Source organism: Streptomyces sp. WAC05374 (assembly GCF_004353505.1).
GTDB lineage: Bacteria > Actinomycetota > Actinomycetes > Streptomycetales > Streptomycetaceae > Streptomyces.
This window is the reverse complement of sequence record NZ_SMNQ01000004.1, coordinates 1-115343: the sequence shown is the minus strand read 5'-3', so window position 1 is coordinate 115343 and position 115343 is coordinate 1. Positions and strand designations below refer to the sequence as shown.

Genomic DNA, 115343 nt, shown 5'->3' with positions numbered 1-115343 from the left:
CCAGTACTGGTTCGACGCCGACCAGCAGGTCTTCCCGGCCTCCTTCGGGCACGACACGGCCGGCATGGTGTGGGGGAGCGGCGCCGCGTACGCCACCTGGTGGACCGCCAACCCCGAGGAGATCCACGGCATCAACGTCCTGCCGGTGACCGGTGGGTCGCTGCACCTGGGCGGCGAGAAGGCGGCCATCCGCCGCAACATCACCGAGATGGAGCGCGAGAACGGCGGCCCGGCCGTCGAGTGGCGCGACATCCTCTGGGAGTTCCAGTCGCTCGCCGACCCCGCGGCCGCCAAGGCGAAGTGGGACGCGGGCCACGCCTCCTACACCCCGGAGGCCGGCGAGTCGAAGGCGCACACCTACCACTGGATCGGCACGCTGGACGCCCTCGGGGCGCCCGACGCGACCGTCACCGGTGACATCCCCACCTCGGCCGTCTTCACCAAGGGCACGGTACGGACGTACGCCGCCCACAACCACGGCTCCACCGCCCGCACGGTGACGTTCTCCGACGGCGCGAAGCTCACCGTCCCGGCGCGCTCGACCGCCACGGGCACCGGCACCGGCGGCGACCCGGGCGACCCCGGCGACCCGGGGCCCTCCACCGGCGACACCTTCCAGCTCCGCACCGGAGGCACCCTCACCACCGCCACGGGCGCGGCGGCCGGCAGCGACACCATCGCCTCGGCGGGCGGCGCCAACCACGACGGCACCCCGTACCAGCCGCTGGTCTACGAGGCCAGGGGCGTCAACGGCACCCTGAAGGCGGGCGGCGCCACCGCCTTCCGGCTCCAGGTCGACGCGGGGACCACGGTGGGCCTGGGCCAGCAGGCCCGGGTGAGCTACGACCTGACCGGCGACGGGACGTTCGACCGGACGGAGACGTACCACTACTACGCGACCGACCCGGTGGCCGGGTGGGAGGAGTACACCCAGGGGCGCGGGCTGAAGGCGGCGACCGGCACGCTGGGCGACCTCAGGGGCGGCACCGTGCGCCTGGAGGTCTGGCACGCCATCGGCAACGGCACGGCGAGGCTCCAGACCGGTACCGACCGGTCCGTGCTCGTCATCCCGTACGGCTGAGCATTCCCGGCCTCAGGCCGACGCCCGCCGCACCAGTTCCGTAGGAGTGATCACCGAGCCCGGGGCGCCGCCCGCCCCGGGCTCGCCCTCCTGCGCGTTCAGGACCCGCATCAGCAGCCGGACCATCAGCCGGCCCATCCCCTCGATGTCCTGGCGGACCGTCGTCAGCGGCGGGTCGGTGGCCTCCGCGATGGACCGCATGTCGTCGAAGCCGACGAGCGCCACGTCCTGCGGCACCCGCAGCCCCCGCTCGCGCAGCACGCGCAGGGCACCCGACGCCATCAGGTCGTTGGCGGCGAACACGGCGTCCAGGTCCGGCCGCTGCTGAAGCAGCTCGGCCATCGCGCGGGCGCCGCTCTCCTCGGTGAAGTCGCCCTGCGCGATCAGCCCGGGGCCGGCGTCCAGCAGGACGTCCCGGTAGCCGTCGATGCGGTCCATCGCGGACGTCTGGTCGGGCGGCCCGGCGATGTGCGCGACGCGCTCGCGCCCCAGCGCCAGCAGGTGCCGCACCGCCTCCCGGGCGCCGCCCCGGTTGTCGCAGTCGACGTACGGCACGGTGAGCCCGGTCGTCGCGCCCGGCCAGCCGGGCCGCCCGCCGAACACCGCGGGCACCTGCGCCCGCCGGATGATGGAGGGCAGCTCGTCGTCGTTGTGCACGGAGAAGGCGAGCGCCCCGTCGACGTGGCCGCCGCCCAGGTACCTGCCGATCCGGTCGTACTCGCCCGGCCCCTCCACCCACAACAGCACGAGCTGCGAGTCGTGCGCCGTCAGCTCACGGCTGATGCCCCGCACCTGCTGCTCGAAGAACGGGTCGGAGAACACCCGGAACTCCGGCTCCGCGATGATCACCGCCACCGCGCCGTTGCGCCGCGTCACCAGCGTGCGGGCCGCGTGGTTCGGGACGTAGCCGAGCTCCTCCACCGCCCGGCGCACCTTGTCCACCAGCGGCTGGCGGACCCCCGCGCCGCCGTTGACGACGCGCGAGGCCGTCGCCCGCGAGACCCCGGCACGGGCCGCGACGGCCTCCAGGGTGGGGCGGGAGCCGGGGGCCGGATCGGGCATGGGGGACAAGGGAGCTCCTCGGCGGCGGCGAAACCTGTGTACAGGAGCAGCGTAGCCGGTCGGCCGATCTTCTGAGAGCGCTCTCTCAAGCCATCGGAGAACACCGCCGCCCCGGCGGCCCGGGGCGGCGGCGCCCACGGTCAGTGGCCGTGGCCGTCACCGTGCTGATCGTGGTCGTGGACCGTGTTCGTCGCGGCGATCTTCTTCCACGACTTCGGCTGGACCGGCTGGACCGGCTGCGAGCGGGCGATACGGGCCCCGGCGGCCGCCGGGGCGGCGGGCTTCGAGGGCTGGTACAGCCAGGTGTCGAAGAGGGCCGCGAGGGGCTTGCCCGAGACGCGCTCGGCGTACTTCACGAAGTCGGACACCTTCGCGTTGCCGTACGCGTGCTCGGCCGGCCAGCCCTTGAGGAGGGCGAAGAAGTCCTCGTCGCCGATCTCGTTGCGCAGCGCCTGGAGCGCCAGGGCGCCCCGGTCGTAGACGGCGATGTCGAACTGCTTGTCCGGGCCCGGGTCGCCCGGCTTGACCGTCCAGAACGGGTCGTCGGCCGCCCGCGTGGCGTACACGTAGTCCGCCAGCTCCTGTGCCGTGCCCTCGCCCTCCTTCTCCGACCACAGCCACTGGCTGTAGCGGGCGAAGCCCTCGTTGATCCAGATGTCCTTCCAGCGGTCCACCGACACGCTGTCGCCGTACCACTGGTGCGCCAGCTCGTGCACGACCACCGAGACGTTCGCGCCGTTGGCGAACTGGCGCGGGCTGTAGAACGGCCGCGTCTGCGTCTCCAGCGCGTAGCCGCTGGTCACGTTGGGGACGTAACCACCCAGCGCGTTGAAGGGGTACGGCCCGAAGACCTCCTCCAGCCACTCGGCTACCTCGGCCGTGCGCTCGATGCTGGCCCGTGCCGCGCCCGCGTTGCCGCCGAGGTCCTTGCTGTACGCGTTGAGGACGGGCAGCCCCTTGTCGGTCTTGTCCGTCGTGATGTCGAACTTGCCGACGGCGAGCGTGGCGAGGTACGTCGCCTGGGGCTTGTCGGAGCGCCAGTTGAAGCGCGTCCAGCCCAGCCGCGACGACTGCGACGTCAGGACGCCGTTGCTGATGGCCTGGGTCCCGTCCGGGACGGAGACCGATATGTCGAACGTCGCCTTGTCCAGGGGGTGGTCGTTGGAAGGGAACCACCACACGGCCGAGTCCGGCTCCTGCGCCGCGACACCGCCGTCGGGCGTGCGGTGCCAGGCGGTCCAGCCGCCTATCTTCAGCTCGGACGGCTTGCCCGCGTACCGTACGACGACCGACACCGCCCGGTTCTTCGCCAGCGGCGCCGCCGGGGTGACCTCCAGCTCGTGGTCCCCGGTGGCCGTGAAGCGCGCCTTCTTGCCGTTCACCCGCACCTCGGTGGCCTTCAGGCCGAGGTCGAGGTTGAACCGGGACAGGTTCTGCGTGGTGGTGGCGATGATCGTCGCCGTACCCTCCAGCAGGTCGGTCTCCGGCTGGTACTTCAGGCGCAGGTCGTAGTGGGACACGTCGTACCCGCCGTTGCCGCTGGCCGGGTAGTAGGGGTCGCCGATGCCCGGTGCGCCCGGGGCGTAGTCGGCCGCCGATGCCGGGATCGCCAGCAGCAGCGAGGCCGCGAGTGCGCTCGGGACGATCAGTCTGCGGTGCACGTCAAGCTCTCCAAGTCGTGTGGACGGAAGATCTCTTGAAGGCTATTCAGCCGCTCCCGCCACAGTCATGTCCATGGCCCCACCTGTCACATGATCGCCATTCAGCCGCCATGAACGGACGCCGTCCCCTCCGCCCCACCGGCCGCTCCTGCCCGCCCGACGCCCTCTGTCGCACGGGAGTTGACCGGTGTACCTTCCGCTCCCATGCCGATACGTGCGCGGAGCAGAATCCTCGTGGGAGCGGCCACCGCCGCCCTGATGTCCGCCCTGGTGCCGCAGGCGAGCGCGACCAGCGCCCCCGCCCGCGAGTCCCGTCCGATCTACTCGTACGACAGGGCCGTCCGCGAGTCCGTCTGGGTCGACACCGGCCTCGACGGTGACCGCGACGGACGCGGCGACCGTGTCGCCGTCGACATCGTCCGGCCGCGCGAGGCGGCGGACCGCGGCCGCAAGGTTCCCGTGATCATGGACGCCAGCCCCTACTACGCCTGCTGCGGGCGCGGCAACGAGAGCCAGAGGAAGACGTACGACGCGGACGGCGACCCGGTCGGGTTCCCGCTGTACTACGACAACTACTTCGTGCCGCGCGGATACGCCTTCGTCGCCGTCGACTTGGCCGGAACCAGTCGCTCGGACGGGTGCAGCGACGTCGGCGGCCCCTCCGACGTCCGCAGTGCCAAGGCCGTCGTCGACTGGCTGAACGGCCGGGGCCGCGGCTACACGACCCGCACCGGCGCCGAACGCGCCCACGCGACCGACTGGTCCACCGGCGACACCGGCATGATCGGCAAGAGCTGGGACGGCACCGTCGCCAACGGGGTCGCCGCCACCGGTGTCGAGGGCCTGAAGACCGTCGTCCCGATCGGCGCCATCTCCTCCTGGTACGACTACTACTTCGCCGAGGGCGCACCGCTCTACGACTCCGGCCCCGACTGGCTCTCCCGCTACGTCAACAGCCCCGACGCCCGCGCCCGCTGCGCCCACGTCCAGCAGCGCCTCGTCGACGGCGCCCCGCGCACCGGCGACTGGACGCCGCTGTGGGACGAGCGCGACCACGTCAAGGACGCGCACAAGGTGACGGCCAGCGTCTTCGTCGTCCACGGGCAGCAGGACCTCAACGTCCGCGCCAAGCACTTCGGCCAGTGGTGGGACGCCCTCGCGGAGAACGGCGTCGAGCGCAAGATCTGGCTCTCGCAGACCGGCCACGTCGACCCCTTCGACTTCCGCCGCGCCGACTGGGTGCGCACCCTGCACCGCTGGTTCGACCACCACCTGCTCGGCTACGACAACGGCATCGACCGCGAACCGATGGCCGACATCGAGCGCGCCCCCGACCAGTGGTCCACCGACCGCGTCTGGCCGCCCCGCACCACCGCCCGCACCACGCTGCGCCCCGGCACGGGCGCGGCTCCCGGCGTCGGCACCCTCCGTCTCACCCCGCCCCGGCCCGGCGCGACGGAGACGTTCACCGACGACCCGGCGCTGGACGAGCTCGACTGGGCGGCGCACGCCGACGCGCCGACCCCGGCCAAGGCGGGCTTCATCTCCCGCCCCCTCACCCGCGACCTGAGGCTCTCCGGCTCCTCCACCGTCACCGTCACCGCCACCCCGGACACCACCAGCGCGCACCTGTCGGCGGTCCTCGTCGACCTGGGCCCCGACACCATCCGCGACTACGGCGCCGCCGGCGAAGGCATCACCACCCTGACCGAGCGCACCTGCTGGGGCGCGAGCACCGCCGGCGACAGCGCCTGCTACAAGGAGACCGAGGCCAGGACGGCCGACGTCGGCTTCACCGTCTTCAGCCGGGGCTGGGCCGACCTCGGCAACTGGGCCGACGCCCGCCAGGGCCGCCCCCTCACCCCCGGCAAGCCCCACACCATCACCCTGGACCTCGCCGCCACCGACCACGTCGTGCCGGCCGGCCACCGGCTCGCCCTCATCGTCGGCGGCACCGACCGGTACCTCATCGACCCGCCCGCGTCCCGGCCCACCCTCACCCTCGACCTGACCCGTACCCGGGCCTCGCTGCCCCTCGTCGGCGGCGCCCCCGCGTTCCTCCGTGCCACCAGCGGTACCGTGCACCCGGCTGCCCCGCGCACCGCCCCGGCCGCCGGCGTCACCGCCCCGCGTCCCGTCCCGCCGATCCCCGGAGGCAGCACCCGATGACCCCGCGCACCGCCCGCTTCCGCGCCCTCGCGGTGACCGTCACCGCCGCCGCCCTCGCCCTCCCGCTGATCACCGCCCCGGCCCAGGCCGCGCCCACGCCGCCGCCCCGCACCGGCTTCGAGACCAGCAACGGCGCCCGCTGGACCGGCGAGGCCGAGGAGGAACGATTCCTCGCCGCCGTGGACCGCGCCCACCCCCATGTGTCCACGACCCGCGTCGGCACCACCCGGCAGGGCCGCCCCCTCCGGCTCGTCCGGATCTCGACCGCCCCCACGCCGCACACCCTGCTCCTCATCTGCAGCCAGCACGGCGACGAACCCTCCGGCCGCGAGGCCTGCCTGTCCACCGTCCGCGACCTCGCGTACGCCCAGGACCGCGAAACCCGGCGCTTCCTCGCCCGTACCACCGTCCTCGTCGTCCCCACCGCCAACCCCGACGGCCGCGCCGCCGACACCCGGGGCAACGCCGACGGCGTCGACATCAACCGCGACCACATCGCCCTCAGGACCGCTGAGGGCCGCGCCCTGGCGGCCGTGCTCCGCGACCACCGGCCCGACGTCGTGTACGACCTGCACGAGTACGGCGCCACCCCGCCCTACTACGACAAGGACCTGCTCTCCCTCTGGCCGCGCAACCCCAACACCGGCACCCAGGTGCACGACGAGGCGCACACCCTCTCCGAGAGGTACGTCCGCCCCACCGCCGAGCGGGCCGGCTTCGACAGCGGCGTCTACGGCATCTGGACCGACCCCGTCACCGGAGAGCCCGTCAAACAGGTCGCGGGCGACGGCCAGGAACGCATCCTGCGCAACACGGCGGGCATCAAGCACTCCGTCGGCCTCCTCGTCGAAACCCGGGTCGACGCCCTGACCGACGAGGAGAGGAAGGACCCGGCCCTCAACAACCGGCGCCGCGTGGACAGCCAGCTCGCCGCCCTGGACGGGCTCTTCGCGTACGCCGGCGAGCGGCGCGGCGCCATCGGGGCGGCCACCACGACCGCCCGGCTGGCCGGACTGCGCGACCGGGGCCCGGTGCATCTGGGCGGCGCCGACAACGATCCGCCCGAACCCGCCGAAACCCTCCAGGACCCGCCCTGCGGCTACCGCCTGAGCCCCGCCCAGTACGACGGGGTCAGGGACGAACTGGCGCTGCACGGCGTGGCCGTCCGCCGGGACGGCGACGGGGCCTTCGTACCCCTGCGGCAGCCCCTGCGCGCCCTGGTACCGCTGCTCCTCGACACACGGGCGGCCTATCACCTGACAGAAGGGGAGCCGGTCGACGTCTGTTGATCCCGGGATAGGTGTGCATGGCGTGGTAGGGGGTAGGGGGAGCCAAATCAGGCCATGATCGCGAAAGGTGCCGCCCGTGTCTCAGGAGCAAAGAAAACCGGGGCAACGGTTGCGGCTGCCGGTGAAGGCGGCACTGCCCGGCCGTCACCCGCACGAGGACCAGCCGCCGGTCACCGACCGGGTCGTCTTCGGCGTGACGGCCGTGCTCACCCTGGCCTTCGTGGTCTGGGGCGCCACCGCCACCACCACGCTGGAGAACATCTCCGACTCCATGCTGAACGGCCTGATGCACAACGGCGGCTGGGCCTTCGTCCTGGCCGCCTCGGGCTTCGTGGTCTTCGCGCTCTGGCTCGCCATCAGCCGGTACGGGCGCATCGAGCTGGGCCAGGAGCACGAGGGGCCCGAGTTCAGCACCGTCTCCTGGGTCGCCATGATGTTCAGCGCGGGCATGGGCATCGGCCTGATGTTCTACGGCGTCAGCGAGCCCCTCGCGCACTACACCACGCCGCCGCCCGGCACCGACCCCGCCGACTCGGCGGACCGGATGCAGACCGCGCTCGCCACCACGCTCTTCCACTGGACCCTGCACCCCTGGGCCATCTACGCGGTGGTCGGCCTGGCCATCGCGTACAGCACTTTCCGGCGGCGCAGGCGGCAGACCATCAGCGCCGTGTTCGTCCCGCTCATCGGCAAGAAGCACGCCGAGGGCGCGGTCGGCAGGGTCATCGACATCCTGGCGATCTTCGCGACGCTCTTCGGCTCCGCCACCTCCCTGGGGCTCGGCGCGCTCCAGATCGGCAGCGGCATGAAAGAGGTCGGCTGGCTGGAAAAGGCCGGGACCGGACTGCTCGTCAGCATCATCGCCGTCCTGACGGTGTGCTTCGTCTTCTCGGCCGTCTCCGGTGTGGAGCGGGGCATCCAGTGGCTCTCCAACACCAACATGGTGCTGGCCGTCGTCCTCGCCCTCTTCGTCTTCGTCGCCGGCCCCACCATCCTCGTCCTCGACCTGATCCCCACCTCCCTCGCCTCCTACTTCGACGAGCTGTGGCAACTGGCCGGCCGCACCGAGGCGGCCACCGGCGGCGGGGACGTCGCCGAATGGCTCAGCAGTTGGACGGTCTTCTACTGGGCGTGGTGGATCTCCTGGACCCCGTTCGTCGGCATGTTCATCGCCCGCATCAGCCGCGGGCGGACCATCCGCCAGTTCGTGGGCGGCGTCATCCTCGTACCGAGCACCGTGAGCCTGATCTGGTTCGCCATCTTCGGCGGCACCTCCATGCACCTCCAGGAGCGCGGCGACCTCGGGGACGCGACCACGCCGGAGGCCCAGCTCTTCGGCGTGCTCCAGGAGTTCCCGATCGCCGGCGTGATGAGCCTGCTCGTGATGATCCTGGTCGGCATCTTCTTCATCTCGGGCGCCGACGCCGCCTCCATCGTGATGGGCACCCTCTCCCAGCGGGGCACCTTCGAACCCGCCCGGTTCGTCGTCGTCTTCTGGGGCGTGGTGACCGGTGGCGTGGCGGCGGTGATGCTGCTCGTCGGCGAGGGCAAGGGCGACGCCCTGGCGGGCCTGCAGCACCTGACGATCCTGGTCGCGGCGCCCTTCGTCCTGGTCATGATCGGCATGTGCTGGTCCCTCATGCGCGACCTGCGCCGGGACCCGCTGATCGTCCGGGGCGAACTGGCCGAGGAGGCCGTGGAGGAGGCCGTCATCGCGGGCCACGAGAAGTACGCGGGTGAGTTCGAGATCCGCATCGGCCCGGCCCACGACGACACACGGGACACGGACCGCGACAGGGACCGGGGCCGCGACGCGCCGGAGTGACGCCACCGAGCCGGACCCCCGACCCGTGGCCGATTCACGTCGTGAGCCGTCCATCGGCGAGGATGGCGTCATGACCGAGATCCTCACGCCCCGCCTCCTCCTGCGCCGCTGGCACGACGACGACCTCGTCCCCATGGCCGACATAGACGCGGACCCCGAGGTCATGCGCTGGATCGGCGACGGCTCGGTGCGCGACCTGGAGGAGACGGCCGAGGACATCGAGCGGTGGGAGGAGGAGTGGGACGAGGAGGGCTTCGGGCTCTTCGCCGTCGAGCTCCTCGCCTCGGGCGAGCTGATCGGCTTCGCGGGGCTGTCCGTACCCGGGTACCTGCCCGAGGTGCTGCCCGCCGCCGAGATCGTCTTCCGTCTCGGCCGCCCGTTCTGGGGCCAGGGGTACGCCTCCGAGGCCGCCCACGCCGTGCTGGAGTTCGCGCTCCAGGACCGTGGCCTGGAGCGGGTCGTGGGCGTCGCCCGGCTGGGGAACAGCGCCGCCGAGAACGTCATGCGCAAGCTCGGCATGGCGCCGGAGCGGGAGACGACCCACCCGGTGCTGGGCGTTCCGCTGCACGTCCACGCCATCGACCTCACCGAGTACCAGGGGTGAGCCGGGAGGCCGCGATCAACCGGTGACCAGCCGCGCCGCCTCCCTCGCACACCCCCACGCGACGGTCACGCCCGCGCCTCCGTGACCGTAGTTGTGCACCAGTACGCCGCCGCCCGCCAGGGGCTCCGCACCGAGCCGGACGCCCGCCGGGCGCACCGGGCGGAGCCCGACGCGGTGCCCCAGGACACGGGCGCGGCCGATCTCGGGGCGGATCCGGGCGCACCGCGCCACGATCGCGGCGGCCGCCTCCGGGTCCGGCTCCGTCCGCCAGTCGTCCTCCTCCGCCGTGCCGCCCAGGACGAGGCGGCCCGGCTGGGGGAAGAAGTACGTGGCCGTGCTCGCCGAGGCGTCCGCCGCGACGAACCACTCCTCCACGCCCGGGTTCTCCACCAGGACGAGCTGGCCGCGCACCGGCCGCACCCCGGCGTCCGGTACGAGGTCCCGCGCCCCCAGCCCCGCGCAGTTGACCACGACCGGGGCCGGCGCCTGTGCGAACGACGTCACCACCCGCGTCTCGACGACCCCGCCCGCCGCCTCCAGCCGCGCCCGCAGCCACGCGAGGTGGACCGGCATGTCGACCAGCGGCACCCGGGCGGCCAGGGCGCCCGACGGCAACTGCCGCAGCCCCGCCACCCGGTCCGCCCACGGCCCCAGCGCGCCGAGCTCCATGTCCGCGTGGACCCCCGCCACCATCCGCACGCCCGTCGCCCCCGGATCGCCGGCGAGCCGCTCGTACACGCGCAGCGACGCCGGCGCCCACGCGTCGACCCGCTCCGCCGGCTCGATGCGGTACGGCCACCACAGCGCGCCCGCCACCGCCGAGGTGGTGTCGCCCGGCGCGTCCCGCGTCCACACCCGCACGCGCAGGCCGCGCTCCGCCAGGGTGAGGGCCGTCGTCAGCCCGATGACCCCGCCACCCACCACGATCACGTCGCCCGTCATGCCGGGACGGTAGCGGACGGCCACCGGGCGGGAATACACCCGGCATGCAGCCCGACCACGAGCACGACGCAGCGCGCGGACCGGCGCGCGACCACACCCACGCCTCCTTCGCCCTCGCGCCCGCCGTCCGGGCCGGCGGCGTCCTCCCGGGCGGCGCCTACCAAGTGCACCGCGACTTCCTCGACTTCGTCGTCGACGGCCGCCCGCTCCTGCACCAGCTCTCCGACCTCGACGCCGTGTCGCCGCTCGCGTCCGACGTGCCGCCCGCCATCTTCACCGACCACGTGCGCCGCCTGCTGCTGGAGGCGGAGGCGCCGCTGCCCGGCGGCCGGTACGTCATCTACGGCTGCCCCGAGTGCGAGAGCCTCGAGTGCGGAGCCGTCACGGCGGTGATCGAGCGGGACGACGACGGCGACGTCGTGTGGCGCGACTTCGCCTGGCAGACGGACGACGCCGCCGACCTGGAGCTCAACGGCTACCACGGCATAGGCCCCTTCCGCTTCCGCGGCGACCAGTACCGCACCGAGCTGGAGCGCCTGCTCCCGAACGCTCCGGCCCGCCGTCGCGTCCTGCTGATCGGCGCCCGGGTCGCCGTCCTCGCCAGGCTCGCCGCCGCGCTGCGGACCATCGGGGTCGGGGCCGACATCGCCGAGGACGCCGTCGCCGTGCCGCCCGAGGAACTGCGGGCGTACGGCGCGGTGGCGTTCGGCCGCGCGGTGGGGGAGGAACGGCGTACGGCGGTGAGGGAGGCGTTCGGGCGGGCGGGCGCGGAGGTCGCGTACGTGGACGGGCTCGCGCCCGTCGTCCCCGTGCTCGTCGCACAGATCGAACAGGCCCTGGACCGCACGCCACCGGACCGCAGACGCCTCACCGGCCTGACCGTCACCGGCGGCGAGGCGACCGTGGAGGTCACCTCCACCTGCCGCGTCCGGCTCGTGGCGTACCGGCTGGACCGGCTCCACCGCACCCGTACCCACGAGCTGTGCGACGGCTTGCTGGAGCCGGGCGCACACCGGTTCCCGCTGGACGCGCGGACGGTCCGGGGGCGGTCCTTCCTCGTGGCGCGCACCATGGGCGCCGTGCTGGTCGCGCCGGTGACCCGGGCGGCGCGGGCCAGGAGCCCGCTGGCCTAGGATCGACCCCCTGATGACTGCCACCCTCGTCGCCAAGGACCTCGCCGCCGGCCACGGCGAACGATCCCTCTTCTCCGGCCTCGACCTCGTCGTCGCACCCGGCGACGTGATCGGCCTCGTCGGCGTGAACGGCGCCGGCAAGTCGACCCTGCTGCGCCTCCTCGCCGGGCTCGACACGCCCGAGCACGGCGAGCTGCGCCTGTCGCCGCCCACCGCGACGGTCGGCCACCTCCCGCAGGAGCCGGACCGCCGGCCGGGGGAGACCGTGCGCGGCTTCCTCGCCCGCCGCACCGGCGTCGCCGCCGCCCAGGCGGCGATGGACGAGGCCACCCAGGGCCTCGTCGACGGCACGCCCGGCGCCGACGACGCCTACGCCGCCGCCCTGGAGCGCTGGCTCGGCCTCGGCGGCGCCGACCTCGACGAACGCGCCGAGGAGGTCGCCGGCTCCCTCGGCCTGACCGTAGGGCTCGACCGGCCGATGACGTCCCTCTCCGGCGGCCAGGCGGCCCGCGCGGGCCTCGCCTCCCTGCTCCTGTCCCGTTACGACGTGTTCCTGCTCGACGAGCCGACCAACGACCTGGACCTGGACGGCCTGGAACGGCTGGAGCGCTTCGTCCAGGGGCTGCGCGCGGGAACGGTCGTCATCAGCCACGACCGTGAGTTCCTCGCCCGTACCGTGACGAAGGTGCTCGAACTGGACCTGGCGCAGCAGCAGATCCGGCTGTACGGGGGCGGATACGAGGCGTACCTGGAGGAGCGCGAGACCGCCCGCCGGCACGCCCGCGAGGACTACGAGGAGTACGCCGACAAGAAGGCCGCCCTGGAGGGCCGCGCCCAGATGCAGCGGTCCTGGATGGACAAGGGCGTCAAGAACGCCCGCCGCAAGGCCGGCGGCGACAACGACAAGATCGGCCGCAAGTTCCGCAGCGAGGCGAGCGAGAAGCAGGCCGCCAAGGCGCGGCAGACCCAGCGCATGATCGAGCGGCTGGACGTCGTCGAGGAGCCCCGCAAGGAGTGGGAGCTGCGGATGGAGATCGCCGCCGCCCCGCGCTCCGGCGCGGTCGTGGCCACCCTGCGCGAGGCCGAGGCCGTCCGGGGCGACTTCCGCCTCGGCCCGGTGTCGCTCCGGATCGACTGGGCCGACCGGGTCGCCATCACCGGCGCCAACGGCGCGGGCAAGTCGACCCTGCTCGCCGCGCTCCTCGGCCGCCTCCCGCTGGACGCCGGGCACGCCTCGCTCGGCGCGGGCGTCGTGGTCGGGGAGGTCGACCAGGCCAGGCGGCTCTTCCACGGGCAGGAGTCCCTGCTGGAGGCGTTCTGTGCGGCCGTCCCCGGCACGGAGCCGGCCGACGTGCGCACCCTGCTCGCCAAGTTCGGCCTCAAGGCCCACCACGTCACGCGCCCGGCGACGTCCCTCTCACCGGGCGAACGCACCCGTGCCGCCCTCGCCCTGCTCCAGGGCCGCGGCGTGAACCTGCTGGTCCTGGACGAGCCGACCAACCACCTGGACCTGCCGGCCATCGAACAGCTCGAGTCGGCCCTCGACGCGTACCCGGGAACCCTGCTGCTGGTCACCCACGACCGGCGCATGCTCGACGCGGTGCACACCACCCGCCGCATCGAGGTCGCCGACGGCAAGGTCACCGAGTACTGACGGCCGGCCCCGGAAGTCCCGGGGCCGGACCCTCGCGTCAGTTCACCGGCGGCCCTTCCCGCCGCCGCCTCCGCCGAGCAGGCCCGCCTTGCGCAGGGCGTCCGCCATGGCGCTGTTGGCCGGCGCGGGGGCCTGTGCGGGACGCCCGCCGCCCCGGGAACCGCCGCCACCGCCGCCACCGCGACGGTCACCGCCGCCACCGCCACCGCCGCGCCGGTCGCCGCCGTTTCCGCCACCGCTGCCCTGGCGCTGCTGGGGCGGCCGGCCGCCGCGTTCGCGCTTGGGCGACGCCCCGTCCGTACCGGACCGCTGGTCGTCCAGCCGCAGCGTCAGCGAGATCCGCTTGCGCGGGATGTCGACGTCCAGCACCTTCACCTTCACCACGTCGCCCGGCTTGACCACCTCGCGCGGGTCCTTGACGAAGTTCCGGGACATCGCCGACACGTGGACGAGCCCGTCCTGGTGCACGCCGACGTCCACGAACGCGCCGAAGGCGGCCACGTTGGTGACGACGCCCTCCAGCACCATCCCCGGCTCCAGGTCGCCGATCTTCTCGACGCCCTCCTTGAAGGTGGCCGTCCTGAACGCGGGCCTCGGGTCGCGCCCCGGCTTCTCCAGCTCGCGCAGGATGTCCGTGACCGTCGGCAGACCGAACGTCTCGTCGACGAAGTCGTCCGGCCGCAGCGACCGCAGCACCGAGGTGTTGCCGATCAGCGAGGCCACCTCGCCGCCCGTCGTCTTCACCATCCGCCGCACCACCGGATACGCCTCGGGGTGCACGCTGGACGCGTCCAGCGGGTCGTCGCCGCCCCGGATGCGGAGGAAGCCCGCGCACTGCTCGTACGCCTTCGGGCCGAGCCGCGGCACGTTCTTGAGCGCCTTGCGCGACCGGAAGGGGCCGTTGGCGTCCCGGTGGGCCACGATGTTCTCGGCGAGGCCCGCCCCGATGCCCGAAACGCGCGAAAGGAGCGGGGCGGACGCGGTGTTGACGTCGACGCCGACGCCGTTCACGCAGTCCTCGACCACCGCGTCCAGCGACCGGGACAGCTTCACCTCGGACAGGTCGTGCTGGTACTGGCCGACGCCGATCGACTTCGGGTCGATCTTCACCAGCTCGGCGAGCGGGTCCTGGAGCCGGCGCGCGATCGAGACGGCGCCGCGCAGCGACACGTCGAGGTCCGGCAGCTCCTGCGAGGCGAACGCGGACGCCGAGTACACGGACGCGCCCGCCTCCGACACCATCACCTTGGTGAGGTTCAGCTCCGGGTGCCGGGCGATCAGTTCACCGGCGAGCTTGTCGGTCTCACGCGACGCGGTGCCGTTGCCGATGGCGACCAGCTCGACCGCGTGCTCCTTCGCCAGCCGCGCCAGGGCCGAGAGCGACTGGTCCCACTTGTTGGCCGGCACGTGCGGATGGATCGTGTCGGTGGCGACGACCTTGCCGGTCGCGTCCACGACGGCGACCTTCACGCCGGTACGGAAACCGGGGTCCAGGCCCAGCGTCGCCCGCGTACCGGCGGGCGCGGCGAGCAGCAGGTCGCGCAGGTTCGCGGCGAAGACGCGTACGGCCTCGTCCTCCGCCGCTGTGCGCAGCCGCAGCCGCAGGTCGATGCCGAGGTGGACCAGCACGCGGGTGCGCCACGCCCAGCGGACGGTTTCGCCGAGCCACTTGTCGCCCGGCCGGCCCTGCTGCGAGATCCCGAACCGGGAGGCGATGATCCCCTCGTACGAGGACGGCCCCTCGACCGGCTCCTCGGGCTCCAGGACCAGGTCGAGGACCTCCTCCTTCTCGCCGCGCAGCATCGCCAGCACCCGGTGCGAGGGGAGTTCGGTGAACGGCTCCGAGAAGTCGAAGTAGTCGGCGAACTTGGCGCCGGCCTCCTCCTTGCCCTCCCGCACCCTGGCGGCCAGCCGCCCGCGCGTCCACATCCGCTCGCGCAGCTCGCCGATCAGGTCGGCGTCCTCCGAGAACCGCTCGGCGAGGATGGCGCGGGCGCCCTCCAGCGCGGCGGCGGGGTCCGCGACGCCCTTGCCGGCGTCGACGAACGCGGCGGCGGCGGCGAGCGGCTCCACCGACGGGTCGCCGAGCAGCCCGTCGGCCAGCGGCTCCAGCCCTGCCTCGCGCGCCATCTGCGCCTTGGTGCGCCGCTTCGGCTTGAACGGCAGGTAGATGTCCTCCAGGCGCGCCTTGGTCTCGGCCGCCCGGATGCTCGCCTCCAGCTCCTCGGTGAGCTTGCCCTGCTCGCGCACGGAGTCGAGGACGGCGGCCCGCCGGTCCTCCAGCTCCCGCAGGTAGCGCAGCCGCTCCTCGAGCGTGCGCAACTGCGCGTCGTCGAGCATCTCGGTCGCTTCCTTGCGGTAGCGCGCGATGAACGGCACGGTCGACCCGCCGTCGAGCAGCTCGACGGCCGCCTTCACCTGCCGCTCGCGTACGCCGAGCTCCTCGGCGATCCTGCCTTCGATGGACGTCGTCACGGTGTCCCGACTCGCCTTCTCGTGCCTCCAGCTTGCCGTTGCATTCTGCCGGGTCACCGTGCGACGTGTCGCGTGCCCCGTCGTCAGGCGCGGCGCGCCCTGCCCCCGCCCCGCGAGGCCCCGCCGAAGAGCCGTGCCAGCAGCCGGAACGGCAGGGTGACGACGGTGGCGACGGCCGAGCCGATCATGCGGAAGAAATCTGCGATCGTACGCAAGGGGCACCTCCACGTGCTCTCTGGTTGCCCCCTGCGGGTTGCCGCCGCCCCCGCGCCGAAACGTCCGCACCGGACCGTGGGCCGTCCGCGCCGGAACGTCCCGCGCCGGACGTCAGCCCTTGCCGGCCAGGTCCTGCGGGAACGCGCCCGCCGCCACGGCCGCGCCGAGGAAGCCGCGTGCCAGCTCGGTGAGCCGCTCGACGCCGGCCTCGCCGAGGTGCTCGTACGGCGCGGCGTCCATGCGGTCGGTGTGCTCCTCCAGCTCCGACCGGAGGGCGGCGCCCGCCTCTGTCAGTTCGCCCCGCTCGTCCAGCAGACCGCGCCCGCGCAGCCGCCCGGCCGCCGCGTCCCAGTCGGCGCGCCGCCAGCCGCGCGTGGCGAGGATCCACCGGGGCGCCATGCCCTTGCCGGTCGCCGTGTGGCTGACCAGCGCCTCCAGCGGGTCCAGCCCGGCGGCGAGCAGCGCGGCCAGGTGGGCGTCGCCCCGGTGCTCGCGCAGCAGTGTCGCCGCGTGCCAGTACGCCAGGTGCGGCTCCTCGGGCACCGGGAGGTCGGCGTGCGCGGCGTACAGGGGGCGGGCGTGCCGGGTGCACGCCTCGGTGGCCCGCAGCGCGAGCCGGGCGGCCTCGGCCATCTCCTCCGACCCGGCCGCCTCGTCACCGAGCAGCCGGCGCAGGGTGGCGTCGGCCGCGCGCAGCCGCGCCGCGAGCACCGCCCCGGGGGCGGCGGTGTCCCAGACGGCCGGCAGGTGGCGGGCGACGAGCTCGTGGTTGAAGTTGTAGAAGGACGCCGTGACGACCCCCGGCCCGACCGCGCCCATGGCGGCGGCGCGTCCGGCGAAGTACGCGGCGTTGGAGTCCGTGACACCGAGCGCCGCGAGCTCCCGGGCGTAGTCCGGCGAGAAGTACACCGTCGAGTGCAGCGGATTGATGGCGTTGTGGCAGCGGCGTCCGGCGCGCGGCGGCAGAGTCGTCATGGGGCACAGGTTACCGACTGGTTGGTACGTCGCCAGGGGCCGGGCCCGCCATGGCAGGAAAGGTGGGGTCTTCGTCATTGCGGCCGTCCGGCCCGCCCCGAAGGATGAAGGGCATGACGCAGCGCCCCGTACTCGTCGTCCTCTTCGACGGCGTCCAGAGCCTGGACGTGACCGGACCGGTGGAGGTGTTCGCCGGCGCCTCCCACCTCACCTCCGGCGGCGACCCGTACCCGATCCGCACCGCCTCGCTCGACGGAGCGCCCGTCCGCGCCCGGAGCGGCCTGCGTCTGGCCGCCGACGGCGCACTGGCCGACGCGCCGCCACCGCACACCCTCCTGGTCCCCGGCGGAGAGGGCAGCCTGGACCCCGACCCGCGCCTGGTCGACTGGCTGCGCGTCCACGCCCCGCGCGCCGAGCGCCTGGTCTCGGTCTGCACAGGCGCCGTCCTCCTCGCGGAGGCGGGCCTGCTCGACGGCCGGCGCGCCACCACGCACTGGGCGTTCTGCGACCACCTCGCCCGCACCCACCCGGAGGTGGACGTCGACCCGGACCCGATCTTCGTACGGGACGGGAACCTCGCCACCTCCGCCGGGGTCACCGCGGGCATCGACCTCGCCCTCGCCCTCGTCGAGGAGGACCTCGGCCGGGACGCGGCGCTCACCATCGCCCGCCACCTGGTGGTCTTCCTCCGGCGCCCCGGCAACCAGGCCCAGTTCAGCGCCCAGCTCGCCGCGCAGACCGCCCGCCGCGAACCCCTGCGCGAGGTCCAGCAGTTCATCACCGAGCACCCGTCCGCCGACCTGTCGGTCGACGCCCTGGCCGGGCGCGCCCGCCTCTCGCCGCGCCACTTCGCCCGCGCCTTCCAGGCGGAGACCGGCACGACACCGGGGCGGTACGTCGAGCGCGTCCGCCTCGAACACGCCCGCCGCCTCCTGGAGGACACCGGCCGGGGCGTCCACGAGGTCGCCCGCGCGTCCGGCTACGGCACGCCCGAGGCGATGCGCCGCGCCTTCCTCAAGGTGCTCGGCACCCCGCCCGCCGAGTACCGGCGCCGCTTCCACGCCCCGGCGCCGAGCCGCTGACCCACCATCCCCGGGACGGCGCCCGGCGCCGAGCCGCCGGCCCACCATCCCCGGGACGGCCCCCGGCGCCGAGCCGCCGGCCGGCCGGCTCCCGGGGCCGTCCCGGACACGCCGCGGGCGCCCCGAGGGCGGCCCCCGGCGGCCCCGCGCCAAAAGACCCGTCCAGCGAAAGGAACCCGCACTCATGCAGATCGCCTTCGTCCTCTACCCCGGCTTCACCACGCTCGACGCCGTCGGCCCCTTCGAGCTGATCAGCCACCTCCCCGGAGCCGAGACCGTCTTCGTCGCCAAGGAGACCGGGCCCGTCCGCAACGACCAGGGCAACCTGGCCCTCGTCGCCGACCGTACGCTCGCCGAGGTGCCCAGCCCGGACATCCTCCTCGTCCCCGGCGGCCCCGAGACGCGGGAGGCCGTGAAGGACCAGGAGCTGCTGGAGTGGCTCCGCGCCGCCGACGCCACCAGCACCTGGACCACCTCCGTGTGCACCGGCTCGCTGTTCCTGGCGGCGGCGGGCCTCCTGAAGGGCCGGCGCGCCACCACCCACTGGCTGGCCATGGACGAGCTGCGGGCCCTGGGCGCCGAACCCACGGACGAGCGCGTCGTCTTCGACGGCAAGTACGTCACCGCCGCCGGCGTCTCCTCCGGCATCGACATGGCCCTGCACCTGCTCGGCCGGATCGCCGGCGACGAGGTCGCCCAGACCGTGCAGTTGCTCACCGAGTACGACCCGCAGCCCCCGTACGACGCCGGGTCGCCGGCCAAGGCGCCCGCCAGGATCGTCGCCCACTGGCGCGGCCAGGGCGCCTGAGCGGACTACACCTCGTAGGTGAAGCGGGGGGCCCGCCGCTCCAGGAAGGCGGCGACGCCCTCCTCCCGCTCGCCGCTGCCGCGCGCCTGCTCCGCCCAGTACGCGTCCCGGTCGGTCCGCCCGGCGGCGAACTCCTTCGCCGCCGCCTGCGTCAGCGCGGAGCGGGTGACCAGCACGCGGGTGAACTCCGCCACCCGCTTGTCCAGACCGCCCGCCGGGAGCACCTCGTCCACCAGCCCGGTGCGCAGCGCGCGGTCGGTGTCGATCAACTCGCCCGAGAACAGCAGGTACTTGGCGGCCGAGGGGCCCACCAGCGACACCAGCCGCCGGGTGGAGGACGAGGGGTAGACGATGCCGAGCTTCGCCGGGGTGATGCCGAACAGCGCGCCCTCCTCGGCGAACCGCAGGTCGCACGCGGCCGCGAGCTGACTGCCGCCGCCCACGCAGTGCCCGCGCACGGCGGCGAGGGTCGGCTTGGGGAAGCGGGCCAGCGCCTCCTCGGCCTCCACGGCCAGTGACTGCTGCTCGTCACCCGGTTCGCGCAGCGCCGAGATGTCCGCCCCGGCGCAGAACGAGGACCCCGCGCCGGTCAGCACCAGCGCCCGGACGCCCCGGTCGGCGGCCAGTGAGGCGAGCAGCTCCGGCAGCGCGCGCCACATGCCGGCCGTCATGGCGTTGCGCTTGGCGGGATTGCTGATGACGACGGTGGCGACACCGTCCGTGACGGAATGCTCTACCTGCGGCTGCTCCATGTGCCGGATGCTATCCATAGCCGATCCGGAACGGTCGAACACGTGACTTCCTGGTGCGCGTCCGGTCGGAAACCGTCGAATAGCTGCTGACTTCTGGTCAGTAGGCCGGGCGGGCGCCATGGGGTCCCAACACTCGAGACGTGGCGACAATGGAGCACGAGGGTGCAAACCGGACCATGGAGAGCCGCGGGAGTGTCCCGGCCCGGCCCCCCTCGTACGAAGGGGTCTGGCGATTCACCGCTCCCGCGGTCGATGTCTCCGTACCGCACGCCAGGCGTGCCGTACGGGATCTGCTGAAACGTCAAGGCGTGCCGGTCCACGACGACGTCGGCCACGCCCTGCTGCTGATCGTCTCGGAGCTGGTCACCAACGCCGTACGGCACGCGGCCCTGCTCTCACCCGAGCTGGCGGTGGAGGTGGCGATCGGGACGGAGTGGATCCGGGTGTCGGTGGAGGACGACCACCCGTACCGGCCCAAGGCACTGGAGGCCGACTACGGCCGCACGGGCGGGCGCGGACTGCTGCTCGTGCGCGAGATCACCCGGGAGGCGGGCGGGGAGTGCGACGTCGAGCACACCGCGCGCGGCGGCAAGATCATCTGGGCCGCCCTGCCGCTGAGACCCTCGGTCCCACCGGGACCCCCGCCCTCCGCGCGACCCGCGCCACCGGTCGGCACGCCGGTACCGTCCGGCCTGCCGGCGCCGGTACCACCGGTCGGCACGCCCGTGCCCTCCGGCCTGCCGGCACCGGCGCCGGGCGCGCCCGTCACCGCCGTACCGCCGCCCGTACCGCCGGCACCCCTGCCGCCGGTGCCGTCCGGTCCCCCGGCACCCGGGGGACCGGACGGGGCGGCCGTCACCAGCCCCCGGTCTCCCCTGTCAGCTCCTTGACCGCCGGACGCGCCGCGTCCAGCACGGTCATGAACCAGGCGGAGAACGGATCGACCGCGTGCCGATCGGTCAGCTCACGCGCCGTCACGAACGCGGTCTCCTCCACCTCCGCCGGGTCCGGCCGCAGCGGAGCCTGCACCATCCCCACGAAGAGGTGGTTGTACTCCTGCTCGACCAGACCCGACGCGGGGTCCGGGTGGTTGTAGCGGACCGTCCCCGCCTCGGCGAGCAGGGACGGGGACACCCCCAGCTCCTCGTGGACGCGCCGGGCGGCCGCCGCGAACGGCGCCTCACCCGGATAGGGGTGCCCGCAGCACGTGTTCGACCAGACACCAGGGGAGTGGTACTTCCCCAGCGCCCGCCGCTGCAACAGCAGCCGCCCCTCCTCGTCGAAGAGGAACACCGAGAACGCCCGGTGCAGTTGCCCGGGCGCCTGGTGGGCGGCCAGCTTCTCCGCGGTGCCGATGGTGGTGCCGTTCTCGTCGACCAGTTCGAGCATGATCGACGGCGCGGTCCCGTTCGACGAGGTGTTCGCCGCGGTGGCTGGTGTGGTCGGCATAACCATCCTTCGCTTCGGTTCTCGGCCCTGTGGGGCACGCCTCAGTCTGCCGTACAAAAGCCGCTTGTCGGCACACGACGGCCCGCACCCGTCATGTCGGATCAGACGCCGAAGGCCGGTGGATAGTGGATCGTGCCCGTCGGCACCTGCCCGCAACCGTCCAGGTCGAGCGCCATCATGGCCTCGTCCGGCACGTCGAACGCCGGCCGGATCCCGTACCGGGACGCCGGCGCGAAACCGAATGCCGGGTAGTACTCCGGATGACCGAGCACCAGCACCAGCCGCTCCCCGGCCAGCCGTGCCGCGTCCAGCACCGCGCGGACCACCGCCCGCCCGGCGCCCTGCCGCTGGTGGGCGGGTGCCACCGCGACCGGGGCCAGGGCGGCGGCGGGCTCGTCGCCGACCCGGCACCGGGTCACCAGCGCGTACGCGGCGACCGTGCCGTCCGGAGCCTCGGCGACGTACGACAGCCCCGGCAGCCAGGCCGAGCGGTCCCGCCGCAGCTCGTCGACCAGCCGCGCCTCCGCGTCCGTGCCGAACGCGGCGGTGTTGAGCGCCCGTACGGCACCGGTGTCCGCGTCCGTCTCCGGCCGCGTACGCCAGCGGGGGTCGGCCGGCCGCAGCACGTAGCCGGTGTAGCCGTACTCCGTGCCGTGCTCGCGGCGCAGAGCGATCTCCGCGCGGGTGGCGGCGAGCGCCTCGCCCATGCCCGGTGCTGCGGGGTCGGCCGCGGCGGCCCGCTCGGCGAGCGGCCCGTAGTACTCCTCCCAGTCGCTCTCGGGCTGGCGGTACGTCCCGATCACGTGGTAGCCCGCCGCGACGGCCGCCGCGGTGTTGGCGGCGGTCGTGCGCAGTGGGTAGTGCCGGTCCCAGAAGGCCCGCGCCGCCGGGCTCGGGTCGTCAGCCGTCCACTCGCACTCGGTGACCACCAGCGTCCCGCCGGGGGCCAGGAGCCGGCGCCAGGAGGCCAGCGCGCGGTCGAAGCCGATCGAGTACGCCGAGCTCTCCGCCCAGACGAGGTCGAACGACCCGTCCGGATACGGCAGCTCGGCCATGTCGGCCCGGACGGTGCGGACCGCGTCCGCGAGCCCGCGCTCCCGGGCCGCCCGGCGCAGCTCGTCCAGGAACGGTTCGTGCAGGTCGACGGCGGTGACCCGCCCGCCGCCCGCCCCTGCCTCGGCGGCCAGCAGCAGCGCGGAGCGGCCGGGACCGCAGCCGAGGTCGAGGACGCGCGGCCGCTCGGGGAGCGGACCGGCGAGGGACGCCGGCGCGAGCAGCCGGCGGGTGGTGTCGTCGGAACCGGGGCCCTGCCGCGGCAGACCGTGGTGCAGGGCGAAGAAAGCGTCGTACAGAGCGTTGTCGGACAACGTGGGAAACCCTTTGATGTGAGCGGGCCCCGGCCGACGTGTACGTGTCGAAGGAGACGTACGGGATCAGGTCAGCCGAGAACCCGGAAGCCGGAGGCGATGCTGAACCGGGTGCTGCACGGGGCAGCCGTCACCGCGACGGTCATCGACCTCAGCTCCTCTCACAGGTACGACCAACGGGAAAACCCTAGCAGCGGTCAGTGACAGAGCCGCGCCTCGTGCGCGGCATGACCGCTCGGCTCGAGCTGGAACGTGCAGTGCTCGACGTCGAAGTGGTCGCCCAGGCAGCCCTGGAGCTCGTGCAGCAGCTTCTCGTGCCCCACCGAGTCGAGCGCCTCCTGGTGCACCACCACGTGCGCGGACAGCACCGGCATCCCGGACGTGATGGTCCACGCGTGCAGGTCGTGGACGTCCTCGACGCCCGGCAGGTCCAGTATGTGGGCCCGCACCTCCGCCATGTCCACGCCCTTGGGGGCCGCCTCCAGCAGCACGTCGAGCGTCTCCCGCAGCAGTTTCAGCGTGCGCGGGACGATCATCAGGCCGATCACCAGGGACGCGATCGGGTCCGCCGCCTGCCAGCCGGTGGCCAGGATGATTCCGGCCGACACCAGCACCGTCACCGACCCCAGCGCGTCCGCGAGGACCTCAAGATAGGCACCGCGCACATTGAGGCTCTCCTTCTGGCCCCGGACCAGGAGCGAGAGCGAGACCATGTTGGCGACGAGGCCGAACAGGGCGAACGCGATCGCCACCCCGCCCTTGGTCTCCGCCGGGGTGATGAACCGCTGCACCGCCTCGAACAGCAGGAACCCGCCCACGCCCAGCAGCAGCACACAGTTCGCCAGCGCGGCCAGGATCTCGGCCCGCGCGAACCCGAACGTCCGCCGCTGGTCCGCCGGCCGCCCCGCGAAGTGGATGGCCAGCAGCGCCATGGCCAGCCCGACCGCGTCGGTCGCCATGTGCGCGGCGTCGGCGATCAGCGCGAGCGAGTCGGCGACGACACCGCCGACGACCTCGGCCACCATGACCGCGAGCGTGATCGTGAGCGCGATGCGCAGCCGCCCCTTGTACGCGGCGGCCGCGGTTCCCGTCGGCGGTGGCCCGCCGTGCCCGTGCCCGTGATCGTGCCCAGCCCCCATGAACTGCCTCCCACTGATCGACGACACGGGCCAGTGAACTACGGGTGGGGGGTATACGCAACCCGGCACTGAACACCGTTGTCATATGCTCTGACCTGCGGTTATGCCCGCAGGTCAGAGCACCGCGACGATCAGTGCGAACGGGCCTTGGCGCGCGCCTCCGGGTGCCGCAGGCACCACCCTTCCCACGCCGACTCGACCATCTCTCGAACGCCGAGCGAGGCCGTCCAGCCGAGCTCGCGGGTGATGCGGTCCACCGACGCGACCGCCCGCGCCGCATCGCCCGGCCGCCGGCCCTCCACCACGGGCTCGTGCCGGCTGCCGGTGACCTCCGCCACGAGATCGGCGAGCTCCCGCACCGAGACGCCCTCGCCCCGGCCGATGTTCAGGGTCAGGTCCCCCGGCCTGCCGTCGAGGTGGCGGGCGACCGCGAGGTGCGCGTCCGCGATGTCGGCGACATGCACGTAGTCCCGGACGCAGGTGCCGTCCGGGGTCGGGTAGTCGTCACCGAAGATGCGCGGGGCCTCACCGCGCGTGATCCGGTCGAAGAACATCGGGATGATGTTGAACACGCCGGTGTCCGCCAGCTCGGGGCGGACGGCTCCGGCCACGTTGAAGTAGCGGAGGCAGGCCGTCGCCATGCCGTGCGCCCGGCCCGTCGCCCGGACCAGCCATTCGCCGGCCAGCTTCGTCTCCCCGTACGGATTGATCGGCACCGCCGGGGTGTCCTCGTCGATCAGCTCCACCTCGGGTACGCCGTAGACGGCGGCCGACGAGGAGAACAGGAAGCGGCCGATCCCGGCGGCGACCACGGCCTCCAGCAGCACGGTCAGCCCGTGCACGTTCTCCCGGTAGTAGCGCAGCGGCTGCTCGACCGACTCCCCGACCTGCTTCTTCGCCGCGAGATGCACCACACCGGTCACCTCGTGCCCGGCCAGTGTCCGGTCCACCAGCTCCCGGTCGCCCAGCGAGCCGCGCACCAGCGGGACGTCCGCGGGCAGCCGCTCGGGCACCCCCGACGAGACGTCGTCGAGGACGACGACGCGTTCCCCCGCCTCTGCCATGGCCCTGGCCACATGGGCGCCGATATATCCCGTACCGCCTGTGATCAACCACGTCATGCCGGCCACCCTATGCGGTCGCCCCACCCGCGGTTTGTGGGGCGAGTGCCCATCGACGATGATGATCGCGTCCTGGCGGACGGCCGCCGGATGCCGGGAAACCTCAGTGAACTCCGGCTTCCGTTCATCCGATAGCCTCTGCCGACGTGCCGCCGCCCGCGACCGGGCCGAGCCGCCGTGCACCAGCCCTGTTCAGCTCCAAGGAGTGAGTTCGTCTGTCGACCGCCATCCTCACCGGTCCTCCGGTACCCGGATCGCCGCTCGAGGGCGATCTGCGGTCGCTGGGCTTCGACGTCCGGGTCGCCGCCGACGAGCGGGACACCGCCGCACTGCTGGCCGCCGTCCCGGCGGCCGAGCGCGTCGCGGTCGTCGACCCGCGCTTCGTGGGCCACGTCCACGCGCTGCGCCTCGCGCTGACGGACCCCCGCTTCCCGGCCGCCGCCGCCCCCGGCGCGCTCACGGCCCGGCCCGAGGCCCGCCCGGCCCTGGCCCGTGCCCTGTCGGCCCCCGGCACGGCCTCCCCGGCCGCCGCCGTCGACGCCGCGGAGGTTCCCGGCGGCGCGACGCCCGGCTCCGCCGCGACCGCCCCCTCGGGCACCGCCACCGCACCGCGTCCCGCGGGCCCCCTGCCCGACCGGCTCGCCGAGGCCCTCGCCGCCGACGGGGTGGCCGTGCACCGGCCCGAGCTGGGGTCGCTGGTCGCGGCCGTGCCCGCCGACCCGCAGAGCCGCAAGGAGACCCGGGACGCCGTCGAGGCGGTCGACGACGAGGCCGTACGCCTCCGCTCCGCCGTGAAGGCCCGCGACGGCTTCTTCACCACCTTCTTCATCAGCCCGTACTCGCGCTACATCGCCCGCTGGTGCGCCCGCCGGGGACTCACCCCCAACCAGGTCACCACCGCCTCCCTCCTCACCGCGCTCGTCGCGGCGGGGTGCGCGGCGACCGGCACGCGCGGCGGTTACGTCGCGGCCGGCGTGCTGCTCCTCGTCTCCTTCGTCCTGGACTGCACCGACGGGCAGCTCGCCCGCTACTCGCTCCAGTACTCGACGATGGGCGCCTGGCTCGACGCGACCTTCGACCGGGCCAAGGAGTACGCCTACTACGCGGGGCTCGCCCTCGGCGCCGCACGCGGCGGGGACGACGTGTGGGCGCTGGCCCTCGGCGCGATGGTCCTCCAGACCTGCCGCCACGTCGTGGACTTCTCCTTCAACGAGGCCAACCACGACGCCACCGCCAACACGAGCCCCACCGCCGCGCTCTCCGACAAGCTCGACGCCCGCGGCTGGACGGTCTGGGCGCGCCGGATGATAGTCCTGCCGATCGGTGAGCGATGGGCGATGATCGCCGTCCTCACCGCGGTCACCACGCCCCGCATCGTCTTCTACGCCCTGCTCGTCGGCTGCTCCTTCGCCGCCTGCTACACCACCGCCGGCCGGCTCCTGCGCTCCCTGACCCGCAAGGCCGCGCGCACCGACCGCGCCGCCCGGGCCCTCGCCGACCTCGCCGACTCCGGCCCCCTCGCCGAACTGGTCGCGAAGACGCGCGCCCGCGCCTCCCGCACCCACCCGGCGATCCCCCTCGCCGCGGCGCTCGCCGCCACCGCCGTCCTCGGTGCCGCCCTCGCGACGGCGGACAGCGCCGCGGGCGTCGTCGCCCCGGCCGTCGTCTATGCCCTCCTCGCGGGCCTCGCCGTCTCCCAGCCCCTCACGGGCCCCCTCGACTGGCTCGTCCCGCCCCTCTTCCGGGCCGCCGAGTACGGAACCGTCCTCGTCCTCGCCGCCCGCTCGGACGCCCCCGGGGCCCTTCCCGCCGCATTCGGGCTGGTCGCGGCCGTCGCCTACCATCACTACGACACGGTGTACCGCATCCGCGGCGGCACCGGCGCGCCGCCCGCGTGGCTGGTGCGGACGATCGGCGGGCACGAGGTCCGCACGCTCGTCGTGGTGGTCCTCGCCGCGACCCTGACGGCGGGCGACCGCTTCACCCTCGCGCTGACCGCCCTGGCGGTGGCCGTCGCGCTGGTCGTGCTCGTGGAGTCCATCCGCTTCTGGGTGTCCTCCGGAGCACCCGCAGTACATGACGAAGGAGAACCCGCATGATCGGCCTCGTACTCGCAGCCGGTGCCGGACGGCGTCTGCGCCCCTACACCGACACGCTCCCGAAGGCCCTCGTGCCGGTCGACGGCGAGAGGACGGTCCTCGACATGACCCTCGCCAACTTCGCCGCCGTGGGCCTCACCGAGGCCGCCGTCGTCGTCGGCTACCGCAAGGAAGCCGTCTACGCGCGCAAGGCCGAGCTGGAGGCCCGTTACGGCCTGGAGCTCACGCTCATCGACAACGACAAGGCCGAGGAGTGGAACAACGCCTACTCCCTGTGGTGCGCCCGTGACGTCCTGAAGGAGGGCGTCATCCTCGCCAACGGCGACACCGTGCACCCGGTCTCCGTCGAGCAGAACCTCCTCGCCGCCCGGGGCGACGGGCAGCGCATCATCCTCGCCCTGGACACGGTGAAGAACCTCGCCGACGAGGAGATGAAGGTCATCGTCGACGGCCGGGGCGTGCGCCGCATCACCAAGCTGATGGACCCCGCGACCGCCACCGGCGAGTACATCGGTGTCACCCTCATCGAGCCCGAGGCCGCCGAGGACCTCGCGGACGCGCTGAAGGCCACCTTCGAGCGCGACCCGGACCTCTACTACGAGGACGGCTACCAGGAGCTGGTCGACCGCGGCTTCCAGATCGACGTGGAGTCCATCGGCGACGTCCGCTGGGTAGAGATCGACAACCACGACGACCTCGCGAAGGGCCGTGAGATCGCGTGCCTGTACTGACCCGGCTCATCCCGTCCCCGGTCGTCGTCGACATCCACCGGGGCGCGATGGACGACCTGGCCGGCCTCCTGGCCGACCAGCGGATCTCCGCATCCGGCAAACTCGCCATGGCCATCAGCAACGGCTCCGGCCAGGCGCTGCGCGAGAAGCTCGCGCCGCTCCTGCCGGACGCCGACTGGTACTGCGTCGAGGACGGCAGCATCGACTCCGCCGTCCGCCTCGCCGACGCCATCAAGGGCAAGCGGTACGACGCCGTGGTCGGCCTCGGCGGCGGGAAGATCATCGACGTGGCGAAGTACGCCGCGGCGCGGGTCGGCGTCCCCATGGTGGCCGTCGCCACCAACCTCTCGCACGACGGGATCTGCTCCCCGGTCTCCACGCTCGACAACGACAACGGCCGCGGCTCCTACGGCGTCCCCTCGCCGATCGCCATGGTCATCGATCTCGACGTGATCCGGGAGGCGCCCTCCCGGTTCGTCCGCTCCGGCATCGGCGACGCGATCTCCAACATCTCCGCCATCGCCGACTGGGAGCTGTCCCACCGGCACACGGGCGAGCAGGTCGACGGCCTGGCCGCCGCCATGGCCCGCACGGCGGGGGAGTCTGTGCTGCGCCACCCCGCCACCGTCGCGGACGACGAGTTCCTCATCGTGCTGGCGGAGGCCCTCGTCCTCACCGGCATCGCCATGTCGATCAGCGGCGACACCCGGCCCGCCTCGGGTGCCTGCCACGAGATCTCCCACGCCTTCGACCTGCTGTACCCGGCGCGCTCCGCGCTCCACGGCGAGCAGGTCGGACTGGGCGCCGCCTTCGCGATGCACCTGCGCGGCGCCCACGAGGAGTCGGGGCTCTTCGCCGAGGTGCTGCGCCGGCACGGCCTGCCCGTGCTGCCCGAAGAGATCGGGTTCTCCCCGGACGAGTTCGTCCGCGCCGTGGAGTACGCGCCGCAGACCCGCCCCGGACGCTTCACCATCCTCGAGCACCTCGACCTGTCCACCGACCAGATCAGGGACGCGTACGCCGACTATGCCAAGACCATCCGTAGCTGAACTCCGCCCGGTCGTTCACCCGGCGGGAGTGAAGGACCGTCGAAGCGGCGAGCACTGGGGCGGCCGCCTCTACATGCGCGAGATCTCCCTGCGCATCACGCGCCTCCTGGTCACCACCAAGGTCACCCCGAACCAGCTCACGTACGTGATGACCCTGGCGGGTGTCCTCGCGGCCCCGGCGCTGCTGATCCCGGGCATCCCCGGGGCGCTCCTGGGCGCGCTGATGGTCCAGCTCTACCTGCTGCTCGACTGCGTCGACGGCGAGGTGGCCCGCTGGAAGAAGCAGTTCTCGCTGGGCGGGGTGTACCTGGACCGCGTGGGCGCCTACCTGTGCGACGCGGCCGTGCTGACCGGTTTCGGCCTGCGCGCCGCCGACCTGTGGGGCGGCGGCCGGATCGACTGGCTGTGGGCCTTCCTGGGCACCCTCGCCGCGCTCGGCGCCATCCTGATCAAGGCCGAGACCGACCTGGTCGGCGTCGCCCGCCACCAGGGCGGCCTGCCGCCGGTCCAGGACTCGGCCGCCGTGCCGCGCTCCTCCGGCATGGCGCTGGCCCGCAGGGCCGCCGCGGCGCTGAAGTTCCACCGGCTCGTCCTCGGCATCGAGGCGTCGCTGCTCATCGTGGTCCTGGCGGTCCTGGACACCGTCCGCGGCGACCTGTACTTCTCCCGCCTGGGCGTCGCCGTCCTGGCCGGCATCGCGCTGCTCCAGACGGTGCTGCACCTGGTGTCGATCCTCGCCTCCAGCAGGCTGAAGTGAGTGAGGTGCCCGTGACCACGCCGATGAAGCTGGGTGCCGTCATCATCACCATGGGCAACCGCCCCGACGACCTCCGCGCCCTCATCGAATCCGTACGCAAGCAGGACGGCGACCCGGTCGAGGTCGTCGTCGTCGGCAACGGCGCGCCCGTCACCGGCGTACCCGAGGGCGTGCGCACCATCGACCTCCCGGAGAACCTGGGCATCCCCGGTGGCCGCAACGTGGGCATCGAGGCGTTCGGCCCCGGGGGGACCGAGGTGGACGCCCTGCTCTTCCTGGACGACGACGGCCTGCTGCCGAACACGGACACCGCCGAGCTGGTGCGCCGGGCGTTCACCGAGGACCCAAAGCTGGGCATCATCAGCTTCCGGATCGCCGACCCGGACACCGGTGTCACCCAGCGCCGCCACGTCCCCCGGCTGCGCGCCTCCGACCCGATGCGCTCCTCGCGCGTGACGACCTTCCTCGGCGGCGCCAACGCCGTGCGCACCGCGGTGCTGGCCGAGGTGGGCGGGCTGCCGGACGAGTTCTTCTACGCGCACGAGGAGACCGACCTCGCCTGGCGGGCCCTGGACGCCGGCTGGATGATCGACTACCGCGCGGACATGGTCCTGCACCACCCGACGACCGCGCCCTCCCGGCACGCCGTCTACCACCGCATGATCGCCCGCAACCGCGTCTGGCTGGCCCGCCGCAACCTGCCCGCACCCCTGGTGCCGGTCTATCTCGGCGTCTGGCTGCTGCTCACGCTGGCCCGGCGCCCCTCGGCGCCGGCGCTCAAGGCGTGGTTCGGCGGGTTCAAGGAGGGCTGGGCCACGCCGTGCGGGCCGCGCCGTCCCATGAAGTGGCGTACGGTGTGGCGCCTCACCCGACTGGGCCGCCCGCCCGTCATCTGACAAGCTCGTCACCGACAAGTACGGGGCACCCCGGGGCCTGGCCGCCACCCGACCCGCCCGCCCCTTCCTGCCGCGCATCGTGAACACGAAAGTTTTCCACTTGTGAGTGAGACAACCCATGGCGGAGCGATCGCCGTGACCGCCCCGCCATCGCCGGACGCGGGCCTGTCCCCGGCGGAGCTGGCCGCCAAGTACGGCCTGTCGGTCAGCGGTGCCCGGCCGGGCCTGGCCGAGTACGTCCGGCAGCTCTGGGGGCGCCGCCACTTCATCCTGGCCTTCTCCCAGGCGAAGCTCACGGCCCAGTACAGCCAGGCCAAGCTCGGCCAGCTCTGGCAGGTGGCGACCCCGCTGCTGAACGCGGCGGTCTACTTCCTCATCTTCGGCCTGATCCTGAACGCCGGGCGCGGCATGGAGAAGGACGTCTACATCCCGTTCCTGGTGACCGGCGTCTTCGTGTTCATGTTCACGCAGACGTCCGTCATGTCCGGGGTGCGGGCGATCTCGGGCAACCTGGGCCTGGTGCGGGCGCTGCACTTCCCGCGCGCCTCCCTGCCGGTCTCGTTCGCCCTTCAGCAGCTCCAGCAGCTCATGTTCTCGATGATCGTGCTGTTCGTGATCGCGGCCGCGTTCGGCAGCTACCCGTCGCTGAGCTGGCTGCTGATCCTCCCGGCGCTGGCGCTGCAGTTCCTCTTCAACGTCGGCCTGTCGCTGATCATGGCCCGGCTCGGCAGCAAGACCCCCGACCTGGCGCAGCTCATGCCGTTCGTGATGCGCACCTGGATGTACGGCTCGGGCGTCATGTTCTCGATCCCGATCATGCTCCAGGACAAGCCGGCCTGGATCGCCGACGTCCTGATGTACAACCCGGCGGCGATCTACATGGATCTCATCCGGTTCGCCCTGATCGACGGGTACGGCTCGGAGAACCTGCCCTCGCACGTCTGGTTCGCGGCCCTGCTGTGGGCGGTCCTGGTCGGCGTGGCCGGGTTCGTGTACTTCTGGAAGGCAGAGGAGCGGTACGGCCGTGGCTGACCACACCGACGACGTGACCGCGACCGGCGCCGACGGCGCGCGCATCCCCACGGTCATCGCCGACGACGTGCACATCGTGTACCGGGTCAACGGCGGCGGCGGGGGCAAGGGCAGCGCCACCGCCGCGCTGAGCCGGATGATCCGCCGCGACAAGGGCGAGTCCCGGGGCGTGCGCAAGGTGCACGCCGTGCGCGGGGTGTCCTTCACCGCGTACCGGGGCGAGGCGATCGGCCTGATCGGCACCAACGGCTCCGGCAAGTCGACCCTGCTGCGGGCCATCGCCGGCCTGCTCCCGTGCGAGCGGGGCAGGGTCTACACCGACGGCCAGCCGTCGCTGCTGGGCGTGAACGCGGCCCTGATGGGCGACCTGACCGGCGAGCGCAACGTGATCCTCGGCGGCCTGGCCATGGGCATGTCGCGCGAGGAGATCAAGGAGCGGTACCAGGACATCGTCGACTTCTCCGGCATCAACGAGAAGGGCGACTTCATCACCCTCCCGATGCGGACGTACTCCTCCGGCATGGGCGCCCGGCTGCGGTTCGCCATCGCCGCCGCGAAGAACCACGACGTGCTGATGATCGACGAGGCGCTGGCCACGGGTGACCGCAAGTTCCAGATCCGCTCCGAGGAGCGCATCCGGGAACTGCGCAAGGAGGCCGGCACGGTCTTCCTGGTCAGCCACAGCAACAAGTCGATCAGGGACACCTGCGACCGCGTCCTGTGGCTGGAGAAGGGCGAGCTGCTGATGGACGGGCCCACCGCCGAGGTCCTCAGGGCGTACGAGAAGGAGACCGGCAGGTAGTCCGGGCGGTTTCCGGCCGGTCGCACGAGGCCGGTGAGGGCCCCTGCCGGAGCGCGCGGCGGGGGCCCTTCCGGTGAGCGGCACGCCGGCCGGGGGCGGGAACGCGCGCCCCGCCGCCCGCCACGGGGATGCCATGTTTCGGTCAAGTCCCGTGTCCCACCGGGTGGTTGACGGCACGGCCCCGGGCGTCTCCGTGCGTGGGTCACCCCAACGCGAGCCCGGACGTTGTACAACGTAAGCTGTACCGGTGTCGATTCGTGGCAAGTGGGGCATATTCCCCGGTCTCCCCGCCGGGGGCGGGGGTGGTGCCCCACTCGGCGGGACCGGCGGCGTGTCCGAAATGAGATGTATTGGGTCGGCAGTGTAGAACGGGAGACGTGACGGCAATGACGGTGAATCCCCAGCCCCGCCTCCGTAAGGGTCCCGCCGTCCCCGCGCCGGGCAGTCCCCAGTGACAGGTACCCGGCAGGTGCGCCCCGACGCCTCCACGCGCGCCACCCTCGACAAGGCCGCGCGCGAGAACTTCCCCGTGGCCCCCTTCTTCCTGCCCCGCGCCTGGCGCGACGACCTGATGGCCGTCTACGGCTACGCCCGGCTGGTCGACGACATCGGCGACGGCGACCTGGCCCCCGGCGGCGCCGACGCCCGCCACCTGGGCGCCGAGGGCGAGACGGACCGGCTCGCCCTCCTCGACGCCTTCGAGGCCGACCTGCGGCGCGTCTTCGACGGCACCCCGGCCCACCCGCTGCTGCGCGCCCTGCGGCCGGCCGTGCGGCGCCACGCGCTCACCCCCGAGCCGTTCCTCGGCCTGATCGAGGCCAACCGCCAGGACCAGCTCGTGCGGCGCTACGAGACGTACGACGGCCTCGCCGCCTACTGCGAGCTCTCCGCCAACCCCGTCGGCCGCCTCGTCCTGGACATCACCGGCACCACCAGCCCCGAACGCCTGCGCCACTCCGACGCCATCTGCACCGCACTCCAGATCGTCGAACACCTCCAGGACGTGGCCGAGGACCTCGCCCGTGACCGGATCTACCTCCCGGCCGAGGACATGAAGCGGTTCGGCGTCACCGAGGCCGACCTGGCCCGCCCCACCGCCGGCGCGCCGGTCCGCGCCCTCGTCGCGTACGAGGCCGAACGCGCCCGCCGGCTGCTGAACGACGGCACCCCCCTCGTGGGCAGCGTCCACGGCCGGCTCCGCCTCCTCCTCGCCGGCTTCGTCGGTGGCGGGCACGCCGCCCTCGACGCGATCACCGCCGCCGGCCACGACGTACTCCCCGGTCCGCCCAGGGCCGGCACGGCCGGCCTGCTGCGCGCCGTGGGCACCGTGTTGCGCAGAGCGCGCGGAGAGGGGTGAGCGGGACCATGGAGGGACACACCGAGATGTCCGCGCCGGTGGCGGCCGCCTACCGCTACTGCGAGGCCGTCACCGGGCAGCAGGCCCGCAATTTCGCCTACGGCATCCGGCTCCTGCCGACCGGGAAGCGGCAGGCCATGTCGGCGCTGTACGCGTTCTCCCGCAGGGTCGACGACATCGGCGACGGCACCCTCGCCCCCGGGACCAAGGCGGACCGGCTCGAGGCCACCCGCGCACTGCTCGCCCGCATCCGCGACGGCGCCGTCGACGAGGACGACACCGACCCCGTGGCCGTCGCGCTCGCCGACGCCGCCGCCCGCTTCCCGCTCCCGCTCGGCGGCCTCGACGAGCTCATCGACGGCGTCCTGATGGACGTGCGCGGCGACACGTACGAGACCTGGGACGACCTCAAGGTGTACTGCCGCTGCGTCGCCGGTGCCATCGGCAGGCTCTCGCTCGCCATCTTCGGCACCACGCCCGGCGCACGCGGCGCGGCACGCGCCCCCGAGTACGCCGATACCCTCGGTCTCGCCCTCCAACTGACCAACATTCTGCGCGACCTTCGCGAGGACGCCGGCACCGGACGCACCTACCTGCCCGCCGACGACCTCGCCAAGTTCGGCTGCTCCGAAGGATTCCGCACCGCCACGCCGCCCGCCGGCGCCGACTTCACCGGCCTCGTCCACTACGAAGTCCGGCGCGCCCGGGCCCTGTTCGCCGAGGGATACCGCCTGCTGCCCATGCTCGACCGGCGCAGCGGCGCCTGCGTCGCCGCCATGGCGGGCATCTACCGCAGGCTCCTCGACCGCATCGAGCGCGACCCCGCGGCCGTCCTGCGCGGCCGGGTCACCCTCCCCGGCCACGAGAAGGCGTACGTCGCCGTGCGCGGTTTGTCCGGACTCGACGCCCGCACCGTATCCCGCCGGCATGTCAGGAGGCGCGCCTAGATGGTCACGATGCCCGCGACCCGGCCGGGGAACCGGCACAATCGGCGCTCGGCAACTTTCCGCCACCACCTCGCGTCCCGGACCGGGACGACCCGACGGGAGACCGCATGAGCGCCGACGACCTGACACCGGGCCCCGCCTCGCCCCGGCACGCCGTCGTCGTCGGCGGCGGCCTCGCCGGCATCACCGCCGCCCTGCGCCTGGCCGAGTCCGGACTGCGCGTCACCCTCCTCGAAGGCCGCCCCCGCCTCGGCGGCCTCGCCTTCTCCTTCAAGCGCGGCGACCTCACCGTCGACAACGGCCAGCACGTCTACCTCCGCTGCTGCACCGCCTACCGCTGGTTCCTCGACCGCGTCGGCGGAGCCCACCTCGCGCCCCTCCAGGACCGCCTCGACGTCCCCGTCCTCGACGTCGCCCACCCGCGCGGCCCCCGCCTCGGCCGGCTGCGCCGCACCGCCCTGCCCGTGCCGCTCCACCTCGCCGCGAGCCTCGCCACCTATCCGCACCTCTCGCTCGCCGAACGCGCGAGCGTGGGCCGGGCGGCGCTCGCCCTGAAGCGGCTCGACCCGCAGGACCCCGCCCTCGACGGCATCGACTTCGCCACCTGGCTCACCCGCCAGGGCCAGTCCCGGCGCGCCGTCGAAGCCCTGTGGGACCTGATCGGCGTCGCCACCCTCAACGCCGTCGCCCCGCACGCCTCCATGGGCCTGGCCGCGATGGTCTTCAAGACCGCCCTGCTGTCCGACCCCTCCGCCGCCGACATCGGCTGGGCGCACGTCCCGCTGGGCGACCTGCACGACACCCGCGCCCGCGCGGCGCTCGACGCCGCCGGCGTACGCACCGAACTGCGCACCAAGGTCAGCGCCGTCCTGCCCGGAGGGCGCGGCCGCTGGTCCGTCGACGTGCCCGGCGACCGGCTGGAGGCCGACACCGTCGTCCTCGCCGTACCGCAGCGCGAGGCGCACGACCTGCTGCCGCACGGCGCGCTGGACGACCCGGGCCGCCTGCTGGACATCGGCACCGCGCCGATCCTCAACGTCCACGTCCTGTACGACCGCACGGTGCTGCGCCGCCCGTTCTTCGCCGCGCTCGGCTCCCCGGTCCAGTGGGTCTTCGACCGCACCGACGCCTCCGGATACACCGACGGCCAGTACCTGGCCCTGTCCCAGTCGGCCGCCGGGGACGAGATCGACGAGCCCGTCTCCGTACTCCGCGAGCGCTACCTGCCCGAGCTCGAGCGGCTGCTGCCCGCGGCACGCGGCGCCAAGGTGCGGGACTTCTTCGTCACCCGGGAGCGGACAGCGACGTTCGCCCCCGCCCCCGGCGTCGGCCGGCTGCGGCCCGGCGCCCGCACCAACGCACCGGGCCTGCACCTGGCCGGCGCGTGGACCGCCACCGGCTGGCCCGCGACCATGGAGGGCGCCGTGCGCAGCGGCTTCACCGCCGCGGGCGCCGCCCTCACGGCCCTCGGCCGCCCCCATGTACATCCGCTCGAGGAGGCGGCATGAGCCTGAGTACTGGAACCAGAGGAGAGACCGTGCCGACTGTGCCCCCGGTGAACCCGGCCGTCGACACCGCGGACGTCACCGCACTGCTGGAGCGGGGCCGGACCCTGTCCACGCCCGTCCTGCGCGAGGCGGTGAAGCGGCTCGCGCCGCCCATGGACACCGTCGCCGCCTACCACTTCGGCTGGATCGACGCCCACGGCCTGCCCGCCGACGGCGACAGCGGCAAGGCCGTACGCCCCGCCCTGGCCCTGCTGTCCGCCGAGGCGGCCGGGGTGGCGCCCGAGGTCGGCGTCCCCGGCGCGGTCGCCGTGGAGCTCGTGCACAACTTCTCCCTGCTGCACGACGACCTGATGGACGGCGACGAGCAGCGCCGGCACCGCGACACCGTGTGGAAGGTGCACGGCCCGGCGCAGGCCATCCTCGTCGGCGACGCGCTCTTCGCCCTCGCCAACGAGCTGCTGCTGGAGCTCGGCACCGTGGAGGCCGGCCGCGCCACCCGCCGGCTCACCACCGCCACCCGCAAGCTCATCGACGGCCAGGCCCAGGACATCTCCTACGAGCACCGCGAGCGGGTCACCGTCGAGGAGTGCCTGATGATGGAGGGCAACAAGACCGGGGCCCTGCTCGCCTGCGCCTGCTCCATCGGCGCCGTCCTCGGCGGCGCCGACGACCGCACCGCCGACACCCTGGAGGCCTACGGCTACCACCTGGGCCTCGCCTTCCAGGCCGTCGACGACCTGCTCGGCATCTGGGGCGACCCCGAGTCCACGGGCAAGCAGACCTGGAGCGACCTGCGCCAGCGCAAGAAGTCCCTGCCGGTCGTCGCCGCGCTCGCCGCGGGCGGCCCGGCCTCCGAGCGCCTCGGCGAGCTGCTCGCCGCCGACGCCAAGAACCCCGACCTCGACAGCTTCTCCGAGGAGGAGTTCGCCATGCGCGCGGCCCTCATCGAGGAGGCCGGCGGCCGCGCCTGGACCTCCGACGAGGCCCGCCGGCAGCACGCCGTCGCCATCGACGCGCTGCACCGGGTCGACATGCCCGAACGGGTCCGCGCCCAGCTCACCGCGCTCGCGGACTTCGTCGTCGTACGCCAGCGATGACCGCCACCGGGAGCAGGCCCCGCACCATATGAATCGCTAGTCGCCGGCCGGTGCACACGGTGTCACCGGCCGACGGCCCACCCGCAGCCGCAGCACGCCAACTGCACGAAGGGGAAGCCATGACAGCGACGACCGACGGAAGCACCGGGGCCCTGGAGCCCCGCGCCCCCTCGGCCACCACGACCACCACCACCGCCCCGGGCGACCTGCGGGAGGTCGCCGAGCGGGCCGCCCGGCGCTCCATCGACCACCTCCTCGCCCAACAGGACGACGAGGGCTGGTGGAAGGGCGACCTGGAGACCAACGTCACCATGGACGCCGAGGACCTCCTGCTGCGGCAGTTCCTCGGCATCCAGGACGAGGCCGTCACCCGCGCCGCCGCCCTGCACATCCGCGGCCGCCAGCGCGAGGACGGCACCTGGGCCACCTTCTACGGCGGGCCCGGCGAGCTGTCCGCCACCGTCGAGGCGTACGTGGCGCTGCGCCTGGCCGGCGACCGGCCCGACGCGCCGCACATGGCCCGCGCCGCCGCCTGGATCCGCGACCGGGGCGGCATCGCCGCCGCCCGCGTCTTCACCCGCATCTGGCTGGCGCTGTTCGGCTGGTGGCGGTGGGAGGACCTGCCGCAGATGCCGCCCGAGCTGATCTTCCTGCCGAAGTGGTTCCCGCTCAACATCTACGACTTCGGCTGCTGGGCCCGGCAGACGATCGTGCCGCTGACCGTCGTCTCCGCCAAACGGCCCGTCCGCCCCGCCCCCTTCCCCCTCGACGAGCTGCACACCGACCCGTCCGTCCCCAACCCGCCCAGGGCCCTGGCCCCGGCCGGAAGCTGGGAGGGCGCCTTCCAGCGGCTCGACAGGGCCCTGCACGCCTACCACCGGATCGCCCCCCGCCGGCTGCGCGCGGCCGCGATGAACACCGCCGCCCGCTGGATCGTCGAACGGCAGGAGAACGACGGCTGCTGGGGCGGCATCCAGCCGCCCGCCGTCTACTCGCTCATCGCGCTCCACCTGCTCGGCTACGACCTGGAGCACCCGGTGATGCGCGCGGGCCTGGAGTCGCTCGACCGGTTCGCCGTGTGGCGCGACGACGGCGCCCGCATGATCGAGGCGTGCCAGTCACCCGTCTGGGACACCTGCCTGGCCACCATCGCCCTCGCCGACGCGGGGCTGCGCCCCGACCACCCGGCCCTCGTCAAGGCCGCCGACTGGATGCTCGGCGAGGAGATCGTCCGCCCCGGCGACTGGGCCGTCCGCCGGCCCGGCCTCACGCCCGGCGGCTGGGCGTTCGAGTTCCACAACGACAACTACCCCGACATCGACGACACCGCCGAGGTGATCCTCGCGCTGCGCCGCGTCAGGCACCCCCACCCGGAGCAGATCGAGGCGGCCGTCCGGCGCGGCGCCACCTGGACCGCCGGCATGCAGTCGCGCGACGGGGCGTGGGCCGCCTTCGACGCCGACAACACCAGCCCCTTCCCCAACCGGCTGCCGTTCTGCGACTTCGGCGAGGTCATCGACCCGCCGTCCGCCGACGTCACCGCGCACGTGGTGGAGATGCTGGCGCACGAGGGCAAGGCACACCACCCGCGCACCCGGCGGGGCATCGCCTGGCTGCTGGCCGAACAGGAGGCGAGCGGAGCCTGGTTCGGGCGCTGGGGCGTCAACTACGTCTACGGCACCGGCTCGGTGGTGCCCGCCCTCACCGCGGCCGGGCTGCCCCCCTCGCACCCCGCCATCCGGCGCGCCGTCGCCTGGCTGGAGTCGGTCCAGAACGACGACGGGGGCTGGGGCGAGGACCTGCGCTCGTACCGGGAGCAGGAGTGGATCGGGCACGGTGCCTCCACCGCCTCGCAGACGGCGTGGGCGCTGCTGGCCCTGCTGGCGGGCGGCGAGCGGGAGTCCGGGGCCGTGGAGCGGGGCGTGCGGTGGCTCGCCGAGACCCAGCGGGAGGACGGCTCCTGGGACGAGCCGTACTTCACCGGCACCGGCTTCCCCTGGGACTTCTCCATCAACTACCACCTGTACCGGCAGGTCTTCCCGCTGACCGCGCTCGGCCGGTACCTGCACGGCGAACCGGCGATCGGCCGGCTCGGCAAGGGGGCCTGATGGCGGCAGAACCGGAGCCGGCCGGTTCCACCCCGCCGCCGCAGACGGTGGCGGCGCCGATGCTCATCGCCTGCGCGCTCGGCATCGAGCAGCTCGCGCTGCGCAGCGGCCGCCGCCGGCACGGTGGCGCGTCACCCGGACCGGTCACCGTGCTGCGTACCGGCATGGGGCCGGCGAACGCCCAGCGGGCCGTCACGCGGGCCCTGGAGGGCGGCGACCTGCGGGGCGCCGCGGTCGTCGCCTCCGGGTTCTGCGCCGGTCTGGAGCCGGGCATGCACCCGGGGGACCTGGTGGTGGCCGACGAGACCCGGGGGCCCGGCGGGTCCACGCCGTGCACGGACACGGAGCTGTTGGTGAAGGCGCTGGTGCGGGCCCTTCCCGGCCGGACCGTCCACACCGGCCCGCTGACCGGTTCCGACCACGTCGTACGGGGCCAGGAGCGGGCCCAGCTCCGGGGCACCGGGGCGATCGCGGTCGACATGGAGTCCGCGGCCACCCTCCGCAGCGCGCTCAGCACGGGCGTCCGGTCCCGGCCGGTTGCGGCCGTACGGGTGGTCGTGGACGCCCCGGAGCACGAGCTCGTCCGGATTGGCACGGTACGCGGGGGAATATCTGCCTTCCGTGTTCTTCGTTCGGTATTGCCCGCTTTCTTTGAATGGCACCGTTCTTTGCTGCTCCCCAGGAGGTGAGCCAGATGGCCATGCCGCTTCGCCAGACCATCCGGGTAGGGACGTATCTCTTCGAACAGAAGCTGCGCAAGCGACAGAAGTTCCCGCTCATCGTCGAACTGGAGCCGCTCTACGCCTGCAACCTCGCCTGCGAGGGCTGCGGCAAGATCCAGCACCCGGCCGGCGTCCTGAAGCAGCGCATGCCGGTCGCCCAGGCGGTCGGGGCGGTCCTCGAGTCCGGCGCGCCGATGGTGTCCATCGCGGGCGGCGAGCCGCTGATGCACCCGCAGATCGACGAGATCGTCCGCCAGCTCGTGGCCAAGAGGAAGTACGTCTTCCTCTGCACCAACGCCCTGCTGCTGCGCAAGAAGATCGACAAGTTCACTCCGTCGCCGTACTTCGCCTTCGCCGTGCACATCGACGGCCTGCGCGAACGGCACGACGAATCCGTCGCCAAGGAAGGGGTGTTCGACGAGGCGGTGGCGGCCATCAAGGAGGCCAAGCGGCGCGGCTTCCGGGTCACCACCAACTCCACCTTCTTCAATACCGACACCCCCCAGACCGTCATCGAGGTCCTCAACTTCCTCAACGACGACCTCGCGGTCGACGAGATGATGATCTCGCCCGCGTACGCCTACGAGAAGGCGCCCGACCAGGAGCACTTCCTGGGCGTGGAACAGACCCGGGAGCTGTTCCGCAAGGCCTTCGCCGGCGGCAACCGGCGGCGCTGGCGGCTGAACCACTCCCCGCTCTTCCTGGACTTCCTGGAGGGCAAGGCCGACTTCCCGTGCACCGCGTGGGCCATCCCCAACTACTCCCTCTTCGGCTGGCAGCGGCCCTGCTACCTGATGGCCGACGGCTACGTCCCGACGTACAGGCAGCTCATCGAGGAGACCGACTGGGACGCGTACGGCCGTGGCAAGGACGAGCGCTGCGCCAACTGCATGGCGCACTGCGGCTACGAGCCGACCGCCGTCCTCGCCACCATGGGCTCGCTCAAGGAGTCCCTGCGCGCGGCGCGCGAGACCGTCTCCGGAAGCAGGGGGTGACACCGCCGCAGAAGAGGAGGAGGACGGCGGCATGCCGCCCGGCCCCGCCGTCACCGTCAGCCGACCGCAGCAGAGAGGGGCCCGAGCGTGACGATTCTCGAGACCATCCGGGGGCCGCGCGACCTCAAGGCGCTCGACGGCGCACACCTCGGTGAACTGGCCGAGGAGATCCGTGACTTCCTGGTCCACGCCGTGGCGCGGACCGGCGGCCACCTCGGCCCCAACCTGGGCGTCGTGGAGCTCACCATCGCCCTGCACCGGGTCTTCGACTCACCCGTCGACCGCGTCCTGTGGGACACCGGCCACCAGAGCTATGTGCACAAGCTGCTCACCGGCCGGCAGGACTTCTCCAAGCTGCGCGGCAAGGGCGGCCTGTCCGGCTACCCCTCCCGCGAGGAGTCCGAGCACGACGTCATCGAGAACTCCCACGCCTCCACCGCCCTGGGCTGGGCCGACGGCCTGGCCAAGGCCCGCGACCTGCGCGGCGGCACCGAGCACGTGGTCGCCGTCATCGGCGACGGCGCGCTCACCGGCGGCATGGCGTGGGAGGCGCTCAACAACATCGCCGCCGCCAAGGACCGGCCCCTGATCGTCGTCGTCAACGACAACGAGCGCTCCTACGCCCCGACCATCGGCGGCCTCGCCGGACACCTCGCCACCCTGCGCACCACCGACGGCTACGAACGGTTCCTCGCCTGGGGCAAGGACGTCCTGCGGCACACGCCCTTCATCGGACCGCCGCTGTACGGGTCGCTGCACGGCGCCAAGAAGGGCTTCAAGGACCTCGTCGCCCCCCAGGGCCTGTTCGAGGACCTCGGCCTGAAGTACGTCGGCCCGATCGACGGCCACGACATCGCGGCCGTCGAGTCCGCGCTGCGCCGGGCGAAACGGTTCCACGGCCCCGTCCTCGTCCACTGCCTGACCCAGAAGGGCCACGGCTACGGGCCCGCCCTGGAGGACGAGGCCGACCGGTTCCACGCCGTCGGCGCCATGGACCCGCTGACCTGTGTGCCGCTCACGCCCGCCGCCGGCCCGTCCTGGACGTCCGTGTTCGGCGACGCCATGGCCGAGATCGGCGCCGAGCGCCCCGACGTCGTCGCCCTCACGGCGGCGATGCTCCACCCGGTCGGCCTGACCAGGTTCGCCGAACGGTTCCCCGACCGGGTGTGGGACGTCGGCATCGCCGAGCAGCACGCCGCCGTCTGCGCCGCCGGGCTCGCCACCGGCGGCCTCCACCCGGTCGTCGCCGTCTACGCCACCTTCCTCAACCGCGCCTTCGACCAGCTCCTGATGGACGTGGCCCTGCACCGGTGCGGTGTCACCTTCGTCCTGGACCGGGCGGGCGTCACCGGCGTGGACGGCCCGTCGCACAACGGCATGTGGGACCTGTCCGTGCTCCAGGTCGTGCCCGGGCTGCGGATCGCCGCGCCGCGCGACGCCGGGCAACTGCGCGCCCAGTTGCGCGAGGCGGTGGACGTGCGGGACGCGCCGACGGTGCTGCGCTTCCCGAAGGAGCCGGTGGGCCCCGCCCTGCCCGCCGTGGGGCGGATCGGCGGCATGGACGTCCTGCACCGCCCGGACGGCGACCCGGACGTGCTGCTCGTGGCCGTCGGCGTCATGGCGCCCGTCTGCCTGGGCGCGGCCGGGCTGCTGGCGGAGCGCGGCATCCGCTGCACGGTCGTCGACCCGCGCTGGGTCAAGCCCGTCGACGAGCAGCTCGCCCCGCTGGCGGACTGCCACCGGCTGGTCGCCGTCGTGGAGGACAACAGCCGCAGCGGCGGCGTCGGCTGGGCGGTCGGGCAGGCCCTGCGCGACGCCGGGACCGACGTACCGCTGCGGACCTTCGGCATCCCGGAGCAGTTCCTGGCACACGCCAAGCGCGGCGAGGTGCTGGCCGACATCGGGCTCACCCCGGTGGAGATCGCGGGACGCATCAGCCATGCGCTGGCAGGCAAGGAGAACGACGCATGACCAAGAAGTTCGACCTGGCGGCCCTGCTCGCCGACCGGCGCGGCGAGGGGTACGACCTGCACGGGCGCCACCTCAATCCGCAGTTGCCGCGCATGCTCCGCACGATCGGCTTCGACAAGGTCTACGAGCGGGCCGAGGGCGCCTACTTCTGGGACGCCGACGGCCAGGACTACCTCGACATGCTCGCGGGCTTCGGCGTCATGGGCCTGGGCCGGCACCACCCCGTCGTACGCAAGGCCCTCCACGACGTCCTCGACGCGGAACTGGCCGACCTCACCCGCTTCGACTGCCCGCCCCTGCCGGGACTGCTCGCCGAGAAGCTGCTGACGTACTCGCCGCACCTGGACCGGGTGTTCTTCTCCAACAGCGGTACGGAGGCGGTGGAGACCGCCCTGAAGTTCGCCCGCTACGCCACCGGCAGGCCCCGCGTCCTGTACTGCGCCCACGCCTTCCACGGGCTGACCGCCGGCTCGCTCTCCGTCAACGGGGAGAGCTGCTTCCGCGACGGCTTCGACCCGCTGCTGCCCGACACCGCCATCGGCCTCGGTGACCTGGCTGCCCTGGAGCGGGAGCTCAAGCGCGGCGACGTCGCCGCCCTCATCGTGGAGCCCATCCAGGGCAAGGGCGTCCACGCGTGCCCGCCCGGCTTCCTGCGCGCCGCCCAGGACCTGCTGCACCGGCACAAGGCGCTGCTGATCGCCGACGAGGTCCAGACCGGCCTCGGCCGCACCGGCACCTTCTACGGCTACCAGCACGAGGACGGCGTGGAGCCCGACCTCGTGTGCGTCGCCAAGGCGCTCTCCGGCGGCTACGTACCGGTCGGCGCCACGCTCGGCACGGACGCGATCTTCAAGAAGGTGTACTCGTCGATGGACCGGGTGCTCGTCCACTCGGCCAGCTTCGGGGCGAACGCCCAGGCCATGGCCGCGGGGCTCGCCGTGCTGGCCGTCCTGGACGACGAGGAGCTGGTCGCGAACGCCCGGCGGACCGGCGAGCTGCTGACGTCACGGCTCACCGCGCTCGTCGACCGCTACGAGATGCTGCACGAGGTCCGCGGCCGGGGGCTGATGATCGGCCTGGAGTTCGGCCGCCCGTCGTCTCTCGGGCTGCGCAGCCGGTGGACGATGCTCCAGGCGGCCCGCAAGGGACTGTTCGCCCAGATGGTCGTGGTCCCGCTGCTCCAGCGGCACCGCATCCTCACCCAGGTCTCCGGCGACCGCCTGGAGGTCATCAAGCTGATCCCGCCACTGATCATCGGGGAGCGGGAGGTCGACCGGTTCGTCGACGCGTTCACCGCGGTCATGGACGAGGCCCACAGCGGCGGCGGCCTGATCTGGGACTTCGGCCGGACGCTGGTGAAGCAGGCCGTGGCGAACCGCTGATCCGCGCTTTTGCCTCTCGGGCAAGAAATTTGCCCCGGAGGAAAGATCCTGGCGCAATGGAGGCATGAGCACCTCCGCCGGGAAACCGGCAGGTCCCGGGCCCTCGGGCCCGGGGCCCGACGACGTACCTCCCGCCGCGCTGCCGGACGTCGCCCCGCAGTTGCGGTCGCTGCGCCGGCGCCGGGGACTGACCCTGGAGGCCGCCGCCCAGCGCGCCGGGCTCTCGCCGGCCCACCTGTCACGGCTGGAGACCGGCCGCCGCCAGCCGTCGCTTCCCATGCTGCTGGGCCTCGCCCGCGTCTACGGTACGACGGTCTCCGAGCTGCTGGGCGAGGTCCCGCCGGAGCGCGACCCGGTGATCCGCGGCGGCCGGGCCGAGCCCACCGGGGCGGACGGCTGGATCTACCACCAGGCCGGCGCCCCCGGGCGGGCCATGCAGGCCCTGCGTGTCCGGGTCCCGTACGCCACCCAGGGCGACCTGGTGCGCGTCCACCCGGGGGAGGAGTGGCTGTACGTCCTGAACGGCCGGGTGCGCCTCACCCTGGGCGAGGCCGTGCACGTCCTCGACCCCGGGGACGGCGCGCACTTCGATTCGCTCACCCCGCACCGCATCGGCGCGGCCACGCGTGGCGGGGCCGAGCTGCTGTTCGTCCACACCCTCATGCAGAGCGCCGCGGCCGACCTGTGCCTCGGCGCGGACGCCCACCGCCGCTGATCCCGATCGGAGAGATCACCATGTCCCAGGAACGGTCGTTCCCCCGCGGCCTCGCCGTCCGGCTCTTCGCCTACCTGGTGGCGGGCCACCTCTTCGCGGCCTTCCTCTACCTGCTGTTCGCGCTGGGGGCCAAGTAGGGCTCAGCCCTCGTCGACCAGGCGCTCGCGCAGCCGCCGGCGCGTCTCGTCGCTCAGCTTCAGTCCCTCGGTCAGGTACCGCTCGGTCGACCCCCAGGTCTCCTCGATCGTCTCGAAGGCCGCCGACAGGTAGTCCAGGCGCGCCTCGAAGAGCGGGCTGAGCAGCTCCATGACCTCGGGCGACATCCCGGCGGACGAGCTGTCGCTGCGGCGCACCTTGTACCGGCGGTGGGGGTCGTTGGACTTGAGGTAGTCCTCCTCGATCGCCTCGCGCTCGACGCCGACCGCCAGCAGGGACACCGCTATGGACAGCCCCGCCCGGTCCTTGCCGGCCGCGCAGTGCATCAGGGCCGGGACGCTGTCCTCGGCGAGCGCGTGGAGTACCCGGCTGTGCTCGGCGGTCCGCTCCTTGATGATCGTGCGGTACGAGGCCGTCATCCGGGCCGCCGCCTTGCCGTCCGCCAGGATCGACCGGAGCTGGTCCAGGTCGCCGTCGCGGACCATGGTCCAGAACTCGGCGCCGTCGGCCGGGTCGGAGAGGGGGATGTTCACGTTCCGTACGCCGGGCAGGTCGACGTCCGGGCCTTCCAGCTTCTGGTCGGCGGAGTTGCGGAAGTCGAAGATCGTGTGCAGGCCCAGCCCCGCGAGGAAGGCGGCGTCCTCGCCCGTGGCGTGCGCGAGGTGGCCGCTGCGGTAGAGCCTGCCGTGCCGCACCCGCCGGCCGTCCACGGTCGGGAGCCCGCCGACGTCCCGGAAGTTGCGCACCCCCGTCAGCTCGGGCTCGATCGAGGGGACCTGCGGCAGCGGCTGCGTCACGGGGGCTCCTGACGTGTCTGCGGTCGGCGTCGGCCGCCGACGATGTCGCTGTCCGACGATACGACATCGGTGCGTCGGGCAATCAACGTCCGTGCAGGTCGCACATCCGTTGCCCCCCGTCACACTCGGTGCCCGCGGGTGGCGGGGGGTGCCGGCGGGAGCCGGACGGCGACGGGAGCCGGGCGTGCCGGGGGTGGCGGGGGCGCCGGATGGCGGCCGGCCGGGCGTCCGGAGCTTTTCGAGGAGAGTGCGCCCCTGTGGAGGGATGGGCGGCTCTCGTCGTGATAGTCAATGAATGGGACTTCTGTCCGTATTGAGGCATTGGATATAACGTGCCCTGGTCGCGCGGGAGATGGGCGGTGCCACGTGAGCAGCGTCATAACCGTGACCGTCCGTGGCGGGATGCCGCCCATAAACTCCGTGCCCACAAAGGGAATTCATGATCCGTAATCCACGGAGGGTGACCGGAATTCCATGGCGGACACATCCCGCGGAAAGCCGGAAAGAATGCGGCGGCTTGTTCGCGCCGACCCGGCTCGCTTACGGTCACGGCAATCCGGCCGGACCGCCGAATCCTGCCACCGGTCGGAATTCGCACCCACCCACGCGTGGCAGGAGCGGGGGACCCAGGTAGTACGCCGACCCCGGAATTCCGGGACCGGCTCGGGGTGAAGTCGCGTCCATGGCGCGGCCGGACAACTCCAGTCCGAACCCGACAGCTCACCTCGCAGGCGCCGGAGAGGAAATCGCCATGCCCGCGAAGGGTAAGCACCGCCGTCCCAAGTCCCGCACCATCGCGCGTGGTTTCGTCGCCGCCGGCACCGGTGGCGCGGCCATCGCCCTGCCGCTGCTCGGCGCCACCGGCGCACACGCCGCCGCCCCGGCCGCCGCCGCTCCGCAGCAGGCCGCCACCGCCGCCCAGGCCGCCCCCGAGGCCGCCGCCCCGGCGAAGAAGGCCGCGCCGCGCACGTACACCGTCGTCACCGGCGACTACCTCTCCAAGATCGCCCGCAACAAGAACGTCAAGGGCGGCTGGCAGAAGCTGTACCAGGACAACCGCCAGGTCATCGGCGAGGACCCCTCCCTCATCCTCCCGGGCATGAAGCTCACGCTCGGCGCCAAGTCCACGGCCGCCCCGGCGAAGAAGGCCGCCCCGGCCAAGCCCAAGGCCGACGACACCCGCACCGAGAGCCGCGCCTCCCGCTCCGCCGCCAAGACCGAGGCCCCGGCCGCCTCCGGCTTCACCGCCCCGGTCGCCGCCGGCGTCACCACGCCGTACCGCGCCTCCGGCTCCATGTGGTCCTCCGGCTACCACACCGGTGTCGACTTCGCGGCCTCCTCCGGCACCAGCGTCAAGGCCATCGGCCAGGGCACCGTCGTCTCGGCCGGCTGGAGCGGCGCGTACGGCAACGAGGTCGTCATCCAGCACACCGACGGCACCTACTCGCAGTACGCCCACCTCTCCTCGCTCGCCGTCTCCTCCGGCCAGAGCGTGAGCGGCGGCCAGGAGATCGGCCTGTCCGGCTCCACCGGCAACTCCAGCGGCCCGCACCTGCACTTCGAGGTCCGGACCGGCCCCGGCTACGGCTCGGACATCGACCCGCTGGCCTACCTCCGCCAGCACGGCGTCTCGATCTGACGCGACCGCCGTACCCCCGGCCGCGCCCGGCACCGCCCCCCGGTGCCGGGCGCGGCCGTATTCCGGGCTTGGGCGAATCTTGACCGGTGGCAAAGATCACCCCCCGTCAACCCCTCCTTACGGTCGCGTAGGTCACATCCCGGGGTGAAAGATGTGCTCCCGTGGCAGACGATTCGAGATTCAGAGACAGTGACGTATTCGGGTCGTACGCGGCGATCGGTGACAGCTTCACCGAGGGCGTCGGAGACCCCGGGCCCGACGGAACGTTCGTCGGCTGGGCGGACCGCCTCGCGGTGCTCCTCGCCGACCGGCTGCCGGACCCCGACGAGTTCCGGTACGCCAACCTCGCCGTACGGGGGCGCCTGCTGGACCAGATCGTGGAGGAGCAGGTCCCGCGGGCGAAGGAACTCGCCCCGGACCTGGTGACGTTCTGCGCGGGCGGCAACGACATCATCCGGCCCGGCAGCGACCCCGACGACGTCGCCGAGCGCTTCGAGCGCGCCGTCGCCGACCTGACCTCCGCGGTCGGCAAGGTCGTGGTGACGACCGGGTTCGACACCAGGACCGTGCCGGTGCTCCGCCGGCTGCGCGGCAAGATCGCCACGTACAACGGGCACGTGCGGGCCATCGCCGACCGCTACGGCTGCCCGGTGCTGGACCTGTGGTCCCTCAAGACCGTGCAGGACAGGCGCGCCTGGGACGACGACCGGCTGCACCTGTCGCCCGAGGGCCACACCCGCGTCGCCCTGCGCGCCGGGCAGGTCCTCGGCGTGGAGGTCCCCGCCGACCCCGACCAGCCCTGGCCGCCGCTGCCGCCGCGCGGGACGCTCGAAGTGCGCCGCGACGACATCAACTGGGCCCGCGAGTACCTCGTCCCGTGGATCGGCCGCCGTCTGCGCGGCGAGTCCTCCGGCGACCACGTCACCGCCAAGCGCCCGGACCTGCTGCCCCTGTAGCCCCGCGGCGCCGGCGCCTTCAGGCCCCGGCGGCGCCGGGCGGCGGGGTGCCGGGTGGCGGGGTGCCGGGCATGCCGTCCGGCTGGCCGAGCTCACGGGCGAGTGCCTCGTCCGCCCAGGACAGCAGGGTGGCGCGGGGGTAGGTGGCCGCGTACGCCGTCATCTGCACGGCCAGACCGTCCAGGAACGCGGTCAGCCGCCACGCGGCCGCCGCCGGGTCCGCGCAGCGGAACTCGCCCGCCGCCGCCCCCTCCGCGATCACCCCGGCCAGCGCGGCCTTCCACTGCCGGTCCAGGTCCTGGGCGACCTCCCGCAGCGCGGGCTCGCGCAGCGCCGCCGCCCAGCCCTCGATCCACAGGCGCCAGCCCTTGGCCCGGCCGGTCGGCGCGTACCAGTGCACCGCCGCCCGCAGCCGCCGGACCGCCGTCGTGCGGCGGCCCAGCAGCCGCCGCAGATGCGCGAGGTCGCCCTCGGCGGCGTACGCGAACGCGGCGGCGACCAGCTTCTCCTTGGTCGAGAAGTGGTACAGGACCAGCGCGTTGCTCACCCCCAGCGCGGACGCCACATCGGCGATCCGCACCGCGGCCACGCCCCGCGCCTCGATCTGCTCGACGGCGGCCCGCAGCAGCTCCTCCCGCCGCTCCGCCACACTCAACCGCACTCTGCCCACGCCGCCACACTAGGGCGTGTCCTTCGGATCTTGCCGGGAGCGCGTGCCCTGGCACGCGCTCCCCCTGCCTTCGGCGGGGGGACCCCCACCTCCGCCTTGCATCCACACGCACCAGACCCCGCTCCCTGATCCGGCCCGATCCAAAAGACACGCCCCGGGGCGTGAGCGGCCGCGGCTCGCACTGGTCCTTGAGGCCCCGGCCGGACAGCCCCGGCGCGGCGTTCACGCGCGAGCGCATGGGCTCCAGCGCCGGTCCTCGAGCAGGCTCCGACCCGCTCTGTCCCGCCCCCCGCCCATAATGGGGGGACCCCTCACCCCTGGAGGTTCCGTGACCGGCGCCGGCTCCCCGCACCCCCTGCGCTCCCGCCTGCTCTCCCTGCGGCCCGCCGCCTTCGGCGCGGATCCCACCGGAGAGCGCATGGAGCGCATCCGCCGCTCGCCGAACTTCGCGGACGGCGTGTTCCGCAACCCGGTGGGGACCCGGCACAGACCTTCGGGCTCCACCATGGAGTTCGCCAAGGTCTACTTCCAGAAGGAGTCGCGGGTCCGGCGTGCCCCGGCCGGCCCGATACCCGTGCACGCCACCACCGTCGCCGACCTGGCGCGGCCTCCGGCCACCGGGCTGCGGCTGACCTGGATGGGGCACTCCAGTGTGCTCGCCGAGGTCGACGGCGTACGGGTCCTCTTCGACCCCGTGTGGGGCGAGCGCTGCTCACCGTTCCCCTTCGCCGGACCCAGGCGGCTGCACCGCAACCCGCTGCCGCTCGCCGCGCTCGGACCGGTCGACGTCGTCGTCATCTCCCACGACCACTACGACCACCTCGACCTCCCCTCCATCCGCGCCCTCGCCACCACGGACACGGTCTTCGCCGTACCGCTGGGCATCGGGGCGCACCTGGAGCACTGGGGGGTGCCCGCGTCGCGGGTGCGGGAGCTGGACTGGAACGAGTCCACGACGGTCGGCGGCCTGCGGCTGACCGCCACCCCGGCCCGGCACTTCTGCGGCCGCGGCCTGCGCAACCAGCAACACACCCTGTGGGCGTCCTGGGTCGTCGCCGGGCCCCGGCACCGCGTCTACCACAGCGGTGACACCGGATACTTCGAGGGCTTCAAGGACATCGGCGCCGAGCACGGCCCCTTCGACGCCACGATGATCCAGATCGGCGCGTACAGCGAGTACTGGCCCGACATCCACATGACCCCCGAGGAAGGCCTGCGCGCCCACCTCGACCTCCAGGGCGGCACGCCGCACGGCGTGCTGCTGCCGATCCACTGGGGCACGTTCAACCTCGCCCCGCACGCCTGGGCCGAACCGGCGGAGTGGACCAAGGACGCGGCGGACGAGGCCGGCCAGCCGGTCGCCTGCCCGCGCCCCGGCGAGCCCTTCGAACCGGCCGCCGACCTGCCCGCCGACCCCTGGTGGCGCGCCGTGTCCCACCCGATCGCCCACTCCTGGCGGCGTCCCCCCGGCGCCGTGAGCGCGGTGCCGGCGAGCAGGGGTGATCTGAACCTCGCGGGCGAGCGGTGAGCGGTGAGCGGTGAGCAGTGAGCGCTGACGTCGGTCGGGGACGGGCTCGGAGAGACGGTCGGCGTGGCCGGGCGTCGCCCCGGCCCGCCGACAGGCCGCTGGTAGGTCGCCTGTTCGGTGGCCCCACCCGTGGTCTTCCACGGCTGAGGGAACGTGTCGGCTGAACGGGTGACACCGGGCGATCTTCTGCTCGGGCGCCTGCCAGGGTTGGCCACGTGCTCATTCGTCGTGGACGTGTGGCGGCCCTGTCCGCCACCGCCGTGCTTGCCGTGGCCGCCGTCGTCAACTGGGACGTGACCGCTCTCACCAGGGGGCCCGGGGTGAGCGAGGCGGTCGTCCGGGTCGACCAGGCCGGCTACCTCACGGACGCGCCCAAGAGCGCCGTGGTGATGGGGCCCGGCGACGCGCTCGCCGACGCGGGCTTCGAGGTGCTCGACAGCCGGGACCGCCCCGTTCTGGCGGGGCGGGTGGGGCCCCGTACGGGAAGTTGGAACCAGAACTTCCCTTCCGTGCACATGGTGGACCTGTCCGCGCTCACCTCACCCGGCACCTACCGGCTGGCCCTCACTGGCACCGCGGCCGGCACGTCGCCCCGCTTCCGGGTGGCGCCGGCCCGGCAGTTGATGACCTCTCTCGTCGAGCAGAACGTCCGGTTCTTCCAGGCACAGCGCGACGGTAGGGAGGTCGTCGCCGATGTGCTGCGGCGCAAGCCCTCGCACCTGACCGACCGGCAGGCGACTGTCTACGCCACGCCCAGGTTCAGCGCCGACGGCAGGCGGCTGGAGGACCGTCGGCTGACCCCGGCTGGCGGCCCCGTGGACGTGTCGGGAGGGTGGTTCGACGCCGGGGACTTCCTGAAGTTCACGCACACGACCTCGTACGCGGTGGTCCAGTTGTTCCTGGCCGAACGGGAGATGCCTGCCGCCCGGGGCCTGTCGGCGGAGGTGGAACACGGGGTGCGCTGGCTGGAGCGGATGTGGAACGGAACCTCGGGCACGCTCTACGCGCAGGTCGGCCTTGGCGCGGGCAACAAGGCCGTCGCCAACGACCACGACCTGTGGCGGTTGCCCGAGGCCGACGACGCACTGGACACCGCGCCCGGCGAACCGGATCACCTGATCAGACACCGCCCGGTCTTCCGCGCCAACGAGCCCGGCGGGCCGATCAGTCCCAACCTGGCCGGGCGGGTCGCGGCGGCCTTCGCGCTCGCTGCCCAGGCGGAGTCCGACCCCGCGTCCGCTCGTCGCTGGCTCGACAAGGCCGCCGCGGTCTATGCCCGGGCCGACACCGCGCCCAAGGGTCCGCTGGTCGCCGCTCATCCGGCCGCGTTCTACTCAGAGGAGTCATGGCAGGACGACCTGGAGCTCGGCGCCGCCGAACTCGCCCGGGCGGCCCGGACACTGGGCGACACGGCACAGGCAGCCGAGTGGCAGCGCCAGGCCCGGGCCTGGGCCCGCGCTTACCTGGCCTCCGACGCGAAGGACGGCCTGGCCGTCTGGGACGTCAGCGCGCTCGCCCACGCCGAACTCCTGGGCTCACCCGACCACGGCGGCCCGCTGGCGGACGAGCTCAAGGCCGATCTGCGTCGCCAGCTCGCCGACGCCACCGACCATGCCCGGAGCGACCCGTTCCGGGCCGGGGCCGTCTACACGGACTTCGACGCCGTCCCGCGTACCTTCGGGCTGGTCACCACGGCCCTGCTGTACGCCCGGCTCACCGGCGAGCACCAGTACGACGCCTTCACCGCCCGGCAGCGCGGCTGGGCTTTGGGCGCGAACCCGTGGGGCAGCAGCTTCGTCATCGGCGTCGGCGAGGTCTACCCGCACTGCCCTGAGCACCCCGTGGCCAACCTGGCCGGCAGTCTCGACGGCACCGGTGCGATTCTGCGCGGCGCAGTCGTCAACGGCCCCAACGGCGCGGACAAGTTCAAGGAGGACGGCTTCATGCGAGGCATGCGGCCCTGCGAGGCCCACCCCGGCCGGCCGTGGAGCGACTTCGACGGCCACGGCGCCCGCTACGTCGATCGCGTCGGCGCGTGGCAGACTGTCGAGCCCGCCGTCGACTTCACATCGACCGCACTGCTGGCCTTCGCCCTCTCCGGCAGCGGGCCGGGGCAGTAGAGACGCACGCTGCGGCGTCCGGGTGACGACCCGGCCCGGTGTTCGGCACTGGTGTCCGGGACGCTGCCCGGTCGTTGGACGCCGTATGGGATGGATGAACGGGCCCGTGATCACTCGCGTTTCGACGGCGCAACCGGCCGCGGAGGCGACCAAGGCCCCGCCTGCCCGTCGTCGTATTGCTGGGCTGGACGCGTTCCGCGGCTGCCTCGTGGTCCTGCGCATCCTCGTGGGCAGCCAGGTGTGGGGGCTGGCGTCTTCGGTCATGCTGCACGCGGAGGGCTTCGGGCTGACGGTCGCCGACCTGGTCTTCCCGGGGTTCCTGTTCATCATGGGCCTGGCGATTCCGGTCTCCATGTCGGTCTTCCTCCGGTCACCGGCCTCGCACGATGCAGGCGAACGGCCGGACAGGCACGCTCATCTGCTGCGCATCGTGCGCCGAGCCGGTCTCCTGTACGTGATCGGCGCGTTCCTGGGCGCGTACCCGTTCCTGCCGGAGGCCCTGGAGCACCTGCGGTTCACGGGGGTGCTGCAGCGACTGGGCATCGTGTACCTGGTGGTGTCGCTGCTGTACGTCACGTGCGCGTGGTCGCTGCTGCCGGCCGGCGGCACGCGCGGGCGTGGCGGTCGGCTCCTCGCCCGGACGTTCCTGCTGGGCGGATTCCCCCTGCTGTGCATGGCTTTCTGGGTCGTGTCGACGTACACCTTCCACAACCCGTGGCCCGAGTGCGTCGGTGTCCGCGGACTGGTGGCGGAGTGCTCGCTGGAGGCGTACGTCGACACGAGCCTGTGGGGTGTCGAGCACAATTTCGACGGCGCGCGGTTCGACCCCGAAGGGGTCATGTCGACGTGGGTGGCGGTGGTCAACTGCTGGGCGGGGCTGGTCGTCGGTATGGACGTCGTCCGGAACAGGGCGCGCTACCGCACGACCGGTGGCGTCCGCCGGCGCGTGGCCCTGCTGATCGCCTGCGGTACGGGGTGCGCGGTGGCCGGGCTCGCGCTGGGCCTGGTCATCCCGATCGGCAAGCACTTGTGGACCCCGTCGTACGCACTGGTGACGGTCGGGATCATGACCGTCGGCTTCGGCCTGGTTCTCCTTGTGTTCGACGGCGAGCTGTGGCCGAAGGCGGACGAACCGGCCGGTGTCGGCGGTGCCAGTGCCGGTCGGCTGAGCCGTGCCGTCCGCCGGGGTTTCGGGCCCGTCGGCGACACGCTGGTGGCCCTCGGCCGCAACCCGCTCTTCTTCTACGTCCTGTCCGAACTCGTCATCATCACGCTGAACCACATCCCCGTCCGGTACCACGGCGGGGAGGAGTCGCTGTGGACCGTGGGCGCCGAGCTCGGGCTCGCCTCGTGGATGCCCGGGCCGCTGGCGAGCATGGTGTGGGCGTTGCTATGGCTGCTGCTGTTCTACGTACCGATCGCCCGGCTGCTCATGGCGCGTGGCTGGTACATCCGGGTGTGACGACGTCCGTAGGTGTACGAGCCTCGGCCTGCCGGCCGTCGGCACACAGGCGCGTCAACCGGCGTTGCCCCGTTCACCGCATGCCCTGTGACCTGCTTGGATGATGCTCGTTCTCCCGACGTGATCTTCGACCACTCACCCCGTACGGCCCGCCCTCCCGTCTTCGACGATCCCCGGGGACGGCGCCGCCGGGCCCTGACCGCCGTGGGATTCCTGGTGTGTGCCGGATGCCTGCTCGCCCTCACCGCGGTGGCAGGCATCCTGTACGTCGATCCCCACGCGCCGGAACCGTCGGGCGCCGTCGCCGTGAACACGGCACGATGAGGCGGACCGCGCCCCGCGGGCACTGGTGGGTCCTGGCCTGCGTCCTCGCCGCCCTCCTGGCGGCCCTGTTCGTCGCGACCTCGGTCCTGCGCGGCGGCGGCGACCGGGACACCGCGCACGACCGGGGACCGGACGATCGCGTACCGGCGTCCGCCGCCGAGGGCGGACCCGTCCTCGACGCACGCACGGCCACCCCCGTCAGCCTCGACGTCCCGTCCGGCACGGTCGCGCTGACCTTCGACGACGGCCCGGACCCCACCTGGACACGGCAGATCCTCCAGGTCCTGGCAGCCGAGCGGGTCCCCGCGACGTTCTTCGTGACCGGCGCTCGCGTGGCCGAACACCCCGAACTGGTGCGTGAACAGACCGCCGCCGGGCACGAGGTGGGCCTGCACACCTTCACCCACACCGACCTCGCGACCACCCCCGACTGGCGCACGCGCCTGGAACTCGCCGCCAGCCGCGCAGCCCTCGCCGGGGCCACCGGTACCAGTACCACCCTCCTGCGCCCGCCCTATTCCTCCATGCCGGACGCCGTCGGCAACCGCGACTGGCGGGCCGTGGTGACGACCGGGGAACTCGGCTACCTCACCGTCCTGTCCACGCACGACGGGCTCGACTGGCAGGCCCACGACGCCGAGGAGATCGTGCGCGGCGCCCTGCCGGAACACGGCGAGGGGGCCGTCGTGCTGCTGCACGACGGCGGCGGCGACCGCTCCCGTACCGTCGCGGCCCTCGGCGGGATCATCGACACCCTCAAGGCCCGCGGCTACCGCTTCACCACCGTCTCCCAGGCGGTGGGCCTGCCGCCGCAGACCTCCCCGGCGACCGCCTTCGACCGCTGGTACGGGTCCGCGCTGATCGCCCTCGTCCAGACGGCGGCCGCCGTTCCCCCGGTCGTCGACCGGCTGCTGGCCGGAGTGGCCCTGCTCACCGCCGCCCGGCTGCTCCTGCTCGCCGCGGCCGCGGCCGCGCACCGGCGCCGCACCGCCCGCCGCGCCCTGCCGGCCCAGGCGCCGCCACCACCGGTCTCCGCCGTCGTCCCGGCCCACAACGAGGAGGCGACCATCGCCGCATGCGTGCGCGCCCTGCTGGACGGCGGCTGCCCCGACATCGACGTCGTCGTCGTCGACGACGGCTCCACCGACGGCACGGCAGCGGCCGCCCGCGCCGTGGCGGACCCGCGGGTGCGCGTGGTGACCCAGCCCAACCGGGGCAAGCCGGCCGCGCTGAACGTTGGCATCGCCCACGCCGCCCACGACATCATCCTCATGGTCGACGCGGACACGGTTATCGCCCCCGGCGCGGCGGCACGCCTCGCGTCCGCCTTCGCCGACCCCTCGGTGGGAGCAGTGGCCGGCAACACCAAGGTCGCCAACCGCAAGGGCCTGCTCGCGCTGTGGCAGCACCTCGAATACGTCATGAGCTTCGGCCTGGAGCGCCGCCTGTTCGACCTGATCGGAGCCAGCCCGACCGTCCCCGGAGCCATCGGGGCCTTCCGCCGATCGGCGTTGGCCTCCTGCGGCGGCATCAGCGCCGACACCCTCGCCGAGGACACCGACATCGCCATGGCCCTGTGCCGGGCCGGCCGGCGCGTCGTCTACCGCGGCGACGCCCACGCCCTCACCCACGTCCCGACCACCGTCCGTGCCCTGTGGCACCAACGCCACCGCTGGGCCTACGGCACCTTGCAGTCCCTCTGGAAGCACCGCCGCGCCGTCAAGGAGAACGGAGTCGCGGGCCGCCTGGGCCGCCGCACCCTTCCCTACCTGGTGCTGTTCCAGCTCGCGCTCCCGGTGGCCGCGCCCCTCATGGACGCTGTCGCCCTCTACGGCCTCGCCACCGGGACGGCCTCAGCCACGGTCCTCGCCTGGACCGCCTTCTGCCTCGCCCAACTCGCCCTGGCGGCCCACGCCCTCCACCGGGACGGCGAAAGCCTGCGGCACCTGTGGCTGGTGCCGCTCCAGCAGACCGCCTACCGCACACTGCTGTGCCTGGTCACCATCCACGCCCTGGCCACCGCGGCGCTCGGTGCCGGCCCTCGATGGCGCAGCCGCCCGAGCGCCCCGGCGGAGCCGCACGCGCACACGACGACGGTGTGACGACGGCGGCGCGGGTCGCTCCGTGCGGTGCGCCGGCATCGCCGCGTCAGACCATGGTGGGCACCGCGCCGCAGCAACGCTCGCCGAGGGAGACTCAGTCCTTCACCAGCAGGCCGCGGCGGCGGAGCACCGCGCGTTCCAGGGGGCTGAAGATCAGCAGGTCGATGGCGACACCGACGAGCAGGATCAGGATGATCGCGAGGAAGATACCCGGCATGTCGAAGTTGTTGCGCCCGTTCTCCAGCAACTGCCCCAGCCCCAGGCCGAGATCGGGCGAGGAGGCGATGATCTCGGCGGCCATGAGGGAGCGCCAGGAGAACGCCCAGCCCTGCTTCAGGCCGGCCAGGTAACCGGGAAGTGCGGCCGGCATCACGATGTGCCAGGCGCCCCGCAGCCCGGTGGCGCCCAGCGTCCGTCCGGCGCGCAGGAACAGCGGTGGGACCTGGTCCACACCCGCCACCAGGCCGTTGGCGATGGAGGGCACCGCGCCCAGCAGGATCACCGCGTACATCATCGAGTCGTTCAGGCCCAGCCAGAGCACGGCCGGTGCCACCCACGCCACCGACGGCAGCGACTGGAGCCCGGACAGGATCGGGCCGATCGCGGTGCGCACCACGCTCACCCGGGCGACCAGCAGGCCGAGCGGGGTGCCGATCGCCAGGGCGAGGAGGAAGCCGAGCAGGGCCCGGGAGACGCTGGTCCACAGGATGCCGAGGAGCGTGCCCTCCATCCACATGGTGGCCAGACTGTCCCAGACTGCGGACGGAGCGGGCAGCTTGGCCTCGTCGGTGACCTTCAGGGTCACCAGCAGTTGCCACGCCGCCACCACGAGCGTGACGGCGACGACCGGCGGGAGGACCTTCGTCAGGAGGACCTCCCGCAGCGGCGTCCGGGTCACCTGTACGGTGTCGAGGGCGTCGAGGCCCGCCTCCAGACCGGCGAGGTCGTCGGTCTTTTGGGTGGTGGTCGTGTCAGTGCTGGCCATGACGGCGGATCTCCCCACGCAGTTCTTCGGTGATCTCGACGGACAGCTCCGCCACCGCGGCGTCCTCGATGCGGCGCGGCTGCGGGATGCCGATCTCCCACTGGCGGGCGATCCGGCCCGGCCGGGACGACAGCAGGACCACACGCTGGGCCAGCCGCACGGCCTCGCGCACGTTGTGCGTGACGAACAGGACCGACAGGCGCGTCTCGCGCCAGATGCGGGTCAGCTCGTCGTGCAGCACGTCGCGGGTGATGGCGTCCAGTGCCGCGAAGGGCTCGTCCATCAGCAGCAGGTCACTGTCCTGGGCCAGCGCGCGGGCCAGCGCCACGCGCTGGCGCATGCCGCCGGACAGCTCGTGCACCCGCTTGCCGTAGGAGCCGTTCAGCCGGACCAGTTCCAGCAGCCGCTCCGCCTCCCCGCGCCGCTCGTTCTTCGGCACGCCGCGCAGCCGCAGTGCCAGCTCGATGTTCTTGCCGGCGGTCAGCCAGGGGAACAGGGCGTGTTCCTGGAACATCAGGGCCGGCCGGCCGCCCGGGGTGTCGATGGATCCCGCGGTCGGCCGGTCGAGTCCGGCGACGAGGTTGAGCAGCGTGGACTTGCCGCAGCCCGACGCACCCAGGAGGGTGACGAACTCGCCCGGTGCGACATCGAGCGAGATGTCGTCGAGCACGAGCTGCCGCCCGGCCGGGGTGGCGAAGGACTTCGAGACGTGCTCGAGACGGGCGGCGTGCGTGGAGAGGGCCGCACGGTCCTCGGCCTTGGCGATCGTGGTGGCCATGGTCGTCACCTCCTGGGAGTTCGGGCTGCTTCGGGCTTACTTGGCGCCGAGCCCGGCGTCGGGCACCACCGGCTTGCCCGCGGCCTTGAGCACCTTGTTGAGGAGCGTGAGGTCGTAGATGCCCGCCAGCTCCGGCTTCTTCAGCAGTCCGGCGTCCACCGCGTGGTCCGCCTGCGCCTGGAGGGTGGCGGCGAGCGGGTCGTCGGTGAGGGTGATGGACGGCCAGGCCGCGTCGATGACCTTCGCCGACAGCGGCTTGCCGGTCTCCTTCTTCAGCGCCGCGTTCACCGATTCCTTGGCCTTGGCAGGGTTGGCGGTGATCCACGCGTTGGTCTTCACCGTGCCGCGCAGCACGGCCTCGACGACGTCCGGGTGCTCCTTGAGGAACTCCTGCCGCACGATGATGTTGGTGATGACGAACTTCTTGTCCGGCCAGAGGTCGGACTCGTCGAGCAGGACCTTCGCGCCCTCACTCACCAGCTTCGACGCGGTCGGCTCCGGCACCCACGCCCCGTCGATGGACCCGGACTTGTAGGCGTCCGGGGTCACCTTGTTGTCCGTACGGACCACGGAGACGTCGCCCTTGCCGGACTGCGAGTCGACCTTCCAGCCCTTCTCGGAGACCCAGTGCAGGAACGCCACGTCCTGGGTGTTGCCTAGCTGCGGGGTGGCGATCCGCTTGCCCCTGACGTCGTCCAGCGTCTTGATCTTCTCCGGGTTGACCACCAGCTTCACGCCGCCCGACGCGGAACCGGAGATGATCCGCAGGTTCTTGCCCTTGGACTTGGTGTAGCCGTTGATGGCGGGGGAGGGGCCGATGAAGCCGATGTCTATGGAGCCCGCGTTCAGCGCCTCGATCTCGGACGGGCCGGCGTTGAAGGTCGAGGGCTTGATCGCGGTGCCGCCGAGCTCCTTCTGGAGCAGGCCCTCCTCGACGCCCACGAGGGCGGTGGCGTGTGTCAGGTTCGGGAAGTAGCCGATCCTCACCTCACCGGCGGAGAGCTTCTTGGCGTCGGCCGCGACCTTGGGCTGCTCGGCGTCCTCGGTCGCCTGGGAGCCGTAGCCGCAGGCGGTGAGCAGGAAGGGGAGCGCCGCTACGGCGGCGACGGTACGCAGGGTGGTGAGCGGTCTTGCGGCAGACACGGGGGTGTCCTTTCACGGTGGGTGTGAGGAAGGTGCGGAGATGTGCGACGCGCAGCCCTCGGCAACCAGCCCGCTGGACGGTCCGGGGGATGGCCGGCGAAGGACGCCGAGGGACGGATGCCGAGGGACGGATGCGGGAACGAGGTGCATGGCCGGGCCGCGCCTCGAACGGTCGACGCGCGCTTACGGGCCCGGATGCGTAGGGCGGTGGCGGCGGTCTTCTGCGGGCCCGGCGGGGAGCCGGGTTCGCTCAACGGCCTCAGAAAGGCTGACAGATGGCGCTGGACGTGCGGCCGAGGTCGATGTGCCGACGGGAGGTGAGAAAGGGAAGTGGGTTGCCTGTCTGCTTCAGCGTGCGCACGGCCACCACCTCTCGTAATCCCTAGTTTCCCTACCTGGCTGGTAGGCATAGTGGCAGAGGCTGGTTTCCACCCCAAGGGGCGTTTCGGATAATGGACGATCTCGTCTCGCTATACGAGAACAAGCAGCTCAGTGAGGGGGTCCTGCCCGCGGTGTCTCCGGCGGTGGCTATGGAGGCAGTGGTCCGCGATGGTGCGCAGGTGAGCGCTCCAGGCGTGCGCATAGCGCCGGGTGAGTGCCTCGCAAAGGGAGCCGCGGAGCCTCGCGAGCCGTCTCAGGGATTGGTCCTGGCGGCCGGACCCTGTGTCAGGGAGTGGACAAGCCGGGGAGTCGGCCGACTTTCCCTACAGCATCGGTAGGGAAGTATTGACGTGGCACTGAGTGAGCCCCACGATGTCAGCATGTCCCCGTCGCAGCCGTCGCTCGTACGCCGCAGGCACGTCGATCTCCTTCGCGTCGCCAGCGCCGCCTGCCGACTCGTCTAGGGTTTCCTCCCCTCCCCAGGGACCGCTCTCTTCCGACGCGCACAGCGGCATCGCGGCCGCTCGTCCTCGCGCGTCCTTCTTCATCTCCTCTCTTCGCGACCCGATCCGGCACTGCGGGGCCGTACGGAGCCGCCCGGCGTGCGACGACGATGACGCCACCCGGTCGGTTCCGTCACCGGCGCTTCCCCTGCCCCAGCCGTTGCCGCGGAGTCGGCGCGTACCACCCACCCCGAGACCAGCCGAAGGGGCTCATCGTGACCACCGCACTGCCCGCATCCGCCACCCGCCGCTCTCCCTCCCCGCGCCTCCGGCTCGTCGGGGACCTCCTCCCCGGGCCCACCGCCACCGACGCGGCCGTCACCGTCCCCGGTGACCGAGTCGGGTACCTGATGTACCTGCCGGCGCACGTCGACCCCCTCGCCCTGCTGGCCGCGCACGGTGTGCATCCGGAGATCCACCCCCTCGCCCCGCGCCGGGCCGCCCCGCCGGCCCCCGAGCCGGAACCGGCGGCCGTCCCCGAGCCCGTGTACGCCGACGGCGGCATCCGCGTCGACCAGGTCACCCGGCGGATCGAGGTCGACGGGCAGGAACTGGACCTCACGTACCTGGAGTTCGGCCTGCTCGCCCACCTCGTCGCCCATCCCCACACGGTCCACACGCGGGAAGCCCTGATCTCGGACATCTGGGGCTACGGACACATCGGCGACGGCCGCACCGTCGACGTCCACGTCGCCCGCGTGCGCCGCAAGCTCGGCGCGGCCCACCGGGACCGCATCATCACGGTGCGCCGGGTCGGCTACAAGTACGTGCCCCAAGGCGCATAGCGGCGGACACGGCCAGGGCCCCCAACGTCCCGGCCGACCGCACCGTCATGCCCCACCACAACGAGCGCGGCGGCCCGTCCCACACGGCGGGCCGCCGCTTTCGTGGGGGTCGAGCACCCGGACCGAGCCGATGTGCCGTGACCCCGGCTGCCGTGCCCGGGCCGGTCAGGCCGCCACGGGCGTGTAGTGGGCGGCCTCGTCGCCCTCGACGACGTAACTGGGCGTGCCGTCGGCCCCGGTGGGGACGTCCCCGGCGACCGTGACGCGGTGCAGCAGCCTCGGCTGGTCGCCGTAGTCGTCGGGGGCGTAGTGCTGGGTGATGCGGTTGTCGAACAGCACCAGGTCCCCGGGGTTCCAGGAGATCCGCACCAGGTTCTCGGGCCGGGTGACGTACGACTGGAGCAGCCCCAGCAGGACCCGCGACTCGGCCGGGCCGAATCCGACCAGGCTCTGCGCGAACCCGCCGATGAACAGGCCCCGTTCACCGCTCTCGGGGTGGACGCGCACGACCGGGTGGGCGGTGCGGTAGCGCCGCGAGATGAACTGCCGGCGGTGCTCGGCGGCCTTCTCGTTCTTCGGCTCGGCGTAGTCGTACGCGTTGGTGTGCACCGCCCACAGCCGGTCGGCGAGCTCACGGAGCGGCTCCGGCAGGTCCTGGTAGGCGGCGGCCGCGTTGGCGATCAGGGTGTTGCCGCCGTACGGCGGGACGACCAGGGCCCGCAGGGTGGACGCCTTGGGCGGGGTGCGGACGAAGGTGACGTCGGTGTGCCAGTGGTTGGCTCGGATGCCCTCGTCACCGTCGACCGGCAGGATCTGCGGTCGCCCGTCGACGGCCGGCACGGTGGGGTGGGCGTTCGTCAGCTCGCCGAAGAGGGAGGCGAAGCGGAGCTGCCCGTCGTCGTCGAGGTGCTGGTCGCGGAAGACGAGGGCCTTGTGCTCCAGCAGGGCGTCATTGAGCGCCGCGACGGTCTCCGGGGTGAGGTCGCCCGACAGGTCCAGGCCATGGATCTCGGCGCCGATGCGGCCGCCGATCCGGCGGACCCCGAAACCGGCCGATGTGGTCGGTGTGGTGGGCGTGGTGGGGGCGGTGGGTGTGGTGGTCATGCGGGGCTGGTCCTTTCAGGAGGTGAGGGGCAGGGGGTGGTCGTGGTCGCCGGGGACGGCCGGCGGCGGCCCGACGGCGAGGACGTGGGCGGTGGGGATGTGGGTGCCGAGGAGACCGGTGGCGAGGTCGAGCGTGTCGCCGGTCATGCCGTCGCTCCGGCACGGGCGGCCGCTTCGGGCGCGGTGGCGCGGGAGGCCGTCGGCCGCGGCAGCCCGTAGTGCTCGCGCAGTGTGCGGCCCGTGTACTCCGTACGGAACAGGCCACGGGCCTGGAGGATCGGGACCACCTGGTCGACGAAGTGGTCGAGCCCACCGGGAAGGTAAGGCGGCATGATGTTGAACCCGTCGGCCGCGCCCTGGGTGAACCACTCCTGGAGCTGGTCGGCGATCTGCTCGGCGGTACCGGCGACGACCCGGTGGCCGCGTCCGCCGCCGAGCCGCGCGATCAGCTCGCGCAGGGTGAGCCCGTCCCGCCGGGCGAGTTCGGCGACGAGCGTGAAACGGCTCTTGTTGCCGTTGATGTCGCGCTCGGACGGCAGCTCGGGCAGCGGGCCGTCCAGCGGCAGGCCGGTCAGGTCGGTGCCGAGCATCCCGGAGAGCTGGGCGAGGCCGTACTCCGGAATCTGGAGGTCGGTGAGTTCCTGCTCCAGGGCGCGGGCCTCCGCCTCCGTCGAGCCGATGACGGGGCAGATGCCGGGCAGGACCTTCACGTCGTCCTCCGCGCGGCCCCGGCGGGCCACCCTGCTCTTGAGGTCCTTGAAGAACGCCTGGGCGTCGGCCAGGGTCTGCTGCGCGGTGAACACCGCCTCCGCGTACCGGGCCGCGAACTCCTTGCCGTCCTCGGACGATCCCGCCTGCACCAGCAGCGGGTGCCCCTGTGGGGAGCGGGGCACGTTCAGGGGGCCGCGCACCCGGAAGTGCTTCCCGCGGTGGTCGATGGGCCGGACCTTGCCGGTGTCCGCGTAGACGCCGGCCGCGCGGTCGAGGACGATGGCGTCGTCGGCCCAGCTCTCCCAGAGCTTGACGGCGACGTCGACGAACTCGCGGGCCCGCTCGTAGCGCAGGCCGTGCTCCAGGTGTTCGTCGCGGCCGAAGTTGCGCGCCTCGTCGACGTTTCCGGACGTCACGATGTTCCAGCCGGCCCGGCCGCCGCTGAGGTGGTCGAGCGAGGCGAACGCGCGGGCCGTGGTGAAGGGTTCGTTGTACGTGGTCGAGACGGTGGCGATGAGTCCGATGCGCTCGGTGGCGCCGGCCAGCGCGGACAGGAGGGTGAGCGGCTCGAAGCCGCCCAGCGCGTTGTACCGGACGTTGCCCCACAGGGCGAGCCCGTCGGCGAGGAACACCGAGTCGAACAGCCCGCGCTCGGCGGTCCGGGCCAGCTCCTGGAAGTAGGTGAGATCGGTGACGCGCTCCGGCGTGGTCCGCGGGTGCCGCCAGGCGGCGTCGTGATGGCCGGCGTTCATCAGGAAGGCGTTGAGGTGCAGGTGACGGCGGGGCGGTGATGCGGCCATGGCGATGTCCTAGGTGGGCTGTGTGGGTGGGCGAGTACGGGGAGGGGCAGGGGTGTCGGTTCAGCCGTTCGCTGGGACCCGCCAGGAGCTGAGCCGCCGCTCCAGGGCCACGAGGAGCTGGTTGAAGACCACGCCGATCGCGGAGATCGTGATGATCCCGGCGTACATCTGCGGGATGGCGAAGTTGTACTGCGAGGCATTGATCAGATAGCCGAGCCCCGCCTTTGCGCCGATCATCTCGGCGGCCACCAGGACCAGGATGGAGACGGCACCCGCGAGCCGGACGCCCGTGAACACCGCCGGCACCGACGCCGGGAGGATCACCTTCTGGAACAGCCGTATCGCGGGGAGGTCGAGCGACCGGGCCAGCCGGAGCAGGGTCGGGTCCACGGACCGTACGGCACTGATGGTGCTGAGCAGCACGGGCCAGGTGCAGGCGTACACGACGATCGAGATCTTGGACGTCTCGCCGATGCCGAGCAGCAGCACGAACACCGGCAGCAGGGCGAGGGCGGCGGTGTTCCGGAAGACTTCGAGCAGCGGCCCGAGGAGGTCGGCCACCGGCCGGTACCAGCCGATCAGCAGACCGAGGGGTACGGCGAGCGACACCGCGATCCCGAAGCCGCTGAGGGAACGGGTGAGGCTGGCCCGCGCGTTGTCGGCGAGCTGCCCGTCGGCGGCGAGCTGCCACCACGCCAGGGCGACCTCGCTGAAGGGGGGAAGGAACGTCCGGTCGACGAGGCCGAGCCGGGGCGCGGTCTCCCACAGCAGGAGCAGTGCCACGACGGCGGCCGACCTGGTGCCGGCCCTGACGAGCCCGTACACAAGCCGGCGCCCTGCCCACCGGAACCGACGGGGGCGCGCCGGGGCAGGTGCGGTCGTCTTCGGGGACGCCTCGGGACGGGTGGCGAGGCCGGTACCGGCCTCGGTGGTCACGGTACTCATACGGCGACTCCTTCCCTTTCCTCCTGCTGGGCCCTGGACACCTCGTCGCGGAGCAGGGACCAGATGTGATGGCGGTGGCGGGCGAACTCGGGGCTGGAGCGCGGGTCGTCGCCGTCCTCCGGGACGGGCAGGCCGATCGGTACGACCTCCTTGATCCGGCCGGGCCGCGAGGTCATCACGGCCACCCGCTGCCCCAGGTGCACGGCCTCGTCGATGCCGTGGGTGATGAACACGATCGTCTTGCCGGTGGCCCGCCAGATGCGCAGCAGCTCGTCCTGGAGCGACTCCCGGGTCTGGGCGTCCAGTGCCGCGAACGGTTCGTCCATCAGCAGCACGTCCGGGTCGTACGCCAGGCTGCGCGCGATGGCGACTCGCTGCCGCATCCCGCCCGACAGCTCGTGCGGATGCCGGCCCTCGAACCCGCTCAGACCGACCAGGGCCAGGAACTCCAGTGCTCGGGCCGCCCGTTGGCGCCGGGGGACGCCGATGGCCTCGAGCCCGAACTCGACGTTGCCCTGGGCGGTGCGCCAGGGCAGCAGCGCGTACTGCTGGAACACGATGCCCCTGTCGAGGCCCGGCCCGGTCACGGGGGAGCCGTCGAGGAGGATGCGGCCCGAGGTGGGCCGGGACAGGCCGCCGAGGAGGTCGAGCAGGGACGACTTGCCGCAGCCACTGGGCCCCACCACGACGAGGAACTCACCGGCGCCCACGCTCAGATCGACACCGTCGAGCGCGGTGACGACCGAGCGTGCGCCGTCCCTGCCTTTGACGGGGAACTCCTTGCGCACCCCGTCGAGGACAATCTTTGCCGTATGCGCGGCGGTCACGAGGTCACCTTCCGTTGCGGTTGTAGTCGTTGGTGTAGAGGTCGCCGAGGCGGACACGGCCGCGGTCGACGTCTCCGCGCTCGGCCAGCCAGTCGATCCAGAGCTGGAGCTCCTTGCCCGTGATGCGCCCGCCGGGCTCGGCCACGCCGTACGACCTCCAGTAGCGCAGGGCGTCGGCGTCCTCGTTCCGCTTCCGCTTGCGGACGATCTCCGTCATGCGGGCGACGACCTCGTCGCGCGGGGTGGCGCGCGACCAGTCGAGTGCCCGGCCCACGGCGGTGACGAAGGTCCGTACCGTCTCCGGGTTCCGCTGGATGAAGCGCTCGGTCAGCACGTACGTGCCGGCACTGAAGGAGCCCAGGAGCTGGTGGTCGGTGAACAACGGCCGCAGCCCTCCCCCGGCCAGGGCCTTGTCCCGCAGCACCCCGCTGAGTACGGCGACGTCGATCTGCTTCTGGCGCAGGGACTGTTCGGTGTTGACGGGAGGTACGACGAGGGGCTCGACCTTGTCGGCGTCCGCCGAGGACAGCCCCCCGCGCCGGAGGTAGATGTCGAGCATGGCCTCGGAGTGTGCGCCGAGGGTGTTCATGCCGACCTTCTTGCCGATGAGGTCGGGGGCGGAGCGAAGGGGGCTGTCGGCGAGGACGTAATAGCCGCTGTAGGAGTCCTTGTCGGAGCCGTAGTAGCTGATGACGGCCTTGATCGGGGCGCCGCTCGCGGCCAGCTTGACCACCGCTCCGTTGAACGCGCCGCCGAAGTCGGTCTGGCCGGTGGCCGCCGACTGGATGTCCTGCGGGCCGCTGATGGTGTTGCCGACCCACTCCAGTTGCACGTCCTCCAGGTAGCCGAGGTCCTGGGCGAGTTCGGCGGGGGTGACCTGGCCGGCCCAGCCCTGGTAGCGGAGTGTCTTGGTGCCGCCCTTGGCGGAGCCGCCGCTGCCCGCGGCCGTGCCGCAGCCGACCGCGACGGCCGAGAGGCCGAGGAGGGCGAGGAACTGGCGTCGGTTCGTCGGGGTCAACGTGCTCATCGGAACGTCCTGTTCAGAGGGAGGGGCGAGGGGCGGGGGGTGGCTTCGAAGGCGGGCAGGAAAACGGCGCCGAGCGGCCTGGAGGAATGCGATGACAACGGCAACGGCAACGGCAACGGCAACGGCAACGCGGCGGAGACGGTGCCGCGGCACCCCGAGGGGAGTCAGGAATCAAGGAAGGCGCGGTGCGAGGGAACCGGTGAACACGCCACACACGTGCGGGGACACCCGGTGCGGCGGCCTGTGACGTGCCCGCCGGTCAGTCGTCCGGTCAGTAGCGACAGAACACACAGAGGGCGCTGGCATGCCGCCGGAGATCGACGTGCAGCCGCGTGCTGAAGTTCGCTGACTGGCTCACGCAAACGAGGCTGGCAGCGGGAATCAGCCACGTCAACGCGAGAAACCGCGCCGTCTCATGTTCGGAACGTCTCGACACGCGCCTGAAGTGTGCCGTTCATCATCCGCCCCGCTGACGCTCGAAACGGACGCCGGAGCTGTCAGCACGCGCCGGTCCGGCATACGGGTCGTGGTTGACGAGCACCACGATGTCCTGCTCAATTGGTCCCATGAAAGCCGATCAGCGCCTGGTCACCCGTGACCACATCGACTTCGGTCGGGTGTGGTCCGCGGCGTGTTGCGCCTGACGCGGCAGTGGGCCGTCTGACCGGCCCTTCCCTTTCTCGGTGACCCTGTCGCAGGCCGAATTCTTTTCCTCGTGGCGTCATTCGCGAGTGCCCGATACGCGTCGAGTCCGCGTACGGACGGTCCTGCGGGACCTGCCCCGCGCTGCCGCCTCCCGCGTTCCCCCGCCCTGGCGTCATCACGCCATCGCTCTCCACGAAGGGTCCACCATGGCCACCGTCCTGTCCGTCTCCGGAAGCCCCTCCGCCACCTCCCGCACCGCCCGGCTGCTGCGCCACCTGGACCGGCGACTCACGGCCCAGGGACACGAGGTGGTCCCGCTCGACGTCCGCACCATCCCCGCCGAGGCCCTCCTCGGCGCCGACTTCCGTCACCCGGCGATCGTCCGGGCGAGCGAGCTGTTCGCCCGCGCCGACGGAGTTGTGATCGGCACACCCGTCTACAAGGCGGCCTACTCGGGGCTGCTCAAGTCCCTGCTCGATCTGCTGCCGCAGTACGGCCTGGTCGGCAAGACCGTCCTCCCGCTGGCGACCGGCGGGACGACCGCGCACATCCTGGCCATCGACTATGCCTTGCGCCCCGTGCTCAGCTCCATGGGCGCCGCGCACATCGTCCAGGGCTGGTTCACGCTCGACAAGGACATCGAGGTGGGCGACGACGGCACACTGACCGTCGCACCGGGCGCCGCCGAGGCCCTCGCCCAGGTCGTCGACCAGTTCTCCGACGCCCTTGTCAGCCGTACGCCCCTGCCGGCGGTCGCCGGACAAGCCGCCTGAGCGTGACCGCCGCCGACGACGAGCCGACCGGAGGTGATGGGCCGCCGAGCACCGGCCACCTGTCGCCTTCCGGCCCGGCTTCCGCGGGCACGCCCACTTGACGCCCTCCGAAAGGCGCCCGACACTCCAGTACAGAATCCCTAGTGGACGGGTGGGAAATGATGGAGCGTCCGGAGCCGCCCGCCGACCGCGGCGCGCACGCGTGTCGCTCGCCGCTTCTGCTGACCTGCCGCCGCCACATCGATCTCCTGCGTGTGTGCAGCGCGGCGAGTCCTCGGCGCTGAACCGCCGGCATCCGCCGGCACCGCATCCCCGCCACGTCACGGGAACGCGCCGACACCTCCGCGCGCCCGTCACCCGAGGTGCGCCGTCCGCCGCACCTCCGCGAACCAAAAGCCGGACCTGCATTCCCAGGGAGACACATGCCCGCCGCACCCCTGCCCCCCGTGCCGTCCGTCCCCTCCCTCCCCTCCCTGCCGTCGTTCCGGGGCAGGATCGGCGGTGACGCGAGCAGCGGCTACTACGCCGTGCCCCGCCGTTACCGCCTGCACCTCACGCCGTCCTGCCCCCACTGTCTGCGGATCGCGATCACCCACAGCCTGCTCGGCCTGGAAGAGATCCTCCCGGTGGTCCTGCTCCCGGCCGTGCCCGACGGACCCGACGGCGGCCATTCCGCTCTGCGCCCGCTGTACGAGGCCGGTTCACACCGGTATCAGGGACCGGCCACCGCACCGGTGCTGAGCGACACCTGGACGGGGCGGATCGTCAGCACACACACCCCGGACATTCTGAGCGACCTGGCCCGACGTTTCGCCGGCGACGCCTCCGGCCGGACCGCGCCGTACGCGCACGGGGCGGAGGCGGAGATCGAGGCCGTCGAGCACCTCTGCGAGTACCGCATCAACGAGGCCGCGCAGCAAGCCGGCGAGGCCGGCCCCGACGCGTCGGTGCGCCGGTCCGCCCTCGACTCCCTGCTCCGGGCGCTGGGCTCGCTCGAACGGCGGCTCGCCCACCAGGAACACCTGTTGGGCGCCGACATCACCGCCGCCGACGTGTGGTTGTGGGTGACCCTGGTCCGGCTCGACACCGTGCACCGCCTTCACCTGGACGCCGGGGCGGTGCATCGCATGGCCGACCATCCGCACCTGTGGGCCTATGCACGGCGACTGGCCGCCCACCCCGCCTTCGGCCGGCACCTCGACCTCGACGGCATCGCTCGTCGGCACCATGCCCAGTGCAGGGGACTGGAGGCAGCGGGGGCGGCCGTGCAGATCCTGGACTGGGCGGCCCACGTCGCGGGCGAGGCGGCTGCTCAGCCCCGCCAGGAGCATCCGGACGGTTCCATGGAAGCGCGACACGCTCTCCACACCGGCCCGTCAAGCCCCGCCTAGACCGGGGACCCTCTGGCGGTTACCCGTTCCGGGACGTGCGGGCACTTGTCGCCGGGGCGGCCCGGAACCCGCCCACGTACACCCCCGCGCCCCGACCGCCCGTCAGCCGTGCGCCGTGTCCGGTGAACAGCAGCCGTCCCGTCGCATCACGCAGCCCACCTCCAGCCAGTCCCGTGCGCCCAGCCGGGGCTCCTCCTGGGCCCGCCGGGCGCCCGGGGAGCGGAACGCCCCGACGAGGGCGGCCCTCTCGTGCGGTACGCCGCCCTTGAGCACCGAGACCGTGCGCACCAGTGTGGCGAAGTCCCGGAACGGATCGCCGTCCACCACCGTCAGGTCCGCGACCTTGCCCACCTCCACCGTGCCCAGGTCCCGGTCCAGGGCGAACGCCCGCGCCGGCAGCAGGGTCGCCGTCCGCAGGGCCTCGGCGGGCGAGAGGCCGCCCAGGTGCAGCGCCCGCAGGTTCAGGTGCAGGGACAGGCCCACCGGGACGATGGGCGCGTCGGTGCCGAGCGCCACCAGGCCCCCGGCCGCGAGCACCCGCCGGTACACCTCGATCTCCGTGCGCAGCGTGTCCAGTTGCGCCTCGCTCGGCGGCTGGGCGGCCATCTGCCGGACGAGCGCGGCGTCCCAGGGCGGCATGAGGGCGGTGACCCGCTCGTCCTCCGCGAGCGCCGGGTCGGCGCCCGCCAGCACACGCGCCGTGAACGGTGTCGCGATCAGGGTGAAGCCGGCGCCCCGCGCGCTGTACAGCTCGCTCACGTCCTGGTACGCCCGGCCGGCGGCGGTCACCGCGTGACCGGCCTCACCGCGCTGCGTCGCCTGGAGGTGGCTCGTCAAGTCCTGGCCCGTCTGCACTCCGGGCGAGCAGAAGTGACTGCCCACGCGCACCCCGAGCCGCTCGTGGGCGAACCGCGCCGCCTCCTCCATCACCCAGCCCGGCGCCCGCACATACGTCTTGACCACGTCCCAGTCCAGCGCCACACCCCGCTCCAGCGACCGGCGCAGCCCCTCCCGCGTACGGTGCGCCCTGCCCATGCTGTACGCGACCCGGGAGCCGTCCAGCAGCTCGCCGCAGCTCAGCAGCCGGGGACCGGCCATCTGCCCGGCCTCGACCGCCTCCCGGATACGGGCCTGCTCATGGGCGAACCCACCGAGCGACACGGCGGTCGTCATGCCGTACGCGAGCTGGCAGGCGGTCTGCCGCCCGCCATAGGTGTACGGCCAGGGGTGGCTGTGCGCGTCCCACAGCCCGGGGAGCACGGTGTGGTCCGAGGCGTCGACCCGCCGCGCCGCGGGCCTGGCGCGCGGCGGCCGGTGCGGCTCCACGGCGGCGACACGCCCCGCGCGTACGACGACGTCGACGTCCTCGCGCACCGACGAGTCGCCGCCCGTGCCGTCCCAGAGCCGGCCGGCGCGCACGACGGTGTCGGCCGGGGCGGGCCGCCGGTAGTCCAGCGGCACGCGCACGGTGCGCGGCTCGCCGCCGTCGATGTCCGTCAGCCGCAGCCGGGTGCCTGAGAGGTGGAGGAGGGTCCGGGAGTCGGCGGACCAGGAGGGGTGGTCGGCCGGTTCGGAGGAGAGGGTGCGCAGGGGCCCCGCCGGCCGGCCGTCCGCCGTCACCGGCAGCAGGCACAGGGCGGACTCGACGATCACGGCCATCCAGCGGCCGTCGGGCGACCAGACGGGACCGGAGCCGTAACGGTCGGAGATCGAGGTGTGCGGCGCGACGGCGTGCAACCGGGCGGCACCGGTCGCGGTGTCCACCACCCGGATGAGGTTGTACCCCTCGCGGAAGCGCATGTTCAGCCGGTTGCGGTCGCACAGCGCGAGGAACCGGCCGTCCGGTGACCAACTGGGCCTCCCGGGCAGGCCGCCGCCGCCCAGGGGCGCGGCCAGCACCCGTTCCGTGCCGGTGGCCAGGTCCATGACGACGAGGCGGCCGGTCAGGTCGAGGCACGCCAGCCGGCCGCCGTCGGGGGAGAGCGCCGGGTGGACCCGCCCGCCGGTGGCCAGTGCCGTGCGCGCACCCGTGGCGAGGTCGTGCCGGTACACCGCCAGCAGGCCGTCGCTGTCGTCGGCGTACACCAGGGACTCGCCGTCGGGCGCCCACGCCGGTCCGAGCAGGTAGCTCGTGGTGTCCGCGCGCACCAGCCGGCGCGGTGGACGGCCGCCCGCCGTGCCGGCCAGCCACAGCGAGTTCAGCGCGGCGAAGGCGATCCGGCGTCCGTCGGGTGCCAGCGCGGGCAGGTGGATGCCGCGCACCGGGCGCGTGCGGCCGCCCTCGAAGGAGTGCGTCTTGGCCCGGTAGCGCGGCCGGTGGACCGGCAGCGTGGCCCGGAAGGGAATCGGCTCCAGGGCCCGTGGTGCCTCGGGGCGCACGAGGCAGAACCGGCCGTCCACGGTGAGCAGCAGCTCGCCCCCGGCGGTCCACCGCGGTGGCACCGGTGCGACGTCCCCGGGGACGGCCACCGGCTCGCCGTCCACCACGAGCGTGCACGAGCCGTGGGGCGCGGGCGTGGTGCGCAGGTGGGCGAGCCGTTTCCCGTCCGGGGACAGGGCGGGGGTCAGGACCTGGGCGGCCGTGCTCTCGGTGTGCACGACGGTCACCGGCCCCCCGCCGCCGTCGGCCGGCAGCGAGACGACGGTACGGGCCTCCAACGACGTCCCCGACGCGGTGGTCACCACGGCCGCCCGTACGCACAGGATGCGCGCACCGTCCGGCGTCCACACCGGGTCGAAGTCCTCCCAGCGGCCGTCCTGGAGCGGACCGGCCTGCCCCGGCAGACCGCTGACGGCGGTGAGCCGCCCGGTCCGCAGGTCGAGCACCCAAATGCGGTACGGGGCGCCGGTCACGGGGTCGCCGCCGCGCTCGGAGGCGAAGGCGATCCGGGTCCCGTCGGGGGACCAGGCGGGGCCCCGGTCGTCCCACGGCCCGTCGGTGCGCCTGCGGATCTCCGAGCCGTCGGGCCGCATGGTCCACACGTGGAACACCCCGTCCCGGTACGCGCAGAAGGCGATCAGGGACCCGTCGGGGGAGTGGACCGGACGGCTGGGTTCCAGCGCGGCCGGGGTGAGCGGTACGGCGGTGCCGCCGGTGCGCGGCAACGACCACAGGACGTGCTGCACTTCGGCGATCAGCCGGTCACCGGACGGCGCGATGTCGGCCGCCCCGTTGGTGGCCGCCGTGAAGCGCAGGGAGACGACCTGGTCCCGGGCCGCGGCGGTGGCGGCCGCCGCCGGGGACAGCAACGCGGTTCCGGCGGCGGTGCCGGCGCCCGCGAGGAACCGGCGACGGGAGAGCGCCGGCAGGGCTGCCGACCGGTCCGCCGGCCCTTCCGTACCGGCCGTGCCCGTGGCGCCCGCCCCGTCTGCCGGAGCCACCACGTCCGCCCCGTCTGCCGGAACCACCGCATCGGCCGGATCAACCCCGTCCGCCGTGTCTGCCGCGCCCGCCCCGTCCGCCGGAACAGCCACATCCGCCGCGTCCACCGTGCCCACCCCGTCCGCCCCGTCCGTCGCTCCGGTGGCCGTACCGCGTGCCTGGCCCGTCCCGCTGGGGTTCAACAGTCCTCCCGCTCAAGGAAGCCGGCTCCGCCCGGTCGTGGCCGCCCGGACTGGCGAAACCGACACGGAGCCCATGATTCCGCACACGGGGCGCCAGTGAGCCGTACACGCGACATCTCCGCACCCAGCGGGCAAGGATGGCTCGATCGGCTGGTTCCCGACGCGCCCCGCCGCTCAGGTGAGCTTGAAGAAGAGGGTGTCCTGGGTGTACCAGTCGAGCTTCTCCGTGGCGTACTCCCACGATTCGTGTTCCGCGTCGAGCTTGTCGATCAGCTCCCGGACGTCGTACCGGAGGTTCTCGTCCATGCGGTCCAGCACGGCGCGGTAGGCGTCGGCGGCCGGCTTGGCCTTGGCCAGCGGCAGGTGGCCGATGGCCGGATAGCCGTCCATCGCCCACGGTATGTCGGGGAAGTCGTCGGGCAGCCCGCCGTACAGGTACCCGTGGGGCAGGAGGTCGGCGGGCACGCCCAGGCGGCGCATCTCCTCGTCGACCAGGCCGAAGAACGTGCTGGGCATGGAGTAGGTGCCCAGGTGGCCGGGGTCGGACGCGTTGTAGTCGATGATGATCTGCAGTGCCGTGTGGTACGCGTTGCCCGCGCAGCCGGAGTCCGCGTCCGCGCGCCCCTCGATGAGGTGGTCGAGGGCGTCGGGCACGGACAGGCCCCAGTCGATGCCCTCACGGTCGAGTCGGTCCTGATGGACCTGGGCGTTCCGGCGCATGCCGTCGAGGCGACGCTGCTGGTTTTCCGTCAGGTCGCCTTTGGCGCCCAGGTAGGCCAGGACGTCGGCCTTGTCGGCCGTGGCGTAGGCGATGTTGTGGCTCATGCAGTCATGCTGCCAGCCGGCACTGACAATCCCGGCTGCCAGGTGCTGATCGCCGATGCCGGCCCGAGCCCCCAACCGTCCAGAACACGCGGCGCGAGGGGGCGGGGCGGGGGCTCCGCCTACGCGTCCGCGGCGGCTTCCCCGCCCCCGGACTCCAGGGTCTCCGCGGAGTCCGTCACGTCCGCGCTGCTCGACGTACCGTCGGGGGTGGCCGCCTGTGCCGCGGGCGGGGCGGGGCTCAGGGCGGCGATCGCCGTACCGGCGACGAGGGACGCGACGGCGAGCATGCTGCGCTTCTTCATGCCCGGTTCAACCGGTGACGCCCGCCGGGCGTCACGTCGGTGTCCCCTTCGAATCCATGTCCCTATTCACAGCTCGTACGGTCATGTGCCCGCACTGCACGCGGCCCTGGTCCGTGCGGCGGCGGGCACGGGGGTGTCGCCGCCTGGGCCGGACGGGTGACGCGGGCGGTTGTCAAGGACCGTGTCCAGGACATCGTCCGCGACCGTACGGTGACGAGCCCCCGGCACACGCGGTGACCGCGGGCGGGGGGCACCGGCCGCCCTGGCGCCGGGCGCGGCGGGGGTGGCGGGGGCGAGCGCACGGTCCGGAGCCGGGGCGCCGGGCCCGGCGCCGCACACCGGGCCCGGCCACGGGGCGCGGCGTGTCGGCCAGGGCGGGATATCGGGCGGCCGTGCGAGGCCTCATACCAGAGCAGGACGCTCGGCGGGCAAGTTTGTCAACTGCGCACCGCACTTGCCGCGTTGACGACTACCGTGTGTTGCCGGTGATCAACGGCGGGCTCAATTCGACACATGACGCGCCCACCGTGACGCCGAAGCAGACCATCCGTTTAGTACGCCGAATCCTGTTCCTGGGGCCCCACGTACCAAGGACGCTGATGTCTCAACTTCGCGCACCCGCCGCGCGGCCGGACCGCCGTGAAGGCGGGCGGCACGGCCGGCCAGGCGCCCGTTCCCTGACGCACACCAAGAGGTCGCGCTCGTCGTCGCCCTCTGCCGAAGTCCGCATACGACCCCAACTCCTGCGCGCGGCCGTACTGCCCGCCGTCGTCGTCGCTCTCGGCGGGACGGCCGCCGTGCTCTTCACGATCCGCTCCACCGGTGCCCGTCCGTCGCCCGCCCTGTGGGCCGCGCTCACCGCCTCCACCGCGCTCGCCGTCGCCGCCGTCACGGCGGCCGCGCTGGGCGCGAACCGTGCCGCCACGGCCGTACTCGACCGGTGCGAGGACCTGCGGCGGCGCAGCGCGCGCGGCCAGAACGAACTGCGCGCCCTGGTCGAGCAGCTCCGCCGCGGGGAACGCCCGCCCGCCCGCCAGGGCGCGCCGCTGCCGTCCCTGGGCGGTGACGAGTTCGCCCTGCTGACGGAGGAGCTGGGCCGGGCCCACGAGGTGGCGGTCGCCACCGTCGTCCAGGCGTCGCGGCTGTCCAGCAGCGTCGGAAACGAACAGAAGGTCGAGGTCTTCGTCAACCTCGCCCGTCGCCTGCAGTCCCTCGTCCACCGCGAGATCCAGTTGCTCGACGAGCTGGAGAACGAGGTCGAGGACCCGGAGCTGCTCAAGGGCCTGTTCCACATCGACCACCTGGCCACCCGCATCCGCCGGCACGCCGAGAACCTGGCCGTCCTGGGCGGGGCCATCTCGCGCCGCCAGTGGTCCAACCCGGTCACCATGACGGAGGTCCTGCGCTCCTCCATCGCGGAGGTCGAGCACTACCCGCGGGTCAAGCTGGTGCCGCCGATCGACGGCACCCTGCGCGGCCACGCGGTCGCCGACGTCATCCACCTCCTCGCCGAACTCGTCGAGAACGCGACGCTGTTCTCCGCGCCGCACACCCCGGTGCTGCTGCGGGCCCAGTACGTCACGGCCGGGCTCGCCGTCGAGGTCGAGGACCGGGGCCTGGGCATGTCCGTCACCGAGCAGAACAAGATGAACGCCCTGCTCACCGACCCCGACCAGGTGAACGTGGCGCACCTGCTCCAGGACGGCCGCATCGGACTGTTCGTCGTCTCGGCGCTCGCCCGCCGGCACGGCATCGCCGTACGCCTCCAGTCCAACATCTACGGCGGCGTCCAGGCCGTGCTGGTCCTTCCCCAGGGCCTGCTCGGCGCCGACCCCGACGGGCTCACCCCGGCCGAACGCCAGGCCGGGCTCCGGACGGGTCACGACGCCGCCCACGAACTCGCCCACGAACTCGCCCGCGAGCCCGCCCACGGCGCCACCCCCACCCCCCCCCCCATTCCCGCCCCCGCCCCCGCCCACGAGGCGGCACACCGGGCCGGCGAGCCGGGGGTCCCCGCAGAGGTCACGGCCCCCGAGCCCGTGCACCGCAAGCCGGTCCACGCGGCCACCGCCCCGCCGGTGCTCCCGCACCAGCACGGTGGCAGCGCGCCCCTTCCCGTACGCGGTGAACGGCCCGACCGGCCGAACCCCGCGTCCGGCACGCAGGGAACCCCGGGCCGCCCCCAGTTGCCCAAACGCCGCGCCCAGGAGCACCTCGTTCCGCAGCTCAGGGACGCACCCGCCCCGCGCAAGGACGACGACGCCCTGCACGACCCGGGCCTGATGGCGGCCTTCCGGCGCGGTATCGGCCTGGCCGAGTCCATGCCCCCGGCCTCGCGGGGGCCGCACCACCCCGACCACCCGCACCCGGGACATCCGCACCACCTGGAACCGCACCGACCCGACGAAGCGCACAAGGAGTAGATGCACCATGGCGAGCGATGTGCCGACCGGCCATTCCTCGGATCTCGACTGGCTGCTCAGCGGCCTGGTCCAGCGGGTGCCCTACACCCGCAGCGCGGTTCTGCTCTCCTCGGACGGCCTGGTGAAGGCGGTGCACGGCCTCGACGCCGACAGCGCCGACCACATGGCCGCCCTGGCCTCGGGCCTGTACTCCCTCGGCCGCAGCGCCGGTTCGCGCTTCGGCGACGACGGGGAGGTCCGCCAGGTGGTCGTCGAACTCGACTCCACCCTGCTGTTCGTCTCCACCGCCGGATCGGGCACCTGCCTGGCGGTGCTCGCCGGCCGGGAGACGGACGCGGCGGTCCTCGGGTACGAGATGACGATGCTGGTCAAGAGCGTGCGGCCGTATCTGGTCACGCCGGCCAGACAGGCGGTGGCCGCGCCGGGCGGCACGGGACGCTGAGCCGTGCCGAGGCGACAGGACGGGCCCTGGCTCGACGACGCGGCCGGCCGGCTCATCCGTCCGTACACGGTGAGCGGCGGGCGCACCCGTCCGACGGCGGCGCTGGACCTGCTCTCCCTGGTGATGGCCACCGGGACGGCGCCGCAGGCGCACCTCGGCCCCGAGCACGCGACGGCCCTCCAACTGTGCGACGGGCCGACCTCGGTGGCCGAGATCGCGGCGCACTTACGGCTGCCCGCCGTGGTCACCAAAGTGCTGCTCTCGGACCTCGTGGACTGCGGGGCGCTGACCGCGCGGGCGCCCCGCTTCCACGACACCCCCACCGACCGTTCCTTGCTGGAGGCAGTGCTCGATGGCCTACGACGACGGCTCTGAGGACCGACCCGTGGACCGACCGGGGGCCGGTGACGTGTTCCCCACCGCCCTGAAGATCCTCGTCGCGGGCGGGTTCGGGGTCGGCAAGACGACGTTCGTGGGCGCGGTCAGCGAGATCGAACCGCTGAGCACGGAGGAACTGCTCACCACCGTGAGCGCCGCGACCGACAGCCTCGAGGGCGTGGAACGCAAGACGACCACCACGGTCGCCATGGACTTCGGCCGCATCACCCTCGACGACCGGCACGTGCTCTACCTCTTCGGCACGCCCGGCCAGGAACGCTTCTGGTTCATGTGGGACGAGCTGTCCGAGGGAGCACTCGGGGCGGTCGTCCTCGCCGACACCCGGCGCCTCCAGGCGTCCTTCTCGGCGGTGGACTTCTTCGAACGGCGCGGCATCCGGTTCCTGGTGGCCGTGAACGAGTTCGACGGCTGCTACCGCTACGAACCGGAGGAGGTACGGGCGGCGATCGACCTCAAGCCGGAGGTGCCGGTCGTCCTGTGCGACGCCCGGATCGCGAGCTCCGGGATCCAGACCCTGGTCACCCTCGTCCAGCACCTGCTGGACACCAACCCGGCCCCGGCACCGGCGCCGAGCTACGGAGCACCGACATGACGTATGACCCGACCGGCCACCTGCTGCTGACCCCTGTCGACCGGGAGGCCCCGCTGCGCGTCCAGCGGCTGCGCCAGCTCGGCATCGGGGAGCGGCCGGACCCCGACTTCGACGCGTTCGCGGACAAGCTCGCGCAGGTGACCGGCGCACCGTACTCGATGGTCAACTTCATCGACGAGAACCAGCAGTTCTTCGCGGGCCTGCACACCCCGAACGGCACCCAGAGCGCCGAGCAGCTCAACGCCACGGCGGCCGCGGGCGGCGGCGTCAGCCGGTACATGGCACGCGACCACGGCTACTGCCCGCACGTGGTGGTACGGCGCAAGGCGCTGGTGCTGGAGGACGTCTGCGACTATCCGCGGTTCGCCGGGAACCCGGTGGTGGACGAGATCGGCATCCGGTCCTATCTGGGCGCGCCCCTGATCGACCGTACGGGAACGGCACTCGGCACGATCTGCGTCGTCGACACCGAGCCCCGGCCCTGGGGGCGGCCCGGGCTGGAGACGATCAAGTCCCTCGCCGCCGAGCTGGTGGAGCAGATCCATCTGCGGGAGGACAGCCGCCGGCTCTGAGGGCGGCCGGGGGCGGCGGGCGGGGTACGCCCTGCCGCCCCCGGAAGGCGGAGGCGCGGCCCGCCGGGGGAGTGCCGTACGCGCTCCCCCGGGGCGCCGGGCGCGCTACAGGGCGGGTTCCATGCGGACGACATCGGCGAGCCGCTCGGACCACTGTCCCTTGGCCGTGCCCAGGGCGACCTCGGCGAGCCGCAGCAACTGGATGTCGGAGGTGCCGGCCGGGGCGAAGATGTGGTGCGCGTCGCGCAGGTAGCGCTCGATGGGCCGGTCGGTGAAGAGCCCGGCCGCCGCGTGGATCTCCATGGCGTTGCGGGCCGAGTCCAGCGCCGACTCGACGTTGACCAGCTTGGCGTTCATCAGCTCCGCGTCGCAGGGCAGCCCCGTGTCCAGCAGGTGCACGGCGTGGTACGCGGCGAGCCGGGCGGTCATCAGCCGGGACTGGATCTGGCCCAGCTTGAGCTTCACCGAGGGAAGTTCGTGCAGCGGCCTGCCGTAGCGGTGGCGCTCCTCGCAGAACCGGGTGGTCTCCTCCAGGATCGCCCGGTGGAGCCCCAGGGAGACGGCGGTGAGGTTGGCCCGCCCGTAGAGCACGCTCGACGAGTACGCGACGGCGAGCCCGTCGCCCTCGTCACCGAGCCGGTGGGACGCCGGGACACGGCAGTTGTCGAAGAACAGCTCGCCGAAGCTGAACCCGTGCAGGCCCATGGTGGGTTTCTGGTCACCCACCCGGAAACCCGGCCGGTCGGCCTCCACGAGGAAGGCCGTGAGCCCCTTGGAGCCGGGCCCGGTCCGCACGACGACGCCGTGCAGGTCGCCGACGTGGCTGTTGCCGACGTACACCTTCCGGCCGTTCAGGAGGTAGTCGTCCCCGTCGCGCACCGCGGTGGCGCTCATGCCCAGGACATGGCCGCCCGATTCCGGTTCGGTGACCGCGATGGTCGGCAGGCACTCGCCCGCGGCGATCGCCGGGAGCCAGGTCTTCTTCTGCTCGTCGGTGCCGAAGTGGACGATCTTGGCGGCGCCGAGCTGCGAGGCCTGGACCATGGCTCCCATGGCGCCGCTGACCCGGGAGAGCTCCTCGATGATGATCGTCTTTCCGAGGTGGCCCACGCCCATCCCGCCGTGGTCCCTGCTGATGGTCGCGCCCAGCCAGCCCTGCCGGGCTATGCGCCGGGAGAGGTCGCGGTGGACCGACCGTGCCGCCTCCATGGCCGGTACCAGCGGCCGCACCTCGCTCTCCGCGAAGTGCCGGACGTGCCCCCGTAGCTGATGATGCAGTCGACTGGCGAAGTACCCGTCCATGCGAGCCCTCCTCTGCGAAACGCCTGCTCGCGCGGTTGTTCGAGCAGATGGTGCATCGGCAGTGGTCCCGTCCCGAACAGGCCGACCACCTCATGGTGTTGATCATTCCGGAACGGTTCAACGCGGTCGCCAACTCTGGCTCAAATGCGGCGTGTTGACGTTCCGTGGGAAATATGTGTCGCATGGTAGTGGCCTGTCCGGTCCTATCCGAAGGGCATTCCCCCAGCGCATCTTTCTGCCACATGCCAAGGGCAAAGCTTTCCCGGGCAGGGGGCGCCGGACTCCGGCCGGTGCCTCATGGATGCGCAGGTGTCCCACCGGTATGCATCTGCCGGATCGATTCAGCGTGCATGTCGACCGAAACAGTTCCGTACGTGAGCGGGAATTGCGCCGTCGTGCAGGCCCCTGTGCGCCGTGGACCCACGGTCGCGCACCGGCGGAGCGGCGCGTCGGAGCGCCGGCCGGAGTGAGCCGCGCACCGCCGCGGGCAACGGCGCACGCTCGGGAGCGCGCCACCACCCCGGGCGCGGCCCCCGGGTCACCGGCCGCCTGCCGGGGGAGGGACACGAGACCGCCTCCCCCCCCAGGAACGAGGTACCGCACATGGCCACCACGACCGACCTCCGTCTCGGCGTCCTCGGATACGGGCTGCGCGGCAGCCTCGCCCGCACCGCCCACCGCCCCGGAGCCGGCTCCCGGGTCGTCGCCCTCGCCGACCCGGACCCGCGCGCCCGGGCCGCGGCGGCCGCCGCCCTCCCCGGCGTACGCCTCCACACCGGCCACCAGGACGTGACCGACGCCCCCGATGTCGACGCCGTGCTCGTCCTCACCCCCGACGACACCCATGCCGCCCTCGCCTGCCGCCTGCTGCGCGCGGACAAGCCGGTGTTCGTGGAGAAACCGCTCGACATCACCGTCGAACGGTGCGACCGCCTCCTGCGCACCGCCCGGGAGACCGGGACCCGCCTCTACGTGGGCCACAACATGCGCCACATGCCGGTCGTGCGCACCATGCGCGACCTGATCGCCCGCGGGGCGGTCGGACGGGTCAGGACCGTGTGGGTCCGGCACTTCGTCGGCCACGGCGGCGACTGGTACTTCAAGGACTGGCACGCCGAACGCCGCCGCACCACCGGCCTGCTGCTCCAGAAGGCCGCGCACGACATCGACGTCCTGCACTGGCTCGCCGGCGGATGGACCCGCGACGTCCAGGCGCTGGGCGACCTGATGGTGTACGGCGACAACCCGCACCGCCGCGCGCCCGGCGAACCCAAGGCCGACGACTGGTACACCGAGGACGGCCGCTGGCCGCCGCACACCCAGCGCGCCCTCAACCCCGTGATCGACGTGGAGGACGTGTCCCTGGTGAACATGCGCCTCGACAACGGCGTGCTCGCCGCCTACCAGCAGTGCCACTTCACGCCCGACTACTGGCGCAACTACACCGTCATCGGGGACGAGGGACGGCTGGAGAACTTCGGCGACGGGCCGGGCGGGTGCGTGAAGGTGTGGAACACCCGGCGCTCCGGATACCGGCCGGACGCCGACGGTACGTACCCCCTCCTGGCACCCGGCGGCGGACCGGGCGCGGACGCGGGGCACGGCGGCGCCGATCCGCTGCTGGTCGAGGAGTTCGTCCGGTTCGTCCGGGACGGCGGGCCGACGGACACCTCACCGGTCGCCGCCCGGATGGCCGTCGCCACGGGGTGCCTGGCCACCGCCTCGCTCCGGGACGGCGGCACACCCCGCCGGGTGCCGGCACCGGACGCCGGCCTGGCGGCGTACTTCGAGCGGGGCCAGACCGAGACGTGAAGCGCGTCACATTCGCGGGCTCGTCCCTGGAGCGTGTCACATCCCCGTACCCCCGTTCCGTCGGACAGGTGACCGAGACGGTACGGAACGAAGGAGAGCACCCATGAACGCCCGGATGACGAACCCCGCCGCCGTCCTGCCCGACTCGATGACCGCCATCCAGAATCTGATCAAGGCGGCGAAGAAGGGGGGCGTGCCGGAGACCGTCCTCGAGCTGGTGCACCTGCGGGCCAGCCAGATCAACGGCTGCGGCTTCTGCGTGGACCTCGGCGCCCGCCAGGCGAGGACCTCGGGCGTGAGCGACGAGAAGCTGCACGCCGTCGCCGCCTGGCGCGAGACGCCGTACTTCAGCGACGCCGAGCGCGCCGCACTCGCCCTGGCCGAGGCCGCCACCCGGCTCGCCGACCGGTCGGACCCGGTGCCGGACGACGTCTGGAACGAGGCCGCCGACCACTTCGACGAGAAGCAGCTCGCCTCGATCGTCCTGTGGATCGCCACGACCAACTTCTTCAACCGGATCAACGTCACGGTGAAGCAGCCGGCGGGCGTGACCGACTGGTGACGCCCGCGCCGCCGGGCCCGCCACCCCCGGGCCCGGCGGTACGGCCCGCGCCTGTCGGTGGCGGGGCGTACGGTCGTCCCATGGTCACCGCCGACGAGGTACGCAGCATCGCGCTCTCCCTTCCGGGAGCGGCGGAGAAGCTCTCCTGGGGCATGCCGACGTTCCGCGCCGGCGGGATCGGCGGGAAGATCTTCGCCTCGCTGGACGACGACGACCGGACCATGGGCGTCAAGTGCCCCAAGGAGGACCGGGAGGAGCTGATCGCGGCGGAGCCCGCGAAGTTCTTCCTCCGGGAGGGCCACGACGAGGCCCATGCCTGGCTCCGGGTGCGGCTCGCCGCCCTGGACGGCACCGACGAGCTGTACGCGATCCTCGTCGACTCCTGGCGCCAGGCCGCTCCCCGCCGCCTCCTCGCCGCCCACCCGGAACTGGGCGCCGGGCCGGAGGGGCGGGAGGGTCCTATCGGGACAGGAACGCCGTGATCCGCTCCCGCACGCCCCGGGGGTCGAGGCCGTGGGCGGCGAGGTGCTCGTCCATCCGGCCGTAGCGGCGCAGCTCCCGCCGGGCGACGCCCAGGCCCAGCACCCGGTGCGGGACGTCCGCGAGCGCGTCGTTCGCGGCGGCCGTCGAGGTACCGGCCAGGTACGGCTCGACGATCACGACGTCCGCCGCCGCCCCTCCGCCCACCGCGCGCCGCACCGTGGCGCCGTCGAAGGGGCGCACCGTCGTCGCGTACAGCACCGTCACATCCACACCCTCCGTCGCGGCCAGCACGTTGTCGAGCATCGGCCCCACCGCCACGACCACGCCCCCGGCCCCCTCGCGCACGGTGAGGAAGCCCTCACCGGTGACGGCCCGGGCCCGCTCGTTGGACTGGAGCGACAGCCGCACGTACACCCGGTCGTCCCCCGCCACGGCGTGCCGCAGCAGCGCCTCCGCCTCGTCCGGGTGCCCGGGCACGTGGACGGTCCAGCCCTCGAGCGTGTCCAGCAGCGCCACGTCGCCCGGTGACATGTGGGTGAAGCCGCCGGCCGGCCAGTCGTAGGACGCGCCGGCGCTCACCAGCACCCCGCCCACGCCCTGGTGCCCGAAGTCCAGCTTGACCTGCTCGAACGGCCGCTCGACCAGGAAACTCGCGAAGGTGTGCAGCACCGGTCGCAGCCCCGTGAGCGCGAGCCCGCCGCCCACCCCGACCATGAGCTGCTCCCTGATCCCGACGTTGATCACCCGGTCCGGGTGCTTCCGCTCCGCCTGCCGGAAGCCGTCGCGGCTGATCTCGGCGAGGACCAGCGCCACACGCGGGTCCTCGTCCAGCAGCCGGCCGGTCGTCGAGATGAAACGGTCACGCATCGTGTCCATGGGTTCTCCCCCTCCGTCCCTACGCGTTCTTCGGCTCGACCCGGGCCACCACGGCACGCGGCCGCCCCGGGTGGGGGCGGGTGAAGGCGGCGTACAGCGCCTCGTGGTCCCGCCCGTCGACCGTCTCCGCCGACCAGCCGGCCGCCTCGAACCGGGCGACGATCCCGCCGGGCCGGCCGAAGCTCGCCGACGCGTTGTCGATCACCAGCGTGTGCAACTGCTCCAGACCGGCCGGCCCGGCGTACGCGATGGCCTCGTGGTTGCTGCCCTCGTCCAGCTCGGCGTCCCCGACCAGCACCCACACCCGGGGATCGGTGAGCCCCTGGGCCCGCAGCCCCAGCACGCTCCCCACCGCCAGCGGCAGCCCGTGCCCCAGCGACCCGCTGCCGATCTCCGCCCCCGGCACCAGCATCCGGTCCGGGTGATGGCCGAGCGGCGAGTCGTACGCCCCGAAGCCGGGCAGCAGCTCCTCGGGGAAGAACCCCTTGGCGGCGAGAACGGCGTAGTACGCCATCGGCCCGTGCCCCTTGGACAGCAGGAACCTGTCCCGCTCGGGCGCGCCGGCGGTCCCGGGCGACACACGCAGCACCCGGTCGTACAGCACCCACAGCGCGTCCAGGGTGGAGGTGGCGGCGGGTCCGTGCTTCTCGTCGCCGGTCATCAGGGCCATCAGCCGGTTCAGCTCGCGCACGTCCGCCCGGGCGCCGCGCGGCGGGGATGTCTCAGCCGTGTTCGTCATGCCACCGACGGTGCGACGTCAACCGCACTTGAGGTCAAGCGCACGGGGTCGCGCAAAGCGGTTCGTGATCACCGGCAGGAGTGCGGTATTGTTCTCATGCACGCCGGGCCGGGGGAAACCCCAGGTCAGACGGGCACCGGGACGTGGCGCAGCTTGGTAGCGCACTTGACTGGGGGTCAAGGGGTCGCAGGTTCAAATCCTGTCGTCCCGACTCGTGAGAGTCACAGGTCAGGGGTCGTTTCAGAGGAATCTGAAACGGCCCCTTGATCGTTTTCGGGGGCCGGTGGGGGCCGGTGGGGGCCGGTGGGGGCCGGCGGTCGAGTCCGCGTGACTCATCGTGCCGAGGCGGTGCCGAACCCTCCCTTTACGAGGTCGGGGGCGAGGCGGGGGATGTCCGGCGGATGAGGGGGCACACGTGCTCACGGTGCTCGCACCCGCGCGGCCGGGCATGCCATCGGCGGCACAGACGTGGGCGGGCGGACGACGGCAGGTGACAACAGGACGCAGGGAGCGCAGTGATGAAAGTCCGCTCGTGGCCGATCCGACCGGACCAGAGGCTCACCGCCCACGTGGTGGCCGGGCGCTACCGTCTCGACGACCTGCTGGGGCGCGGTGGCGCGGCCGATGTGTACGAGGGCGTGGACCTGCGCCTGCGGCGGCCGGTCGCGGTGAAGGTCTTCCGCCCGGACGGTGCCGCCGACACGGAGGAGCGGTTCGACAGCGAGGGGCGGCTGCTGGCCCAGTTGCAGCACTCCGGCCTGATCACCGTGTACGACTGCGGCCGGGACGACGGAACGCCCTACCTGGTGATGGAGCTGGTCAAAGGGACGACGCTGCGCCGGCGGATCGCCGCGGCGCCGCTCACGCCCGCCGAGGCGTGCCGGATCGGAGCCGCGCTGGCCTCGGCACTGGCCCATGTGCACGAGGCGGGAGTCGTCCACCGCGACGTCAAGCCCGCGAACATCCTGCTGGACGAGGCGGGCGCCCCCCACCTGGCGGACTTCGGCATCTCCAGGCTGCTCGGCACCGCGACCCAGACCGACCCGGGCGCCCTGGTGGGGACCGCCGCCTACATGGCCCCGGAGCAGGTGCTGGGCCGGGGCGCCGGGCCGGCGGCGGACGTCTACAGCCTGGGACTGGTGCTCATCGAGTCCATCAAGGGTGAACTGGAGTACGACGGGGCGCCGCTGGAGGCCGCCATCGCCCGCCTGCACCGGCCCCCGGTCATTCCGCCGGACATACCGGCGGCGCTCGTCGGACTGCTGGAAGCCATGACCGACACGGACGAGAGCCGCCGGCCGGACGCCCGGGCCTGTGAGCGCGCCCTGGCCGCGCTGGCGCCGGAGGTTCTCGCGGGAGCGGCCGACGCGGCCGCGGGATCCTCCGTGCTCGGTGCCCCGCCCGTGAGCGGCGGGGACGGCGCCGGCGAGCGGAGCCCGGACACGCTGAGGTCGCGCGGGGCGGGTGCCGCGCCGGGAACCGCCGTTCCCGCCCACGCCGGGCCGGTGCCCGCACGATCCTCGTCCGGCCAGCCCGCCCCACGCAGGGCCGGCCGGATACTGCTGACCGCCGGAGCGGCCCTGACCGTCCTGGGCGTCGGACTGGCCGGTTCGGTGGGCGGGCCGTCCGCCGAGGCGGAGAACGCCGCGTCCGGTCCGCCCCGCCCCGCCACGACCGAGCCGGCCTCCCCGGACGCCAACCGGTCGAACGCGTCCGCCCCCTCCTCCCCGTCCGCTCCGCCGGCCGGAGCCGCCGCCGTTTCCGCGTCCGCGCCGCGGTCCCCCTCGTACGCCGGGAGCCGACGGGTCACCGGCGCCGAGGAGGCGGCGAGGGACAGCGGCACGCCGTCGGCCCCCGGCGGCCGGGAGCGGCAGCGTGGCCGTGCGGCCGGTCCCGGAGCGGCCGGCCAGGCTCCCGATGAGACCGGGGCGCGGCAGGGGAAGCAGAAGCCGGCGAAGGGCAGGCACGCGCGGTGACACGGCGGGGCTTCCTGGCGTGTACGCCGCCCTGACGGGGCACCAGACACGCAACCCGCCGTCGCCCGCCCGGGGTCGTGGCGGCCGGGTGACGGCAGGTCCCGAACGGAGCGGTGGTGTCATGACGATCGGTGTCCCCGCGAGCGGCCCGGCGCCCGGCCGGCGCGAGCACGGGGCGTACGCGCGCGCCATGGCCCGTACACCGGTCGCCGTCTGGGAGGACGACCTCACCGACTGGGCGGCGGCGCTGACGTACTACGCGGTGCTGGCCGTCTTCCCGGCCCTGCTGGTGATGGTCTTCTCCATCGCCCTGCTCGGCACGGGCACCCCCCAGGAGGTCGTCGCGCAACTGGCCGCCTTCGTGCCGAAGACGGCCCGTCCGGTCCTCGCCCAGGCCCTGAGCGGCCCGCAGGAGGGCCCGTCGGTCCACTGGCTGCTGTTCCCGACTGCCGTCCGGCGTGGCGGACGTTCCCCGCCATCCTGCTCAGGGCGCTGACCGTGCTCGCACTGCTGGTCACCGGGGTGCTGACGCTCACGGCCGCCGAGCGGGTCGCCCGGGCCATCGGCCGGGGGACGGGTACGGACCATCAGGCCGCCCTGGTCTGGGCGGGCTTGAAGTGGCCGCTGCTGTTCACGGTGGCCGTCGCCCTGGTACTGCTTCTCTTCTGGTCCGGGCCGCCGGAGACCCGCGGGGTGCGGCGGACGCTGCCCGGCGGAACACTGGCGGTGCTGCTCTGGCTGCTGGCGTCGGCGGGCTTCGCCTTCTACGCGGCGCACATCGCGACGTACAACCGTCTCTACGGCTCGCTGGCGGGTGTGGTGGCGTTCCTGGTGTGGCTGTGGGTCTCCCATGTCGTGCTGCTGGCGGGCGCGCAGTTCAACGCCGAACTGGCGCGGGACGGGCGGCCGGAGCGGCCCGACCCCTGCTCCGGTGACCGCGCCGGCGCCGTATCGCGGTAGCGCCGGGCACGGGCACGGCGCCGGGGTGCGTGTGCACAGTCCACTACGAGGCGTGGCCATGGGTGACGGCCGCGCGGCGGGTGGGTGACGGGTCGGAGGCGGTGAAGTACTGGGCGTCCTTGGGGCGTGTGGCGTCCTGGCCGGCGGGACGGGGGGCCGGCTCCAGGTGGGGTATGTACTTGGAGCAGTGGATGTACGCCTCCTCCACGCTCAGGTGGACCCACATCTCGGGGTCGCGCCCGGGTGCGATGCCCGTGGGCAGCGAGGGGTGCAGGGCGCGCAGCTCGGCGTCGCCGTGGAGCCGGGCCGTGCCGTTGACGTGCAGGCCCACGTGGTGGTGGGTGAAGTCCACGAACAGCATGCCGAGGTGGGGGTTCTCCGTCATGTTGCCGGCGCTGGCCAGCACGCCGTTCCCGCGGAACTCGGGGTACGCGAGCGTCCGGTCGTCCAGTACGTGGACGAAGCCGGGCGGCCCGGCGCGGAAGCTGGCGTCGCACTCGCCGCGCGCGTCGGCGGTGGCCAGGAAGACCATGGCCTGGCGGCCGATGAACTCCCGCATCTCGGGCGTGAGGCGGTCACGCACCTGCTGGTCGTAGAAGCGGGCGGCGCGCTCGGTGGTGCCCAGGTGCTGCTGGAGCCGGTGCTCACCTGGGGAACCGAAGGGCGGCGGAGGCAGGGTCACGGGGGCGGTCTCCCGGGGGGACGGCCGAGCGCGGGGCTCAGGGCATGGACGGGACGGGTGTCCCGAGCGGATCGTGGTGGATGCGCTCGGGGGCGGTGCCGTTGTCGGTCAGAGTCTGACGGGCGGAGACGATCATCGGGGCCGGACCGCTGAGAAAGACGTCGTGGTGGTACCACGGGCCGTACTCGGCCAGGACCTCCGGCAGCGATCCCCGGATGCCGGGGGTCTCCTCGTGCGAGACCGCTCCCCGGATGGTCAGCCAGTGGTGGCGCTGGGCCATGCGGAGCATGTCGTCGACCCCGTACAGCTCCGCGCCGGTCCGGGCCCCGAGGAACAGGTCCACCTGGTGGCGTCCGCCCCGGCGGGCGACCTCCTCGACCAGCGCGCGGACCGGGGCGAGGCCCGTGCCGCCGGCCACGCAGAGCAGGTCCGGGAACGCGGCGGCGTCCAGCACCATGTCCCCCGCCGCGGGGCCGAGCTGCAGCACGTCGCCCACCGCGCACCGGTGCACCAGCGCGTTGCTCACGGCGCCGCCGGGCACCGCGCGCACATGGAAGGTGAGGGTGCCGTCCTCGCGCGGGGCGTTGGCGGGGGAGTAGGGGCGCCACTGCCTGGGCCACCAGGGCGTCTCCACGGTGACGTACTGCCCGGCCGCGTACGTGTACGGCGTGTGCGGGCGTACGGTGAGCTCCGCGATGCCGTGTCCGCGTGCGACGCGGTGCACCACGGTGGCGGGCCACACGGCGGGACGCAGCGCCGCGTCCTCCTCGGCGGCACTGATCATGACGTCGGCGACGACACCGTACGCCTTGGTCCAGGCGGCGGCGGTGTCCGCCGTCCACGCCGGTCCGGCATAGCGGCTCAGGGAGGCGAGGAGACACTCGCCCACGGCCGGGAAGTGCGCGGCGACGGTGCCGTACTTGCGGTGGTCACGGCCGAGATGTCCGCAGAAGCGGACCAGGTTCTCCGAGTCGTCGACCAGGTCCACGATGCGCAACAGGGCGCGCAGCAGGCGGCCGCGCTGGGCGTCCAGCCCCGGGGGGAAGAGCTCACGCACCTCGGGGTGGCGGGTGAAGAGAATCGCGTAGAAATAGACCGTCATGTCCGCCGCGTGGGGGGCGACCGCCGAGGCGGAGGCGCGTATCAGGTCCCTCTCGCGGGCGGTCAGGGGTTCCTCGGCCGCCGGGGGCGCGTCCGCGTCCGGGTGCGCCGCCGGGAGCGGCGCGGGGTCGGGCGCGGCCGTGCGGCCCGGGCGGGGGCGCCGGAACCTCACGGGACCAGCGCTCCGCCGTCCGATATGCGGGACGGCCCCCCGCCGGGCGCGCGGAGGGTGCCGCGGAACGCGGTGACCGGAGCGTCGAACGTGGCGATCATGAGTCCTCGTGGCGGTGGGCAGCGGGCGGAACGGCGAAACGGATCAAGCGGTTCCGGACGCTACATGACCGTACGGGTGACTCAGAAGTAGCAAAGCGGGTTTGTATCCTCGCCAGGCGCGACACGACCGATGCGGTACCTGCGAGAGGACACACCATGACCACCGAGCTGAGCCCCGCCGGCCTGAGCGGGCTCCTCGAACGCGCTCGCCGGGACTATGAGGACCTCGTGGGACGCGGGCTCGCGCTCGACCTCACCCGTGGCAAGCCGGCGCCCGAGCAGCTCGACCTCTCCGAGGAACTGCTCAGCCTGCCCGGCGGCCGGCACACCTCCGCGGACGGCACGGACGTGCGCAACTACGGCGGGCTCCAGGGCCTCCCCGAGCTGCGGGAGATCTTCGCCGGGGTGCTCCAGGTGCCCGCCGCCCAGTTGCTCGCGGCGGGCAACTCCAGCCTGGAACTGATGCACGACTGCCTGGTGCACGCCCTGCTGAGCGTCCTGCCGGGTGCTCAGTCGCGCTGGGTGGAGCAGGAGCGGATCGCGTTCCTGTGCCCGGTGCCCGGCTACGACCGGCACTTCGCGCTCTGCGAGCGGTTCGGTATCGACATGATCCCGGTGCCGATGACCGACGAGGGCCCCGACATGGACGCCGTGGAGCGGCTGGTGGCCGAGGACCCGGCCGTCAAGGGCATCTGGTGCGTACCGAAGTACAGCAACCCGGACGGTGTCTGCTACAGCGACGCGACCGTGGCCCGGCTCGCCTCGATGACCACCGCGGCACCCGACTTCCGTATCTTCTGGGACAACGCCTACGCCGCCCACCACCTGACCGACGAGCCCGTCGGGATCGCCGACCTGCTCGCCGCCTGTGCCGGGGCCGGCAACCCGGACCGCGCGTTCGTGTTCGGCTCGACCTCGAAGATCACCGCGGCCGGGGCGGGCGTCGCCTTCTTCGGCTCGTCCCCCGCGAACCTCCAGTGGCTGCTCGGCAACAACGCCAAGCGGTCGATCGGCCCCGACAAGGTCAACCAGCTCCGCCACGTGCTGTTCCTGCGCGACGCCGACGGCGTGGCGGCCCACATGGAGCGCCAGCGCGCCCTGCTGCGGCCCAAGTTCGACGCGGTGGCCCGCATCCTGGACGCCGAGCTCGGCGGCACGGGGCTGGCGACCTGGACCGCGCCCAAGGGCGGCTACTTCGTGACCCTCCGGGTGCCGGACGGCTGCGCCAAGGAGGTCGTACGCCGTGCCGCCGCGGCGGGCATCGTGCTGACCCCGGCCGGCGCCACGCACCCGTACGGCGACGACCCCGACGACGCGGTCATCCGGATCGCGCCCAGCTACCCGGGGCTCGCCGAGCTGGAGCAGGCGATCGAGGGACTCGCGGTCTGCGTCCGGCTGGTGGGGTACGAACGGCGGGCCCGGTAGCCGTCAGGGCGACGCGTCCCGCGTACCGGTGCGGCCGCAGGTCCGGCGTACCGTGTCGGCGAAGGCGCGGGCCAGCGGGGTGAGGGCGTCCCAGTCGCGGACGGCCCACCCCACCGACAGCGGTGGCAGCACCGGGACGGGGACGAACCGGAGCGCGTCGCCGCCGTCGGTGAAGCGGCCGGGCAGCGCGGGTACGACGGCGTGGCCGAGGCCCAGCCCGGCCAGGAGGATCGCCGTGTCCCAGTCGGCGACGCTCGTGTCGGACCGGTCGCGGATGCCCAGTCCGGCGAAGGCCGCGTCCAGGTGGGCCCGGGACGTGGACCTCGCCGGCAGCCGGATGTGCCGGATGTCCGCGAGGTCGTCCGCCTCGATCCGGGGACGCGCCGCGAGCGGGTCGTCGGCGCGGACGGCCAGCACCCAGGGGAGGTCGACGACCGGGTGCTGCTCGATGCCGGGCACCCGCTCGCCGATCGTGACCCAGGCGAGGTCCGGGCCGTCGCCGGCGAGCGCGTCGAAGCACCCGCGGCTGGAGCTCGCCGTCTGGAACTCCAGGCTGGCCCGGGGGTACTGCCGCCGGAAGGCCACCACGGCCTCGGACATGAAGTGCCGCAGCGAGGTGGCGCCGGTGGTCACGCGCACCGAGCCGACGTCGCCGCGCGCCGACTCCTGGATGCTCCGCACCGCCAGGTCCAGGCCCGCTATGCCGTGGGCGGCCGCCGCCTTGAGCACCCGGCCCGCCCGGGTGGGCACGACACCGCGGGTGTGGCGCTCCAGGAGGGCGACGCCGGTCTCCCGTTCCAGGCGCTTGACGTGCTGGCTCACCGCCGACTGCGTACACCCGAGGTCACGGGCGACGGCGCTGAGGCTGCCCGCGTGGCAGACGGCGACGAAGACGCGGAGATCATCGAGGGTCACCGCTCCAAGGTAGCGCTTGGATCCGAGGAGTAATTCCTAGGATTGACTTGGTGGTTGGGGCGCCGGAAGATCATCGCAGGGCCCGCCGGGCGGCAACCCGTCCACCCCTCCGCATCCCAACGGGCCCCGGCGGAGGGCATGGACGGGTGCCGACCCACCACCATGTGACCGGAAGGAACGCGCCAGGATGCCCACACCATGGACCGTCGCCGTACTCGGCCCCGGAGGGATCGGCGGACTGCTGGCCGCCCTGCTGTCCCGGGCGGGCCACCGGGTGATCTGTGTGGCGGGTCAGGACACCGCGAGCACCCTCTCCCGGGACGGCATCCACCTGCGCAGCGGGCAGTTCGGCGACTTCACCGCCACGGTGGAGGCCACCACGGAGCTGCGCGAGCCGGTCGACCTGTGCCTGGTCGCGGTCAAGCACACCACCCTCGGCCCGGCGCTCGACCGCGTGCCGCCCGGTGTGCTGGGCGACCGCGCCCTGGTGGTGCCGCTGCTCAACGGCGTCGAGCACGCCGACGCCCTGCGCGAGCGCTACGGGAGCGAGCGTGTCGTCCCGGGGGTCATCCGCGCCGAGTCGACGCGGGTGGCGCCGGGGGTCGTCGAACACGGCACCCCGTTCACCGAGATCGACCTGGCAGGGCCGGCCGAGCGGCTCGCCGGCCTGGCCGGGGTGCTGGAGGCGGCGGGGGTGAGCGTCCGGGTCCGCGAGGAGGAGGCGGCGGCGCTCTGGGGCAAGTTCGTCCTGCTGGCGCCCTTCGCGCTGCTCACCACGCGGTACGGCCTTCCCGTCGGCGACGTGCGCACCGGGCACCGTGACGAGCTGGCCGCGCTCGTCGAGGAGGCCGCGGCGGTGAGCCGTGCCTGTGGGGCGCCGGCCGACCCGGCGGCGGTCATGGCGCGGTACGACGCCTTCCCGTACGGCACCAAGTCCTCCATGCAGCGTGACGCCGAGGCGGGGCGCCCGCTCGAACTGGACGCGATCGGCGGGGCCCTGCTGCGCGCCGCCGAACGGCACGCGGTCCCGGTGCCGGTCGCCACCCGGCTGGTGGCGGAGGTCGCGGCGGCGGTCGGCTGACAGCGGGGCGGGCGCGGGGCGGGGAGGGGGCGCCCGTACGGGTGGCGTTACGCCGCATGGCGGGCGCCCATGTCTCCCATAAAGCCGAAGAACCGACAAACCGACATTGTGTGATGTACGGGTGGAAACACCTACGGTTCGGCACGTCTTTCCCCCGAACAGACCCCGAACAGAGGTGACACCCGATGCTCCACAGACACGCCACAGCCGCGTGCGCCACCCTCACCGCCGTCGGCGCGCTCGTGCTGGCCGGCTCGCCCGGCGTGGTCGCCGCCGAGGCACCCGCACCACCGTCCACCCCCGCGGCGACCGGCACCCCGGGCGCCGACAAAGCGTCACCCGCGCTGCTCGACGCCATGCAGCGCGACCTCGGCCTGACCCGCGAGCAGGCCGAGACGCGGCTGAAGAACGAGGCCGAGGCGGGAGCCCGGGCGGGGCGGCTCCAGAACGCCCTCGGCGACCGGTTCGCCGGGGCGTGGGTGAGCGGGCCGGTGTCCGCCACCCTCACCGTCGCCACCACCGACGCCGCCGACACGGCCGCCATCAAGGCGGGCGGCGCCGAGGCCAAGGTGGTCCGCCACAGCCTCAAGCGACTGGAGACCGCCAAGGCCAGGCTGGACCAGGGCTCCGTCCGCACCAAGACCACCGACGCGCCGGTCTGGTACGTCGACCTCCGCAACAACACCGTGACGCTGGAGGCGGCCAAGACGTCCGCCGCCGACGTCTTCCTCACCGCCACCGGTGTCGACCGGGCCCTCGTCCAGGTCAAGGCGACGACCGAGCGGCCCCACCCGCTGGCGCACGACATCCGCGGCGGCGACGCCTACTACATCGGCACCGCCCGCTGCTCCGTGGGCTTCGCCGTCACCTCCGGCACGCAGCAGGGCTTCGCCACCGCGGGCCACTGCGGCCAGACGGGCGCCGCGACCATGGGGCACAACAAGGTCGCCCAGGGCGCCTTCAAGGCCTCCACCTTCCCCGGCAAGGACATGGCCTGGGTGGCCGCCAACGGCGACTGGACGGCGACCGCCCACATCAAGGGGCAGGGCGACCAGAACGTCGAGGTCGCCGGGTCGACCGAGGCCATCGTGGGCGCGTCGATCTGCCGTTCCGGCTCCACCACGGGCTGGCACTGCGGCACCATCGAGCAGCACGACACGAGCGTGTCCTACCTCCAGGGAACGGTGAAGGGGCTGACCCGCACCACGGTCTGCGCCGAGCCGGGCGACTCGGGCGGCCCGTACATCTCCGGCACCCAGGCCCAGGGCGTCACCTCCGGCGGCTCGGGCAACTGCAAGGACGGCGGCACCACCTTCCACCAGCCGGTCAACCCGGTGCTCCAGGAGTACGGGCTGACGCTGAAGACGAATGCCGCCGACCCGGGCGACACGGGGAAGGCGGGCGGCACCTGGGGCGCGGGCAAGGTCTACCGCGTCGGCGACCAGGTCACCTACGACGGGGCCTCCTACCGGTGTCTCCAGCCGCACCAGGCCCAGCCCGGCCGGCGCCCCCCGGGCGCCCCGGGCCTGTGGCAGCGGGTCTGACGGTACGCGGCGTGCCGGGGTCCGGGCCGGTCACCGGCCCGGACCCCCCGGCGCACGGCCCCGGCGGTCCTCCGCCAGCAGGTCGGGGGGGGGACCCTCGGCCTGTCCCGGTGGTCCCGGTTCCTCAGCCGCACGGTGCCACGCGACCTGGCCCGAAGGCGTTCTCGGAGGCGGGGAAGCCGTGCCGGACGGTGTGCAGGTCGAACGGCACCGATCCGTAGGGGAACATCAGGTCCTGCCGGTCCAGGCCCGGCTCGGTGTCGTAGAAGACGCCCGCCTCCCACCACTGGCTCGACGCGGTGGGCATGGGCTGCCGGGCCTCCCACGTAGTCGAACTCCTCGGTCATGAGCGCGTCGCCTCCCTCGCGGGCACCGGACCGGCGGGCGGCGCCGCGTGCTCGGGCAGCACACCCGTACGGTGCCGCCGCACGAACCAGTAGTAGGCGAACCCGCCCACCGCGATGGCCCCGACGAACAGGACGGCGCCCCAGCGCAGGTACCAGTGGTACGGCGGGGCGGCGTTGTAGACGGCGGCGCGCGGCCAGATGAGGTTCAGGGTCATGGCCGCGCCCCACAGCACGGCGAGGACGTTCACCGGCAGACCCCAGCGGCCCAGCGAGAACCTGCCCTCGGCCGGCCGCCACCGGCCGCGCAGCCGCGCCACCAGCATCGGCACCGTGACCAGCAGGTAGGCCAGGTAGATCATGACGATGCCGATACTGGTGACCACCGTGAAGATCTGCGGCTGGCGGATGTTGACCACCAGGATCGCCAGCGCCAGCACCCCGATGACCACCGTCGGCAGGACCGGCGTGCCGAACCGCGGGCTCACCCTCGCCAGCCGCGAGGACGCCGGCAGGCTGTTGTCCCGGGCCATGGCGAACGCCAGCCGGACCGCCGCCGTGTGGACGGCCAGCGCGCACACCGTGACGGCGATCAGCACGCACCACAGCATCGCCTTGCCGGCCGTCGGCCCGAGGACGTCGAGCACCACGTACTGCAGCCCCTCCGTCGACAGTCGCTCGCCCCGCAGACTCGACACGCTCATCAGCGCCAGCAGCAGCACCAGCCCGCCCAGCACGAAGGAGGCGACGATCGCCCGGACGATGGCGCGCGGCGCGTTGCGCGACGGGTCCAGGGACTCCTCGCCGAGTGAGGCCGCCGTGTCGAAGCCGTACATGACGTACGCCGAGGCCAGCGACGCGATCAGGAACGCGCCCAGGTAGCCGAGCGGCTGGCCGGAGCCGGTGCCCGCCGTGTCCGTGACGACCTGCGGGCCGCGCACCACGTTGACCGCGAGCAGCACGATCAGCACGACGGTGGCGATCAGTTCGACGAAGACACCGGCGGTGTTGATCCGGGCCATCAGCCTGACACCGAAGGCGCTGACCAGGGTGGTGAACAGGATCAGACCGGCCGCCAGCACGACCGCGTTGGTCGCGACGTCGTGCGTCCCGGTGCCGTCCCCGACGAACTGGAAGACCGGCGATATCCGCGGCAGCGTGAGCTGGTAGGCGAGGGCCACCGCGGCGATCGACACGATCGAGGCGATCAGCATCATCCAGCCCGCCAGCCACCCGACGTGCGGATTGCCCAGCCGCTTGGACCAGTTGTAGACGCTGCCCGCCACCGGATGGCGGGCCGCCAGCTCCGCGAAGCACAGCGCGACCATGAACTGCCCGGCGAACACCATGGGCCAGGACCACCAGTAGGCGGGGCCGCCACTGGCATAGCCGAAGTAGAAGAGCTGGAAGGTGCCGGTGAGGATGGAGATGTACGAGATGCCGGCGGCGAAGGTGTGGAAGGTGCCGAGCGTGCGCTTGAGCTCCGGGCGGTAGCCGAACTCGGCCAGCTCCGCGTTGTCGTCGTGCTCGTGGTCGTGGTCGTGGTCGTGGTCGTGTCGTGGCGGGGCGGACGTCATGAGCGGCTCCTGGTGGGGGAGGGGTCAGGCACCCGGGCCTCCCGGTTCCCCGGCGGGCCGTGCGGCCAGCCGCTCGGTCAGCCAGGAGTGGAAGAGCCCGATGTGGTGCTCGGACGGCACGAGGACGCCACCACGGCGGTAGGCGCGCGACGCCATCGCGGGCTGGGTGCGCTCGCACGCGTCGAAGTCCTGCACGTTGACCCGGTGGAACAGCTCCACCGACCGGGACACGTCCGCGCCCGACGCGACGACCTCGGGCGCGTACAGCCAGTCGCACTCCACGACGGTCCGGTCCTCGGCCAGCGGGAACATCCGGTGCAGGATCACGTGATCGGGCACAAGATTGATGAAGACCGTCGGTTTCACCGTGATCGCGTAGTAGCGCCGGTCCTGGCCGGCCGTGACCTCGGGCAGTCTGGCGAAGCCCGCGCCGCCGTCGACCGTGAAGCCCTGGACGTCCTCGCCGAACGCGGCGCCGTGGCCGACGTAGTACTGCGCCGCGTACCCCTCGGCGAACTCCGGCAGCACCTCGGTCAGTTCGGGGTGGATCGTCGCGCAGTGGTAGCACTCCATGAAGTTCTCCACGAGCAGCTTCCAGTTCGCGCTCACGTCGTAGCTGATCCGGCGCCCGAGCGCCAGCTCCTCGGTGCGGTAGCGCTCGAGGGAGGCCACGTCGCCGAGCCGCTCCACCGCCGCGCCCACCACCGTCTCCTCGAACGACGGCGGCTCGTCGGCCAGGCACACCCAGGCGTAGCCCAGCCACTCCCGCAGGTGGACGGTGACCAGGCCGTACGCGGTGCGGTCCAGGTCCGGCATCGTCGCCAGGTTCGGCGCCGCGACGAGCCTGCCGTCCAGGTCGTAGGTCCAGGCGTGGTACGGGCACCGGAGCGTGCGGCGCACCCGGCCGGACTCCTCCTCGCACAGGCGGGCGCCCCGGTGGCGGCAGACGTTGAGGAACGCGCGCAGCCCGCCGGCCCGGTCGCGGACGACGACGACGCTCTCGCGCCCGACCCGTACGGTACGGAAGGCGCCGGGCTCCCCGAGGTCCGCGCCGCGCACCGCGCACATCCACAGGGACTCGAACAGCCGCTCCTGCTCCTGCCGGAAGACGCCGGGGTCGGTGTAGTAGCGGCCGGGGAGCGTCGCCCGCAGGCTGGGGGGCAGGGGTGTGGTCGTCACGAGGGCTCCTCGGCGGGCGCGGCGGTGGGGCGGCGGGGGTCGAACAGCTCGATCGGATGCGCGGTGGTGCCCGTCAGCGCCAGGTCGGCGACGATCTCGCCGACCACCGGCACGAACTTGAAGCCGTGCCCGGAGAACCCGCAGGCGACCGTCACGGACTCCGGGTGCCGGGGGTGGCGGGCGATCACGAAGTGCTCGTCGGGCGTGTTGGAGTACATGCAGGTCGTGGCCTTCAGGAACCGGCCCGGCAGCGCGGGGAGCAGCCGGGCGGCCTGCTCCGCCATCGCCGTGACCTCGTCGTCGCGCACGGTCCGCTCGATGGTCTCCGGGGTGCAGACGGTGCCCTTGCGGAAGAACGCCACCTTGGCGCCCCGGGCCGGGCCGTCGATCGCGGGGAACCCGTAGACCTGGACGCCGTCCGCGTCCTCCCAGATGTAGACCGGGTGGCGCGCCGGTACGAACGGCCCGGTGCCGCCCTCCGGCTGGAACCAGTACATGACCTGCCGCTCGACGGTGAACGGCACGCCCAGGTCGGCGAGCAGCCCGGGCGCCCAGGCGCCGGGGCAGACCACCAGATGGGCGGCCGTGTAGCCGTTCTCGGCGGTGAGGACGCGTACGCCGTCGCGGCAGGGCTCCCAGCGCAGCAGCGGCTCCTCGAAGTGCAGGTCCGCGCCCGCCCGGGTGGCGAGCTGGAGGTGGGCCGCGACGGTGTTCTCCGGGCGCAGCAGCCCCGCCCGCGCCTCGTACAGGGCCACCTCGTCGTCGGCCGGGGTCAGGGTCGGGAAGCGGCGCCGGATCTCCTTCGCGTCGAGCACCTCGTGCGGCAGGCCCCACCGCTCGGCCGACAGCAGCGAACCGGCGACGGTACGGGATGCGGGGCGGCCCAGCATCAGCCCGCCGCACAGGGTGGCGATGTCGCGCCCGGTGTCCCGCTCCAGCCGCTCGTACAGCTCGTACGCGCGCAGCAGCAGCGGGACGTAGGCGGGGTCCTCGAAGTACGACTGGCGGGTGATGCGCGAACCGCCGTGGCTGGAGCCCCGGCCGTGGACGGGGCCGAACCTCTCCAGGCCCAGTACGCGGGCGCCGCGCGCCGACAGGTGATGGGCGGCGGCGCTGCCCATACCGCCCAGGCCGACCACGATCACGTCGTAGGTGGGTGACATCCGTGGGGCCTCCTCAGCAACGGATACGGCTCATCTCCGGGTCGAACAGCGGCTCGTCGGCGACCGTCGCCGGCAGCGCGCGGCCGAAGTACTCAACGTGCACGGCCGTGCCCGCGGCCAGCGGCGGCAGCCAGGCGTACGCGACGCAGCGGCCCAGCGCGCAGCCGTACGCCGCACTCGTCACGTATCCGGCCGTGGTGCCGTCCAGGGACACCGGCTCCTTGCCGAGCACGACGTCGGCGGGGTCGTCCAGCAGCAGCGCGGTGAGCCTCCGGCGGGGCGCACCGGCGCGGCACAGGGCCTCGCGCCCCACGAAGTCGCCCTTGTCGAGGCGGACCGCGAAGCCGAGACCCGCCTCGTACGGGGTGTGCTCGTCGGTCATGTCGTGGCCCCAGGCCCGGTAGCCCTTCTCCAGGCGCAGGCTGTTGAAGGCGGACCGCCCGGCGGCGACGGCGCCCAGCTTGCGGCCCGCCTCCCACAGCGTGTCCCACAGCCGCAGCCCGAGGTCGGCGCCGGTGTACAGCTCCCAGCCCAGTTCGCCCACGTAACTCAGGCGCATCGCGGTCACCGGCACGTGCCCGATGTACGTCTCCCTCGCCCGGAAGTAGCCGAAGGCCCGGTGCGAGAAGTCGTCGGGGGCCAGCGGCTGGACGAGCTCGCGGGCGAGCGGTCCCCACACGCCGACGCAGCAGGTGCCGGAGGTGATGTCACGGACGTGGACGCCGTCCGGCGCGTGCCGCAGCAGCCAGTCCTCGTCGGCCCGGCTGTTGGCGCCGATCTGGAACCGGTCCTCGGCGAGCCGCGCCACGGTGAGGTCGGAGCGGATGCCGCCCGTCTCGTCCAGGAGCAGCGTGTACGTCACCGTGCCCGGCTTCCTGGCCAGGTCGTTGGTGGTCATGCGCTGGAGGAAGGCGAGGGCGCCGGGCCCCGTGACCTCCAGCCGGCGCAGCGGTGTCATGTCGTACAGGGCGACCCTCTCGCGGGTCGCCCTGGCCTCGGCGGCCGCGACCGGCGACCAGTGGCGGGCCGACCAGGCGTCCCGCCGGGGCAGTTCGAGGCCCTCGGCGAGCGGGGCGTTCGCCTCGTACCAGTGGGGCCGCTCCCAGCCGCCGCCCTCCAGGAAGTACGCGCCCAGCTCGCGCTGGCGGGCGTGGAAGGGGCTGACCCGCAGCGGACGCGGCCGCTCCGGCGGCTGGAGGGGGTGGATGACGTCGTACACCTCGATGAACTGCTGCGCGCCGCGGTCGCGGACGTACGCGGGGGAGCGCTGGGCGTCCTCGAAGCGGGTCAGGTCGCACTCGTGGACGTCGAGCGCCGGCCGCCCGTCGGTCATCCACTCGGCGACGGCCCTGGCGGCGCCCGCCGCGTGCGTGACCCAGACCGCCTCGGCGAGCCAGAAGCCGCGCAGGGCGCGGGACTCGCCGAGGAGCGGCATCCCGTCGGGCGTGAAGGAGAAGACCCCGTTGAACCCCTCCCGCACCCGGGCCTTGGCCAGTGCGGGCAGCAGCCAGGCGCAGTCCTTCCAGGCGGGGGCGAAGTCCTCCGGTGTGAAGGGGTACGAGGAGGGCATCACGGGCGCCTCGTCGTACGCCGGGACCGTGAACGGGTCGACGGGCAGCGGCCGGTGCGCGTAACTGCCGATGCCGAGCCGGTCGGTGTGCTCGCGGACGTACAGGTCCCGGTCCTGGAAGCGGAGGATGGGGCGGGACGCCTCGGCGGTCGCCCCGGCCAGCTCCGGGAGCGGCCCGGTCCTGACGTACTGGTGGGCGAGGGGCAGCAGCGGGACGTCCACGCCGGCCATGCGGCCGACGACCGGGCCCCAGAAACCGGCGGCCGACACGACGTGGTCGGCCGGGAACGTGCCCCGGTCCGTGACCACCCCGGTCACCCGGCCGCGCGCCCGCTCGATGCCGGTGACGGTGTGCCGCTCCAGGAAGCGGGCGCCGCGCGCCTGGGCACGCGCCGTCTGGGCGCGGCAGGCGAGGACCGCGCGGGCGAGCCCGTCGCCGGGGGTGTGGAAGCCCCCGAGGACCTTGGTCCCGTCGAGCAGCGGCCACAACTCCTTGCAGCGGGACGGCGGGACCACCTCGCCGTCCACGCCCCAGGAGGCGGCGTACCCGGCCCTGCGGCGCAGGTCGGCGAGGCGCTCCTCGGTGGTGGCCAGCTCCAGCCCGCCGACGGGATGGAAGCAGGACTGTCCGTCGGCCTCCAGGGCGCTGAACTTCTCGACGGTGTACGCGGCGAACGCGGTGAGCGTCCGGGACGGATTGGTCCGGAAGACGAGCCCGGGCGCGTGCGAGGTGGAGCCGCCGGGGGCGGGCAGCGGGCCCTGTTCGAGGACGGTGACGTCGGTCCAGCCGCGGGCGGTCAGCTCGTCGGCGAGGGAGCAGCCGACGATTCCGGCGCCGATGACGACGACGCGGGGACGGGCGGGGGACGTGCTGGACATGCCCCTCCTAGGTGTTGGGGGTGTCGGCGGCGGCCGGGGGCCGGGGCGGGCGGCCGCGTGCCGTCGCGGGCCGCCGCCGGTGCCGACGGCGGTCACCCGCGAGCGTCATGACCTGTCGGGGGCGCCTTCACGACGACGGCGGCACGAACCTCATGGGCCACGACGGGCTCCTTGGCTGTTGCGCACTGCGCTAAGGGTTGCGTGACGGGGAACATACTGGGAACGCCGGGGAGTTGACGTCAAGAGGTGGGGCGCCAACGCCCGGAAACCGTCACCGGAGCCGGTGCGCGGCCCTCGGCCCGCGCACGTGTGAGGGTGTCAGATCCCGTGTCCCATGCGCCGCGACAGCTCGTCGGCGGCCGTGGCCGTGCGCCGCGCCAGCTCCGGCAGCCGCTCGCGCACCAGCCGGTACGCCGGGCCCGACACGCTCAGCGCGCCGATGACCCTGCCGTCGTGCGCGCGCACCGGAGCCGCCACCGCGTTCAGCCCCGGCTCCAGCTCCTCCACCGCCAGCGCGAACCCCTGCGCGGCCACCGACTCCAGCTCGCCCCGCAGCATCCCGGCGCTGGTCACCGTGTGCTCGGTGAACCTCGGCAGCGCCCGCGCCAGCAGCCCCTCCCGCAACGTCACCGGCAGATGGGCGAGCAGCACCTTGCCGCTGGAGGTGGCGTGCAGCGGCGTGCGCCTGCCCAGCCAGTTCTGCGCCGTGACGGACGCCGGCCCGCGCGCCTGCATGATGTTGACGGCGGCGTCGTCGTCCAGCACCGCGATGTTGACCGTCTCGCCCAGCTCGTCGGCGAGTTCCCGGCAGACCGGGGCGCCCTCCTGGGAGATGTCCAGCCGCACCGCCGCCGCCCCCGCCAGCCGCAGGACGCCCGCCCCCAGGAAGTACTTGCCGCGGTCCTGCGCCTGGCCGACCAGCCCCCGGTTCTCCAGCGCGCCGAGCAGCCGGAAGGCCGTCGACTTGTGCACGTCCAGCTCGTCGGCGATGTCGGTGACCCCCGCCTCGCCGTGCCGGGCGAGGATCTCCAGCACGCTCACCGCGCGGTCCACCGACTGGATGACCCCCGCCGCGCCCCTGGACGTCCGCTCCCGCGCCGCGCCGGTCCGGTCAGCCGCTGCCCGCTTGCGGGTCATGGTTCAACTCCCACCGCCGTGCGGCCGGTTCGGGCCGCGTCCCCGGGGAAGCCCTTGACGCGGCGGGCACCCCGACCGGATTCTGTTGCGCACAGCGCGCCGTCGTGCGCCATGCGAAACATCACTGTGGATCGTCATGTTACCCAGAGGTCCTACAAACCTGGACCAAGAGGGGGACCCGTGATTCCCGTATGCCGCCTCGAGGACCTCCCCGAGGGTGAATCCGTCCGTGTCGGTACCACCCCGCCGATCGCGGTGTTCCACGCCGGCGGTGAGCTGTACGCCATCGACGACACGTGCAGCCACCAGGACGCCTCCCTGTCCGAGGGCTGGGTGGAGGACTGTCTGGTGGAATGCCCGCTGCACGGCGCCTCGTTCGACCTCCGCACCGGGCAGCCGACGTGCCTGCCCGCCCGCCGCCCCGTCCGCACCCACCAGGTGGTCGTCACCGACGGTGTCATCCACGTCCGTCCGGCCGCCCACGAGGACACCGCGGCATGAGGACCACGGCCGGGGCGTCCCCGGCGGGCCCGTACGCGGCCCCGCCCGGGCGGCCCGCCCGGCGCCCGCGATCTAGCCTTGAGACATGACGCGAGCCTCCCGCCCCACGATCCGCCGCATCTACGAGCCGGCCGGGCCCGGCGACGGGGTGCGGGTCCTCGTGGACCGGCTCTGGCCGCGCGGCCTGGCCAAGGCGGACGCGCACGTCGACGAGTGGCCCAAGTCGCTCACCCCGTCCACCGAGCTGCGGCGCTGGTACCACGCGGCGGAGGGCGACGCGTACGAGGAGTTCCGGCAGCGGTACGAGGCCGAGCTCGCCGCCCCGGAGGCGGCCGAGGCCCTCGACCGGCTGCGCGAGCTGGCCCGGAAGGGGCCGCTCACGCTGCTCACCGCCTCCAAGGACCCCGAGCACAGCCACGCGGCCGTGCTGGTGGAGCTGCTCACGGGGTGACCGGGCCCGGATCGGGCTCCGGCCCACGGGGCGCGGGCACGGGCAGGGGCGCCGGCCTGCCGGTGGTCAGGAGGACCACCCCGTGCGCCGCCACCGCGCCGGCCGCCGCCGCGACCAGCCATCCGACCGGGCCCAGCCGGAACGTCTCACCGAGCAGGGCGACCCCGATGACGGCCGCCGCCGCCGGGTTCGCGAGGTTCACCACCGCGAGCGGCGCCGCGAGCCCGCCCCGGAACGCTGCCTGCGACAGCAGCAGCCCGCCCGTGGCGAACACCGACACCAGCCCGACCAGCAGCGCCGTCCGCCACCAGGGCGCCGGGCCGCCGGGCAGCTCCCGCGCCACGGAGGCCATGACCGTCTGGGTGAGCGCCGACGCCACCCCGGCGGCCACGCCCGACGCCGTCGCCAGGCCCAGCCCCCCACGCCCGCCGAGGCCCCCGCGCCGTACCAGCGCGGCGATCGCCACCGCCGTCACGGCCGCCACCGCCAGCGCCTCCGGGAACGACAGCGCGTCACCCGGCGCCGCCGGGCCCACCACCGCGACCAGGCCGAGCAGCCCGCCCACCGTCCACAGCGCGCCGCGCCACTCCGCCCGCGACACCCGCCGCCGCTCGTAGTACGCCCCGACCGGCAGCGCGGCCACCAGGGTCAGGGCGCCCAGCGGCTGCACCAGGGTGAGCGGCCCGTGGTGCAGCGCCGCGACATGGGTGAGCGCGCCCGCCGCGTTCAGCCCGACCGCCCACCACCACAGTGGCCGGGCGAGCAGCGCCCGGGCGCCCCCGGGGGCCGCCGCCAGCCGCGACTGGGCGACCGCCGCCAGCGCGTACCCGGCCGCCGACGCGAGCGACAGCAGCACGGCGAGGAGCGTGGCCCTCATCGGGGCGCCACCTCCACGCGTACCGGCGCCACCCGTACCAGGACCAGACAGGCCCCCAGCAGCACCGTGGCCACCAGCGCGTCCACCCAGTAGTGGTTCGCCGTCCCGACGATCACCAGCAGGGTGACGAACGGGTGGAGCAGCCACAGCGCGCGCCACCGCCCGCGGGTGGCCGCGATCAGCCCGAGGGCCACCATCAGCGCCCACCCGAAGTGCAGCGACGGCATCGCCGCGAACTGGTTGGCCAGGGTGTCCGCCGCGGGGGTCGCGCCGTACACGGAGGGCCCGTAGAGCCGTGCGGTGTCGACGAGCCCCGCCTCGGCCAGCATGCGCGGCGGCGCGAGCGGGACGAGCAGGTGCAGGGCGAGCGCGGCGGCGGTCAGCAGCGCGAGGACGCGGCGCGCCCACACGTACCGCTCCGGCCGGCGCCAGTACAGCCACACCAGGAAGGCGACCGTGGCGGGGAAGTGGACCCAGGCGTAGTACGCGTTGGCGGCGTGCACCACGGTGCCGCTGCCCAGCAGCAGGTCCTGGACGCGGCCCTCGCCGGGCAGGTGGACGGCCCGTTCCAGGTGCCACACCCGGTCCGCGTTGCCGAAGGCCAGGCCCTCGTGCCCGTTGGCCACGAGCCGGCCCAGCTTGTAGACGACGAACAGCGCGGTCACCAGAAGCAGCTCGCGCACCAGGGGCGGCCGCGGCCCGGCGGTCGCGTCCGGCGGTATCCCGGCAGCCATGCTCGGCCCCTCAGAAGGTTCACATCAGAAACAAAACGGAGGAAGCGTAGATCCGTTTTTATCGAGACGCAAACGTCTCGATACGCTTGCGTCTCGATTGAGCGCCGCCTACTCTCGTCCGTGCACGACGCCCCGCCCACGCACCCGCGGAGGAACCGATGTCCACGCAGGCCGCCACGGCCGCCGCGCGCCGCAGCAAGATCTCGCCGGAGCGCGAGCAGGAGCTGTACGGGGCGGTGCTGGACCTGCTGCGAGAGGGCGGCTACGACGCCGTGACCATGGAGGGCGTCGCCGCCCGCACCAAATGCGGCAAGGCCACCCTCTACCGCCAGTGGAAGACCAAGTCCCAGCTCGTCACGGCCGCGCTCGACAAGAGCCGGTGCAGCCTGTTCACCGGTATCGACACCGGCTCCCTCGCGGGCGACCTGCGGGCGGCCGCCGTCGCCGCGGCCGGGCGCCGGGGCCGGGACACCGAACTGATGGAGGCCGTCGGGCAGGCGTACCTCCACCACCCCGACCTGCGCCTGGCGCTGCGCGAAACGGTCATCAACCCGGAGGTCGCCGCGCTCGACGCGATGCTGCGGCGCGGTGTCGAGCGGGGCGAGATCGCCGCCGACAACCCGGCCATCGCGTTCGTCGCGCCCGGCTTCCTGGGCGTCCTGCGCATCGAGCGGCTCTTCGAGGACCGCTTCGGCGAGGAGGACGCCCTGCCCGCGTACGTCGAGGCGGTGGTCCTCCCGGCTCTGGGCCTCGGCGCCACCGGCGCCTGACGCGACGGCCCGCCGTCTTCCCGGCGCACGCCCGCTCGTGCACCATGGCCGGACCGCACCGCGCCCGCACCCCGCCCCAGGAGCGCCGCCGCATGGACCCCGCCACCCCGCCCGCCCCCCCCCCCCGCGCCACCGGGCGCCCCCCCCCCCCCCCCCGCCCCCCCCCCGGGCCCCCCCCCCCCCCCCCCCCGCCCCCCCCGGGCCCCCCCCCCCCGCCCCCGCCGGACCCGACAGGGGACACCCGCCCGCCCCCGCCGGACCCACCGCCGCCCTGGACGCGGTGCAGCGGGACCCGTATCCGCTGTACGCACAGGCCCGGCGCGCCGAGGGCCTCCTCCACGTACCCGAACTCGACGCCTGGCTCGTCGCCCGGGACGCCGACGTCCGCGAAGTGCTGCTGCGGCCCGACGACTTCTCCTCCGCCCAGTCACTGCGCCCCGACGTGATGCCCTCGCCCGCCGCGCTCGCCGTCCTCGGGCAGGGCCTCGGGAACCGGCCCACCGTCGTCTCCACCGACGGCGCCGCCCACCGGCGCCACCGCGCGCCCCTCAACAGCGGCCTGTCCGCCGCACGCGTCGCCGCGCTGCTCCCGTACGCGGCCGAGGTCGCCGACGACCTCGTCGACGGCTTCGCCGACGACGGCCGGACCGAGCTCATGGCCTCGTACGCCGGAAAGCTCCCCGGCGCCGTCGTCGGGCGGCTGCTCGGCCTGGACCCCGCCGACGTCCCGGCCGCCGTCCACGGCGGCCACCGCGCCGAACAGTTGCTGTTCCGGCCCATGAGCGAGACCGAACAGGTCGCCGCCGCCGAGGAGGTCGTCGCCCTCCAGCACCTCCTGGACGGCTACATACGCGACCGGCGCGCCCACCCGCGCGACGACCTGTGCTCCTCCCTCGTCGCCGCCCTCGCGCCCGGCACCGGGGAACTCACCATGGACCAGCGCCACGAACTGGTCGCCACCCTCCAGAACTTCCTCATCGCGGGCCACCTGACCACCACCGCCCTGATCGGCACCACCCTGCTCCACCTCCTGCGCAACCCCGGACAGTGGGACCTCCTGTGCGACAAACCGGAACTCATACCCGCCGCCGTGGAGGAGGCAGCCCGCTACGACACCGCCGTGCAGGGCTTCCGCCGCACCACCACCCGCCCCGTCACCCTCGCCGGCACACGACTGCCCGCCGGGGCCACCGTGTTCGTGGCATACGGCTCCGCCAACCGCGACGAGACCCGCTACGAGCGCGCCGACGCCTTCGACATCACCCGGTCCCTCACCCGGCCCCACGTCCGCCACCTGGCCTTCGGCCACGGCGCCCACGGCTGCCCCGGCTCCCAGCTCGCCCGCGCCCAACTCCGCCTCACCGTCGAGCTGTTCGCCCGCCGCCTGCCCGGGCTGCGCCTCGCCGAAGGCCACGACGTCGTGATGAGGCCGACGCTCATCCACCGCTCGCCCCAGGAGCTCCACCTCACGTGGGAGCCGGCGTGGCGCCCGTGAGCCGTGCCCTCGCCCCGGCAGGCGTGGCGCCCGTGAGCCGTGCCCTCGCCCCGGCAGGCGTGGCGCCCGTGAGCCGTGCCCTCGCCCCGGCAGGCGTGGCGCCCGTGAGCCGTGCCCTCAGCCCAGCAGCCGTGGCGCCTCCGCCGCCGGATCGACGGCCGCCTCCCCACGCCCCTCCAGCCGCCCCGCCAGCTCCCGCGCCCACGCCACCAGACCGGGCGTGTCGATCCCGTACGGACGGCCGCCGAACGCCGCGACCCGGTCGGCGCCCCGCAGCAGCAGCCGCGACCCGCCCGCCGCGTTGCCCCGGGCGGCATGGGTCAGCCCCACCGCGAGCTGCGCCAGACCCCGCCACAGCTCCCGCTCGCCCGCCCGCTGCTCCGGGCACGACTTCCAGGCGTCCTCGAGGACCTCGTGGGCGTGGAACGGCATCCCGGAGTCCAGCAGCCGCTGCGCCTCCCGCACGGTCACGGCCGGGGTGCGCACCACCCCCTCGGGCTGCCGCTCCACCCCCGCCTCGCCGTACGGCAGGGGCCGCCCCAGCCCGTCCCTCGGCCGCGCGCTGCGCGCCCGCCCTTCCTCGTCACGATCCCTTCCCGTCCTGTTCACGCCCCAATTGTCACCCGTCCGGCGGGCACCGTCCCAACCATGTCCGCCGACCGGGGCACGGGGCTACGCTCGGCTTGCCACGATGTGTGGGGACTCGTCGGGTACTCGTGGGGGAGGCAAGGCGATGCTGCCGTCCCGGCCGGAACACCGGTCGGCCGTACCGCTGTTGGAGCGCGAACCCGAGCTCGCCGCCGCGGCGCGTGCGGTGGACGCGCTGTGCGGCCCCGCCGCCTCGGGCGGCCTGCTGATCTACCGGGGCGAGGCCGGCATCGGCAAGACCGCCCTGCTCGCCGCCGTCCGCCGGCTCGCCCGGGACCGGTGCACCGTCCACGGCGCCCAGGGCGGCGAGACGGTCGCCTCCGTGCCCTTCCACGTCGTACGGCAGTTGCTGCGGCCCGCGCTCGCCGGACTCGGCGAGGACCCGGCCCGGCCGCTGCTCGGCGACGGGTACGACGTCGCCGCCCCCGCCCTCGGCCTCGCGGCCCCCAGCGGGCCCGCCGCCGACCCCCAGGGCGTCCGGGACGGCCTGGACCGGGTCGTCGCCCGGCTCGCCGAGCGCCACCGCTCCCGGCCCCTCGTCCTGCTCGTCGACGATGCGCACGGGGCGGACACCGAATCCCTGACCTGGCTCGCCGCCCTGTCCGCGAGCCTGCCCGCCCTGCCCCTGCTGGTCGTCCTCGCCCACCGCGCCGAGCCGGTGTCCGGGTCCGCCGCCGCCCTGCTCGGCCGGCTCGGCGCCGCCGCCCGGCTGCGCCTCACCCTGCACCCCTTCAGCCCCGGCGCGACCGCCGAACTGGCCCGTGCCACGCTCGGCGACCGGGCGGACGACCCGTTCTGCCGCGAGGTATGGGCGGTGACCGGCGGCAACCCGTACGAAACGGTGGAACTCCTCGCCAGGGTCCAGGACCGGTTCCTCGACCCCGTGGAGCGGTCGGTGCCCCGGCTGCGCGACCTCGGCGCCTCCGCGCGCGGCAGCGGACTCGTCGCCCGACTGGAAAAGCTGGGCACCGGACCCACCCGCCTCGCCTGGGCCGCCGCCGTGCTGGGCGCCGGCATCCCGCGCGGCCTCGCGGCCACCCTGGCCGGGATGACCCCCGCCGAGGCGGCCGGCTGCACCGAACGGCTCCGCGAGGCGCGGATCGTCACCGCCACCGACCCGATGGAGTTCGCCCACCCGCTGATCGCCACCGCCATATACCGCTCCATCCCGCCCGCCACCCGCACCGCCCTGCACGGCCGGGCCGCCTGGGCCGTCGCCCACGCGGGCCTCGGCGCCGCGGCCGCCTCCCGCCACCTGCTGGAGATCCACCCGGACGACGACGAGGAAGTCGTCGCCCAACTGCGCCGGGCCGCCCGCGAGCACCTCGCCGTCGGCGCACCCGAGGCCGCCCGCCGCTGCCTGGAACGGGCCCTCCAGGAACCCCCGCCGCCCCACGCGTACGCCGAGGTCCTCTACGAACTCGGCTGCGCCGCCCTCCTCACCTCGCCCCCGGCCACCGTGCGCCACCTGCGCTCCGCCCTCGCCCTGCCCGGCCTCGACGGAGACCTCCGCACCGACGCCACCTGCCGCCTCGCCCAGGCACTCGCCCACAGCGACCGGCTCGGGGAGGCCGCACGCTCTGTCGCCACCGAGGCCGCCCGCACCCCGCCCGGCCCCGCCCGCACCCGCCTCCGGGCGGCCCACTTCATGTACGAGGCGTTCCGGGCCACCGAGGAGGACGGGCCGGGCCGCTCCCGCCGCCTCGCCGGGCTCGCCGACCACCTCCCCGGCACCGACAACGCCGAACGCGCCCTGCTGTCCCTGCGGGCCTTCGACGCCATGCTGCGCGGGGAGGACGCCGAACACGTCCTGGACCTGTGCGACCGCGCCCTCGTCCACGGCCGCCCGGCCCGCGGCCTGAGCTGGACCGACACCGAGTGGGGCTTCGAGACGCCCGCCCTGGTCGGCATCACCTACGCCTTCACGGACCGGCCCGGCCGCGCCCTGGACCTGTTCGAGGAAGCGGTACGGGCCTTCGAGATCTCCGGCTGGAGCGGCGCCCACCTCGCCTTCGCGCACACCCTCGTGGGCCTCGCCCACCGCCGCCGCGGCGCCCTCGCCGTGGCCGAGAGCTTCCTGCGCGAAGGGCTGCGCCTCGCCGACCGCGTCGGCAGCGGACTGCCCGTGCAGTGGGACGCCGCCTGCCTGCTCATCGACACCCTGCTCGCCCGCGGCCGGGTCACCGAGGCCCGCGACGTCGCCACCCGCTACCGCTTCGGCCCGCCCTGGCCGGGCGCCATGCTGATGCCGGACGGCCCGTGCGTCCACGCCCGCCTGCTCCTCGCCGAAGGCCGTACGAAGGAAGGCGTCGCCGAACTGGAAGCCGCCGGCCGCGCCTTCGAGGCCCGCGACCGCCACAACGGCCTGTGGGCGCCCTGGGCGTGCGACCTCGCCCGCGCCCTGGCCACCGAGGACCCCACCCGCGCCGCCCGGCTCGCCACCCGCGCCCGCGTGCAGGCCGAACGCTTCGGCACCGACACCGCCATTGGCGAAGCCCTCCGCTGCGCCGCCCTGTTCGCCCGCCCGGACGAAGCCGTCCATCTCCTCGCCCAGGCGGTCCGCCACCTGGAGGCGTCCCCCTCGGCGTACGAACACGCACGCGCCCGCCACGAGTACGCCCTGGCCCTCCGCTCCCCGGCCCGGCTCGCCCACGCCGCCGCCCTGGCCACCGCCTGCGGCGCCGAGAGTCTGGCCGCCCGCGCCGCCGCCGACCACGCCCTGATGACCCGCGACACGAACCCGGCCCCGGAGTGAGGTAATCTTCTCTTGCGCGCTCACCACGGCGAAAGCCGCGGGACACGCGCATCGGGACGTGGCGCAGCTTGGTAGCGCACTTGACTGGGGGTCAAGGGGTCGCAGGTTCAAATCCTGTCGTCCCGACATGCGAAAGCAGGTCGAAGGCCGTTTCGGAGCAATCCGGAACGGCCTTCTGCTTTTCCGTCGCGCCCATGCCCTTTCCGGGCCGCGAGGGGGCGCGTACACCGGGAAATCGTTCCCGTGTGTTTTCGGCCAGAGGTCGAATGCGATGACCGGTCACCAGGGGGACGCGTCCCTTTTTCGTGGTCGATGATGGCCGAAACGCCGATGCCGTTTCCCGTATTGCCCGGGGCCAATCACCGCCGTTCAAGCGGAATTACGTCTATCGAATGCGAGGCCCATCACTGTGGCAGGCAGATCATTGCGAGCCCGGCGCACACGGGGTTAGGGTCCTGGTGACCAGCGTGACCGGGGCGGAGTGCCGGAGGGGACCGACGAGGCGATCGTGCTTCGACGGACCGGACACCCCGGAGTGTTTCTTGTGCAAAGCAGGGGGAATTGTGGGGCGTACGCCCATGCCTGCCGCCGTCATGGCGGACATCTGTGCCGCTGTGCCGACGCACGGCTCCATCAGTCCTTGAGCAATGCCTTCACCTTTTCCGGTTGACGCCGCTTCGGCGTTCCCCGGCTCATTGGTTCCCGTCCGTTCACCCGGGCCGTGACCCGCGTGCGGTGCACGCGGCCCGAACGACACCGCGCCCCGGCCCGCCGCTGACCACGTCGGGCCGGCGCACGAGGGCGGCACCGCGTCGACCGCGCGGCCGCCGCCCCGTCCGGCGACCGCCCCGCGCGCCTGACGCCTGCCCACAGAGCGCCGGCCGTCGCCGCCCCCCACCCACGTAGAGCCGCCGTGACCAGGCGGCAGAGGGAGTCTTCGCATCACCATGCACACCCAGCACATCGCTTCCGCGCGGATGCGGCGGATCATGACGCGCGGCCTCGTGACCGCCACCGCCCTCGCGGCCGTCACCGGCACCGTCGCCCCCGTGGCCGTCGCCGATGAGGCCCCCGGGACGTCGGACGTCGCGACCCGTGCGGCCGGCATCGGCACGACCGACGGCCAGCGCGTGGAGGCCGCGGCCGTGGTCCGCCTCGACCCGACCGCCGACGTACTCCTGCTCAGCGACTACGACTTCATCCACGCGCTGTGGCAGAAGGCCCGGGACGCGGGCGAGCACCTGGACGCCGTGCGCACCGCCGCCGAACAGGCCATGGCCAGCACGGTCACCGAGGACCACGTGCGGTTCATCGTGGGCGGCATCCACGAGGCGTACAAGCTCGACCAGCAGCGCGAGCGCGAGAAGGCCGAGGCCGAGCGCGCCGCCCGGCAGGCCAAGTCCCAGGTGCTGCTCACCATCGGCATCCCCGGCACCCCGGAGCTGCTCGCCCTCACCGACGACAACTTCATCCGCGCCGTCGCCCGGCACGCCGCGTCCGGCCCCGAAGTACGGGCCGCGGCGCTCCAGGCGCTGGCCGGCGAACCGGCGGACTGGCACGAGTTCATCGTCAACGGTGCCCGCGCCGCCCACCAGCGCGACGTCGCCAAGGAGCTGGAGGAGCTGGCCGAGAAGGACCGCCAGGAGGCCGAGCGCCGCAAGGAGCTGGCCGCCCGCAAGAACACCGCGGCCCTCTTCCGCGTCACGCCCTCCGAGGCCATGCTCGCCCTGAGCGACGACAACTTCATCCGCGAGCTCCTGCGCCTGGCCGCCGCCGACCTGCACGGCACCGACCTCTACACCGAGGCGCAGCGCGCCACCCTCAGCCCCGACCCGGCCGTGTGGAAGGACTACATCCACCGCGGCGCCGACGCCGCGTACAAGCGCGACGACGAGAACCGGCGCAAGAAGCTCGCGGAGGCCAACCGCAAGCTCGCCCTCCAGATCCAGGCGGCGGCGGAGAACGGCGGAGTCAACCCCCACCTGGTCGCCGCCGCCAAGAAGGCCCTGGCCGGCAGCGACGACGACGTCGCGCAGTTCCTCAAGCCGGACACCCAGTACCGGCTCAAGCGCCAGTCCCTCAGGGCGTGGGGCGAGGCCGAGTACGCCCGCCAGTCCAGCGCGGACGGCGGGAAGGTCCTCCTCGACGACACGCTGAAGTCCACCAGCCCCCTGGCCGACCGCGAGGACGCCACCTGGGTGATCGTGCCCTCCCTGGCGAGCCAGCCGGGCTGCTACTCCTTCGAGTCCGCACGCAAGCGCGGCTACTACCTCCGCAGCGGCAAGGCCGAGAAGAACGGCCTGCGCGTGGAGATCGCGGCCGACGACCGGAGCACCGCGTTCAGGAAGAGCGCCACCTGGTGCACCCGCACGACCCCGCTGACGCCCACCAAGCTCGGCGTCAAGTCCTTCACGCAGACCGCCGGCAGTGACACGAACTGGCTCGCGCCCACGACGAAGGACGTCTACGCCCGCACCACCTTCACGTTCCCCCTGCCCGGCGGCGTCGAGGGCGAGGCCAAGAAGGTCCGCATCGCGGGCTGGCGCATCAGCACACCGCTGGCGCCCTGACGCCGGCCGGCAACCGATGGTGCACACGATCCGCCAAGGAGCAGGAGTGACGGAAATGGTGGCAGACGAGACAGGACGCGGCGTGAGACGTCACCGATGGGTCGCACCGGGACTGGCCGTCGCCGTACTGGCCGTCGGCGGCACGCTCACGGACGCGACACCGGCCCGCGCGCAGACGGCGGTGGCCGTGGAATCCGCCGGGCAGTCGTCGCCGGGGGTGGCCGGGCAGCCGTCGCCGGTGGTGGCCGCCGCGGCCGACGAGGCACGCGCGCGTGTCGCGCGGCTGGCCAAGTCGGGGCTGCCGGCGGAGATCCGCGCGTCGGCGTGGAACGCGCTGCGCAGTACGCGGGGCGACGCGGCGATCGCCGACTGGCTGGCGCCCGGGGGCGGTTACGACCAGGCCAAGCAGCGCCTGCGGGACGCGCGGTCGCGCAACCGGGCGTTCTGCGAGCGGGTGGTGGCCACGCATCCGGCCGGGTTCTCCCCGGAGGTGCGGTCGGCGGCGGAGCGGGCGCTGAAGGGTACGGACGCCGATCGCGCCGTCTTCGTGAAGACCGGCTACGCCGAGGCGCAGCAGCGGGACCGCACGAAGCGCCAGGCCGACGAGCAGCACCGCATCGAGGTGTCCGAGGGCGACCGTGCCTTCGTACGGGTGCTCGCCGAGAACGATCCCGGTGAACAGGTGCGGGTGGCGGCGCAGTGGGCGCTGCGGGCCGGTGCCACGGACGCGGACGTCGTGGAGTTCTTCGGCTACGGCTGGGCGACGGGTGCGGCACTGGACCTGGAGGCGTACCGGCTGCGGGCCGCCGACGCGGAGGTGCGGCGTCATCACGTGCTGTCGCTGCTGATCGCCAGGGCGGTGGCAGCCGAGGCGGCGCTGACGTCGGCGGCGGACGCGGCGAAGGCGCGTGCCGAGGCCCAGGCGGCCTGGCAGGCGGTCGCCGGACACGCGGACGGCGGGCGGAAGGCGTGGCTGGCCGAGCAGGAGGCGGCCAGGGCGCAGGCGGAGACCTGGCAGAACATCGCCCGGCTGTCCCAGGAGGGCGCGGACGGCATCTGGGCGAGGATCAGCCTGCCCGCCGGGGCCCGGCAGGACGACTGGGCCAAGGAGGGGACGGAGGCCGCTGAGACGGCCGCCTTCTGGCAGGCCATGGCCGACCGGGCCCTCGAGGGCGAGAACCGCGTCAAGGGCTGACGCCACGGGTTGACGCGCCGCGGCCATGACCTGACCCCCTGCCCGCGCACACGAGGGCAGGGGGCTTTTTCGTCGCCGATTGGCCTTTGACCGATCGATTCATTGACTCATTGACTTATTGAAGGGGTTTCCCGTGAGGGGAAGATTCCGGCCCAGGGCCGGAACGATGCGCGGCCGTGGGCCGGGTGTGATGGGCCGGGCGGTTTCCACCGTCATGGCCCTGGCCGTGCTGGGTGGCACGGCGGGGGAGGCCGGTGCGGTCGCCCCGGCGAAGCAGGACGGCAGGGTCGTCCTCAGCCGGGTGCTGGCCGAACTGTCCGAGGAAGCGCCCGTTCCGCCGCCGGCGGGTTCGGCGTTGGACCGGATCAGTGATGAGCGTGACCGGCAGTTGGTGGAGGACTTCGCGGAGTTCGACGAGGAGGAAGAGGTCCGCGAGGCCGCCAGGGCGGCGCTGGCGAGTTCCGATCCGAACGCGGTCCGGGAGTTTTTGGAGCGGGGTGAGGCCGAGGCGCGGCAGCGTGCGAAGGACAAGCGGGATGCGGCCGATGTGGCCAACCGGCGCACGATCGAGGCGCTGCGCGGCACCGGTGGCCCGTTCTTCAATGCTGAGGTCGAGCGGGTTTTGAAGGGCACGGCCCGGGACCGGGCCGATTTCCTGGCCTTCGGCGCGGACATCGCCCGGCAGCGGGACAAGGCGAGCGAGCAGAACGAGCAGGAACGCGCGGCGGAGAACCGCAAGCGGGTGGAGATGCTCGCCGCGGTGGGCGGGCCGGAGGTCCAGCGGGCCGCGCAGGCCGCCTTGGCCACGGGCGATGCCAAGGTGATCGCGGAGTTTTTGGAAAAGGGCTATCTGCTGGCGGCGCAGAAGGACGCCGAGGACCGGGCGGCGCACGAAAAGGCGCAGAAGGAGGCGGCCGAGGCGGCCGAGAAGCTGCGCGAGCTGGCGCAGAAGGCGGCCACCGCCGCCGAGGCCCGCACCAAGCTGATCGCGGCGCACGGGGATGCGGTCAGGGCGCTGAAGACCGCGTCGAACGCGATGAGCGCGGCGGCCGCGCAGTCGCGTGAGGCCGACCGGATGCTGGCCGCCGACAAGGCCGGCAAGCGCCTGTCGGACTACGCCCCCG

99 protein-coding genes, 2 tRNA genes, 2 pseudogenes and 1 riboswitch (1 of these 104 running past the window's edge) are annotated in these 115343 nt (G+C 73.3%); of the genes and pseudogenes, 62 read left to right on the top strand and 41 right to left on the bottom strand.

Going from position 1 to position 115343, the window contains the following annotated elements; genetic code table 11:
- Positions 1-1081: the 3' end of a glycosyl hydrolase gene (locus tag E2B92_RS10865; RefSeq protein ID WP_133087491.1), read on the top strand. The gene continues 1718 nt to the left of window position 1, outside the view; only the last 1081 of its 2799 coding nucleotides appear in the window; its start codon lies beyond the left edge, outside the window; its stop codon occupies positions 1079-1081.
- Between the two features lie 12 nt (positions 1082-1093).
- Here the strand turns inward: E2B92_RS10865 and E2B92_RS10860 are convergent, their stop codons facing one another.
- Both E2B92_RS10860 and E2B92_RS10855 read right to left on the bottom strand, forming a co-directional pair.
- Positions 1094-2143, bottom strand: coding sequence for a LacI family DNA-binding transcriptional regulator (locus tag E2B92_RS10860; RefSeq protein WP_126889484.1), 1050 nt, complete (start codon positions 2141-2143; stop codon positions 1094-1096).
- A gap of 140 nt (positions 2144-2283) precedes the next feature.
- Positions 2284-3804 carry a M1 family metallopeptidase gene (locus tag E2B92_RS10855; RefSeq protein WP_126889497.1) on the bottom strand — a complete coding sequence of 507 codons (1521 nt, stop codon included), beginning with the start codon at positions 3802-3804 and terminating at the stop codon, positions 2284-2286.
- A 204-nt stretch (positions 3805-4008) separates the two neighbouring features.
- On the opposite strand from E2B92_RS10855, the gene E2B92_RS10850 reads away from it, so the two are divergent.
- From E2B92_RS10850 to E2B92_RS10835, 4 genes are all read left to right on the top strand, one after another.
- Positions 4009-5973 (top strand): Xaa-Pro dipeptidyl-peptidase, encoded by a 1965-nt coding sequence (locus E2B92_RS10850; RefSeq protein ID WP_133087490.1) that lies wholly within the window; start codon positions 4009-4011, stop codon positions 5971-5973.
- Positions 5970-7262 carry a M14 family metallopeptidase gene (locus tag E2B92_RS10845; RefSeq protein WP_133087489.1) on the top strand — a complete coding sequence of 431 codons (1293 nt, stop codon included), beginning with the start codon at positions 5970-5972 and terminating at the stop codon, positions 7260-7262. Before E2B92_RS10850 ends, E2B92_RS10845 begins: the two co-directional genes overlap by 4 nt.
- Before the next feature lie 115 nt (positions 7263-7377).
- Positions 7378-9087, top strand: coding sequence for a BCCT family transporter (locus E2B92_RS10840; RefSeq protein WP_126883919.1), 1710 nt, complete (start codon positions 7378-7380; stop codon positions 9085-9087).
- 70 nt (positions 9088-9157) lie between these two features.
- A complete protein-coding gene (locus E2B92_RS10835; protein WP_126883885.1) occupies positions 9158-9691 on the top strand; it encodes a GNAT family N-acetyltransferase in 534 nt (177 codons plus the stop codon).
- A 15-nt stretch (positions 9692-9706) separates the two neighbouring features.
- On the opposite strand, the gene E2B92_RS10830 is transcribed toward E2B92_RS10835, so the two are convergent.
- The gene (locus E2B92_RS10830; RefSeq protein WP_126883886.1) at positions 9707-10633 is read right to left on the bottom strand and encodes an NAD(P)/FAD-dependent oxidoreductase; all 927 of its coding nucleotides are present in this window, start codon (positions 10631-10633) and stop codon (positions 9707-9709) included.
- A 44-nt stretch (positions 10634-10677) separates the two neighbouring features.
- On the opposite strand from E2B92_RS10830, the gene E2B92_RS10825 reads away from it, so the two are divergent.
- Positions 10678-11766, top strand: a complete 1089-nt coding sequence (locus E2B92_RS10825) for an oxidoreductase (protein ID WP_126883887.1) — start codon at positions 10678-10680, stop codon at positions 11764-11766.
- 13 nt (positions 11767-11779) lie between these two features.
- A complete protein-coding gene (locus tag E2B92_RS10820) occupies positions 11780-13420 on the top strand; it encodes an ABC-F family ATP-binding cassette domain-containing protein (protein WP_126883888.1) in 1641 nt (546 codons plus the stop codon).
- A 42-nt stretch (positions 13421-13462) separates the two neighbouring features.
- Here the strand turns inward: E2B92_RS10820 and E2B92_RS10815 are convergent, their stop codons facing one another.
- The 3 genes from E2B92_RS10815 to E2B92_RS10810 all read right to left on the bottom strand — a co-directional run bounded on the left by E2B92_RS10815 (position 13463) and on the right by E2B92_RS10810 (position 17086).
- Positions 13463-15895: a Tex family protein gene (locus E2B92_RS10815; RefSeq protein WP_126883889.1), complete on the bottom strand. Its 2433-nt coding sequence runs from the start codon at positions 15893-15895 to the stop codon at positions 13463-13465.
- A gap of 83 nt (positions 15896-15978) precedes the next feature.
- A complete protein-coding gene (locus tag E2B92_RS33785; protein WP_260604312.1) occupies positions 15979-16110 on the bottom strand; it encodes an LPFR motif small protein in 132 nt (43 codons plus the stop codon).
- A 112-nt stretch (positions 16111-16222) separates the two neighbouring features.
- Positions 16223-17086, bottom strand: coding sequence for an SCO6745 family protein (locus tag E2B92_RS10810; protein ID WP_126883890.1), 864 nt, complete (start codon positions 17084-17086; stop codon positions 16223-16225).
- Between the two features lie 113 nt (positions 17087-17199).
- Between E2B92_RS10810 and E2B92_RS10805 the strand changes: the two genes are divergently transcribed.
- Entirely contained in the window at positions 17200-18168 is a 969-nt protein-coding gene (locus E2B92_RS10805; RefSeq protein ID WP_126883891.1) for a GlxA family transcriptional regulator, read from the top strand.
- Between the two features lie 184 nt (positions 18169-18352).
- The gene (locus E2B92_RS10800) at positions 18353-18976 is read left to right on the top strand and encodes a DJ-1/PfpI family protein (protein WP_126883892.1); all 624 of its coding nucleotides are present in this window, start codon (positions 18353-18355) and stop codon (positions 18974-18976) included.
- A 5-nt stretch (positions 18977-18981) separates the two neighbouring features.
- On the opposite strand, the gene E2B92_RS10795 is transcribed toward E2B92_RS10800, so the two are convergent.
- Positions 18982-19746, bottom strand: a complete 765-nt coding sequence (locus tag E2B92_RS10795; RefSeq protein ID WP_126883893.1) for an enoyl-CoA hydratase/isomerase family protein — start codon at positions 19744-19746, stop codon at positions 18982-18984.
- Between the two features lie 158 nt (positions 19747-19904).
- Between E2B92_RS10795 and E2B92_RS10790 the strand changes: the two are divergent.
- Positions 19905-20351, top strand: a pseudogene (locus tag E2B92_RS10790) (ATP-binding protein); the annotation flags it as partial.
- Between the two features lie 232 nt (positions 20352-20583).
- Here the strand turns inward: E2B92_RS10790 and idi are convergent.
- From idi to galE, 4 genes are all read right to left on the bottom strand, one after another.
- Positions 20584-21177, bottom strand: a complete 594-nt coding sequence (gene idi / locus E2B92_RS10785) for an isopentenyl-diphosphate Delta-isomerase (protein ID WP_126883894.1) — start codon at positions 21175-21177, stop codon at positions 20584-20586.
- Between the two features lie 101 nt (positions 21178-21278).
- The gene (locus tag E2B92_RS10780; RefSeq protein ID WP_126883895.1) at positions 21279-22544 is read right to left on the bottom strand and encodes a bifunctional class I SAM-dependent methyltransferase/N-acetyltransferase; all 1266 of its coding nucleotides are present in this window, start codon (positions 22542-22544) and stop codon (positions 21279-21281) included.
- A 197-nt stretch (positions 22545-22741) separates the two neighbouring features.
- On the bottom strand, positions 22742-23683 hold the full coding sequence (locus E2B92_RS10775; protein WP_126883896.1) for a cation diffusion facilitator family transporter: 942 nt from the start codon (positions 23681-23683) through the stop codon (positions 22742-22744).
- 131 nt (positions 23684-23814) lie between these two features.
- Positions 23815-24804 carry a UDP-glucose 4-epimerase GalE gene (galE, locus tag E2B92_RS10770; RefSeq protein ID WP_126883897.1) on the bottom strand — a complete coding sequence of 330 codons (990 nt, stop codon included), beginning with the start codon at positions 24802-24804 and terminating at the stop codon, positions 23815-23817.
- Between the two features lie 215 nt (positions 24805-25019).
- Here galE and E2B92_RS10765 point away from each other — a divergent pair, with 215 nt between their 5' ends.
- From E2B92_RS10765 to E2B92_RS10680, 18 genes are all read left to right on the top strand, one after another.
- Positions 25020-26903 carry a DUF5941 domain-containing protein gene (locus E2B92_RS10765; RefSeq protein WP_126883898.1) on the top strand — a complete coding sequence of 628 codons (1884 nt, stop codon included), beginning with the start codon at positions 25020-25022 and terminating at the stop codon, positions 26901-26903.
- Positions 26900-27634, top strand: coding sequence for a phosphocholine cytidylyltransferase family protein (locus E2B92_RS10760; RefSeq protein ID WP_126883899.1), 735 nt, complete (start codon positions 26900-26902; stop codon positions 27632-27634). The genes E2B92_RS10765 and E2B92_RS10760 overlap by 4 nt, the downstream gene beginning before the upstream one ends.
- On the top strand, positions 27622-28683 hold the full coding sequence (locus tag E2B92_RS10755) for an iron-containing alcohol dehydrogenase family protein (protein ID WP_126883900.1): 1062 nt from the start codon (positions 27622-27624) through the stop codon (positions 28681-28683). The genes E2B92_RS10760 and E2B92_RS10755 overlap by 13 nt, the downstream gene beginning before the upstream one ends.
- Complete coding sequence (locus E2B92_RS10750) at positions 28661-29440, top strand: CDP-alcohol phosphatidyltransferase family protein (protein ID WP_126883901.1); 780 nt, start codon at positions 28661-28663, stop codon at positions 29438-29440. The genes E2B92_RS10755 and E2B92_RS10750 overlap by 23 nt, the downstream gene beginning before the upstream one ends.
- 23 nt (positions 29441-29463) lie before the next feature.
- Complete coding sequence (locus E2B92_RS10745; RefSeq protein WP_126883920.1) at positions 29464-30336, top strand: glycosyltransferase family 2 protein; 873 nt, start codon at positions 29464-29466, stop codon at positions 30334-30336.
- A gap of 102 nt (positions 30337-30438) precedes the next feature.
- Positions 30439-31368 carry an ABC transporter permease gene (locus E2B92_RS10740; RefSeq protein WP_126883902.1) on the top strand — a complete coding sequence of 310 codons (930 nt, stop codon included), beginning with the start codon at positions 30439-30441 and terminating at the stop codon, positions 31366-31368.
- Positions 31361-32170 carry an ABC transporter ATP-binding protein gene (locus tag E2B92_RS10735; protein WP_235023777.1) on the top strand — a complete coding sequence of 270 codons (810 nt, stop codon included), beginning with the start codon at positions 31361-31363 and terminating at the stop codon, positions 32168-32170. Before E2B92_RS10740 ends, E2B92_RS10735 begins: the two co-directional genes overlap by 8 nt.
- Before the next feature lie 451 nt (positions 32171-32621).
- Complete coding sequence (hpnC, locus tag E2B92_RS10730) at positions 32622-33527, top strand: squalene synthase HpnC (protein ID WP_185923520.1); 906 nt, start codon at positions 32622-32624, stop codon at positions 33525-33527.
- Between the two features lie 8 nt (positions 33528-33535).
- Positions 33536-34474: a presqualene diphosphate synthase HpnD gene (gene hpnD, locus E2B92_RS10725; protein ID WP_126883903.1), complete on the top strand. Its 939-nt coding sequence runs from the start codon at positions 33536-33538 to the stop codon at positions 34472-34474.
- Positions 34475-34581: 107 nt separating this feature from the next.
- A complete protein-coding gene (gene hpnE, locus E2B92_RS10720; RefSeq protein ID WP_126883904.1) occupies positions 34582-35982 on the top strand; it encodes a hydroxysqualene dehydroxylase HpnE in 1401 nt (466 codons plus the stop codon).
- Positions 35979-37079, top strand: a complete 1101-nt coding sequence (locus E2B92_RS10715) for a polyprenyl synthetase family protein (protein ID WP_185923521.1) — start codon at positions 35979-35981, stop codon at positions 37077-37079. Before hpnE ends, E2B92_RS10715 begins: the two co-directional genes overlap by 4 nt.
- Positions 37080-37198: 119 nt before the next feature.
- A complete protein-coding gene (gene shc, locus E2B92_RS10710; RefSeq protein ID WP_126883905.1) occupies positions 37199-39187 on the top strand; it encodes a squalene--hopene cyclase in 1989 nt (662 codons plus the stop codon).
- Positions 39187-39876 carry a phosphorylase family protein gene (locus E2B92_RS10705; RefSeq protein WP_126883906.1) on the top strand — a complete coding sequence of 230 codons (690 nt, stop codon included), beginning with the start codon at positions 39187-39189 and terminating at the stop codon, positions 39874-39876. The genes shc and E2B92_RS10705 overlap by 1 nt, the downstream gene beginning before the upstream one ends.
- A 5-nt stretch (positions 39877-39881) precedes the next feature.
- Positions 39882-40904 carry an adenosyl-hopene transferase HpnH gene (gene hpnH / locus E2B92_RS10700; RefSeq protein WP_185923522.1) on the top strand — a complete coding sequence of 341 codons (1023 nt, stop codon included), beginning with the start codon at positions 39882-39884 and terminating at the stop codon, positions 40902-40904.
- An 87-nt stretch (positions 40905-40991) separates the two neighbouring features.
- The gene (dxs, locus tag E2B92_RS10695; protein WP_126883908.1) at positions 40992-42875 is read left to right on the top strand and encodes a 1-deoxy-D-xylulose-5-phosphate synthase; all 1884 of its coding nucleotides are present in this window, start codon (positions 40992-40994) and stop codon (positions 42873-42875) included.
- Complete coding sequence (locus tag E2B92_RS10690) at positions 42872-44257, top strand: aspartate aminotransferase family protein (RefSeq protein ID WP_126883909.1); 1386 nt, start codon at positions 42872-42874, stop codon at positions 44255-44257. The genes dxs and E2B92_RS10690 overlap by 4 nt, the downstream gene beginning before the upstream one ends.
- A gap of 64 nt (positions 44258-44321) precedes the next feature.
- Complete coding sequence (locus tag E2B92_RS10685; protein WP_126883910.1) at positions 44322-44972, top strand: XRE family transcriptional regulator; 651 nt, start codon at positions 44322-44324, stop codon at positions 44970-44972.
- Between the two features lie 20 nt (positions 44973-44992).
- Positions 44993-45109 carry a DUF6126 family protein gene (locus E2B92_RS10680; protein WP_126883911.1) on the top strand — a complete coding sequence of 39 codons (117 nt, stop codon included), beginning with the start codon at positions 44993-44995 and terminating at the stop codon, positions 45107-45109.
- A 3-nt stretch (positions 45110-45112) separates the two neighbouring features.
- Here E2B92_RS10680 and E2B92_RS10675 read toward each other — a convergent pair whose 3' ends face one another.
- Positions 45113-45925: a tyrosine-protein phosphatase gene (locus E2B92_RS10675; RefSeq protein WP_126883912.1), complete on the bottom strand. Its 813-nt coding sequence runs from the start codon at positions 45923-45925 to the stop codon at positions 45113-45115.
- Between the two features lie 589 nt (positions 45926-46514).
- Positions 46515-46674, top strand: a riboswitch (cyclic di-AMP (ydaO/yuaA leader).
- 2 nt (positions 46675-46676) lie between these two features.
- Here E2B92_RS10675 and E2B92_RS10670 point away from each other — a divergent pair.
- Both E2B92_RS10670 and E2B92_RS10665 read left to right on the top strand, forming a co-directional pair.
- A complete protein-coding gene (locus E2B92_RS10670) occupies positions 46677-47564 on the top strand; it encodes a M23 family metallopeptidase (protein WP_126883913.1) in 888 nt (295 codons plus the stop codon).
- Positions 47565-47725: 161 nt separating this feature from the next.
- Entirely contained in the window at positions 47726-48520 is a 795-nt protein-coding gene (locus tag E2B92_RS10665) for an SGNH/GDSL hydrolase family protein (RefSeq protein ID WP_126883914.1), read from the top strand.
- 19 nt (positions 48521-48539) lie between these two features.
- On the opposite strand, the gene E2B92_RS10660 is transcribed toward E2B92_RS10665, so the two are convergent.
- The gene (locus E2B92_RS10660) at positions 48540-49190 is read right to left on the bottom strand and encodes a TetR/AcrR family transcriptional regulator (RefSeq protein ID WP_185923523.1); all 651 of its coding nucleotides are present in this window, start codon (positions 49188-49190) and stop codon (positions 48540-48542) included.
- Between the two features lie 328 nt (positions 49191-49518).
- On the opposite strand from E2B92_RS10660, the gene E2B92_RS10655 reads away from it, so the two are divergent.
- The 4 genes from E2B92_RS10655 (at position 49519) to E2B92_RS10640 (ending at position 56726) form a co-directional block, all read left to right on the top strand.
- Positions 49519-50718, top strand: a complete 1200-nt coding sequence (locus E2B92_RS10655) for an MBL fold metallo-hydrolase (protein WP_185923524.1) — start codon at positions 49519-49521, stop codon at positions 50716-50718.
- Positions 50719-50933: 215 nt separating this feature from the next.
- On the top strand, positions 50934-52838 hold the full coding sequence (locus E2B92_RS10650; protein WP_235023776.1) for a glycoside hydrolase family 9 protein: 1905 nt from the start codon (positions 50934-50936) through the stop codon (positions 52836-52838).
- A 106-nt stretch (positions 52839-52944) separates the two neighbouring features.
- Positions 52945-54300: an acyltransferase family protein gene (locus tag E2B92_RS10645; RefSeq protein ID WP_126883916.1), complete on the top strand. Its 1356-nt coding sequence runs from the start codon at positions 52945-52947 to the stop codon at positions 54298-54300.
- Positions 54301-54620: 320 nt separating this feature from the next.
- A complete protein-coding gene (locus E2B92_RS10640) occupies positions 54621-56726 on the top strand; it encodes a bifunctional polysaccharide deacetylase/glycosyltransferase family 2 protein (protein ID WP_160159745.1) in 2106 nt (701 codons plus the stop codon).
- 94 nt (positions 56727-56820) lie between these two features.
- Here the strand turns inward: E2B92_RS10640 and E2B92_RS10635 are convergent, their stop codons facing one another.
- The 4 genes from E2B92_RS10635 to E2B92_RS34105 all read right to left on the bottom strand — a co-directional run bounded on the left by E2B92_RS10635 (position 56821) and on the right by E2B92_RS34105 (position 59993).
- Positions 56821-57711, bottom strand: coding sequence for an ABC transporter permease (locus E2B92_RS10635; RefSeq protein WP_126883918.1), 891 nt, complete (start codon positions 57709-57711; stop codon positions 56821-56823).
- A complete protein-coding gene (locus E2B92_RS10630) occupies positions 57698-58489 on the bottom strand; it encodes an ABC transporter ATP-binding protein (RefSeq protein WP_126889645.1) in 792 nt (263 codons plus the stop codon). Before E2B92_RS10630 ends, E2B92_RS10635 begins: the two co-directional genes overlap by 14 nt.
- Positions 58490-58525: 36 nt before the next feature.
- Complete coding sequence (locus E2B92_RS10625) at positions 58526-59632, bottom strand: aliphatic sulfonate ABC transporter substrate-binding protein (protein ID WP_126889551.1); 1107 nt, start codon at positions 59630-59632, stop codon at positions 58526-58528.
- Positions 59633-59891: 259 nt separating this feature from the next.
- Positions 59892-59993 (bottom strand): putative leader peptide, encoded by a 102-nt coding sequence (locus E2B92_RS34105; RefSeq protein ID WP_399432256.1) that lies wholly within the window; start codon positions 59991-59993, stop codon positions 59892-59894.
- Positions 59994-60393: 400 nt separating this feature from the next.
- On the opposite strand from E2B92_RS34105, the gene E2B92_RS34100 reads away from it, so the two are divergent.
- Entirely contained in the window at positions 60394-60477 is an 84-nt protein-coding gene (locus tag E2B92_RS34100) for a putative leader peptide (protein ID WP_382675604.1), read from the top strand.
- 254 nt (positions 60478-60731) lie between these two features.
- A complete protein-coding gene (locus tag E2B92_RS10620) occupies positions 60732-61301 on the top strand; it encodes a winged helix-turn-helix domain-containing protein (protein ID WP_235023775.1) in 570 nt (189 codons plus the stop codon).
- A gap of 165 nt (positions 61302-61466) precedes the next feature.
- On the opposite strand, the gene E2B92_RS10615 is transcribed toward E2B92_RS10620, so the two are convergent.
- The 6 genes from E2B92_RS10615 to E2B92_RS10595 are packed head-to-tail and all read right to left on the bottom strand — an operon-like array spanning position 61467 to position 66715.
- Complete coding sequence (locus E2B92_RS10615; RefSeq protein ID WP_133087488.1) at positions 61467-62405, bottom strand: TauD/TfdA dioxygenase family protein; 939 nt, start codon at positions 62403-62405, stop codon at positions 61467-61469.
- A gap of 15 nt (positions 62406-62420) precedes the next feature.
- On the bottom strand, positions 62421-62552 hold the full coding sequence (locus E2B92_RS33780; RefSeq protein WP_268825564.1) for a hypothetical protein: 132 nt from the start codon (positions 62550-62552) through the stop codon (positions 62421-62423).
- Positions 62549-63916, bottom strand: a complete 1368-nt coding sequence (locus E2B92_RS10610; RefSeq protein WP_126886040.1) for an LLM class flavin-dependent oxidoreductase — start codon at positions 63914-63916, stop codon at positions 62549-62551. The genes E2B92_RS33780 and E2B92_RS10610 overlap by 4 nt, the downstream gene beginning before the upstream one ends.
- A 60-nt stretch (positions 63917-63976) precedes the next feature.
- Complete coding sequence (locus tag E2B92_RS10605) at positions 63977-64861, bottom strand: ABC transporter permease (protein WP_126886038.1); 885 nt, start codon at positions 64859-64861, stop codon at positions 63977-63979.
- Positions 64858-65688: an ABC transporter ATP-binding protein gene (locus E2B92_RS10600; protein ID WP_126886036.1), complete on the bottom strand. Its 831-nt coding sequence runs from the start codon at positions 65686-65688 to the stop codon at positions 64858-64860. The genes E2B92_RS10605 and E2B92_RS10600 overlap by 4 nt, the downstream gene beginning before the upstream one ends.
- A gap of 4 nt (positions 65689-65692) precedes the next feature.
- The gene (locus E2B92_RS10595) at positions 65693-66715 is read right to left on the bottom strand and encodes an ABC transporter substrate-binding protein (RefSeq protein ID WP_126886035.1); all 1023 of its coding nucleotides are present in this window, start codon (positions 66713-66715) and stop codon (positions 65693-65695) included.
- Positions 66716-67566: 851 nt separating this feature from the next.
- Here E2B92_RS10595 and ssuE point away from each other — a divergent pair.
- Positions 67567-68133: an NADPH-dependent FMN reductase gene (ssuE, locus tag E2B92_RS10590; protein ID WP_126889601.1), complete on the top strand. Its 567-nt coding sequence runs from the start codon at positions 67567-67569 to the stop codon at positions 68131-68133.
- Positions 68134-68555: 422 nt separating this feature from the next.
- A complete protein-coding gene (locus tag E2B92_RS10585) occupies positions 68556-69524 on the top strand; it encodes a glutathione S-transferase C-terminal domain-containing protein (RefSeq protein ID WP_133087487.1) in 969 nt (322 codons plus the stop codon).
- Positions 69525-69626: 102 nt separating this feature from the next.
- On the opposite strand, the gene E2B92_RS10580 is transcribed toward E2B92_RS10585, so the two are convergent.
- The 3 genes from E2B92_RS10580 to E2B92_RS10570 all read right to left on the bottom strand — a co-directional run bounded on the left by E2B92_RS10580 (position 69627) and on the right by E2B92_RS10570 (position 74215).
- Complete coding sequence (locus E2B92_RS10580; RefSeq protein WP_126889246.1) at positions 69627-72905, bottom strand: amidohydrolase family protein; 3279 nt, start codon at positions 72903-72905, stop codon at positions 69627-69629.
- A 357-nt stretch (positions 72906-73262) separates the two neighbouring features.
- Positions 73263-73913, bottom strand: coding sequence for a DUF7691 family protein (locus E2B92_RS10575; protein ID WP_126889244.1), 651 nt, complete (start codon positions 73911-73913; stop codon positions 73263-73265).
- 119 nt (positions 73914-74032) lie between these two features.
- Positions 74033-74215, bottom strand: coding sequence for a hypothetical protein (locus tag E2B92_RS10570; protein ID WP_126889243.1), 183 nt, complete (start codon positions 74213-74215; stop codon positions 74033-74035).
- Positions 74216-75012: 797 nt separating this feature from the next.
- On the opposite strand from E2B92_RS10570, the gene E2B92_RS10565 reads away from it, so the two are divergent.
- Genes E2B92_RS10565 through E2B92_RS10545 form a run of 5 tightly spaced genes read left to right on the top strand, consistent with a single transcriptional unit; the run spans position 75013 to position 78643 of the window.
- The gene (locus tag E2B92_RS10565; protein ID WP_443070276.1) at positions 75013-76638 is read left to right on the top strand and encodes a sensor histidine kinase; all 1626 of its coding nucleotides are present in this window, start codon (positions 75013-75015) and stop codon (positions 76636-76638) included.
- Positions 76639-76645: 7 nt separating this feature from the next.
- On the top strand, positions 76646-77080 hold the full coding sequence (locus E2B92_RS10560; protein ID WP_126889546.1) for a roadblock/LC7 domain-containing protein: 435 nt from the start codon (positions 76646-76648) through the stop codon (positions 77078-77080).
- Positions 77081-77083: 3 nt separating this feature from the next.
- A complete protein-coding gene (locus E2B92_RS10555) occupies positions 77084-77455 on the top strand; it encodes a DUF742 domain-containing protein (RefSeq protein WP_126889545.1) in 372 nt (123 codons plus the stop codon).
- Positions 77433-78071 carry a GTP-binding protein gene (locus E2B92_RS10550; protein WP_126889544.1) on the top strand — a complete coding sequence of 213 codons (639 nt, stop codon included), beginning with the start codon at positions 77433-77435 and terminating at the stop codon, positions 78069-78071. Before E2B92_RS10555 ends, E2B92_RS10550 begins: the two co-directional genes overlap by 23 nt.
- The gene (locus tag E2B92_RS10545) at positions 78068-78643 is read left to right on the top strand and encodes a GAF domain-containing protein (RefSeq protein ID WP_126889543.1); all 576 of its coding nucleotides are present in this window, start codon (positions 78068-78070) and stop codon (positions 78641-78643) included. The genes E2B92_RS10550 and E2B92_RS10545 overlap by 4 nt, the downstream gene beginning before the upstream one ends.
- A gap of 105 nt (positions 78644-78748) precedes the next feature.
- Here the strand turns inward: E2B92_RS10545 and E2B92_RS10540 are convergent, their stop codons facing one another.
- Positions 78749-79945 carry an acyl-CoA dehydrogenase family protein gene (locus E2B92_RS10540; protein ID WP_126889211.1) on the bottom strand — a complete coding sequence of 399 codons (1197 nt, stop codon included), beginning with the start codon at positions 79943-79945 and terminating at the stop codon, positions 78749-78751.
- A gap of 603 nt (positions 79946-80548) precedes the next feature.
- Between E2B92_RS10540 and E2B92_RS10535 the strand changes: the two genes are divergently transcribed.
- The 3 genes from E2B92_RS10535 to E2B92_RS10525 all read left to right on the top strand — a co-directional run bounded on the left by E2B92_RS10535 (position 80549) and on the right by E2B92_RS10525 (position 82801).
- Positions 80549-81757, top strand: a complete 1209-nt coding sequence (locus tag E2B92_RS10535; protein WP_126889210.1) for a Gfo/Idh/MocA family protein — start codon at positions 80549-80551, stop codon at positions 81755-81757.
- A 103-nt stretch (positions 81758-81860) separates the two neighbouring features.
- Positions 81861-82319: a carboxymuconolactone decarboxylase family protein gene (locus E2B92_RS10530; protein ID WP_126889209.1), complete on the top strand. Its 459-nt coding sequence runs from the start codon at positions 81861-81863 to the stop codon at positions 82317-82319.
- Positions 82320-82399: 80 nt separating this feature from the next.
- On the top strand, positions 82400-82801 hold the full coding sequence (locus E2B92_RS10525; RefSeq protein ID WP_126889208.1) for an MmcQ/YjbR family DNA-binding protein: 402 nt from the start codon (positions 82400-82402) through the stop codon (positions 82799-82801).
- Here E2B92_RS10525 and E2B92_RS10520 read toward each other — a convergent pair.
- Both E2B92_RS10520 and E2B92_RS10515 read right to left on the bottom strand, forming a co-directional pair.
- Complete coding sequence (locus E2B92_RS10520) at positions 82779-83678, bottom strand: transketolase family protein (RefSeq protein WP_126889207.1); 900 nt, start codon at positions 83676-83678, stop codon at positions 82779-82781. The genes E2B92_RS10525 and E2B92_RS10520 overlap by 23 nt on opposite strands.
- A 19-nt stretch (positions 83679-83697) precedes the next feature.
- Positions 83698-84417: a transketolase gene (locus tag E2B92_RS10515; RefSeq protein WP_126889206.1), complete on the bottom strand. Its 720-nt coding sequence runs from the start codon at positions 84415-84417 to the stop codon at positions 83698-83700.
- A gap of 137 nt (positions 84418-84554) precedes the next feature.
- On the opposite strand from E2B92_RS10515, the gene E2B92_RS10510 reads away from it, so the two are divergent.
- The 4 genes from E2B92_RS10510 to E2B92_RS33770 all read left to right on the top strand — a co-directional run bounded on the left by E2B92_RS10510 (position 84555) and on the right by E2B92_RS33770 (position 87353).
- A tRNA-Pro gene (locus E2B92_RS10510) sits at positions 84555-84628 on the top strand.
- Positions 84629-84935: 307 nt separating this feature from the next.
- Complete coding sequence (locus E2B92_RS32945) at positions 84936-86393, top strand: serine/threonine-protein kinase (protein ID WP_200836950.1); 1458 nt, start codon at positions 84936-84938, stop codon at positions 86391-86393.
- A gap of 121 nt (positions 86394-86514) precedes the next feature.
- Positions 86515-86889, top strand: a complete 375-nt coding sequence (locus E2B92_RS33775) for a YhjD/YihY/BrkB family envelope integrity protein (RefSeq protein ID WP_268825563.1) — start codon at positions 86515-86517, stop codon at positions 86887-86889.
- Positions 86890-86891: 2 nt separating this feature from the next.
- A complete protein-coding gene (locus E2B92_RS33770) occupies positions 86892-87353 on the top strand; it encodes a YihY/virulence factor BrkB family protein (RefSeq protein WP_260604376.1) in 462 nt (153 codons plus the stop codon).
- Between the two features lie 43 nt (positions 87354-87396).
- Here the strand turns inward: E2B92_RS33770 and E2B92_RS10495 are convergent, their stop codons facing one another.
- Together E2B92_RS10495 and E2B92_RS10490 are read right to left on the bottom strand one after the other, a co-directional pair.
- Complete coding sequence (locus E2B92_RS10495) at positions 87397-88035, bottom strand: pyridoxamine 5'-phosphate oxidase family protein (protein WP_126887179.1); 639 nt, start codon at positions 88033-88035, stop codon at positions 87397-87399.
- 37 nt (positions 88036-88072) lie between these two features.
- Positions 88073-89308 (bottom strand): globin domain-containing protein, encoded by a 1236-nt coding sequence (locus tag E2B92_RS10490; RefSeq protein WP_126887178.1) that lies wholly within the window; start codon positions 89306-89308, stop codon positions 88073-88075.
- Positions 89309-89565: 257 nt separating this feature from the next.
- Here E2B92_RS10490 and E2B92_RS10485 point away from each other — a divergent pair, with 257 nt between their 5' ends.
- A complete protein-coding gene (locus E2B92_RS10485) occupies positions 89566-90834 on the top strand; it encodes an aminotransferase class I/II-fold pyridoxal phosphate-dependent enzyme (protein ID WP_126887177.1) in 1269 nt (422 codons plus the stop codon).
- Between the two features lie 3 nt (positions 90835-90837).
- Here E2B92_RS10485 and E2B92_RS10480 read toward each other — a convergent pair whose 3' ends face one another.
- Positions 90838-91749, bottom strand: coding sequence for a LysR family transcriptional regulator (locus tag E2B92_RS10480; protein ID WP_126887176.1), 912 nt, complete (start codon positions 91747-91749; stop codon positions 90838-90840).
- A gap of 187 nt (positions 91750-91936) precedes the next feature.
- Between E2B92_RS10480 and E2B92_RS10475 the strand changes: the two genes are divergently transcribed.
- Both E2B92_RS10475 and E2B92_RS10470 read left to right on the top strand, forming a co-directional pair.
- Positions 91937-92830 carry a ketopantoate reductase family protein gene (locus E2B92_RS10475; protein WP_126887175.1) on the top strand — a complete coding sequence of 298 codons (894 nt, stop codon included), beginning with the start codon at positions 91937-91939 and terminating at the stop codon, positions 92828-92830.
- A 185-nt stretch (positions 92831-93015) separates the two neighbouring features.
- Entirely contained in the window at positions 93016-94374 is a 1359-nt protein-coding gene (locus E2B92_RS10470; RefSeq protein WP_126887174.1) for a carbohydrate-binding protein, read from the top strand.
- A gap of 86 nt (positions 94375-94460) precedes the next feature.
- On the opposite strand, the pseudogene E2B92_RS10465 reads toward E2B92_RS10470, so the two are convergent.
- The 6 genes and pseudogenes from E2B92_RS10465 to E2B92_RS10440 all read right to left on the bottom strand — a co-directional run.
- Positions 94461-94702, bottom strand: a pseudogene (locus tag E2B92_RS10465) (choline oxidase); the annotation flags it as partial.
- A gap of 15 nt (positions 94703-94717) precedes the next feature.
- Positions 94718-96295: an APC family permease gene (locus E2B92_RS10460; protein WP_126887173.1), complete on the bottom strand. Its 1578-nt coding sequence runs from the start codon at positions 96293-96295 to the stop codon at positions 94718-94720.
- A gap of 24 nt (positions 96296-96319) precedes the next feature.
- A complete protein-coding gene (locus E2B92_RS10455; RefSeq protein ID WP_126887172.1) occupies positions 96320-97474 on the bottom strand; it encodes an aromatic ring-hydroxylating oxygenase subunit alpha in 1155 nt (384 codons plus the stop codon).
- Complete coding sequence (gene solA, locus E2B92_RS10450; protein WP_126887171.1) at positions 97471-98637, bottom strand: N-methyl-L-tryptophan oxidase; 1167 nt, start codon at positions 98635-98637, stop codon at positions 97471-97473. Before solA ends, E2B92_RS10455 begins: the two co-directional genes overlap by 4 nt.
- Positions 98638-98650: 13 nt before the next feature.
- A complete protein-coding gene (locus E2B92_RS10445; protein WP_126887170.1) occupies positions 98651-101086 on the bottom strand; it encodes a GcvT family protein in 2436 nt (811 codons plus the stop codon).
- Positions 101087-101404: 318 nt separating this feature from the next.
- A complete protein-coding gene (locus tag E2B92_RS10440) occupies positions 101405-102223 on the bottom strand; it encodes an IclR family transcriptional regulator (protein ID WP_185923653.1) in 819 nt (272 codons plus the stop codon).
- Positions 102224-102403: 180 nt separating this feature from the next.
- On the opposite strand from E2B92_RS10440, the gene E2B92_RS10435 reads away from it, so the two are divergent.
- Together E2B92_RS10435 and E2B92_RS10430 are read left to right on the top strand one after the other, a co-directional pair.
- Positions 102404-102724, top strand: coding sequence for a bifunctional 3-phenylpropionate/cinnamic acid dioxygenase ferredoxin subunit (locus E2B92_RS10435; protein ID WP_126887169.1), 321 nt, complete (start codon positions 102404-102406; stop codon positions 102722-102724).
- An 85-nt stretch (positions 102725-102809) separates the two neighbouring features.
- Positions 102810-103175, top strand: coding sequence for a DUF488 domain-containing protein (locus E2B92_RS10430; protein WP_126887168.1), 366 nt, complete (start codon positions 102810-102812; stop codon positions 103173-103175).
- On the opposite strand, the gene E2B92_RS10425 is transcribed toward E2B92_RS10430, so the two are convergent.
- Both E2B92_RS10425 and E2B92_RS10420 read right to left on the bottom strand, forming a co-directional pair.
- Complete coding sequence (locus tag E2B92_RS10425) at positions 103165-104052, bottom strand: DMT family transporter (protein WP_185923652.1); 888 nt, start codon at positions 104050-104052, stop codon at positions 103165-103167. The genes E2B92_RS10430 and E2B92_RS10425 overlap by 11 nt on opposite strands.
- Positions 104049-104786, bottom strand: coding sequence for a phosphatase PAP2 family protein (locus E2B92_RS10420; RefSeq protein WP_126887167.1), 738 nt, complete (start codon positions 104784-104786; stop codon positions 104049-104051). The genes E2B92_RS10425 and E2B92_RS10420 overlap by 4 nt, the downstream gene beginning before the upstream one ends.
- 158 nt (positions 104787-104944) lie before the next feature.
- Between E2B92_RS10420 and E2B92_RS10415 the strand changes: the two genes are divergently transcribed.
- Positions 104945-105556, top strand: a complete 612-nt coding sequence (locus tag E2B92_RS10415) for a TetR/AcrR family transcriptional regulator (protein WP_126887166.1) — start codon at positions 104945-104947, stop codon at positions 105554-105556.
- Between the two features lie 271 nt (positions 105557-105827).
- On the top strand, positions 105828-107051 hold the full coding sequence (locus tag E2B92_RS10410) for a cytochrome P450 (RefSeq protein ID WP_126889513.1): 1224 nt from the start codon (positions 105828-105830) through the stop codon (positions 107049-107051).
- A 117-nt stretch (positions 107052-107168) separates the two neighbouring features.
- On the opposite strand, the gene E2B92_RS10405 is transcribed toward E2B92_RS10410, so the two are convergent.
- Positions 107169-107660 (bottom strand): DUF309 domain-containing protein, encoded by a 492-nt coding sequence (locus E2B92_RS10405; RefSeq protein WP_126889512.1) that lies wholly within the window; start codon positions 107658-107660, stop codon positions 107169-107171.
- A gap of 124 nt (positions 107661-107784) precedes the next feature.
- Here E2B92_RS10405 and E2B92_RS10400 point away from each other — a divergent pair, with 124 nt between their 5' ends.
- The 5 genes from E2B92_RS10400 to E2B92_RS10380 all read left to right on the top strand — a co-directional run.
- Positions 107785-110454, top strand: coding sequence for an ATP-binding protein (locus E2B92_RS10400; RefSeq protein ID WP_133087486.1), 2670 nt, complete (start codon positions 107785-107787; stop codon positions 110452-110454).
- Between the two features lie 52 nt (positions 110455-110506).
- Positions 110507-110580, top strand: a tRNA-Pro gene (locus tag E2B92_RS10395).
- A gap of 821 nt (positions 110581-111401) precedes the next feature.
- On the top strand, positions 111402-113024 hold the full coding sequence (locus E2B92_RS10390; protein ID WP_126889316.1) for an AbfB domain-containing protein: 1623 nt from the start codon (positions 111402-111404) through the stop codon (positions 113022-113024).
- An 82-nt stretch (positions 113025-113106) separates the two neighbouring features.
- On the top strand, positions 113107-114219 hold the full coding sequence (locus E2B92_RS10385; RefSeq protein WP_235023772.1) for a hypothetical protein: 1113 nt from the start codon (positions 113107-113109) through the stop codon (positions 114217-114219).
- 214 nt (positions 114220-114433) lie between these two features.
- Positions 114434-115343 (top strand): ALF repeat-containing protein (locus E2B92_RS10380; RefSeq protein WP_235023771.1); only part of this gene is annotated, 910 nt, incomplete at its 3' end.

Bases quoted from the DNA above. Each gene is read 5' to 3' on its own strand.
- E2B92_RS10670 (WP_126883913.1), top strand. From the start codon at position 46,677: ATGCCCGCGAAGGGTAAGCACCGCCGTCCCAAGTCCCGCACCATCGCG.
- E2B92_RS10680 (WP_126883911.1), top strand. From the start codon at position 44,993: ATGTCCCAGGAACGGTCGTTCCCCCGCGGCCTCGCCGTCCGGCTCTTC.
- E2B92_RS10440 (WP_185923653.1), bottom strand. From the start codon at position 102,223: ATGACCCGCAAGCGGGCAGCGGCTGACCGGACCGGCGCGGCGCGGGAG.
- E2B92_RS10685 (WP_126883910.1), top strand. From the start codon at position 44,322: ATGAGCACCTCCGCCGGGAAACCGGCAGGTCCCGGGCCCTCGGGCCCG.
- E2B92_RS10445 (WP_126887170.1), bottom strand. From the start codon at position 101,086: ATGTCCAGCACGTCCCCCGCCCGTCCCCGCGTCGTCGTCATCGGCGCC.
- hpnE (WP_126883904.1), top strand. From the start codon at position 34,582: ATGAGCGCCGACGACCTGACACCGGGCCCCGCCTCGCCCCGGCACGCC.
- E2B92_RS10830 (WP_126883886.1), bottom strand. From the start codon at position 10,633: ATGACGGGCGACGTGATCGTGGTGGGTGGCGGGGTCATCGGGCTGACG.
- E2B92_RS33780 (WP_268825564.1), bottom strand. From the start codon at position 62,552: ATGACCGGCGACACGCTCGACCTCGCCACCGGTCTCCTCGGCACCCAC.
- solA (WP_126887171.1), bottom strand. From the start codon at position 98,637: ATGTCACCCACCTACGACGTGATCGTGGTCGGCCTGGGCGGTATGGGC.
- E2B92_RS10635 (WP_126883918.1), bottom strand. From the start codon at position 57,711: ATGGCCAGCACTGACACGACCACCACCCAAAAGACCGACGACCTCGCC.
- E2B92_RS10715 (WP_185923521.1), top strand. From the start codon at position 35,979: ATGAGCCTGAGTACTGGAACCAGAGGAGAGACCGTGCCGACTGTGCCC.
- E2B92_RS10535 (WP_126889210.1), top strand. From the start codon at position 80,549: ATGGCCACCACGACCGACCTCCGTCTCGGCGTCCTCGGATACGGGCTG.
- E2B92_RS10540 (WP_126889211.1), bottom strand. From the start codon at position 79,945: ATGGACGGGTACTTCGCCAGTCGACTGCATCATCAGCTACGGGGGCAC.
- E2B92_RS10570 (WP_126889243.1), bottom strand. From the start codon at position 74,215: ATGAAGAAGCGCAGCATGCTCGCCGTCGCGTCCCTCGTCGCCGGTACG.
- E2B92_RS10415 (WP_126887166.1), top strand. From the start codon at position 104,945: ATGTCCACGCAGGCCGCCACGGCCGCCGCGCGCCGCAGCAAGATCTCG.
- E2B92_RS10745 (WP_126883920.1), top strand. From the start codon at position 29,464: ATGAAGCTGGGTGCCGTCATCATCACCATGGGCAACCGCCCCGACGAC.
- idi (WP_126883894.1), bottom strand. From the start codon at position 21,177: ATGCCGACCACACCAGCCACCGCGGCGAACACCTCGTCGAACGGGACC.
- E2B92_RS32945 (WP_200836950.1), top strand. From the start codon at position 84,936: ATGAAAGTCCGCTCGTGGCCGATCCGACCGGACCAGAGGCTCACCGCC.
- E2B92_RS10525 (WP_126889208.1), top strand. From the start codon at position 82,400: ATGGTCACCGCCGACGAGGTACGCAGCATCGCGCTCTCCCTTCCGGGA.
- E2B92_RS10550 (WP_126889544.1), top strand. From the start codon at position 77,433: ATGGCCTACGACGACGGCTCTGAGGACCGACCCGTGGACCGACCGGGG.
- E2B92_RS10760 (WP_126883899.1), top strand. From the start codon at position 26,900: ATGATCGGCCTCGTACTCGCAGCCGGTGCCGGACGGCGTCTGCGCCCC.
- E2B92_RS10400 (WP_133087486.1), top strand. From the start codon at position 107,785: ATGCTGCCGTCCCGGCCGGAACACCGGTCGGCCGTACCGCTGTTGGAG.
- E2B92_RS10470 (WP_126887174.1), top strand. From the start codon at position 93,016: ATGCTCCACAGACACGCCACAGCCGCGTGCGCCACCCTCACCGCCGTC.
- E2B92_RS10860 (WP_126889484.1), bottom strand. From the start codon at position 2,143: ATGCCCGATCCGGCCCCCGGCTCCCGCCCCACCCTGGAGGCCGTCGCG.
- E2B92_RS10595 (WP_126886035.1), bottom strand. From the start codon at position 66,715: ATGAGCACGTTGACCCCGACGAACCGACGCCAGTTCCTCGCCCTCCTC.
- shc (WP_126883905.1), top strand. From the start codon at position 37,199: ATGACAGCGACGACCGACGGAAGCACCGGGGCCCTGGAGCCCCGCGCC.
- E2B92_RS10485 (WP_126887177.1), top strand. From the start codon at position 89,566: ATGACCACCGAGCTGAGCCCCGCCGGCCTGAGCGGGCTCCTCGAACGC.
- E2B92_RS10845 (WP_133087489.1), top strand. From the start codon at position 5,970: ATGACCCCGCGCACCGCCCGCTTCCGCGCCCTCGCGGTGACCGTCACC.
- E2B92_RS10430 (WP_126887168.1), top strand. From the start codon at position 102,810: ATGACGCGAGCCTCCCGCCCCACGATCCGCCGCATCTACGAGCCGGCC.
- E2B92_RS10615 (WP_133087488.1), bottom strand. From the start codon at position 62,405: ATGACCACCACACCCACCGCCCCCACCACGCCCACCACACCGACCACA.
- E2B92_RS10750 (WP_126883901.1), top strand. From the start codon at position 28,661: ATGCCAAGACCATCCGTAGCTGAACTCCGCCCGGTCGTTCACCCGGCG.
- E2B92_RS10530 (WP_126889209.1), top strand. From the start codon at position 81,861: ATGAACGCCCGGATGACGAACCCCGCCGCCGTCCTGCCCGACTCGATG.
- E2B92_RS10475 (WP_126887175.1), top strand. From the start codon at position 91,937: ATGCCCACACCATGGACCGTCGCCGTACTCGGCCCCGGAGGGATCGGC.
- hpnH (WP_185923522.1), top strand. From the start codon at position 39,882: ATGGCCATGCCGCTTCGCCAGACCATCCGGGTAGGGACGTATCTCTTC.
- E2B92_RS10460 (WP_126887173.1), bottom strand. From the start codon at position 96,295: ATGACGTCCGCCCCGCCACGACACGACCACGACCACGACCACGACCAC.
- ssuE (WP_126889601.1), top strand. From the start codon at position 67,567: ATGGCCACCGTCCTGTCCGTCTCCGGAAGCCCCTCCGCCACCTCCCGC.
- E2B92_RS10545 (WP_126889543.1), top strand. From the start codon at position 78,068: ATGACGTATGACCCGACCGGCCACCTGCTGCTGACCCCTGTCGACCGG.
- E2B92_RS10800 (WP_126883892.1), top strand. From the start codon at position 18,353: ATGCAGATCGCCTTCGTCCTCTACCCCGGCTTCACCACGCTCGACGCC.
- E2B92_RS10605 (WP_126886038.1), bottom strand. From the start codon at position 64,861: ATGAGTACCGTGACCACCGAGGCCGGTACCGGCCTCGCCACCCGTCCC.
- galE (WP_126883897.1), bottom strand. From the start codon at position 24,804: ATGACGTGGTTGATCACAGGCGGTACGGGATATATCGGCGCCCATGTG.
- E2B92_RS10560 (WP_126889546.1), top strand. From the start codon at position 76,646: ATGGCGAGCGATGTGCCGACCGGCCATTCCTCGGATCTCGACTGGCTG.
- E2B92_RS10575 (WP_126889244.1), bottom strand. From the start codon at position 73,913: ATGAGCCACAACATCGCCTACGCCACGGCCGACAAGGCCGACGTCCTG.
- E2B92_RS10810 (WP_126883890.1), bottom strand. From the start codon at position 17,086: ATGACGACTCTGCCGCCGCGCGCCGGACGCCGCTGCCACAACGCCATC.
- E2B92_RS10775 (WP_126883896.1), bottom strand. From the start codon at position 23,683: ATGGGGGCTGGGCACGATCACGGGCACGGGCACGGCGGGCCACCGCCG.
- hpnD (WP_126883903.1), top strand. From the start codon at position 33,536: ATGGAGGGACACACCGAGATGTCCGCGCCGGTGGCGGCCGCCTACCGC.
- E2B92_RS10585 (WP_133087487.1), top strand. From the start codon at position 68,556: ATGCCCGCCGCACCCCTGCCCCCCGTGCCGTCCGTCCCCTCCCTCCCC.
- E2B92_RS10835 (WP_126883885.1), top strand. From the start codon at position 9,158: ATGACCGAGATCCTCACGCCCCGCCTCCTCCTGCGCCGCTGGCACGAC.
- E2B92_RS10820 (WP_126883888.1), top strand. From the start codon at position 11,780: ATGACTGCCACCCTCGTCGCCAAGGACCTCGCCGCCGGCCACGGCGAA.
- E2B92_RS10640 (WP_160159745.1), top strand. From the start codon at position 54,621: ATGAGGCGGACCGCGCCCCGCGGGCACTGGTGGGTCCTGGCCTGCGTC.
- E2B92_RS33775 (WP_268825563.1), top strand. From the start codon at position 86,515: ATGACGATCGGTGTCCCCGCGAGCGGCCCGGCGCCCGGCCGGCGCGAG.
- E2B92_RS10630 (WP_126889645.1), bottom strand. From the start codon at position 58,489: ATGGCCACCACGATCGCCAAGGCCGAGGACCGTGCGGCCCTCTCCACG.
- E2B92_RS10825 (WP_126883887.1), top strand. From the start codon at position 10,678: ATGCAGCCCGACCACGAGCACGACGCAGCGCGCGGACCGGCGCGCGAC.
- E2B92_RS10420 (WP_126887167.1), bottom strand. From the start codon at position 104,786: ATGGCTGCCGGGATACCGCCGGACGCGACCGCCGGGCCGCGGCCGCCC.
- E2B92_RS10610 (WP_126886040.1), bottom strand. From the start codon at position 63,916: ATGGCCGCATCACCGCCCCGCCGTCACCTGCACCTCAACGCCTTCCTG.
- E2B92_RS10515 (WP_126889206.1), bottom strand. From the start codon at position 84,417: ATGACGAACACGGCTGAGACATCCCCGCCGCGCGGCGCCCGGGCGGAC.
- E2B92_RS10425 (WP_185923652.1), bottom strand. From the start codon at position 104,052: ATGAGGGCCACGCTCCTCGCCGTGCTGCTGTCGCTCGCGTCGGCGGCC.
- E2B92_RS10520 (WP_126889207.1), bottom strand. From the start codon at position 83,678: ATGGACACGATGCGTGACCGTTTCATCTCGACGACCGGCCGGCTGCTG.
- E2B92_RS10705 (WP_126883906.1), top strand. From the start codon at position 39,187: ATGGCGGCAGAACCGGAGCCGGCCGGTTCCACCCCGCCGCCGCAGACG.
- E2B92_RS10390 (WP_126889316.1), top strand. From the start codon at position 111,402: ATGCACACCCAGCACATCGCTTCCGCGCGGATGCGGCGGATCATGACG.
- E2B92_RS10850 (WP_133087490.1), top strand. From the start codon at position 4,009: ATGCCGATACGTGCGCGGAGCAGAATCCTCGTGGGAGCGGCCACCGCC.
- E2B92_RS10690 (WP_126883909.1), top strand. From the start codon at position 42,872: ATGACCAAGAAGTTCGACCTGGCGGCCCTGCTCGCCGACCGGCGCGGC.
- E2B92_RS10795 (WP_126883893.1), bottom strand. From the start codon at position 19,746: ATGGATAGCATCCGGCACATGGAGCAGCCGCAGGTAGAGCATTCCGTC.
- E2B92_RS10805 (WP_126883891.1), top strand. From the start codon at position 17,200: ATGACGCAGCGCCCCGTACTCGTCGTCCTCTTCGACGGCGTCCAGAGC.
- E2B92_RS34100 (WP_382675604.1), top strand. From the start codon at position 60,394: ATGTCCCCGTCGCAGCCGTCGCTCGTACGCCGCAGGCACGTCGATCTC.